The following is a 111,396-nucleotide window of genomic DNA, read 5'->3' on the forward strand; positions in this document are numbered from 1 at the left end:
TCACCTCACCTCACCATCACCGGGAGACACCATGCCAACCATCACCGTCACCGTCGGATCCACCGTGGGCCTGCACGCCCGACCCGCCGCGATCATCTCCGAGGCAGCAAGTGGGCTCGGGTCCGGCGTACAGATCGGCACCCCCGGAGGCCCCGCCGTCGACGCCGCCTCCGCGCTGATGATCATGACGCTCGGTGCCAAGTGCGGAGACGAGGTCGAGGTCACCGGAGACGATGAGGCGGCCGTGACGAAGATCGGCGACCTCGTCGCCGCCGACCTCGACGCCTGAGGGAATCCAGGCGACGTCCCGTCTCCGGCTGTTCATCTGGCCGTAACGCCGGACACGGGCGTGTCGCCCACGATCGGCGTTCACGAGGCGTACTTTTGCGGTGTTGGCGAGTGGGAAGCTCGTCATATCGGGAGGCCCGCTCGTGAGCATTCACGACCTAACCGCAGGACAGGTCCCACCCTGTCCGGGGCGAGGACGCCGGCACTCCGGCGCGCGGGTTGGAAGGAGTTCCGGCTTCCGGTCCATCTGCGCTGGATAGGACCGGGCGCTGAGTGCGCGTGCGGCCCTTTGAGGGGAACACCCGTGACCGCATCACCTGTCGCCTCCACGAGCAGCACGCTCCGCACCTATGTCCTGGACACCAGTGTCCTGCTGGCCGACCCCGGCGCCCTGCGCCGCTTCGCCGAACACGAGGTCGTGTTGCCGGTGGTGGTCATCACCGAGCTCGAGGGCAAGCGGCATCACCCCGAGCTGGGCTACTTCGCTCGAGCGGCGCTACGGATGCTCGACGACCTGCGCGTGATCCACGGCCGACTGGACGAACCGGTCGGGGTGGGGCAGCAGGGCGGCACGCTGCGTGTAGAGCTCAACCACACCGACGCCAACGCACTCCCCTCAGGCTTCCGGCTCGGCGACAACGACACCCGGATCCTGGCCGTGGCCAAGAACCTCGCCGACGAGGGGTACGACGTCACGCTGGTCTCGAAGGATCTGCCGCTGCGCATCAAGGCGGCCGCGGTCGGGCTCGACGCCCAGGAGTACCGCGCGGAGACCGCGGGTGACTCCGACACCGGCTACACCGGGATGACCGAGATCGACGTCGCCGGCGCGGAGATCGACGAGCTCTACGAGGACGGGGTCCTGGATCTCGCTGCGGCGCGTGATCTGCCCTGCCATCAGGGCATGGTCCTGCTCTCCGAGCGCGGGTCTGCCCTGGGCCGTGTTGGTCCCGACAAACGGGTGCATCTGGTGCGGGGTGACCGGGAGGCGTTCGGGATCCACGGCCGCAGCGCCGAACAGCGGATCGCGCTGGAGTTGCTGTTGGACCCCGAGGTGGGGATCGTCTCGCTGGGCGGCCGTGCCGGCACCGGCAAGTCGGCCATGGCGCTGTGTGCCGGGCTCGAGGCCGTCCTCGAACGTCGTCAACACAAGAAGGTCGTGGTGTTCCGACCGTTGTTCGCCGTGGGTGGTCAGGAACTGGGATATCTGCCGGGATCGGAGTCGGAGAAGATGTCTCCCTGGGCCCAGGCCGTCTTCGACACGCTCGGTGCCATGACCTCACCGGAGGTGATCGAGGAGGTTCTGGATCGCGGGATGCTCGAGGTGCTGCCGTTGACCCACATCCGCGGACGCTCCTTGCACGACTCCTTCGTGATCGTCGACGAGGCGCAGTCCCTGGAACGCAACGTGCTGCTGACCGTTCTCTCCCGGATCGGCGCCAACTCCAAGGTGATCCTCACCCACGACGTCGCTCAGCGGGACAACCTGCGGGTCGGCCGGCACGACGGCGTGGTGGCGGTGGTCGAGAAACTGAAGGGCCACCCCCTGTTCGCCCACGTGACGCTGACCAGGTCCGAGCGCTCACCCATAGCGGCCCTGGTGACGGAGATGCTGGAGAACGTGACGGTCTGAGTCCTCGGGGCTGCTACTTCTGAGAGGGGGGTGGTCGCTGGGGCTGATGTGAGAGATGGGGTCAATTCAGCGCCGCGAATTGTGCGGTTCGGTTTGCACCACCCCCAAGGGTCGGGCACAGTAGCCCGAGACCGTTTCGTGACCTTCCCCTCCGAACGGTTGGATCCCCCGCACCTCACGCCTCACCCTGCCCTTTGCTGCCTACCGTCTGGGTTCTCTTGTCCAAGCACGTGAAGCACCTTCCCAAGCACCGCGCGCCCAAGGCCGCTAACAGGCCTGGAACCGTCGGGTCCGCCTTCGAGATGCCGGCTCGCACGGTCCGCAGGGCCGTGCTCTTCTCCGGGGTGGCCGTCGCTGCCACCGGGGTCGCCGTCTCCGGCGGCATGGTCGGTGCGCAGCCGAACCAGCTTTCCGCCACCGAAGGGGTCTCCGCGACCTCGACCTCGGTGGCCTCCTCGGCTCAACTGTCGGTGGCCGCAGTCGACCAGGCCGCGGCCGCAGTGGTGGACGGGGTCGATTTCTCGGATCTGCCGGACCTGTCCGGAGCCGCCGAGGTGGCAGGGGTGGCTGATCGCGCACCGGTGGTGTCGCGCTCGGATCGTCGCGACGCCGCTGACCCGGTGAAGCAAGCTGCGTTGTCCGACGAGGTGGGTGAGGCGATGACCGCCAGTGAGAGCCTCTCCGACTCCGACCCTCGCGACATTGCCCGGGCGCTGCTGCCGAAGTTCGGATTCTCCTCCGACCAGTTCAGCTGCCTGGACTCGTTGTACACCCGCGAATCCGGTTGGAACCCGACCGCTGACAACCCCACCTCATCGGCGTACGGCATTCCGCAGTCGCTTCCCGGCTCCAAGATGGCCTCCGCCGGCGCCGATTGGGCGACCAACCCGGTCACCCAGATCACCTGGGGTCTGGGCTACATCCAGGACCGCTACGGCAGCCCGTGTAGCGCGTGGGGCCACAGCCAAGCCGTGGGCTGGTACTGACCCGGCCTAGGCCACTCAACGCCCGGTCATCGACTCCACATCGAGCGCGGCGTCCAACTCCGCCTCGGTGAGGTCGCCGCGTTCGACGTACCCCATCGACAACACGGTCTCGCGGATCGTGGTGCCCTCGGCGATGGACTGCTTGGCGATCTTGGCCGCCTCCTCGTAGCCGAGGTGGTGGTTCAGCGGGGTCACCACCGACGGTGAGGATTCCGCGAACCGGCGCATCTGTTCGACCTCCGCGGTGATCCCGTCGACACAACGATCGGCCAGGACCCGGGTGGAGGTCGAGAGCAGCCGGATGGACTCCAGCAGGTTGCGGGCGATGACCGGCATCGCCACGTTCAACTCGAAGTTGCCCGACGCGCCGGCCACCGTGACGGTGGCGTCGTTGCCGATCACCTGGGCGCACACCATCAGCAGCGCCTCGGGAAGCACCGGGTTGACCTTGCCGGGCATGATGCTCGATCCGGGCTGCAGGTCGGGAAGGTGGATCTCACCCAATCCAGTCGTCGGGCCCGAGGACATCCAGCGCAGGTCGTTGGCGATCTTGGTCAGCCCCACCGCGATCGTCCGCAGGACTCCGCTGAGTTCGACGAGGGAGTCGCGGGTGCCCTGCGCCTCGAAGTGGTTGCGGGCCTCGGTGAACGGTTGCCCGGTGGCCTCGCTCAAGGCCGTGATGGCACGCTCGGCGAAGCCGTCGGGAGTGTTGATCCCGGTGCCCACCGCGGTGCCCCCCAGCGGCAGTTCTCGCACCCGGGGGAGTACGCCGTCCAGGCGCTCCCCGGCGTAGCGCACCGTGGCGGCGTACCCGCCGAACTCCTGCCCCAACATCACCGGGGTGGCGTCCATCAGGTGGGTACGCCCCGACTTGACCAGACCAGCGAACTCTTCGGCCTTGGCCTCCAGAGAGTCAGCGAGAGCCGCGAGGGCAGGCTGGAGATCGTTGGCGGTCGCCAGCGCCGCCGCCACGTGGATGGCCGTGGGGAACGTGTCGTTGCTCGACTGGCTGGCGTTGACGTGGTCGTTGGGATGGATCCCATCACAGTCCCGGGCCGCCAGGGTCGCGATGACCTCGTTGGCGTTCATGTTGGAACTCGTCCCTGACCCGGTCTGAAAGACGTCGATCGGGAACTCGTCGTCGTGCTCGCCGCGTGCGACCTCGGTCGCGGCCTCGATGATGGCTGCCGCCTGGTCGGTCCGGAGCACGTCGAGGTCGCGGTTGGCGACTGCGGCGGCGGCCTTGACCTGCCCGAGTGCGTGGATCAGGGCCGGCTCGATGGTCGTGCCACTGATCGGGAAGTTCTCGACGGCTCGTTGGGTCTGCGCCGCCCACAGCGCCGTGCGCGGGACCTGCACCTCGCCCATGGAATCGTGCTCGGTGCGGTAGTCGTCTGACTCGGTGGGGCCGTGTGGACCGGAGGATTGCTGCGCCATACTGGGACGGTACCCAGTTTGTTGCGCTAACGCTCGAAGCTTGCTGCGCGATCGCTCGAACAGCAGAACCGTGTGCTCAGACGAGAGGCCCCGAGGAATGACCCAGTGGTTGGAGGACCTCAGCACCCTGCAGGTGTTGCTGTTCGTCGTGATGGTGCTGATCGTCGGGTCGGTCCTGGCCACGATCGTGGGCGCCGTCCTGGTGCGGTTGGGGATGAAGCAACCGTGGGTGCTGCGACGGGCCAGCCGGCTGGTGGCCTGGCTGCTCGAGCTGGTGAAGCGTCCGCTGACGATCGTGGTCCTGGACGAGGTGGCAGCGGTGATCCAGACCGGGCACTACACCCAGAACATCTCCTCCGCGATCCTGGAGAACCACGACGAGTTGAAGGCTCTGATCGCCGAGAAGATCCGCGAGGACCCGAACGCGAAGCTGGTCAGCCGGATCCCGGGCTACGAGACGATCGTCTCGGAGGTCACCGAAACCTCCATGCGCGTCCTGATCGCCGCTCTGGGGGACCCCAGGATGGACGAGTTGGTCTCGGATCTCCTGCGGAACAACCTGCAGCAGATCAAACGCGCGGTCCGGGAGAAGGAGCACGAGCGGCTGGGGGAACCCTCCCCGCCGGACCCCATTCCCGAGAGCGCCCCGAAGATGGGTTCGAAGAGGCCGTGAGGTGCCGTATGGCACCGTTGAGGCATGGCCAAGACATCAGAAAACGAGTCCGACGACCGTCAGGTCTCTGAGGTGGGCGGACTGGACCCCGCTCAGGCGGACACCCCCATCTCCGACAGCCAGGCCGTGGCCGGCAACCCCGAGGGGGAGACCGGCGAAGACGCCGTCGGCCCGGCCGGACCCAACGCAGTGCCGGACTGGGACGCCACGCAGCCGAAGTGACCGGCCGGCACTACCAGGTTCAAGGCTGGGGTGACAGGCCCGGCCAGACGATGTCGAGGATCTCCTGGCCGAGGTCCGGCGAGAGTCGCTTCTCGTCGAGGAGCAGTCGGAACCAGAACGGCGCGTAGAGCACGTCCAACATCGTGTCGATCGGGAGGTCGTCGCGCAGTTCTCCGTGTTCGATCCCCTGCTGCAAGATCGTGGTGGCCCGGGCGCGCCGATCGTGGAGGAAGCGTTGGTGGAACAGGCCCGCGACGGCGGGGTCGCGCTGGGCATCGCTGACCAGTTCCCGGATCATCGCCCCGGCGGGCGAGGCGAAGGTGTCGGCCAGTCGGCGCATGTGATGGGCGACGGACTGCTTCGCGGTGTCTGCAGGATCGCCCTCCACCTCGATGAAGGCCTGCTCCTCGACCAGGTCGGCCAGTGCGTCGACGACGAGAGCCGACCGGCTCGGCCACCAGCGGTAGATCGTCTGCTTGCCCACATGGGCGTCGGCCGTGATCTGGTTGATCGTGACCCGGCCCGGTCCGTGTTCGCAGATCAGATCGCGCGTCGCATCCAGAATGCGTCGACGAGCGGCGTCGTCGCGTTTGGGTCCTCGGCGTGCCATGAGACTCAGGGTAGTGGGAATTCGATCGGCCGGCATGGTGTCCAGCTGGACGCGGGGCCGGGCGAAGCATGCCTCACTCGGCGGAACGCACCCGGATCCCGCTGAGCGGGACGGTCACCGCACCGGAGGGATCAGTGAAGAAGTCGTTGCCCTTGTCGTCGACCACGATGAAGGCGGGGAAGTTCTCGACCTCGATCTTCCACACCGCTTCCATCCCCAACTCCTCGTACTCCAGGACCGACACATCGGTGATGCAGTCCTGAGCCAGCCGCGCCGCGGGGCCACCGATCGAACCGAGGTAGAAACCCCCGTGGCTGCCGCAGGCCTCGGTGACCTGCTTGCTGCGGTTGCCCTTGGCCAGCATCACCTTCGACCCGCCAGCGGCCTGGAACTGCTCGACGTAGGAGTCCATCCGGCCGGCGGTGGTCGGACCGAACGAACCGGACGCCATGCCGTCCGGGGTCTTCGCGGGACCGGCGTAGTACACAGGGTGGTCGCGGAGGTACTGAGGCATCTCCTCACCGGCGTCGAGGCGCTCCTTGATCTTGGCGTGGGCGATGTCGCGAGCCACCACCAGGGGGCCGGTCAGGGAGAGTCGGGTCTTCACGGGGTGCTTGGTCAGTTCCGCCAGGATGTCGTCCATCGGCTGGTTGAGGTCGATGGAGATGACCTCCCCTCCGGAGATCTCCTCGGCGATCCCGGCCTCGGGCATGTACTGCGCCGGGTCGGTCTCCAACTGTTCCAGGAAGACGCCCTCGGCGGTGATCTTGCCCAGCGCCTGCCGGTCCGCTGAGCAGGAGACCGCGATGGCCACCGGACACGAGGCGCCGTGGCGGGGGAGCCGCACGACCCGGACGTCGTGGCAGAAGTACTTGCCGCCGAACTGGGCGCCGATCCCGAAGTCCTGGGTCAGTTTGAAGACCTCCTCCTCGAGTTCGACGTCCCGGAAGCCATGGGCTGACATGGAACCCTCGGTCGGCAGGTTGTCGAGGTAGTGCGCGGAGGCGTACTTCGCGGTCTTGAGAGCGAACTCCGCGCTGGTGCCGCCGATCACGACCGCGAGGTGGTACGGCGGGCAGGCAGCCGTCCCCAGTGAGCGGATCTTCTCGTCCAAGAACTCCAGCATCCGCTTCGGGTTGAGGACCGCCTTGGTCTCCTGGAACAGGAACGACTTGTTCGCCGAACCGCCCCCCTTGGCCATGAAGAGGAACTTGTACTCCGGCTTCCCGGAGGTCTGCGGCGTGGAGTAGAGCTCGATCTGGGCGGGCAGATTGGTGCCGGTGTTCTTCTCGTCCCACATGGTCAGGGGAGCGAGCTGGGAGTAGCGCAGGTTGAGGTTGGTGTAGGCGTCGTACACCCCCTGGCTGATCGCTTCGCCGTCGTCCGCGCCGGTCAGCACGCCCTCGGACTTCTTGCCCATCACGATGGCCGTGCCGGTGTCCTGGCACATCGGGAGCACGCCACCGGCGGAGATGTTGACGTTCTTCAGCAGGTCCAGGGCCACGAACCGGTCGTTGCCGGAGGCCTCCGGGTCGTCGATGATCTTGCGCAGTTGGGCCAGGTGGGCCGGACGCAGGAAGTGGGCGATGTCGTGCATCGCCTCGGAGGTCAGCTGCCGGATCGCCTCGGGGGCGACCCGCAGGAAGGTCTCTCCGTCGGCCTCGAAGGTGGACACACCCTCGGTGGTGACCAGGCGGTACGGCGTCTGGTCCGGACCGATGGGCAGCAGGTCGGAGTAGCGGAACTCGGGTCCGGAGGCAGCAGTCACAATGGCCGAGAGTACGCCGTCGGCCTGATCGGCCAGACGCGGGCCACTAGGGGTTCTCGAGATCCTTCGCCGGTCGGGTATCGGACTGCTCGATCTCGCGCTGACGCTGGAGGCGGGCTTCGCGTTCGGTGCGACGTTGGGCCTCGGCTCGCTCGCGCACCTGCTTGAGGAAGGCGTCGTCCGCTTCCGGGTCGGTGGCGGCCTGCCGGCCCAGACGGTCGTACTCCGGATAGGCGGGCGCGGGCCGCTCATAGGCCCGTGGTCGCGGCGTTCCGTGGCGCCCGACCCCGATCCACAGCACCGAACCGATGAAGGGGAAGAGCAGCACGACCAGTAACCACCCCCACTTGGGCAGGTGGCGGCAGTCCTCCTCGCGGGTCATCAGCACGGTGATGACGCTGTAGACGAACAGAGCGAAGAGCAGGGGTGCCAGCACGATTGCGAGGCGGACCATCTCGTTACTCCCACGGTGCGGGGCGGTCATCCACCCGAATGGCTGAACAGTAAGCCGACAATCCGCCCTACGGGAAGTAGATTCCGGATCATGTCTGGTGAGGTGGAACGTCCTGACCCGTCGCTACGCATCTCCGATGCCGATCGGGAGCGCGTGGCCGAGGTGTTGCGTGAGGCGGCGGGCGAGGGGCGGATCGATTTCATCGAACTCGACGAACGGCTCGAAGCGACCTATGCAGCCAAGGTCTACGGCGATCTGTTGCCGATCGTGGTCGACCTTCCGGGCAACGGAGTCGAGTCGCCGACCAGCAGTCGCCCGCCGGCCAGGGTCGCCGGCCAGGTTCCATCGGTGCCACAGGGCACCAGCACGAACGACCGGAGCGTGGCGATCCTGGGCAGCCAGAACCGCCGAGGGGTGTGGCACATCGGTCCGCAACACGTGGCCTTCGCTCTGCTCGGCGACATCGACCTCGATCTGAGAGAAGCCACGTTCGGAGCCGCCGAGGTGGAGATCACCGCGAACGCCGTTCTGGGAGACATCGAGATCATCGTCGACGCACACACCCGGGTGATCATCGATGGTATGGCGGTGCTCGGCGACTTCGGTCATGGCCGGGACCGCGTGGCCGCGGATCTCGCCGAGGATGCCCCGACGGTTCGGGTCAAGGGAGTGGCGTTCCTGGCCGAGGTCAAGGTGGTGCGGCGTCCGCCTCCGGGCAGCGACGAGGACCGGTGGTACCGCCGCCTCCCCAAGAGGTGAAGCGTTCGTGACAACACCTCAGGTGGTGGGCACCGCCTCCGGGTTGCGCGCCGCGGCGGGGATCTCTCCCGCGTGCTCGAGATCGACGGTGAGGTTCTCGCCGGTGGCGGGGTCGAACAGATGCATCCTCGAGGAGTCGACCCAGATCTCGGCGTCCTCGCCCTCGGTGATGGTGGTCGATCCGTCGAGACCGACGACCAGTTGGGTGCGCAACGACTCTCCGTCCAGATCGCGCTCGAGCTCCTCCAGCTGCTGACGCACCTCGGGCGGGGCTTCGAAGGGGATGTAGGCGTAGGCCTCGTTGCCGAGCCACTCGACGACCTCGACGGGCGCGGTGAAGGTCGACCCTGCGGTGTCGCGTTGCCGGGAGACGACCGAGGCGTCCTCGAAGTGTTCGGGTCGGATCCCTGCGATCAGCAACTCCTTGCCGCGGACCTTCTCGGCCTTGTCGGCCGGGATGGTGACGGTGCCGAAGGGAAGTTCGACCTGGTCCCCGGAGACCTTGGCAGGCAGGAAGTTCATCGGCGGTGAGCCGATGAAGCCGGCAACGAAGAGGTTGCCCGGATTGCCATACAGCTCCCGAGGGGTCGCGAGTTGTTGAAGGAGTCCACGCTTGAGTACGGCGACCCGGTCGCCGAGCGTCATGGCCTCGGTCTGGTCGTGGGTGACGTAGACGGTGGTGATACCCAGCTTCTTCTGAAGGCGCGCGATCTCACTACGCATCTGCCCACGCAGTTTGGCGTCGAGGTTGGACAGCGGCTCGTCGAACAAGAAGGCGTCGGCGTCACGGACGATCGCTCGACCCATCGCCACGCGCTGCCGTTGCCCGCCCGAGAGGTTGGCCGGCTTCCGGTCGAGGTGCTCATCGAGTTCGAGGGTCGCCGAGGCGGCGCGCACCTTCTCGTCCACCGTGGCGTCATCGGTCTTGGCCAGTCTCAGGGGGAACGCGATGTTCTCGTAGACGGTCAGGTGGGGGTAGAGCGCGTAGTTCTGGAACACCATGGCGAGATTGCGCTCGCGTGGTGCGAGGTCGTTGACCCGCCTGTCCCCGATGCGCATCTCGCCCTCGGTGATGTCCTCGAGCCCGACGATCATCCGCAGGAGCGTGGACTTCCCACAGCCCGAGGGTCCCACGAGGATCACGAACTCGCCGTCGGCGACGTCGATGCTGACGTCGTTGACCGCAGGAAAGCCGTCGTCGTACTTCTTCACGATGTTCTTCATGGTGATGGAAGCCATCTGGATCAACCTTTCACTGCGCCGGCGGTCAGGCCGGCCACGATCTTGCGCTGGAAAATCAGGACGATGACCACGATGGGCACGGTGGCCACGACGGCCGCCGCGGCGAGGAGAGAGGCCGGCCGGTTGAACGGGTCGGCGCCGACGAAGAAGGACAGGGCAGCGGGGATCGGCCTAGCGGACTCGGTCGAGGTCAGCGAGATGCCGAAGACGAAGTCGTTCCACGCGAAGAAAAACGTCAGGATCGCGGCGGTGAACACCCCCGGCGCAGCCAGCGGGACGATCACCCGCCGGAACGCCTGCCAGGGCGTCGCGCCGTCGACCTGAGCGGCCTGCTCGAGTTCCCAGGGGATCTCGCGGAAGAAGGCCGAGAGGGTCCAGATCGCCAACGGCAGGGTGAAGGACATGTAGGGGATGATCAGCCCGGGCCAGGTGTCGTAGAGACCGAAGGTTCGCCACATGTCGAACAGCGGCCCCACCAGCGAGACCACCGGGAACATCGCGATGGCCAGGGCGGTGGTGAGCACGAACTTCTTGCCCGAGAACTCCAACCGGGCGATCGCGTACGCCGCCAGGGTGGCCAGCACCACCGAGAGCACCGTGGCGATCAGGCTGATCCCGATGGAGTTGATGATGGCCCGACGGAACTGGCCGTCGGCCAACACCTCGGTGTAGTTGGCCCAACCGGCGCCGTCACCGTCGGCCGGGAGGAACCCGGGGCTGCCGTTGGTGATCGCGGCCTGGGACTTGAAGGACAGCGAGATGATCCACGCCACCGGCAGCAGGCACCAGATGAGGATCAGGGTGCAGCCGATGGCGGTTCCGACCTTCTGCTTCATCTCAACCCTCCTGCCGTGCCGACGCGAGGTCGACCTTGAACAACTTGACGATGAGGTAGGCGATGACGAGCACCGAGAGGAACAGCAACACCGACAGTGCCGACCCGATGCCGAGTTGGAACTGTTCGATCGTCTGGCGGTAGGTCAGGAACGAGATCGACTCGGTGTTCACCGCACCGGCGGTCATCACGAAGATGTTGTCGAAGATCCGGTAGGCGTCCAGGGCGCGGAACAGGATGGCGACCATGATCGCGGCCCGCATGTTGGGCAGGATCACCTTCCACAATCGTTGCCACCAGGAGGCCCCGTCGACCTTGGCGGCCTCCACCATGTCCTCCGAGACCTGCGCCAACCCCGCAAGCAGCAGGAGCGACATGAACGGTGTCGTCTTCCAGATCTCGGAGACCATGATCGCGATGACCGCCGGTGTCGTCTCTCCGAACCAGTTGAAGTCCGTGCCGATGAAGGGCAGCCAGTCGTTGATGAAGCCGTTCTGGAAGCTGAAGGCGAACTGCCAGGCGAACCCGGAGACCACGGTGATGATGCCGTAGGGGATCAGGATGGAGGTGCGGATGACGCCCCGAGCAAAGATCACCCGGTGCATCACCATGGCGAAGATGAAGCCGATGACGAGTTCGAAGGCGACGGTGACGAGCATGTAGAGCACCGTCACGGCGGTGTCGCGCCAGAACAGTTGATCGGTCAGTGCGGTGAGGTAGTTCGAGAGTCCGACGAACTCCCGATCCTCCGGCGCGGTCAGTGAGTAGTTGAACAGTGAGAGGTAGAGCGCCCGGATCATCGGGAACGCGGTGACCAGCAGCATCAGGGCGATCGCCGGCGCCACCAACCGGTGGCCGAGCCGGTTCTCGGAGCGGGCCCGGTCGCTGAGCTCGGCCTTGCGCTGGCGGTGTTCGGCCGGCGACGGGGCCTGGGTCGTACTCATAGCAAGGCCTTTCCGTCGAGGACCTCGCGCAGAAAGTCCGCCGACTCCTTCGGGGTGGTGTCCGGATCCACGGACCGCGGTGAGTGCCAGATGCTCTGGATCGCCGCCGAGATGGTTGCGTAGTACGCGCTCTTGGGGCGGGGGGCGCCGGTGTCGACCGAGTCGCTGTAGAGCGTGAGGAGATCGGCCGGGAACGCGTCGGTCAGCTCCGGGTCCTCGTAGGCGCTCGTGGTGGAGGGCATCAGGCCCTCGTTGACCGCTAGGGCCACCTGCGCCTCGGGAGTGGTGACGCACGAGGCGGCTTCGAGAGCGAAGTCGATGTTCTGCGAGAAGGCGCCGACCCCGATGTCGATGCCACCGATGGGGGGACGGGACTGCTCGCCCTCGACCGTCTGCGGGTAGCGCGCCCAGGCCAGGTCCTCGAACTCCTTCTTGGTCAGGTCACCGGAGTCCACGAGGCCCTCGTAGTTCTTGTAGACGAAGGTCCAGTTCGTCATGAACTCTCCGGCGCCGGAGTACATCTGACCCAGACTGGTGCCCTCGTTGGAGGTCGTCAGGTCCGGTTGAGCGGCCTCGGAGTCGGCGAGCGTCGCGATGACCGCGGCGGCGTCCTTGCCCGCCTGGGAGTCGATCTCGATCGTGGCGTCCCTGCCCGCCTCGTTGTCGCTGATGATGTTGCCCCCCGCGCCCTGGATCAGGGAGTTGATCCACACGACGTAGGCCTCGTACTTGTTCGCCTGAACCCCGACGGTGCCGCCGTTCTCAGCGGCACCCTCGATGACCTGGTCCCAGGTCACGGGCTGGGACATGTCGAGTCCCGCAGCCTCGGCGAGGGATGCGCGGTACCAGAGCACCTGGGTGTTGGCCCACTGGGGGAAGGCGTACACCCCGTCGTCCCAGGTCACGGTCAGGGCGGCTCCCCGCAGTACGTCGTCACCGGTAGCGGTCTGGGCCTGCTCCGCGGGGAGCTTCTCCAGCCATCCCGCGTTGGCGAACTCCGCGACGAAGACCGGGTCGAGACTCATCAGATCGGTGGAGGAGTCCTCGGCGGCCAACCGCCTGGCCAACTGGGTGCGTTGATCGGTCGCACCAGTGGGCAGCAACTGGATCGCGATGTCGTAGTCGTCGGTGCTGCACTGTTCGGCGAGCTTTGTCAGCGTGTCCACCCCATCGGGGTTGACGTACCAGTTCAGAGTCGGTTTGCCGTCGTCAGCGCCGCAGGCGGTGAGCAGGGCCGCGCTCAGGGCGAGGGCTGCTGTCGTTCCGAGGAGTGATCGTCGCCGACGGCTGGCGCAGGCCAAGGAGTCGCGGCGTTGGTGGTGGACAGGGGTGGAACGCATGGGGTGAACCCTTCGTCGTGACCGACATCACGTGTCTAGACCGCTCGACAGTAGATGATGGACCAGTACCCCTGAAAGGGGTGGCCACGCGAAGCAATGGTGTGATCCAAGTCACATGTTCAGGCCGGGGGTGCCGCTCGGTCCGCGGTGCGCCGGATCGCGTCGACGTAGGTGTCGAACAGGACTGGCGGAAGGTCGTGGCCCATCTGGTCGATCAGCAGGAGTTCGGCTCCCGGGATCGCGGCGGCGGTGGCACGTCCGCCGGAGACGTGGACCATCCTGTCGGCCAGGCCATGGACCACCAGCGCAGGAACGTGAACGCTGTGGAGTCGGGGTCCGCGGTTGGGTTGGGTCAGGATGGCCAGCATCTGGCGCAGGACACCGCTGGCGCTGACGCCTCGGTCGAAGGTCTCGGCGGCGCGGGCGCGGGACTCCTCCGCGGGAGTGGGGTAGCCGGGTGATCCGATCAGCCTCCACACCTTGGCGCTGGACTCGATGTAAGCCTCGCGGCCGCCGCGAGAGGCCAGGAGCGTGGGAAGCAATGTCGGGTGTTGCCAACCGACCGATCGCTTGCCCGTCGTAGACATGATGCTGGTCAGTGACCGGACCCGGCCGGGCTGGGTGATGGCCATCGTCTGGGCGATCATGCCGCCCATTGAAACGCCGACGACGTGCGCCGAGGCGAGCCCGAGGTGATCCAACAGGCCGGTGGTGTCGGTGACGAGGTCGACCAAGGAGTACGGCGCCCGCACCCGACGTCCGGCGAAGGCCCGGGCCAGCGTGGTGCGGCGGACCCGACCGTGGCCACGGCTCGATCGGCCGGTGTCGCGGTTGTCGAACCGGATCACGTAGAACCCGCGCTCGGCCAGCATCCGACACATCTGCGGGTCCCACCACGTCATCGGGCCCCCGAGTCCCATGATGAGGACGAGGGGTTCGTCGTCGGGGTCGCCGAAGGTCTGGTAACACAACTCGACCTCGGGACCGACCGGTGCGAAGAGTTCCTCGGAGACCGCCACGACGGCGGGAACGCCGGTCCCGGAACCGGTGGGGGAACTCGGGGCGGATCGGCGGGTCGGTCGGGACGTCATGAGGAGCAGTCTTACATTCCTTGAAGTTTCACGGGCTTTTTGGGTCATTCTCGCTTCACAACTAATTCATGCGGCGTAACGTCGCTCACATGAGCGTCTCCCCACTCGCCTCGTTCCTCCTCCCTGAGGGTTACACCCGGCCCCGCGTTGGGGCCGTCCTGCGCGAAGGAAGCGTGATCACCGAGGCCGGGCGGTTGGCCCTGCACAGTGCGGGAGACCGGCGTCGCCGTAGGTCCACCGGCTACGCCCAGCGTCCCGTCCCGCGGCAGATGGAACCGGTCCTGCTGGTACCGGGGTTCCTGGCCGGCGACGGCACGCTGTCCTTGATGTCCAGGGCTTTGCGCCAGCGGGGTTTCCGGACCTACCGCTCGCACATCCACGCCAACATCGGCTGCACCCTCAACGCAGCGGAGCAACTCGAGACGCGTCTGGAGGCGATCGTCCAACGCCGCGAGAGTCGGGTCCAGATAGTGGGTCACAGCCTCGGCGGGATGCTGGCCAGAGGAGTGGCGGCCCGTCGACCGGACCTGGTCTCCGGGATCGTGACCATGGGGAGTCCCATCCTGGCTCCGGGTGCCCACCACATCGGGTTGAGCAGGGGTGTGGACATGTTGGTGCGACTCAGCGCCGCAGGAGTCCCGGGGCTGATGGCCGAGGACTGCGTCTCCGGTGCGTGCGCCCGCCAGAGTTTCGATGAGTCCAACTCGCCCCTTGACATCGACATCGACGTCACGTCGATCTACTCCAAGCGCGACGGCGTCGTGGACTGGCGCGCCTGTATCGACCCGGTGGCCACCCCGGTGGAGGTGACCGCCTCCCACGTGGGCATGGCCCTGGACCCCCGTGTCATCGACCTCGTCGACACCACGTTGCGGCGGCACTGCGCCACCACCGTGGGGTCAGTGATCGAAATCGATCGAGGAAAAAGCGCCTAGCTTCTCCAAGCGGTGCTCGGCGGTGATCGACCGGATCGTGCCGCTTCGGGACCGCATCACCAGCGAGTGGGTCGTTGCCCCACCGGCGCGATAGCGCACGCCGCGCATCAACTCGCCGTCGGTGATGCCGGTGGCCACGAAGAAGCAGTCGTCACCGGTGACCAGCTCATCGGTGGTCAGCACATGGTCGGGATCCAACACGAGCCCGGCGTCCAGTGCTCGTTGGCGCTCCGCGTCGTCCTGAGGCCTCAGTTGCCCCTGGATCGTCCCGCCCAGGCACTTCATGGCGCAGGCGGTGATGATGCCCTCGGGGGTGCCGCCGATCCCGAGGAGCAGGTCGATGCCGGTCTCGGGCCGGGCCGCCATGATCGCGCCGGCGACGTCGCCGTCGGAGATGAACTTGATCATCGCGCCGGTGGCCCGGATCTCCTCGACCATCGCCTCGTGACGGGGCCGATCGAGAAGCACCACGGTGACGTCCTCGGCCCGGAGGCCCTTGGCCTTGGCGACCAGACGGATGTTCTCCGCAACGGGGAGTCGGATGTCCACGACGTCCGCGGCCTCGGGGCCGGTCACCAACTTGTCCATGTAGAAGACCGCGGACGGGTCGTACATGGTGCCGCGCGGGGCCACGGCCAGGACGGAGACCGCGTTGGTCATGCCCTTGGCGGTCAGGGTGGTGCCGTCGATGGGGTCGACCGCCACGTCGCACTCCGGTCCCGTGCCGTCGCCGACCTCCTCGCCGTTGTAGAGCATCGGCGCGTTGTCCTTCTCGCCCTCGCCGATCACCACGGTCCCGCGCATCCCGATGCTCGAGATCATCACCCGCATGGCGTTGACCGCGACCTCGTCGGCGCCGTTCTTGTCGCCGCGGCCGACCCACCTTCCGGCGGCCATCGCCGCGGCCTCGGTCACCCGCACCAGTTCCAGGGCGAGGTTGCGGTCAGGGGTCAACGGGGATCCGGACGAGTCGGTCATGGCGTGATGGTAGTCGGCGGCGCCGACGCTTCGGGTGTGACCGACCGGGGTGGACGAACCGGTAACGGATGAACAGTCGCCTGAGAGGATGAGCAGGTGAGCACCGCACACGAGCAACCCGATGGCGCTGCCCCTGAGAAGCCGGGCCGATACGACCGCACCACCAATGGCCTGATCGCCTCGATGATCGTCACGGTCGTCGTGGTGGTGCTGTTCGTGGGGCTGCGCTCGCTGATCTACGGGGACGCGCCGGAATTCGTCCAGGAGAACATCGACTTCACCGCGTCCGTGGGTGAGGCACAGTTGAGCGGCGACACGGTCGTCTACCCCGCGGCCCTTCCGCCCGGTTGGCGCACCACCAAGTTCACCATCGACCGGGACCGGCGTACGACGTACGGCTTCTCGCTGTTGACCTCCGAGGAGCGGTTCGTAGGGATCCAACAGGAGGTGGGGTCGACCCAGGACCTGCTCGAAGTTCTCATCGACGAGGACCCCGTCGATGAGGAGCGGACCTATTCAGCCTCCGCCTCCATCGCCCCCGAGTGGGAGATCTACTCCGACGAAGGTGGCGACCTGGCCTACGTCGCCGATCTCGGCGAGGAGACCGTGGTGGTCTACGGCTCGGCGGATGCCGCTGCGATGGAGACAGTGGTCGAGTCGCTCACCACCGCGCCCATCCCGCGCTAGCCTCACGATCGAGTCTCGGACTCCTCGATCACGGTGTCGAGGCGCTCACGGGCGCCGTCGAGCCAGCTCTGGCAGGCGGTGGCGAGAACCTCACCGCGCTCCCACAGAGCCAAGGACTCCTCCAGGCTCGTGCCACCCGCTTCCAGGGTGCGGACGACCTCGAGCAACTCCTCGCGGGCTTCCTCATAGGAGGCGGGTCGGTGCGGTTGTTCCTCGGTCATGGTTGCTCCGAATCGTCGACCTCGGGGATGGATGGGGCTGACTGCAGTTCGTCGGTGCTCGTGACGGTGGCCAAGATGCGGCCATCGGCGACCCGGACCCGCAGTGGCGAGCCCGGGGGTGCGTCCCGATGGGATCCGATGACGTGCCCGTCCTCGGACTGCACCACCGCGTACCCCCGCTGGAGGGTGGCCAGCGGAGACAGTGACCGCGCTCGGGCCCGATGGTGGGCAATGTCGTCGCGTTCCCGGTCGAGGCGGTGTCCGATGGTCCGGCGCGCTCGCTCGCGCAGTGCGTCCAACTCGTTGCTGCGGGCATCGAGCAGGGTGCGGGGATCGGCCAGGGATGGCCGCGATCGCACGGCGTCGAGGTGCCGTTGCTCGCGCTCGACCAGGCCGGCCAGTGACCTACGGATGCGGACTCGAGCCTCGGACACCCCGGCCGTCTCGGTGGCGACGTCGGGGACCACGATCTTCGCGGCGTCCGTGGGCGTGGAGGCGCGCACGTCGGCCACCAGGTCGAGCAGTGGCCCGTCCTGTTCGTGACCGATCGCGGAGACGATGGGGGTGCGGGCCGCGGCCACCGCGCGGATCAGGCCCTCGTCGGAGAAGGGCAGCAGATCCTCCACCGCGCCACCGCCGCGGGCGATGATGATCACGTCCACCGCCTCGGAGCGGTCGAGTTCACCCACCGCGGTGATCACCTCTCCGGCGCACCGCGGCCCCTGCATGGTCGCGTGCCGGACCTCGAACCCCACCGCGGGCCAACGCCTGCGGGCGTTGTCGAGCACGTCGCGCTCCGCGGCCGAGTTCGGTGCGGTCACCAGACCGATCTTGCGGGGCAGGAACGGCACCGGACGCTTCAGTTCGCGGGCGAACAGGCCCTCGGCGGCGAGGAGTTGCCGACGCTTCTCCAACTGGGCCAGGAGCTCGCCGAGTCCGACCATCCGGATCTCGCGCACCTGCAGGGACAGGGTTCCGCGGTTGGCGTAGTAGGACGGTTTGGCGTGCAGGATGACGCTGGCGCCCTCGACCAGTGGAGGGTTCATCGAATCGACCAGAGTCCGCGAACACGTGACCGGGATCGAGAGATCCGCGACCGAGTCACGCAGCGTCATGAAGACGGTCTGGATCCCGGGGCGGCGGTTGATCTGTGCGAGTTGGCCCTCCACCCATACCGCGCCGAGTCGGTCGACCCAGCCCGTGATGGCCGTGGCGATCTGCCGCACGGGAGCCGGCGACGCAGCCGAGGTCTCGAGTGCCATGGCGCAGACTCTATCCACGTTCGATCCCCGTCCACCCCCGGACTTCCACCATCGACCTGTGCTGGCTGGGGTCGGGCCGTGCCGGTCCGTAGACTCCCGGGTATGAGTACCGATCTGGGCACCCCGGCCATCCTGTCCCCGGACGAGGCCGAGCGCGCCGTCCTGTTGGCGGCACCCCGTGGCTACTGCGCCGGTGTCGACCGGGCCGTGGTCACCGTGGAGAAGGCGCTGGACCTCTACGGTTCGCCGGTCTACGTCCGCAAGCAGATCGTGCACAACAAGCACGTCGTGGCCGACCTGGAGTCCCGCGGCGCGATCTTTGTCGAGGAACTCGAGGAGGTCCCGGCCGGGGCGACCGTCGTATTCTCCGCCCACGGGGTGTCTCCCGAGGTGCACCGTCAGGCGGGGGAGCGCGACCTCAAGACGATCGACGCGACCTGCCCCCTGGTGACCAAGGTCCACCACGAGGCCAAGCGGTTCGCGCAGGACGACTACGACATCCTGCTCATCGGTCACGAGGGCCACGAAGAGGTCGAGGGGACCGCCGGTGAAGCGCCGGAGCACATCCAGCTCGTGCAGAGTCCTGCCGATGTCGCCGGCATCGTCGTGCGCGATCCGGCCCGCGTCGCGTGGCTCTCCCAGACCACCTTGTCGGTCGACGAGACCCTCGAGACGGTCGCGGCCATCCGTGAACGTTTCCCTCTGCTGCTCGACCCGCCCAGCGACGACATCTGCTACGCCACCCAGAACCGCCAGTTGGCGGTCAAGGAGATCGCCAAGAACGCGGACCTGCTGATCGTGGTGGGCTCCGGCAACTCCTCCAACTCGGTTCGCCTCGTCGAGGTCGCTCTCGAGGCTGGTGCCAAGACGTCCTACCGGGTCGACGACGCCAGCGAGATCGACGAGGCGTGGCTGGAGGGGGTCGTCAACGTCAGTGTCACCTCCGGTGCCAGCGTCCCGGAGGCGCTGGTCGACGGCGTCCTGGAGTTCCTGGCCGAGCGTGGCTACCCCGACGCCCAAGCGGTGCACTCCGCTGAGGAGTCGCTGATCTTCTCCCTGCCCAAGGAACTGCGTCGCGACCTGAAGGCGGCCGGGCGCAACTGACCCGATCAACCCCGAAGGGCGTCCTCCCGGGCGGGCCAGACCACGAACCGGTAGGCCAAGAAGTTCAGCACCACACTGATCGCGATGGACAGCACCTTGATCATCAGGAGGACCAGGTCTCCGTCCCGGTTCAGGGGCCCTTGGGCGACGGCGAGTAGCCCGTGGATGACCACCGGTTGGATCAGCCACATGGTGACCCCGGTGGTGGACACGAACAGCAGGGCGTGGCGCACGGTGAGCGATCCCGCCCCGAAGGTGAACAAGCCGTTGACCACGAAGCTGAAGGTCATGCCGGCGCTGGTCGACACGAAGTTGGCCGCCACGATGCCCAGAGGGGCGACCAGCAGCATGAAGAGTCCGATGTCGATGAGCGTGTTCGCAACGCCGACCAACGCGAACCGGCCGACGGTACGCCGCGGCGTACCGGCCGTCGTAGGAGTGGTGGCGGAGGTGGTCAGGACGCGCCGCCCCGGCGTTCGGGTAGAGGCCCGGGCTGTTCGCGATCCCGCGCGAGTCGACCGGTGATCGAACTGACCCCTTCATGCTGTCCCCGGGCGCTGAGGGCCAAGGAGTAGAGCGGGCGATCCTGCGACTCGACGTACACCCGCCCCAGGTAGCTACCGATGACTCCCATCATCACCAACTGGATCCCGGCCAGCAGGAACATGCCGACACCGAGAAAGGCCCACCCGGGCACCGCCTGGCTGGGTACGAACACCCGGATGTAGATGACGTAGGCGGCCATCAGGACGCTCAGGAAGGAGATCAGGAATCCCAACCGGGAGATCCAGCGCAGGGGTGCGGTGGAGAACCCGAGGATGCCGCTCGCAGCGAATGTGAGCATCTTGCGCAGCGGGTAGTTGGTGGTTCCCGCGTGTCGCGGATCTCGATCGAAGAGCAGGGCCTCCTGCCGGAACCCGACGTTGGCCACGATCCCGCGGAGGAAGCGGTCGTGCTCTCGGTACCGGGAGACCTCAGCCACGACTCGGCGGTCCATCAACCGGAAGTCGCCGACGTTGCGCGGAATCTCGACCGAGGCCACCCGGTCCAGGACCCAGTAGAAGCCGTAGGCCGTCAGGCGCTTGAAGCGCGTGTCCTTACGACTACGGCGTTGGGCGTATACGACATCGACGCCGTCCTCCCACATCGACAGCATCGCTGTGCCGACCTCGGGCGGGTCCTGCAGGTCGGTGTCCATCACGATCACCGCATCAGCATTCTTCGCCGCGTCCATGCCGGCCGTCACAGCGATTTGATGACCGAAGTTCCGGGAGAAACTCAGCACGCTGACCCGGTTGTCTGCCGCCCGCAGTTCCAGCAGCCTCTCCAGGGAGGCGTCCCGGCTGCCGTCGTCGACGTAGATGAATTCGAACTCCAGGTCAGGACGGGCCTGGGTCGCGGCGACCAGAGCCTGCTGGAAGGGCGCGACGTTCTCCTGCTCATCGAACACCGGCAGGACGTAGGCCACCAACGGGCGCTCGGGTGCTGGCGCGGTGGTTCTCCCCAGCGGGGTGTCAGTGGTGGGCATCGCTTTCGCAGTCCTCTGTCCGTCGGTCTCCATCGGGCCCCGTCCGGTGGGGTCACTGTTCATTGATACCGCGCTCGCCCTGCCAACGGCTGTGCGGCAGCCATGAAGAGGGCATGACACCGGCGCACAGGGCCTGAATGCGGGACCGCTTCGTCGAGGCTGTTGCCCGGTGGTGCCAAGATACGAGATATCGCGGCGAGGGCCGTCCCGTGGGGGCGGAGGTGAGGGCCGCCGGTCGTTCTCGTCGAAGGAGCAAGATGGCCAGGTTCATCGATATCCACCCGGACAATCCACAGCCCCGGCTTCTGGCGCAGGTGGTGGAGGCGCTCGCCGACGACGCGTTGATCGCCTACCCCACCGACTCCGGTTACGCCCTGGGGTGTCGGCTCGGCAACCGCGACGGCCGCGACCGGATCCTGCGCATCCGAGGTCTCGACGATCGCCACCACTTCACGTTGATGTGTCGGGACTTCTCCCAACTCGGTCAGTTGGTGCACGTCGAGAACACCGCGTTCCGAGCGATCCGGGCCGCCACCCCGGGCCCCTACACGTTCATCCTCCCCGGGACCCCCGAGGTGCCCAAGCGGCTGCTCCACCCCAAGAAGCGCACGGTGGGGGTCCGCATCCCCGATCACGTCTTCGTGCAGGCGATGTTGGCCGAGTTGGGTGAGCCGCTGTTGTCGTCGTCGTTGATCCTGCCTGGTGAGGAGGAACCCCGGACGATGGGCTGGGAGATCAAGGAGGAGCTGGATCACCTGGTCGAGATCGTGGTCGAGGCGGGGGACACCCCGGCCACCCCGACCACGGTGATCGACTGGTCCGAGGGCGCGCCCGAGGTGCTGCGCCACGGCGCCGGGCCCGTGGACCGGTTCGAATAGCCACTGGCGGGCTGGAGCCAGGGTCAGACGATGCGGGTGTGCTCGGCCTTCTGGCGGATGAACAGCACGGTCAGGCAGAGCAGGTAGCCGACCATCAACGCGACGCTGTGATGGGAAAGGCCTGAAAAGACGGCCTGCACCGATCCGACACCGGGCGCGGCCAGGGCTGCGGGCTCGGCGATGGCCACCAGGATGAACAGCGACAACATCAGCAGCGGCGGCAGCACGCCCACGGTGAAGAAGTCGCGGGGCCGCACGGCCAGGGCCAGCACGACGCAGAGCAGGACGAAACAGATGTCGAACAGGACACCGATACGGTTCGCGGTCATCAGGTCCAAGGCTGTGGCGGTGAGCGCCAAGGCGGCACCCAGCGCGACGACCTCGAATCCGGTCTCACGTCCCTCTTCCCAGATGGTCCGGGTATGGCTCACCGTGCCACCGTATGATCCCCGATCGGCTCCTCATCGACGCCACGCCCTACGGCGCGCAACTCCACCGGCCGGGGCGCGGGCAACTCATCGGCGGTGATGCCGAGGTCGGCGAACCTGCGAGCGGCGACCAGCACCCGGGAGTCGAGTGAACCCATCGCCCGGTTGTAGTGCTCCACGGCGCTGTTCAGGGAACGCCCCGCCTTGTCGAGGTGGCCGTCGAGGGTGCCGAGGCGGTGGTGCAGGTCGCGCCCGAGGCGCTGGATCTCCTGGGCCTGAGCGGTGAGCGCCTGCTGGCTCCAGCCCTGGGCGACGGTGCGCAACAGCGCGATGAGCGTGGTCGGTGAGGCCAACACGACCTGGCGGGCGGCGGCGTACTCGAGCAGGGTGTGGTCGTTCTCGAGAGCCACCGAGAGGAAGGAATCCGCGGGGACGAAGAGGACCACGAACTCCGGAGTCGCCGGTAGGGAACGCCAGTAGGCCTTGGTCCCGAGGTGGTCGACGTGGGCTCGGACCTGACGGGCGTGACGTTGCAGGTGAGCCTGGCGTTGGGCGCGCTCGCTGTCGCTGTCCCCCTCGATGGCGGTGGCGTCGAGGAACGCGTCGAGAGGCACCTTGGCGTCGACCACGACCTGGCGGTCGCCGGCGAGGTGCACCACCACGTCGGGGCGTTGGGCGCCGTCGTGCAGGGGCACCTGCTCGGCGAAGTCACAGCGCTCCACCAGCCCGGCGACCTCGACCGATCGCCGCAGGTGCAACTCCCCCCACTGGCCGCGGACGGTGGGTCGCCGCAGAGCGCCGGACAGGATCGAGGTCTCCCGGCGGAGGGACTCGGTGGAGTGCCGCATGTGTTCGACCTGCTCATGGAGTTGGCTCTGCCACGTCACCCGGGTGTGCTCCAGATCGCGCATCTGATCCTGCAGCCGCTCCAGGCCTTCACGGACCACCGCATGATCGGCCGACCTGGCCTCGATCTCGGCTCGCTCGGCGTCGTGCACCTCGGCACCACCCACGCGCGCCTGCTCGTGCACCTCCAGTCGACCCTGGAGTCGGCCCTGGATCACCCCTCGGGCGTGGCCGAGGAGGACACCGACGCCGAAGGCGATGAGGATGCAGAACGCGAGGAGCAGGGCGGAGAGTTGGTCCATGACCCCATGGTGACGACCGCCACCGACAGTGCCGACGACCATGCCGAGAACGGGCGAACCGATCGGCCCGCGGGATCAGCGGGAGGGGGGTAACACGAGGCCGTGCTCGGCGACTTGGGCGAGCAGGTCCTCCGAACTCGTCGGTGGGGCGAGATAGAAACCCTGGGTGAGATCGACCCCCAGGGACCGGACCAGGTCGAGTTGTTCCTGGGTCTCCACCCCCTCCGCCACCGAGGTCAGATCGAGGTCACCGAGCATGCGGGTGACGTGCCCGAGCAACTTCTCCTGCTGTTTGTCGCGGCCCGGAGCGCGGGACGACCCCGAAACGAGGCTCTGATCGATCTTGACCCAGTACCACGCCCAACTGTTCAGCAGGGCGAACGTCGAGAAGCCGGCCCCGAAGTCATCCATGGCCAACTCGATGCCTGCCTCGTGCAGCTCACCGGCCACCAACTCGTGCGCCGAGGAGAAGCGTCCGACCTGTCGTTCGGAGACCTCCAAGACCAGGTGGACACCGGTGTTCTGCAGCCGGTCCGGCAATGACTTGAGCAACCGGCTGTCCTGACGCAGTTGCTCGAACTCGATGTTGACGCTCAGGGTGACCTCGCGCGCCGCCTGGTCGGACAGCATGGCCGCGGTCTCGATGGACTCCTGAACGACGATCTCGGTCAATTCGTCGAGGAGACGCAGCCGCGAGGCGGAACCGACGAGCATCAACGGGGAGACGGGACCGAACTCCAGGTGTCGCCCCCGGACCAGGGCCTCCACACCCCGGATGGTTCGGTCGGTGGCCCCCACGATGGGTTGGTAGGCGACCTCGACGAGCTGCTGGTCGAGCATCTCGCGCAGCATGGTGCGCTCGTCGTACCACCGCAGCGCAGTGGTCCCGGGGCGGGCACGCTTGTTGAGTCGCATCGCGCGTTCGGCGGCGCGCAACAGGACGTCCGGGTCGTCCAGGGCGTTTGCGGAGTACGCCGAACCGATGCTGACCTCGATGGTGAGCAGTCGTTTACGCACCGGCATCGGGGCTCGGACGGCGGTGTGGATGTTGCCCACGACCTGGTCGAGATGATCGCTGTCGCGCACGTGGCGCACGACCACGGCGAACTCGTCGCCGCCCACGCGGGCCACGATGCAGTCATCGGAGAGGGCGCCACTGAGGCGGCGGGCGATCTCACGCAGCACATCGTCGGCGTCGAGGTGGCCGAGGTGCTCGTTGAGTTGCTTGAACCGGTCCACGTCGAGGAACAGGACGCCGATGCGCTCGTGTGGGTCGCGGTCGCGGTTCGCGGACTCGAACAGTTCGCGGAAGAAGCCGTGGTTCCACAGCCCGGTGAGGTCATCGGTCAGGGCCTGTCGCCGTAGCCGGGCCTCGCGCTGCGCATGATGACGCGAGGTGGCGGCCATGGTGGTCAGGGCGTTGAGAAGTCGTAGGTCCTGATCGGTGAACGGGGTGCCGCCGAAGGCCCGGCGGGCCACCAGGTACCGCTTGTCCCCGAAGGGCACACACAGGTCGGGTGGTGGGGCCGGGACGATATCGATCGCGATGTCCGAGGGCACGGCCTGGAGTGCCCAGTCCCGTAGCCGCTGCTCGATCTCAGCCTCCGGCCACGGCATCGCGATGGCGGCTTCGGAGAGCACGTCGATCAGGACGCGCGGGTTCCTGGTCACCAGGCGCGTGAAGCGGGGGGAGGGGGGCGGTGCACGAGCACAACTCAACCACGTCGGGTCGAGCGTGGGGAGGGTCTTGGTGGTGAACGTGGACCTGCGCGCGCAGCCGCGGCTGGAGGTCGAGAAGCAACTAGTCCAGTTCTACGACGACCGGAGCGTGGTCCGAGGCACCCTTGCCGGCCCGCTCGTCGACGTCGATGAAGGCGCCGGTCACCCGGGCGGCCAGCGACGGGGAGCCGAGGACGAAGTCGATGCGCAGACCACGGTTGCGTTCGAAGCGCTGGCGGAAGTAGTCCCAGTAGGTGTAGACCTCCGGGCCCGGGGTATGTGGTCGGACCACGTCGGCGTACCCCGCGTCGAGGAAGGCTTGGAATGCCGCGCGCTCGCGCAGGGTGACGTGGGTGCTCTTCGCGAACGCGGCCGGGTCGAACACGTCCTCGTCCCGGGGGGCGATGTTGAAGTCGCCTACCAGAGCCGTCGGTTGGTCGGTCCAGGTCGTCGCCGCCGCATGCAGACGATCCAGCCACTCGAGTTTGTAGGTGTAGTGCGGGTCGTCGATCTTGCGGCCGTTCGGGACGTAGAGCGACCAGATCCGGACACCGCCGCAGGTCGCGCCGATCGCCCGCGCCTCGGCGGCCGGCGGGTCACCGAACTCGGGCATCGCGGGAAACCCGACCTGCACGTCCTCGATGCCGACCCGGCTGATGATCGCCACGCCGTTCCACTGGTGATACCCCGCGGCGGCGACATCGTAGCCCCGGGATTGGAGTCCCATCAGCGGCAGTTGGTCCTCGCGAGCCTTGGTCTCCTGGACGGCCAACACATCGACATCGTGTCGGTCGAGGAACGCCTCCACCCGGTCGATACGGGATCGTAGGGAGTTGACGTTCCAGGTGGCGATCCGCATCGGGTCAGGTTAGTGCCCGTCGATCGCGTCGATCGTCGCGAGGGCGTCGACCAGCCGGTCCACGTCCTCGACGGTGGTGTAGGCAGCGAACCCGATGCGCAGTGCGCCCTGGTCGAGACCGGCGTGACGGGCGGCTTCGTAGGCGTAGAAGTGGCCGGACGGAGCGAGGATGCCGCAGTCGGCCAGGCGTTCGGACAGGTGAGCGGCGGAGTGGTGGTGCGAGACCACGGGGAAGGTCGGCGTACGCCGCGCGGGCGAGCCGGCGATGTCGAAGCCTTCGAGCTCGCCCAACCGACTGGTGAATCGGTCACAGAGGTGACTCTCGTAGGACTCGACGGTCGCCATCGACGCCAGGATCGCCGCTCGCCGGTCGCCGGTGACCCCGCCGTCGAGCCCGGCGATGAAGTCGACGCAGGCGGTGACGCCGGCGAGCAACTCGTAGGGGAGCGTGCCGAGTTCGAAGCGTTCGGGGACCGCGTCGCTGGAGGGCAGCAACTTGTCGGGGCGCAGGGTCTCCAGGAGGTCGGGGTGTGCGGCGAGGACACCGAGGTGGGGTCCGAAGAACTTGTAGGGAGAGCAGACGAGGAAGTCGACGCCCGAGACGGCGAGGTCGATCGACGCGTGCGGAGCGAGATGGACCGCGTCGAGATAAACCAGCGCGCCGACGCGGTGGGCGGCCTGGGTGACGGGGTCGAGGTCCGGGCGGGTGCCGAACAGGTTCGACGCGGCAGTGAGCGCGACTAGGCGGGTTCGCTCGGTCACCACGGAATCGATCGACGCGGGTTCCGCGGTGACGGGGTCGAACTCCAGCCAGCGGACGGTGGCCCCAGCTCCTTCGGCGGCGATCACCCAGGGTCGGATGTTGGCGTCGTGGTCCAGCCGGGAGACGACGACCTCATCCCCGGGACCCCAGCCGTGGGCCAGGGTGCGGGCGAAATCCATCGTCAGCTGAGTCATCGACCGGCCGAAGACGATGCCGCGAGGGTCGGCGCCGAGCAGGTCGCCCATCGCGGCACGTGCCTCGAGGGTGGTGGCCTCGGTCAATCGTTGGCTCGCGGTCGTCGAGCCGCGCTGACACATCCCCGCCGTCATGGCCGTGGCCACGGCGTCGGCGACGACTCTCGGGACCTGTGACCCGCCGGGGTTGTCGAAGCGGGCGGGTCCGTCGCGAAGCGCAGGGAAGGCGTCGCGCACCCGGTGAACGTCGTACCTCACACGAAGGCACTCTCGCCGGTGATGGCGCGTCCCACGATGAGCGTGTTGATCTCGCGGGTGCCCTCGTAGGAGTAGATCGCCTCGGCGTCGGCGACGAAGCGTCCGACGTGGTGCTCGAGCAGGATGCCGTTGCCGCCGAGCACCTCGCGGGCCCAGCCGACGGTCTCGCGCATCTTCACCGTGGCGTGGACCTTGCACAAGGAGGCGTGCTCGTCGCGCAGGCTGCCGGCGTCCTGGAGTTGCGAGGCGCGAGCGTTCATGGCCGTCGAGGCCGTCACGTTGGAGAGCATCTTGACCAGGAGGTCCTGGACGAGCTGGAATCCCGCGATCGGCTTGCCGAACTGCTCGCGCGACTTGGTGTAGCGCAGAGCGTGCTCGAAGGCGCCGCGCCCACAACCGGCGGCCTGCCAGGCGACACCCATCCGGGTCACGCGCAGCACGTTCGCGGTGTTGGCGAAGCTCTCCGCGCGTTGGAGGCGGTGGGTCTCGGGGACGAAGACATCGGTCAGGGTGATCTCGGCGTTCTGGACAACCCGCAGGGCGATCTTGTCCTGCTGGACCTCGCAGACCATTCCCTGACTGGGTTGCTCGACCACGAAGCCCTTCACCTGGCCGTCGTCCTCGTCGCGGGCCCAGATGATGACGAGGTCGGCGAAGGAGGCGTTGCCGATCCACTTCTTCCGGCCGTTGAGGACCCACCCGTCGCCGTCGCGGCGGGCGGTGGTCTCCAGGCCGGCGGAGATGGCCGACCCGACGTCGGGCTCGGTGAGTCCGAAGGCGCCGATCTTCTCCATCTTCGCCATGGCGGGTAGCCACCGTTCCTGCTGTTCATCGGACCCGCACAGCGTGATGGACCCCATCGCCAGACCGCCGTGCACCCCCATGAAGGTGCCGATCGAGGGATCGATGCGGCTCAACTCCATCGCGACCATGCCGTCGACCAGCGCGCCACGGGCCGGACAGCCGGGGCCGTCGTAGGCGAGTCCGGCGATGCCGAGTTCGGCGATACCGGGCAGGAGATCGTGCGGGAACGTGGCCCGGGTCCAGTGGTCGTTGATCACGGGCTCGACGACCTGGTTCATGAAGCCCCGGACCCGGCTGAGCAGTTCGCGGTCCTCATCGGCCAACATCAACTCGAAGCCGAGGAAGTCCGAGGCGGGGGTGTCGTCGGGATCGAGATCGAGGACCGGGTCGATCATGGGATCGATGCTGGCGTCGTCGGTCATGAGGTGGGTTCCGTTTCTGCGACGGGCGGGCTGGGGACGGTCGGGTCGGCTTCGGTGAGGAACTTCTCGATGACGGGGGCCAGTTCGTCGCTCTCGGTGATGATGCCGAGATGGCCGCCGCGGTAGACGTGCAGGCGTGCCTTCGGCACCAGTCGGGCGATCACCTTGCCGTTGATCAGCGGGATGATCGGGTCGTCGTCGCCGGCCAGGACGAGCACCGGCTGCTTGATGAACGGCAGGCCCGGGAGGCTGGACCATCCGGCGCCGGCGAGCAGTTGCAGGTAGTAGCCGCGTTGCGGACCCGAACGCGTGGCCGCGTGCAGGAGGCGGGCCCCGCGTGAGGGGTCGGTCCGCATCGAGCCGCCGTAGATCGTGGAGGCGACCGATGCCGCGTAGTCGGAGTCGCGGTGACGGCGCGGGGTGAGCATGATCCGCAGCACCCTGGGATGAGCCGGGATCATCAGCGACCCGGTGCCGGTCGCGGCCAGCACCACCCGGCGTACGCGCTTGCGATGTTGGAAGGCCAGTTGCTGGGCCACGCCACCGCCCCACGACAGTCCGAGGACGTCGAAGGTCGGATGACCCAGTCGGGTCATCATCGCGCCTATCCACCACGCCAACCCGGGCATCGAGTAGGGCAGTGGTGGCAGGGGCGACCCGCCCACGCCGGGTATGTCGAAGCGGACCACCCCGCGTGAGGGGTCGAGGGAGTCGACCAGCGGTTGCAGGGCCTCCAGGCTGACCCCGATGCCGTTGCACAGCAGCAGCGGAGGTTGGCTGGTGCGGGCGCCGGTGCCGGGGCGCTCGGAGATGCGGACGGCGATCCCGTTCACCGAGATGGTGCGGATCCGGTCCGGTGCCGCCTCGTCGGGCGTGCTGGTTTCACGGATGCGGGTCACGGTGGCCATCAGCGGTCGTGCACGTAGGTGCCGGGCGCCGGGCAGATGGGTTCGTAGGAGGCGGATCCCATCCGGGTCGGCTTGTTGCGTTCGGGGCCCGAACGCTCTCCCAGCCACTGGGTGTAGTCGTCCCACCAGGTGCCCTTGACCTTGGTCGCCGTGGCCAGCCAATCCTGCGCCTCGGAGGGGTTCTGGCCGGGGTCGGTGGTCTGGAAGCTGGCCTTCGGGTTGCCCGGGGGATTGACCATGGCGGCGATGTGACCGCTGGTCGAGAGCACGAAGCGGCTCGTGCCGCCCAACATCTGGGTGGTGCGGTAGCACGACTGCCACTGGCACAGGTGGTCCGCGATACCGGCCACGATGTAGGAGTCGACGTCGACCTTGCTGAGGTCGAGGTCGGTGCCGAGCACCCGACTCTCCCCGGCCCGGGTCAGCGCGTTGCGTACGGCGAGGTCCATGAAGTCGCGGTGCATCCCCGCGGTCATCCGCACCGAGTCTGCGTTCCAGAACAGGATGTCGAAGGCCTTCGGGGCGTGACCGAGCAGGTAGTTGTTGACCCAGTAGTTCCAGATCAGGTCGTTGGGCCGTAGCCAGGCGAAGATCTCGGACAGGGCACGCCCGTCGAGGTAACCCTTCTCGGCGGAGGCACGGGTGGAGGCGGCCGCCGCTTTGTGGGAGAGCAGCGCACTGGGCAGGCCGGCTTCGTTCTGGTCCAGCACGGTGACGGCCAGACTGAACGCGGCGACCCGGTCGAGTTCGCCGATGGCGGCGAGGTGAGCCATCAGCATCGTGCTGATCATGCCGCCGGAACAGATGCCCAGGAGGGCGATCTGATCCTGTCGCGAGATGGACTGCGCGGCGTCCATGGCCTCGAGGATCGCTCGGGAGTATGTGTCGAGATCCCACGCGGCGTGACGGGTGTCGGGGTTGCGCCAGGAGATGCAGTAGACCTGCTGGCCCGCGGCCACGAAGTTCTCCACCATGCTGCGGTCGGGTGCCAGGTCGACGATGTAGTACTTGTTGATCGTCGGCGGCACGATCAGCAGCGGCACCGACCGCACCTTGGAGGTCGACGGGGTGTACTGGATCAGCTCGAAGACGTCGGTTCGAAGGACGACCTCGCCCGGGGTCACAGCGATGTCGCTGCCCACTTCGAAGGCGTCCGGTTCGACCATCGACGGCACCCGCGGAGCGGTGGCGAAATCGCGCACCAGACGGCGACCGCCCTCCACCAGGTTGCCGCCCCCGGTGTCGATGACTCGCTTGAGGACTCGGGGGTTGACGAACGGGTTGTTACTCGGTGCCGCGGCCTCCACCAGATTGTCGACGATGAAGCCCATACGCTGGGCGTCTCCCCATCCGAGGCTGGCGTCGCTGAGCAGTCCCCGAGCGGCTGCCCCCGTCGCGAGGTACGACTGGAGCGTGCGGTGCAGGATCGGGTTCTTCATCCAGGCCTCGTCGGCGAACCGACGGTCCTTCTCGTGCGGCTCCAGGGAGGAGCGGCCCAGGGTGATGCGGGTCAGTTCGGCGGCCAGACCAGCGGTGCGTCCGACGACCTTGCGGGGGCGGCGGGCCAGGGCGCCGGTGAACCGGATGCCGGACATGCCGGGCACGAAGCGTCGCAGAGGGCCACGGGTGGCGTCGGAGAGCAGCAGATCCAGCGGACTGGAGAGCTCCATCTCTCTGCTGTCATCGGTGGTGGTCTCGTTCCGGGCCAAGTCGGTCACGGTCGCCTCCGAGCGGTCGTCCTGATGGGCGCCCCGTCGTGTGATGGGGAGCACAGTGATTCTGACATTTGGGGTGAAGCGGGTTGCCGCTGGTTCGCCGGTCACCCTTCGGAGAGCCGACGCCCACGCGACGATTCGTGACCTCCGAGTGGGCTCCGTAGACTCGCGGCCCGTGGCACTCACCATCGGAATCGTCGGTCTCCCCAATGCGGGCAAGTCGACCCTTTTCAACGCTCTGACCAAGAACGACGTGCTCGCGGCGAACTATCCGTTCGCGACGATCGAGCCCAACGTCGGGGTGGTCGGCGTACCCGACGCACGCCTGCCGAAGCTCGCGGAGGTCTTCGGCTCGGCCAAGATCCTGCCGGCAACGGTGGAGTTCGTGGACATCGCCGGCATCGTCAAGGGTGCTTCGGAGGGTGAGGGACTGGGCAACAAGTTCCTCTCCCACATCCGGGAGTCCTCGGCGATCTGCCAGGTGACCCGCGTGTTCCGCGACGAGGACGTGACCCACGTCGACGGCGAGGTGAACCCCGGCAACGACATCTCCACCATCCAGACCGAGTTGATCCTGGCCGACCTGCAGACCGTGGAGAAGGCGATTCCGCGGATGGAGAAGGAGGCCCGCAGCAACAAGGCGATGGCCGCCACGCTCGACGCCACCCGCGAGGCGCTGGGCCACCTCGAGGCCGGTACGCCGATCAGCTCCACGAAGGTCGACCGCGAGGCGATCCGCGAGCTGTCCCTGCTGACCGCGAAGCCGTTCATCTTCGTCTTCAACTGCGACGCCGACGAACTCCACGACGACGCCCTCAAGGCGAAGATGCAGGAACTCGTCGCCCCGGCCGAGGCGATCTTCCTCGACGCGAAGTTCGAGTCCGACCTCGTCGAACTCGGCGATGACGACGAGGCTCGCGAGATGTTGACCGAGATGGGCGTCGAGGAGCCGGGTCTCGATGTGCTGGCCCGCGTCGGGTTCGACACCCTCGGCCTGCAGACCTACCTCACCGCCGGTCCCAAGGAGTCCCGCGCCTGGACGGTGAAGAAGGGCGCCACCGCCCCCGAGGCCGCTGGCGTCATCCACACCGACTTCCAGCGCGGCTTCATCAAGGCCGAGATCGTCTCCTTCGACGACCTGATGTCCACCGGGTCCATGCAGAAGGCCAAGGAGGCCGGCAAGGTCCGCATGGAGGGCAAGGACTACGTGATGGCCGACGGTGACGTCGTGGAGTTCCGCTTCAACGTGTGAAGCTCCCCAGATGGGTTGTGTGCCTGACGCCGAGCCAGACGCGGGCCTCAGCCACACAACCCGCTGGGCGAAGCTCCCGGTGGCGCTAGGCGCTGTACAGCGGCAGATTCACGGTGAACGAGGAGCCCTCGAGATGCTCCGAGACGACCGAGATCTCGCCACCGTGGTTCTGCACGATGGAGTGGACGATGGTCAGACCCAGACCGGTCCCCTGGATGGAACGCTTCTGCGCGGACGAGGACCGGAAGAACCGGGTGAACAGGTCTTGTTGTTCCTCGAAGGGGATACCCAAACCGTTGTCGCTGACCTCGATGCGGGCATTGCCGTCGACTGCTCGCAACGTGCAGCGCACCCAGCCGCCGTCGTCGGTGAACTTGATGGCGTTGCTGACCAGATTGGTCACGATGGCCTCGAGTCTCGAGGCGTCACCTTGAACAAGTACCGGATCAGGGGAAACCTCGAAGACCACCGCAAGAGACTTCTTGGCGATCTGCGGCTCAAGCGTGGCGCGAGCCTCGTTGACCACGTTGACCAGATTCACCAGAACGTACTCATGACCCACCGGGGAGTCCAGGCTGGAGACGGTCAACAGATCGTCGGCCAGCGCGGTGAGCCGCACGCTGTTTCGGTGGATGGCCCCCATGAAGGTCTTCTGCGCAGGGTTCAGCGGTCCCGCTGTCTCCTCCTGGAGAAGTTCGACGTACCCCGCGATGCTGGTCATCGGGGTGCGCAGTTCATGGCTGACCGTGGCTACGAACTTGGTCATGGCCAGTCTGGCCTCGGAGTTCAGCAGATAGCCGGTCGTGACATCCGCCAGGGTCTGGGCGGTCGCCAGGTCCTGAGCGTCGAGCGCGCCGGGCTCCGTGCGGTACAGGTCGAGAGCGCCAAGACACCGGCCACCGTTCCGTAGCGGGAAGGTGAAAACCGCCACCAGTCCTTCCTTGACAGCGCCCTCGGCGAATCGGGGGAACTGGTCGTCCTTGGTCAGATCGGGGATGGAGATGGCGGTGTCCGTGCGATATGCGGCCAGACACGGGCCCTCCGCGAGGTCGGTCTGCAGTTGTTCGTACCGCACCGCCGATTCATCGGAGCCGGCGATGATCCGTGGCTCCAAGGTGGTGGTGATCAGTGAGACCCCGGCCGCGTCGATGGGCAGGATGTCGACGATGCGCGTCACCAGGTGGTCCAAGATGCCTTGGATGGGAAAGTCGGTGACCAGAGTGCGCGCGAACTCGCTCAGAACGACGGACAACGTGTTCTCAGACGCCATACTCCCTCAAACCCATCTAGGCCGCGGGGTCTGGGCGGTCATGTCGACCGATGATCTCGATCCGAGAATCAGTGGGGTCTGACTCTTGAGACCAACCTAGCCGAGGATGCGAAAGCCGGGGGTCAGGCACCACTTCCGCCCTCGATGGACTGGTCCGGCCGAGACCCCGAGCGCGAACCGTTGACAGGGTCCTCAGATGAGATCACTCTCGAAGTGGCCGGCCTCGGCTCAGGGACCGACGGACAGGGGTAAGCCGTGAACACGGTTGGCGACGGGCGGTCGTTCAACACCTCCGGCGCGGCGTACGACGCGTTCATGGGTCGGTACGCATTCCCCTTGGCGGAGCTGTTCGCCGACGCGGCCGACGTGCGGCCGGGCCAGACGGCGCTCGATGTCGGGTGTGGTCCGGGCGCCCTGACCAGCGTGCTTGCGGACCTTCTCGGTCCCACGTCGGTGCTGGCGTGCGACCCCTCGCCGCCGTTCGTGGACGAGTGCTCCAAGCGGTGTCCGGGGGTTCAGGTCCGGTCGGGATCCGCGGAGGCCCTGCCGTACCCCAACGGCTCGTTCGATCGGGTGCTGTCGCAGTTGGTGTGGCACTTCGTGGGCGACCCCGCTCAAGCGGCCAGCGAGTTCTACCGCGTCGTCCGGCCTGGGGGAGTGGCAGCGGCCTGCGTGTGGGACTCCGAGCAGGAGATGGAGATGCTGCGCCACTTCTGGGACGCCGCGGCGGGGGCGTATTGCGCGGGGCTGACCGATGATCGTCGTACGGCGCTGCAGGCCGCGATGTTCGAACGGGTCGGCTCGCCTCCAGGCGCCTTCACGCTTTCCGCGGTGGCGAGGTCCGCCGTCGGACGCAAGGTGGGGTAGGCCGCCGACTACGGGACGGGGGACGAATGCTTCAGAACTCGCCTCGTCCGGGTGGCGATCCCGACCCCGATCACGGTGATGACCAAGCCGGCCAGCTCACGCAGATTCAGGGTGTCGCCAAAACACACGAAAGCCAGCACGGCCGTCACCGGCGGCATCAGGAAGAACACGCTGGAGGAGGCGCCACCACCGCCCGAGCGCATCAGGATCCCTAGGAGCAGGAGTCCGATGATCGAGTTGATGATCGCCAGGTAGAGCACGACGACCAGTGCCTGGCCGGGTTTGATCACCGGAGAGGTTCCCTCCAGGATCAATCCGAGTGCGACCAGCGGGGGAGCGGAGACCGCGAACTGGATGGCGGCCGCCCACAGGGGGTCGGGTCCAGAAGAGATCCACCGTTGACCCAGGGACCCCAGGCTCAGCGTCAACACGCTCAGGCTGGCCATGACGACCCCCAGGGTGCCGCCGGCCGCGTCGACCTCGGGTCCGAGGACCAACAGGACGCCCATCACCCCCAGGACGAATCCGCCGACCTGCACCCGGGTCAGCCGCTCGCGCAGCAGCACTCCGGCCAGGATGGCGGTCAGCACCGGGCTGAGGGAGTGGAACAGGGCGCCGAGCGTCGCCCCGAGGCCGGCGTCGAAGGCGACGTACATCAGGCCGAACTGCAGGGCGTTCATCATCAGCCCGACCCCGCAGACCCGGGTCAGGTTGCGTCGGTCGATTCGAAGCGGTCCGCGCAACCACCGCGCGAGGCCGATCATGAGGATCGCGGCCAGGGTGAAGCGGACCCCCAGCAGGCTGAACGGTGCCACCGCCTCGACACCGGCGGGCCCGGCGATGTACCCCGAGGACCACACCAGGATGAAGGCCACTGCGGGCAGGAGAGGCAGCGATGCCGCCCGAGAGTCACTCACGACGCTCAGCCTGCCTCATGGCGTCGAGGACCTGGAGAGGGGGAGGAGAGGGGTCGGTCAGCGGTGCGCCACCACGTTGATCACCGAGCCGCCACTGTCGCGATAGAAGAACCGCGTGACCCCCCACTCCTCCTCCGTGAGCGGGTGGACGATCTCGAGGTCCTGCTCGACCGCGCTGCGGTACGACGCCTCGACGGCTGCGATGTCGTCGAGTCCGACCGAGACATTCGGATTGACCGGCGCGGAGGCGTCCCGGGTGACCAAGGTGAGTTGGTGGCCCGACCCGTCCGCCAACGTCACGACCCACCCCAGGTCCATCACGACCTCAAGGCCCAAGACACCTACGTGTTCGGTGGTCGCGGAGGCGATGTCGGAGACCGTCAGCACGGGTACGACACGTTGGATACTCATGGCCTCAGCCTGTCAGGTCTCACGCGCACCGGAATCCGGGTGCTCCCTGGCTTCCTCCAGGCGACGCGGCACGCGCAGCAGACGGATCCCGGTGACCAGGCCGATGCCGCCGACCATGTTCCCGAGCAGCGACCAGCCGAGGGCGCCGGCGAACATGCCCACCGAGATATCGGCGCCGGCGAAGATCGCGCCGAACATGAACAACGAATCCAGCACGCAGTGGAACAGTTCGCCGCCCGCCAGCAGCGCCCCGAACAGAACGGCGGGCACCAGCTGGACGCCCAAACTCTCGGTGGCGTGCTGCATCCGCGTCATCAGGGTGATCACGGCTCCTGCGAGGACGGCCAGAGCGAAACTCTCCGCGTTGACCCCGAGCTCGGCGTAGTGCAGGCCGACCTCGGAGGCCGTTGCCTTCAGATCCGGTCGGGCGGTGATCACGATGAACATGATGAACGCGCCGCCGATCAGATTGGCGGCCAGCGTGATGCTCCACAGGCGGGCCAGGCCCCGCACCGAACCGCTGCGAGCGGCCACGGCGGTGACCGGCACCAGGAAGTTCTCGGTGAACAGTTCGCTGCGGGCGAGGAGGAGGCCGACGAAGCCGATCGAGAACGCCAGCCCGGCCAGGACCACGTTGTCGGTGAGCTCCTTGACGATGAGGTAGGCCAAGACGCCGAAGCCCACGTCTATCCCGCCGAGAAGTCCGGTGGAGACCAGGGCGAGGAGAGGTCGATCCAGACGTTCGCGCCCCTCTTCGACCAACCGATCAAAGGCCTCTTCGAGTTCCGGTTCGGGTCGATCTGCTGGTGTGCCCACAGCGGGAAGAGTAATGGGCGCGACCGGGAGATCAGCGATCCGGGCGCCGGCTCGTAGACTGAACTGTTGTGACCGACCCTGATACCTCGCCCAGCCCCGCAACCACCCCTGGGCCGAGCCGGGCGCAAGGCGAGGTGGCTCGCCAAGCCGCGCGTCGGCGTACCTTCGCGGTGATCAGCCACCCCGACGCGGGAAAGTCGACGCTGACCGAGGCCCTGGCCCTCCACGCCCAGGTGATCACCGAGGCCGGCGCCGTCCACGGGAAGTCGGGTCGTCGCTCGACGGTCTCGGACTGGATGGAGATGGAGAAGGCTCGCGGGATCTCCATCACCTCCGCGGCGCTGCAGTTCGCCTACGGCGAGCACGTGATCAACCTGGTCGACACCCCCGGTCACTCCGACTTCTCCGAGGACACCTACCGCGTCCTGTCCGCCGTCGACGCTGCCGTGATGCTCGTCGACGCCGCCAAGGGCCTCGAACCCCAGACCCTCAAACTCTTCCGGGTCTGCAAGGCCCGGGGCATCCCCGTCATCACGGTCATCAACAAGTGGGACCGCCCCGGCCTCGATGCGCTGGAGTTGATGGAGGAGATCGAGAACGAGATCCAACTCCAACCCACCCCGTTGACCTGGCCGGTCGGCATCTCGGGCGACTTCCGCGGTGTCCTGGAGCGACGCACCGGTCAGTACGTCGCCTACACCCGCACCGCCGGTGGGGCCACCCGGGCCCCGGAGCGGCGGATGGACGCCGAGGCCGCTGCGGCGAAGGAGGGAGAGGCCTGGGACACGGCGGTCGAGGAGGCCGAACTGCTCGCCTCCGACGGGTCCAACCACGACCAGGAGATGTTCCTCGCCGGCTTCACGACCCCGGTCCTGTTCGCCTCGGCCATCTCCAACTTCGGGGTCGCGGCCATCCTCGAGACCCTCGTCGAACTCGCCCCGTCACCACCACCGTTCCACCACGGCAAGGAGGACGCCGACGGGCGCCCCTCCGAGATCCGTGAGGTCGACGCCCCGTTCAGCGCCTTCGTGTTCAAGGTGCAGGCCGGGATGAACGTCAACCACCGAGACCGCGTCGCCTTCGCCCGGGTCTGCTCCGGGGTCTTCGAGCGCGGCATGGTCGCCACGCACGCCCAGAGCGGCCGCCCGTTCGCCACGAAGTACGCCCAGGCCCTCTTCGGGCGGGAGCGTTCGGTCCTCGACACCGCCTACCCCGGAGACATCATCGGCCTGGTCAACGCCAACGCCCTGATGGTCGGCGACACGATCTACCTCAACGAGGCGGTCTCGTTCCCGCCCATCGCCACCTTCGCTCCCGAGCACTTCGCGGTCGCGAGTTCGACCGATGCCGGGCGGTTCAAGCAGTTCCGCAAGGGAATGGACCAACTCGACGCAGAGGGGGTCGTGCAGGTGCTGCGGTCGGACCTGCGAGGCAACCAGTCACCGGTCCTGGCGGCCGTCGGTCCGATGCAGTTCGAGGTGGCTCAGGCCCGGATGGAGGCCGAGTTCGGAGCCCCGATCCGCCTAGAGCGACTGGGTTACGGTCTCGCGCGGCGTACGGACGCGGAGTCGGCGGAGGAACTCAACTCGATCCGCGGCCTGGAGGTGCTCTCACGCGCCGACGGCACCCTGATGGTGCTGGCGCCCGACAAGTGGCGGATCAGCGTCGTGGAGCGCGACCACCCCGAACTGACCCTCGAAACACTGCTGGCCGGCGACCGCTGACGGAATCGTCAACGAGGCCGCTGAGGGACCGGGGCGAGGTTGATCCTCACCCTGGTGGGTACTGAACCTGTCCGACGACAGGGGAGTCCTTGATGAACACCACCACGTGGCTGATGCGTGCCGCCGACGTCAGCGACACGCTGTCCGACTCCGTCGAGTCGATGGGCGGTTCGCTGGTCCGGGCACTGCCTCGGCTTGCCGTCGCCGTCGTCATCATCATCGTGGGCCTGGCCCTGGGCCGGGCGCTGCGGTGGGGAAGTCGGCGGTGGCTCTGCCGCAACCACACGACGAGCTTCGCCACCGTGATGAGCAAGCTGGTGGGATCACTGGTCGGGACCCTGGCGGTGTTGAGCGCGATCACGGTGGTCTTCCCCTCGGTCAAGCCAGTCGACCTGCTGGCCGGGTTGGGTTTCTTCTCCCTCGCGGTGGGGTTCGCCTTCCAGGACATCCTCGAGAACACCTTGTCGGGTGTCCTGATGCTCTTCCGTCAGCCGTTCACCGCCGGAGATCAGATAGAGGTGCAGGGCCAGACGGGCACCGTGCAGGCCATCACCATCCGCGAGACCAGGATCAAGACCTACGACGGCCAACTGATCCTCATTCCCAACCGGGACGTCTACAAGAGCGTCATCCGCGTCCAGACCCACTACGAGCAGCGTCGGATCTCCTTCATCGTCGGGGTGGCCTATGAGAACGACGCCGCCGAGGCCTGCCGCGTCGTCCGTGAGGCGCTCGTGGCAGTGTCGGGAGTCGCGACCGAACCCGCACCCGAGGCTCTCGTCGACCAACTCAACGTGTCGACCGTCGACCTCGAGGCCAGGTTCTGGGCCGATCCGCGGCAGCACGAGAGCCGGCTGTTGACTCACGAGGCGATCACCGCGGTCAAGGCCGCCCTGGACGAGGCGGGTATCGAGATGCCGGCCGACATCGTGGCGCTGCAGGCGACGCCGAGTTTCCGTGCGGCGCTGCAGAACGACGGGGAGATCACGCCGGGTGGGTCCCTGAAGTAGGCCGCCGTGGTCTGGACCAGACCGTCCGGTTGCGTGATTCCCGCGTCGACGGGGTACCAGTAGGGACCGAGCGGACTACGCTTGGGAGACGGCCCACATCCTCGTGGGCCACAGTGGAGGAGAGTGCCGTTCATGGACTGGTGGGGCTGGTTGATCGTGGTCGCTGTGGCGATCGTCGTACTGCTCGTGGCGGTGCTCGCCATCCAGGCGCGTCGTCGCCGAGGCGGGGTCATCATCGCTGACGCGTCGTCCTCCCACGGCCCTTCGAACGGTGAGGCACCATGAGCAGGCTGATGCGCACCAGCGAGGTCTCCAAGCGCCCCGTGGTCACGATGGCCGGTGAGGACATCGCCCAGATCAAGGACATCGTGTACGCCGCCGGCGGGGGAGCCGTGGGCGGTTTCACCCTGGCCGGACGCGGTCGCTTCTCCGGACCCAAGAGCGAGGCGCTCGCCTGGGAACAGGTCGTGGCCCTGGGGTCGCACGCGGCCATGGTCGCCGACGAGACATCATTGATGGCCAAGGACGACGTCATCGCGGCCTCGGCCGCCTCGGGAGGATCGGGTGGAAACATCCTGGGTTCCCGGGTCCTGACCGACACCGGCACCGACCTGGGCAAGGTGGTGGACGTCATCATCGAGATCAGCCCGGGAAGCGAACACTGCGACGTCGTCGGCTACGAGATCGACCCCTCCGAGGCGTTGGGCAACCACGGAACCAAGGTGCTGCTGCCGCTGCCCGACACTCTCGCCGCGTCCGGTGAGCACCTGATGGTGCCCGAGTCGGCCACCGAGTTCGTCCGGTCGGACCTGGCCGGTTTCGGAGCCGCTGTGGACGACTTCCGGGCCCAGTTGAAGGGAGCCGGCGAATGAGGTTCAGCGAGGCCAAGGGCCGCAAGGTGGTCAGCACCTCGACGGCCGACACCGTGGGCAAGGTCGACCGGTTGGTCGTCGATCCCGCCACCAAGTCCGTCGTGGCCCTGGAGCTGAAGAAGACCCACGAGGCGAGTGGTCTGGCATGGGCCAACATCACCTCCTTCGGGACCGATGCGGTCACCGTCGCCGCCGAGGACAAGCTCGCCGAACACACCGAAGAGGTCGAGGTGCTGGCGGCCAAGGATCGTCGGATCCTGGGCAAGATGGTGCTGGACAACGCCGGTGACGAGTTGGGCACGATCAAGGACGTCGACTTCGACCCCGCCAACGGAACCATCACGTCCCTGCTGCTGACCGACGGCAATGTGGCCGAGGTGCCCGGGTCCCGACTGATCGGAATCGGCTCCTACGCCGTAGTGGTCGCCGCCGAGTGAGCGACGCCACTCCGCATCGACCATGACACTGTCATGGTTCGGTCCTAGAGTGACGCCATGACCTACGAGTTCGACAACGACATCACGGTGACCGACCGCGACGGGGCCTACGCGGCACACCTGTCCGAGGGGTGGCTGGTCGGCGGCGCGGTCAACGGCGGCTACCAGTTGGCCGTGCTCGGCAACGCGATCAGCAAAGCGTTGCCGGGCAAGCCCGACCCCATCACGATGAGCGCCTACTACCTGTCTCCGGGGAAACCCGGGCCGGCCCAGATCAGCGTCGACGTACGCCGCGAGGGTGGCCGGTTCGCCACCGTCGCGGCGGAGTTGAGCCAGGAGGGCCAGGCCCGCGTCACCGTGTTGGCGACGTACGGCGACCTGGATCGCTCGGAGGGCGAGGTGCTCACCACCGCCGAGGAGTTCGACCTCCCGCCGGTCGAGGAGTGCTTCTCGACCGCCATGGCGCCGCCGGAGGTGCGCGATCAGTCCCCACCGATCATGAGCCGCTTCGACATGCGGTTTCCTGCCGCCGACATCGGATGGGCGGTCGGGAAGCCGAGCGGCAAGGGCGAACTCAGCTGCTGGTTCCGGATGGCCGATGGCCGCGAGCCCGACCCCGTGCAGCTGTTGATGGTGCTCGACGCCCTACCTCCCGTGACCTTCAACCTCGGACAGATGGGCTGGGCACCGACGCTGGAACTGACCACCCACGTCCGCGCCAAGCCCGCGCCCGGGTGGCTCAAGGTCCGTCACGCCACCCGGAACCTCGCAGGCGGCATGTTCGAGGAGGACTGCGAGGTCTGGGACTCCGCTGGTCGGCTGGTCGCGCAATCGCGTCAGCTGGCTCTGGCACCTCGCTGATCAGTCGAACCAGGACCGCTTCATCGAAAAGATCCAGCGCCGACCCGGATGCTCGGTCACCGACCACAACCGGTCGGTCGAGGGCCAGTAGCTGATGTCCTCGGGCCCCATCGGAGTGGCGAACCGGTGACGGGTCAGCGCGCCGGGCGAGCCGACGTACACCGACCCCGGGGTCCATGGCCCCTGCGAGACGGTGACGAACCAGCGGCCGCGAGCGATGACGGCTCCCTGCATCTGAGCAACCCCCTGGCCCAGCGACACCGGATGGGCTTCGTCGTCGGCGCCGGTGGACAGGAGCAGGGTCTCCGGGTCGAGGTCGTAGCGGGCCAGTCGCCGGGTCCTCGACCCACGCGCGTATTCGCCGGCCACGATCTGCGGCGGCTCGCTGGCCCGGTCCAGGGAGAGGAAGGAGTAGCGCAACTTCTCCTCGCCGTCCCGGACGAAGGCGCGGTAGGCGAACCGGACGGGAAGCACGTAGCGGTAGCCCGCCGTGGAGACTCGACCGTTCGCGATGCCGACCGTGTCAGCCGCTCCCTGCAGGTCGTCGGGGACCCGCATCAGGTCCTCCAGTCGACAGGTGAAGAAGCCGCGAGCCGTGGCGGCGATGTGGAGGTAGGGGCCGCACATGACGATGCCGCCGGCGTGCACCCGTAGCGGTTGCAGCGTGAGTTCACCCTCGATGGTTTCGGGGAGGACCACCAGAACGTGTCGATAGCGCAGGGTGTCGAGGTCGAGGAGGGTGATGCGCACCCCCTGGCCGCCCGCCAGATCGTCGGGGTCGTCGGGGTGTTCCTTGGCGTACCACGCCACCGCCACGATGCGGCGCCCCGCGATTCGCTCGTCGGCCGAGGCGTCCGCCGAAGTGGTCACCCCCTGGGGCCACCATCGAGGATCGCCGGTGTCGGCCTCGTCGAACCCGATCGCTGAGTCGACGGCTCGCCCCGGAGCGCATGCCGCACGCCCCTGCCGATTGAGATCGGTGAGGAGGGAGCCGATCTCGATCCGGCCACCGCCGTGGCCGGTGGCCGACAGGAGATGGTGGAGGGCGTCGGCATCGGCGACGTTCTCCTCGGTCCGGCGCAGGTGCACGGGTTGGCTGGTCGGCTCCACTGGTTCCACAGGCTCCACAGGCAGCACGGTAGAGCAGTGGCTCCGGCCGGGCTCTAGGCTGGCGCGGTGATCAGTTCCGAGGACCGCCGCTGTGTGGTGGGAGCCGCCCTGGTGCGCCAGGGCCGTGTCCTGGCGGCGCGGCGTACCTCCCCTCCCGCTCTCGCCGGCCGTTGGGAACTGCCGGGCGGGAAGGTGGAGGCGGGGGAGTCCCCCGCCGAGGCGCTGGCTCGAGAACTGAAAGAGGAGTTGGGGATCACCGCGACGGTCCTCGGGTGGCTCGACGGGGCCGTTCCGATCAGCGAGGACCTCGAGCTCCGCGTCGCGGTCGTCGAGGCGGACGGTGAGCCGGAACCGATCGAGCACGATCGCCTCGTGTGGCTGGCGCTCGACGAACTCGATGACGTCGACTGGCTGGACTCCGACCGGCCCTTCCTCCCACAGCTACGGACCGCCATGAGCGACGGCTGGGGCCATCGATGAGTGAGGCGCGCGCGATCTTCTTCGAAGAGGCCCATGCCCGGGCCGCCGTACGCCGGCTCCAACGCGACGGCTACGACGCCGCCATGGTCCGCGAGCGGCTCCAGGGCGAGGACGACGACGAGGACCACCCGTGGGCGGTGCTCAGCGACGCCCCCGACTTCGTCCTGGAGACCCTGGTCGATGAGTTCGACGGTTGGTTGGACCGCGAGGAGCCCGAGCCGGTGGAGCCTCTGGTCCTTCCGCCCCTGCCGGTGGCGCCGAAGCGGATCAAGCGCAGCGACTGAGCTTCCCCACGCCGTCAGTTCACCCCGGGAGCCACCGGGAGTTCAGTGTGTTGAGCGGCAAGCAGAACCGCCCCCACGAGGCTGGCCCGTTCACGGAGCTCGGAGGCCAGCACCGGCGTCAGGGCCACCGAATCGAGGGCATGCCGACGCAGGCCGATCCGGGCTGATTCGAGCAGCAGCTCGCCAGCGCGTGCCATGTCGCCACCGATGACGACGATGGCGGGATTGAGGAGATTGACGATGCTGGCCAAACCCCATCCCAAGTGGAGGCCGGCGTCCTCGAAAGCGCGTTGAGCGGCCACGTTGCCGTTGCGGGCGGCTTGAACGACATCCTCCAGCTGAGCGCCGGGCAACTGGGCGGCCATCATCGCCAGAAGAGGTTCTGTGGAGGAATAGGCTTCAAGACAGCCGCGTCCACCACAGCGGCACAGCGGTCCCTGTTCGTCGAGGGTGAGGTGACCGATCTCGCCAGCGGTTCCACCAGATCCGTGCACGAGTTCATTGTCGATGATGATCCCGGCGCCCACGCCCGAGGAGATCTTCACGAAGACCGAGCTGTCGTGTCCGCGGCCGACCCCTCGGCGATGCTCAGCGATCGCACCGAGATTGGCGTCGTTCTCGACCACCGCAGGCACACCGAACTGGTCCTCCGCAGCCTCACGCGCATCGATCCCCTCCCATCCCGGGAAGATCGCGGACGATCCCACCACGTTGTGGATGATCGGAGCAGGAAGGCCCAAGCCGACGTGGCGCAGCGTCGCACGCGATTCGTTCAGCCCATCGAGCATCCGACGCGCGAGGGCGATCGCCTCGGAGTGGTGGGTGCCGGTCGCGAGTTCACGACGGTCCTCGGCCAGGACCGTGCCCGTGAGGTCGCCCAGAGCGACCGCGACATGGCTGTGGCCGAAGTCGATCCCGCAGACCACCCCGGCATCGGAGGAGATGCGGACGGCGGAGCCGCGCCGTCCGCTGCCGGGTGAGGTTGCGACGAGACCGTGCGCGACGAGGGCCCGCACGATATTGGACACCGTTGCCGGCGCCAGGCCCGTCTCGCGAGCCAGCTCGGCCTGGGTGAAGGCGTCGTCTGCGTGGCGCAGGACGTCCAGCACACGGCGCTGGTTAACCGTGCGCAGAGTCGCCGTCGACCCGGGTGAGGCCGGGAAGGCTTGTGTAGGGGGCATGGCTGAAGATTGCCCGCTGCTCGCCGTAACAGTCAAGTGTTGACGGCAAACGAGCCAGATAAAGTTTTTCGGAACTGTTTTCCTTCAACTCTTGACGACAAAGGCGTGACGGTGAACACTTCTTCTCGGATCACCACGGTGGTCGCTCAGCACGGCCACCGACCCAAACCTCGCTTAGAACCTCGTCCACACCAAGGAGAACAACGTGTCCACACCCCTGAAGCGGATCGCCACGATCAGCGCCGCGGCCATCATCGGAGTCGGGGGCCTCGCGGCCTGTGGCGCCAACGACACCTCGAGCAACAGTGACGACAACGCGGCGTCTGGAGGCGACGGCCCGTCCATCGCCCTCCTCCTGCCGGAGTCGAAGACCACACGCTACGAGGCGTTCGACAAGCCGCTGTTCGAGGCGAAGGTCGCCGAGCTGTGCAGCGATTGCGTGATCGACTACTACAACGCCGACCAGGATGAGGCCAAGCAGCAGCAGCAGGTCGCCTCAGCCATCACCAAGGGCGCGAAGGTCGTCGTGCTGGACCCCGTCAACGGAGACGGCGCCGGCGGCATGGTCGCCGACGCCCAGGCCAGTGGCGCGAAGGTCATCGCCTACGACCGCTTCATCGAAGGCGCCGACTACTACATGTCCTTCGACAACAACACCGTGGGGATGATGCAGGGCGACGCTCTGGTCAGCGCGATGGGCGACACCGGTGGAATTCTGATGCTCAACGGCGCCCCCAGCGACCCGAATGCGGCGCAGTTCAAGGCCGGGGCCCATGAGGTCATCGACAACTCCGGGCTCGAGCTCCTCACCAAGGAGTACGACAACCCCGATTGGAGCCCGGAGAACGCCCAGACCTACGTCACCGACCAGGTCAGCAAGTTCGGTGCCAAGAACATCGACGGCGTGTACGCCGCCAACGACGGCCAGGCAGGGGGCGTCGTCGCGGCCCTCCTCGGTGCCGGCGTCAAGGCCGCCGACCTGCCGCCGATCACCGGTCAGGACGCCGAACTCGCCGGGGTGCAGCGCATCGTTGCCGGCGAGCAGGCCGTCACGATCTACAAGCCCATCCCGATCGAGGCCAACACCGCGGCCGAGGTCGCCGTCGCTCTGGCCACCGGTGAGGACGTCGCGACCACGTCGGACACCGGCATCGAGCAGTCGGACTTCCAGGGCGTGACGTCCTACATCTTCACCCCGACCGCGGTCACGCAGGACAACGTCAACGACACCGTCATCGCCGACGGTTTCTACACCGTCGAGGACATCTGCACCGCCGCCTACGCCGACGCCTGCAAAGCGGCCGGACTCCAGTGACCACCGCCCCTCACCGCGTGGCGGCGCCGGTGAAGGAGAGCGTGCTCTCCCTCACCGGGATCAACAAACGGTTCGGTGCCGTCCAGGCACTGACCGATGTGCACCTCGACGTCGCAGCCGGCGAGGTCGTCGCCCTGGTGGGGGACAACGGCGCCGGGAAGTCGACGCTGGTCAAGGTCATCTCGGGCGTCTATCAGCCCGACGGCGGCGAGATCGAACTCTCCGGGCGCCGGGTCAAGGTCGCCGGGCCGCGTCAGGCCCAGGACCTCGGCATCGCGACGGTCTTCCAGGACCTCGCTCTGTGCGACAACCTCGACGTGGTCGCCAACCTCTTCCTCGGTCAAGAACACCTGACCAACGGCGTCATCAACGAGGTGGAGATGGAGGTCGCGTCGTGGAAGTTGCTGCGCAGCCTCTCGGCCAAGATCCCCTCCGTCCGGATTCCGATCGCAGGACTCTCGGGCGGACAGCGTCAGACGGTGGCCATCGCCCGTTCGCTGGTCGGCAATCCCTCGGTCGTGATGCTCGACGAGCCGACCGCTGCGCTGGGTGTCGCCCAGACCGCTGAGGTGCTCAACCTCATCGAGCGGCTTCGGGAGAACGGGCTGGCGGTCATCTTGATCAGCCACAACATGGCTGACGTCCAAGCGGTCTCCGACCGCATCGTGGTGATGCGGCTGGGTCGCAACTCGGCCGAGTTCCGCACCGAGGACGTGAGCACCACCGATCTGGTGGCCGCGATCACCGGCGCATCCGACAACGTGGTGGCCAGCAGGGCTGCTGCCCGTGGCAAGGAGAACGACCGTGGTTGACACCGACAGCACGACGTCCAGGGTGGCGGCGGACCGTCAGGACGAACGTCTGATCACGCTCGAGAGCGGTCCGACGGCCCTGCTGAAGTCCTTCGTGGCCCGGCTGAAGGGCGGGGACCTCGGAAGCCTCCCGGTGGTCTTCGGACTGATCGCGATCAGCATCGTCTTCTACGCCAAAGAGCCGGTCTTCCTCTCCTCACGCAACCTGGTCACCATCACCCAGTTCGCGGCGCCGATCGGGATCATCGCCCTCGGCATCGTGCTGGTCCTGCTGCTCGGGGAGATCGACCTCTCGGTCGGCTCCGTCAGCGGCGCCTCCGCGGCAGTCATGGCGGTGCAGGTCGTGAACAGCGGGCAAGCCCTGATCCTCGGAATCGGCGCAGGCATCCTGGTCGGCGTCGTGGTCGGACTGGTCTACGCCTTCCTCTACACCAAACTCGGCGTGCCGAGCTTCGTGTTCTCCCTCGCCGGCCTGCTGGCCTTCCAAGGAGTCCTGCTCTACGTGCTGGGCACCGACGGCACCATCAACCTGCCCTCGGACAGCTGGCTGCTCGACTTCGCCCGCTTCAAGTTCCTCACCGGGACGGCGTCGTACCTGTTGGTGGCCCTGATCGGTGCGGTCTTCCTGGCCTCGAACCTCTGGGGCCGCAAGACCCGTCTGAAGGTCGAGCTCAGCGCTCCGTCGATTGCCTCGATCCTCATCAAGGCCGGCCTGCTCACCGCCGGTCTGGGTTACCTGACCTACTACCTCAACATCGCCCGCGGCTGGAGCTACCTCTGGTTGTTCTTCGCCGCCCTGGTGGTGCTCATGGACTTCGCCCTGCGTCGGACCCGCTGGGGTCGCCATGTGTTCGCCGTAGGCGGCAACGAGGAAGCGGCTCGCCGTTCGGGCATCAAGGTGACGCGAATCTACGTGTCGGTCTTCGTCGGGTGCTCGACCCTGGCCGCGATCGGCGGGATCCTCGCCGCCGCCCAGCTCACCTCGGTGTCGCAGAGCAGCGGCACCACCGACACCAACCTCACCGCGATCGCGGCTGCGGTCATCGGCGGCACCAGCCTGTTCGGTGGTCGCGGCTCGGCGTACTCGGCGATGCTCGGGATCCTGGTGCTGCTCGCGATCCAGAACGGTCTGAACCTGATCGGGGTCGATTCCTCGGTGCGATTCATGGTGACCGGTGCGGTGCTCCTGCTCGCCGTGGCCATCGACTCGGTGTCGCGGCGGGCACGGTCCAGCAGCGGGCGAGGTTAGCCGCTACCCCTGGGTCCATCCTGAGGCTCACCCACGCGCCCGGAAACGGGCGGTGGGTGAGCCTCACTAGGCTGTGGCCCATGACGCAACCCGAGCATCGGATGCTCCTGGTCCACGCCCACCCCGACGACGAGTCCATCGGGCAGGGCGCCACGATGGCGAAGTACGTCGCCGACGGACGTGGGGTCACCCTGGTCACCTGCACGGCAGGCGAGATGGGCGAGATTCTCGTCCCCGACCTGGAACACCTCGCGAAGGACCGTGACGGCGGGCTGGGCGAGGAACGTCAGGTCGAGTTGGCCAACGCCATGAAGGCCCTCGGGGTCACCGACCACCGCTTCCTGGGCGGGTTCGGGACCTACCACGACTCAGGCATGGCCTGGCACGAGGACGGGCACGCCGTACTGGCGGAGAACGTCCCGGACAACGCCTTCTGGCTGGCCGACCTCACCGAGGCTGCCGTGCATCTCGTGGCGATCATCCGCGAGATCCAGCCCCAGGTCCTGGTCACCTACGACGACTTCGGTGGCTACGGACACCCCGACCACATCCAGGCCCACCGGGTGGCGACGTACGCCGCGTCCCTGGCCGCGGTGCCCACGTTCCGCCCCGACCTGGGGGAGTCCTGGGACATCGCCAAGATCTACTGGGGCGCCATGTCAGAGAGCCGGATGAGGCAGGGTCTACGCGCGATGCGCGAGGCCGGCGACACCACCTCCTTCGAGGGGATGGACCCCGACGGCCCGCTGCCCCCCTTCATCACCGCCGACGAGAACCTCGCCGCCGAGGTCGACGCCCTGGACCACGTGGAGGCCAAGATGTCCGCCCTGGCCGCCCACGCCACCCAGATCACCACCGACGGACCGTTCTTCGCGCTGTCGAACAACGTGGGCAACACCGCCTGGGGCATCGAGTACTTCCGGATCGCCAAGGGTGAGCGCGGTCCGTTGAACGAGAACGGCCTCGAGACCGACCTCTTCGCCGGCCTGTAATCGCGATGGCACGGTCGGCTCCCGGGAGGATGACGCGTCTGGTCATCGGGGTACTGCTCCTCCCCGGTGGGGCGACCATCGGCACCGCGGCCACGCTGGTGCACGACACCGTGTGGGGCCTGCCTCTGGCCATCATCAGCGTGATCGTCACCGTGCGGGCGCTGCCCGCGGGCGGACCCCGGGTCGGGTTCGCGCTGGGGTGGTCCGCTGCGGTGGGCGCCTTCACCGTGCCCCGACCGTCCGGTGACTATCTCGTGGCCGGAGGCGTGACGGGGTACCTGCTACTCCTGACGGCCCTGGTCTCGGTGGTGGCGGCGCTGGCCACCGTGCCGCCCCGGTCCCGGGACGGATCCCCAGAGAGATCCCCAGCCAGATCGTCATCCGATTCGCCTGCCGATGCGGAATCCCAGGAATCCTTTCCTACGATGGCGCCGTGAGCCAGAACCCCAAGAAGTCCGGCACCACTCGGGACGACGACAAACGCGAGCGCCCCGGCGGTCGCCTGGTGATAGGGATCGTCCTCGGACTCGCGCTGCTGGTGGGTGGCGGGTACGCCGCCGCCTACTACGCCGCAGGCGACAAGGTCCCTCGCGGCACGACCATCGAAGGCATCAGCGTGGGCGGAAAGACCCCCGCCGACGCTGCCGCCGCCCTCCAGGACGCGCTCTCGGTCCGGGACTCCGCCAAGATCTCCGTGGCGGTCGGGAAGAAGACGGCGGAGTTGATGCCGGCGCGATCCGGCCTCTCGGTGGACTACACCGCGTCGGTCGCTGAGGCCGGCGGCGGCCGCACCTGGAACCCGAGCCGGCTGTGGGACTACTACACCGGCGGCGATGATCTCGACGCCGTCGTCGATATCGACCAGAGTCGACTCGACGCGGCGTTGGCCGAGGCGGCGGCACCGGCTGAGTCGGCTCCCCGGGACGGGGCCGTCGATCTGAGCAAGGGCCGGGTCCAGGAGACCAAGGCCCGGGTCGGCCAATCCGTCGACACGGTGGCAGCACGCGAAGCCGTGATCGCGGCGTACCTCTCGGAACCGAAGGACACCGCGACGCTGCCGCTGGTCGAGATCGCCCCCGAGATCGATGACAAGGACGTACGCACCGCCGTCGACGACTTCGCCAATCCAGCCCTGTCCGGTCCGGTGACGCTGATGTTCGACAAGTCGCCCATCAAGCTCGACCCGCGCCAGTACGCCCCTGCCCTGAGCCTGGAACCGGTCGATGGCCGGCTCGAACCCCGCGTGGACCAGGCCGAGTTGACCACCCTGGTGGAGTCCGCGACCAGCAACGCCGGAGCCCCCGTCGATGCGACGGTGGCGATCGTGGACGGCAAACCGAAGGTCATCCCCGCCAAGCCGGGCGTCACCTTCGAACCCGACGCGGTCGCGGCGACCTTCTTGGACCTCGTCACCCGCGCCGAGGGGGACCGTGTGGTCGAGGTGGAGGCCGTGGTCGATCAGGCCGACTTCACCACCAAGGACGCCCGCGCGCTCAAGATCCGTGAGCAGGTCTCGTCGTTCTCGACGTTCTTCCCCTACGCGGAGTACCGGAACATCAACATCGGACGCGCGGCAGAACTGGTCAACGGCACCGTGCTCAAGCCCGGTGAGATCTTCTCGATGAACGACATCGTGGGGGAGCGGACCCGCGAGAACGGCTTCACCGAGGGCTTCATCATCAGCGACGGGATCTTCACCGAGGACCTCGGCGGTGGGGTCTCGCAACTGGCGACCACGCTGTTCAACGGCATGTTCTTCGCCGGACTCAAGGACATCGAGCACAAACCCCACTCGCTCTACATCGACCGATACCCCGTCGGCCGCGAGGCGACGGTGGCCTTCGGCGCCCTGGACATGCGCTTCGAGAACGACACGCCGTACGGCGTCCTGGTCCAGGCCACGGTCGCACCGGCCTCGCCGGGAGGTCAGGGTGAGCTCAACGTGTCGATGTATTCGACCAAGATCTGGGACATCACCACCGACGAGTCCCCGCGGCGCAGCTTCACCGAGCCGGGCTCGCGCACGCTGAAGACCCCGGGATGTACGCCGAACACCGGCTACGGCGGGTTCACGATCGATGTGTTCCGCTACTTCCGCGAGGCCGGTCAGAGCGCGCTGGAACGCACCGAGAAGTTCACCACCGTCTACAAGCCGTCGGACACCGTAGTCTGCAAGGAACCCTGAGTGCCGCAAGGCCGCCGGCCAGAGGGTGTCCACGGGGTGTGCGACCTCTGGCGGTGATCGTCATCACAGGGCATCGTTAGCGCATCATGCGCTCCCTTCTCGCTGCCCTGGCCCTTGCCGCTCTCACGATCACCGGTGCCCTCACCGTCCCTGCGGCGGCCTCGCCGCCGGCTCCTGCGGTGGCCCGGACCGCGAATGGGCCTCTGCTGCCCTTCCCGACCTCACCGGCGGGGGACCCGCCGGGAGCCAACAACTGGTCCTGCAAGGCGACGAAGAAGCGACCGACCCCGGTGATCCTGGTCCACGGCACCTTCGGTGACCGGAAGAACCTCCTCGAGGGGCTCTCCGCCGCGATCAGCGGAGCGGGCTTCTGCGTCTACTCCCTGGACTACGGCAACCGCGGCACCGGGGGAATCGCGAAGTCCGCCCGGCAGTTGAAGACGTTCACCAACCGGGTCCTGCGTTCCACCGGAGCCAAGAAGGTCTCCATGGTCGGCCACTCCCAGGGCGGCATGATGCCGCGCTACTACATCAAGTTCCTCGGCGGGAAGAAGAAGGTCGATGACCTCGTCGGCATCGCACCCTCCAACCACGGGACGGCCGTCACCGGCGACAGCAACCCGATCTCCGACCTGGCCCTCGGTCTGCTCTGCAAGGCGTGCCTGCAGCAGTCGGCCGGTTCGCCCTTCCTGCGTCGGCTGAACCGGGGCGACGAGACCCCCGGCAACGTGAGCTACACCCAGATCACCACCCGCTACGACCAGGTGGTCGTCCCGCACACCTCCGGCTACCTCAAGCGCAACGGCCGGGGTCGGATCGCCACCAACGTCACCCTCCAGAACGTGTGCCCGAACGAACTGGTCGAGCACATCTTCATCCCGACCAGCAGCGTCACCATCCAGATCACGATGAACGCGCTGACGCGGCGCGGGCCGGCTCAACGCTCCTTCCGACCCGTGTGTTGAGCAGGCGCTGATGGCACGAGGTCGGGTGCCGCTACCCCAGGGGGCCGTCGCCTGGCGAGAGGGGGGTTCGCTGCGCCGCGTCGCGGGCCGCGAGACCTTCATCCGGGACAGTGACCCGACAGCGGGCACATCGCCCCTGGTCCTGGTCCACGGCTTCCCGGGTTCGTCATACGACTGGCGGGATGTAGCGGAGGTCCTGGCCCGCACCCGGCGCGTCATCACGTTCGATCTACCCGGGTACGGCTTCTCCGACAAGAGCCCGACAGCCGACTACTCCCTGTTCACCCAGGCCGACATGGTCGAACGGCTTCTCGCGGACCTGGGCGTCGAGTCGTGCGCGATCGTCGCCCACGACATGGGCGACACCGTCACCGCCGAGTTGGCCGCCCGCTTCAACCGGGGGCAGTCCGCCTGCTGCATCGAACAGATCGTCCTGAGCAACGGCTCGATCTTCATCGATCAGGCCGAACTGACCCGCGGTCAGCGACTGACCCTGCGACTGCCCGCTCGGGCCACGCCGTTCCCGCTGCCGACGGCGGTGTTGCGGCGCAGTCTCCAGGAGAGCTTTGCCGCGTCGGCGCCGGGCCCGCCGGGTGCGATCGACGAATTGGCGGCCCTGGTCCAGCACGACCGCGGCGACCGGTTGCTCCCGAAGCTGATCCGCTACATCGACGAGCGGCGGGCCCACCAGCGGCACTGGACCGCCGCGCTGGTGGAGTACGACGGCCCGTTGGCGCTGATCTGGGGCGCACTCGACCCGATCGCGGTGGTTGCGATGGCGCATCGGCTCGTGGATCTCCGCCCGGCCACCGAGGTGCGGCTGCTGGCCGACGTCGGCCATTGGCCCAGCATCGAGGCGCCGGACCGGATGGCGCAGGAGCTTCTCAGTCTGTTGTGACTGAGGTGGGCTGACCGGGGGTGAGGTACCGGTATCGGTGATGTTCGACGAAGCCGAGGGCGTCGTACAACGCCAAGGCGGGTGCGTTGTCGCCCAGCACCTGCAAGTACGCCGTGCGGGCACCCTGCTCGGCACCCCACTCGAGCAGCTCGGCCATCACCGCGCGGCCCAGACCGTGACCGCGGTGCTCCTCGTTCACCTGGACCCCCCGGAAGCCGACCCAGTCCGCGGCGTACGCACCGATGCCGCTGGCCATCTCGACGCCGTCGCGATGCAGGGCGGCTCGGACGACACCCGGGGCCAACTCCGCGAGGCTCAGGTCCGAGGTATCCGTGCCGCGAGCGGCGCGAGTCGCCATGGCCACGCCGGTCAAGCGGAACGACGTGTCCGCCGGGGTTCCGATCGGGTCCTCCGGCACCCAGCCGGCGGCCAGGAGTCGCTGCTCCTGGGCCGAGTCGGACAGCACCGCAGCGACCGGGCGCTCGTAGGCCGCGAGGACCTGGGCCAGGTCGTCCTCGACGCCCGAGTCGCTGAAGGCCAGGGCCGAATTGGCGCGGCGAGCACTCTGGGATGCGCTGTGGCGCAGGAGCCAGCCGCCCAGCGGGCGGGTCTCCAGATCGGGGAACAGGTGCCCGGCGCGCACCTGCGCGTCGTACGGCTCGATCCGCAGGCGGGGCGAGGGCTTCGGCGGCACCGGTTTGCCCGAGACGATGGTGGACAGCGGGATGCGCACCGGGGCGCCGCTCTCGGGTTGGACGACGCAGGCGTCGTCGCCCCACGAGAGGCAGATCCCCAGGAGGTCGGTCATCGCGGGTCCGCCCGAGGGCCCGGTCTCGCCGATCAGGACCCGGCGGACCACGACCCGCAGACCTACGACGTGGGGTCCCAGTCCGTGTCCGGCTGATGGGGCAACCGATGCGGGGGACACAGGTAGATACTAGGCTGTCCGAAGCCCGGTCAGCCGGGTCATCCCCACTCGCGTGACCCTCAGGAGGACCTGGTGACCTACGTCATCGCCCAGCCTTGCGTCGACCTCAAGGACCGTGCGTGCGTCGACGAATGTCCTGTCGACTGCATCTACGAAGGCAAGCGGATGCTCTACATCCAGCCCGATGAGTGCGTGGACTGTGGGGCCTGCGAGCCGGTGTGTCCGGTGGAGGCGATCTTCTACGAGGACGACACCCCGGAGGAGTGGAAGGGCTACTACGACGCCAACGTGCACTTCTTCGACGACCTCGGTTCGCCCGGTGGCGCCGCAAAGATGGGCGAGATCGACAAGGACCACCCCCTCGTCGCGGCGTTGCCCCCGCAAGAGCACGACGAGTGACCTTGCCGGCCTCTCCCGTCACAGGGAGGGTCTCCGGGCGGTTGCCCGACTTCCCGTGGGACAAACTCACGGCGTACGCCGAGCGCGCTCGATCGCACGACGGCGGGATCATCGACCTGTCGGTGGGCACCCCGGTCGACCCGACCCCGCAGATCATCCAGGACGCCCTGCGGGCCGCGACCGACTCACCGGGCTACCCCACGACGATCGGTCTGCCGGAAACGCGGCAGGCGTGTGTCGACTGGCTGGCCCGGCGCGCGGGCGTGACCGGGCTGGGTGTGGACCAGGTGCTCCCGGTCATCGGGTCCAAGGAACTCATCGCCTCCCTGCCCACCCACCTCGGTCTGGGCCCCGATGATCTGATCGTCTATCCGCAGCTGGCCTACCCCACCTACGAGGTCGGGGCAGCGCTTGCGGGAGCCAGGTCGTTGGCCGCGGACTCGTTGACCGCCGTGGGACCCGAGGTCCCGGCCGTGCTCTGGCTGAACTCACCGGCCAATCCCAGCGGCAAGGTGCTCCCGATCGAGCACCTGCGCAAGGTGGTCGACTGGTGCCGCGACAGGGGCACCCTGCTGATCTCCGACGAGTGCTACCTCGAATGCTCCTGGGACACCGAGAATCCTCCGGTCTCGATCCTGCACCCCGACGTGTGTGGTGGTTCCTTCGACGGCATCCTCGCGGTGCACTCGCTGTCCAAGCGGTCCAACCTGGCCGGCTACCGCTGCGCCTTCGTGGCCGGAGACACCGCGGTGATCGCCGAGCTGCTCGCCGTACGCAAGAACCTCGGGCTACAGATGCCCGGTCCGCAACAGCACGCGATGATCGCAGCCCTGGACGATGACGAGCACGTGGCCGAACAGCACGCCCGGTACTCCGCTCGCCGGAGTGTCCTGCGAGCGGCCCTCGAGCAGGCCGGGTTCCGGATCGACCACTCCGAGGCCTCGCTCTACCTCTGGGCGACCCGCGACGAGGACTGCTGGGCCACCGTCGACTGGTTGGCCGATCGAGGGATCCTCGTCGCTCCGGGGGCGTTCTACGGTGCGGCCGGCGCTCAGCACGTGCGGGTCGCCTTCACGGCCACCGACGAACGCGTCGGTGAGGTTGCCGGGCGACTGGCACACTGACGAAGTGAATCGACCACCCTCCAAGCGCCTCAACGCCGTGGTGGATCGAGCCCAGAGCCGGTCGATCTGGTGGTTCGTGGCCCTGGCGGTGCTGGTGGCGTTCATCCCGGTCTCCACGCCGGTCACGATCGGCCTGTACGTCTTCCTGATCGTGATCTGCTGGGTTCCGATGGGGGCGGCCATCCGCGACGGGTTCAGGCGAGGTCGCACGGGCCGCTGACTGATGGGCTGGGCCATAGGCTGGCCATGGGTTGGGGAATCGTCGGCTCCGGCACTTGCCGCTACCATCACAAATGTCTAGGCAGGTTGCCAGACTTCAGGGAAGATTCCCCGATCGCGGACGCACGCTCGTCCCGACGATCTTGTCGCCTCCTCTGGCTTATCCAGAGGAGTATTTCGTTTTGTCGAGCCCATCTGTCACCTCGTCTTTCACCCGGTTCCGTCCGGTCGTCACGTCCCACGTGCCCTCCGCCGCCGCGGTTGAACCGATCGAGCCGGTCGTCCCCGAGGGGTCTCTCTCGGTGATCCTGTGCGAGGGACAGTTCGGCGACCAGGACGGCAAGACCGCCAACGGGCTGGTCCGGCACTCCGAGCGGTATGACATCTCCAGCGTGATCGACAGTCGGTTCGCGGGCTCGGACTCCGGTGACCTTCTCGACGGATCGGCCAACCAGATCCCCGTCCTGGCCGGGCTCGACGAGGCGATCGCCCACGCCGGTCGGCTCCCGGACTACCTCATCTGCGGGCTGGCGCCGGCGGACGGGTTGCTGTCGTCCTCCCAGCGCACCGCGATGCTCGACGGCATCGCCCGCGGGATGCACATCATCAACGGGCTGCACGAGTTCCTCAACGACGATCCCGAGTTCGTCGCCGCTGCGCTGCTGAACCGGGTGACCATCACCGACGTACGCCGCCCCAAGCCCACCCGTGAACTGCACCTGTTCTCCGGTCGCATCTTCGACGTGACCTGCCCCCGGATCGCGATCCTCGGCACGGACGGGGCGATCGGGAAGCGCACCACCTCGGTGCTGCTGGTCAAAGCGCTCAACGACCAGGGCATCAAGGCGGTCTTGGTCGGCACCGGGCAGACCACCCTCATCCAGGGTGGGAAGTACGGCGTCGCGCTGGACGCCCACGTCCCCCAGTTCTGTTCCGGTGAGGTGGAGAACCAGGTGGTCGCGGCCTTCGAGGGCGAGGACCCCGACGTGATCATCGTCGAGGGGCAGGGCGCCCTGAGCCACCCGGCGTACATCACCACCGCGCACATCCTGCGCGGGTCACGCCCGCAGGCGGTCATCGTCCAGCACGCGCCGCAGCGCAAGGTCCTCGGCGACTTCCCGATGGTGGCCATGCCGACCGTGGCCAGTGAGATCGCAATGATCGAGGCGTTCGTCGACACGTCGGTCATCGGGGTCACCATCAACCACGAGGACATGGACGACGACGCGGTGAGCGCAGCGATCGTCGACTACGAGGCCGCACTGGGCCTGCCCGTGACCGATGCCCTGACCCGACCGGCCGACCGGTTGGTCGACATGGTGCTGCGTGGTCTGCCGCAACTAGCCGCGAAGCGTCAGCGTCGCCCTCTCGACGTCATGTGACCACCCCACGCCTCCAGGTGGACCTGGGGGCGCTGACCGCCAACGCCAGGAGCCTCGTCGACCCGCTGGGCAAACGGGGGATCCTGGTCACCGGCGTCGTGAAGGCCGCCCTGGGGTCACCGGAGGTGGGGCGGGCGATGCTGCGCGGGGGAGTGGTCGGGCTCGGCGACTCCCGGATCGAGAACCTCGAGCGCCTGCGTGCGGCGGGCGTACGCGCGCCGCTCACCCTGACCCGCTCCCCGATGCTCAGTCAGGTGGGGCGCGCGGTGACCTCCGCGGACATCAGCCTCAACTCGGAACCCGCAGTGGTCGCCGCGCTCTCGGCCGCGGCGTTGTCCCTGTCGCGGGTCCACGACGTGATCCTGATGGTCGAGCTGGGCGACCTGCGTGAGGGCCTGCTGGGCGCAGACCTGGTGGACGCTTCCCGGCTGGTCGTGGCGCTGCCGGGGGTGCGATTGCGTGGAGTGGGGACGAACCTGGCGTGCCGGAGCGGAGTCGTGCCCGACCAGGCGAAGATGGACGAGCTCTCCCGTCTGGTCGAGCAGGTCGAGCAGGCCTGCGGGATCACCGTGGACATCGTGTCCGGCGGGAACTCAGCCAGCCTCGAGTGGGCCCTCGGTGAGGCCGAGACGGGCCGGATCAACCAGTTGCGGCTGGGCGAGTCCATCTTGTTGGGCGTCGAACCGTTGCAGCGTCGCCCGCTGCCGGGTCTGCGCACGGATGCGTTCACGCTGGTCGCGGAGGTCATCGAGGCTCGCCGCAAACCGTCCCGACCGTGGGGTCGGATCGCTCAGGCCGCCTTCGGCACGGCGCCGCCGGCACCAGACCTCGGCGAGATCAACCATGTGGTGCTCGCTCTGGGCCAGCAGGATGCCGACCCGGACGGGCTGACCCCGCCCGTCGGAGCCACCGTCCTGGCCATGAGTAGTGATCATCTGGTCCTGGACGGAGGTGTCCACCCGATGGCCCTCGGTGATGAGGTGGCCTTCGGCGTGAACTACAGCGCGCTGCTACGGGCGATGACCTCGCCGTACGTCGCGGTGGAGACGGGGTCAGCTGAAGACGTCGACGTGGACGTGGTCCCGGTGTTCCAGGATCCGCCGGTCGCCCGCGCGGTCGGGGGCGTCGTAGTCACGCCAGCCCTGGGCTGACCGACGCGCGGTCCAGATCCGATCGTCGAAGATCACGGTGGCGACATCGAGGCGTTCGGCGTGCGCGACGAGGTACTGCGCCACCGCCCAGCCCCGGGTCTTGTTCGCGCTGCTGATCGGCCGGTAGAAGATGTCGACGGCGCGGCCGTCGTAGTGGGCGGACCCGGGGATGTGTCCGTCGCGGACCCCGCCAGGCGCGAATCCGCCCAGCGTCTGGTCGCCGAACGACGCCACGACCTGTTGGCGGACGATCTCGGCCCGCGCGGTCAGGCCCGAGTCTCCGAGTTCGTCGGCCTCGTCGTCCGCATCAGAGTCGATCTGACAGGTCAGCGCCGCTTGTGAGTTGCCGCTGAGCGCGGAGGCGAGGGCCCGAGCGTCGGCCTCGTGGTCGGCGTACGCGTCTGGGAAGCCGGAGCGCTGGACCTCCTGGGCGGCGACGGTGATCTCCAGGGACCGGTAGTCACCGATCTTGACCAGCGCGTCGTAGAACCGGTTGGTCGCGTAGATCGGGTCCTGCACCTCGTCCACCGACCCCCAACCCTGGGATGGACGCTGCTGGAAGAGGCCCAGGGAGTCCCGGTCGCCGTAGTCGAGGTTGTAGAGATCCGATTCCTGGTACGCCGTCGCCAGGGCGATCGAGATCGCCCGGGCCGGAAGCCCGCGCCGGATGGCGATGGAGGAGATCAGCGAGGCGTTCTCGGCCTGTTCGATGGTCAGGTCGACCGTGTGGTCATCGACGGTCACGGTGCATCCGTCGCTGCGCAGGAACCCCGGCCCGGTGCCGGAGCGCACCAGGCTCACGCCGACCACGATGATCACCGCCAGGGCAATCAGGCCGACGAGCCCCTGGATCCCCGCGCGTCTCATGGCCCCTAGTGTTCCGGACGCCCCCAACCCCGCCGAGTCGGCGCAAGTTGACGCCGGAAACGGGCTGAGTCGGCGCTAATTCGAAAAGAAGCGCCGACTCACCGGTCAGTTCGCCGGCCGACTCGGGCTTCAGTTGGCGTGCAGGGCCTCGTTGAGGGTGACGCCATCGGCCTTCCACGCCACGGCCTCGACCGCGCCGCTGACCGAGTTGCGACGGAACAGCACGTTGTCGGCGCCGGAGAGTTCGGCGGCCTTGATGACCCGGGACTCGCCGTCGGTCTCAGGCAGCGTGACCTTCGTCCCTGCGGTGACGTAGCAACCGGCCTCGACCACGCAGTCGTTGCCGAGGGAGATGCCGAGCCCCGAGTTGGCACCCAACAGGCAACGCTCTCCGATGGAGATGACCTGCTTCCCGCCGCCCGACAGGGTGCCCATGATGGAGGCGCCGCCACCCACGTCCGAGCCGTCCCCGACCAGGACGCCGGCGGAGATGCGGCCCTCGACCATGGAGGCGCCGAGAGTTCCGGCGTTGAAGTTCACGAAGCCCTCGTGCATCACGGTCGTGCCCTCGGCGAGGTGGGCGCCGAGGCGGACGCGGTCCGCGTCGGCGATCCTGACCCCGGTGGGGATCACGTAGTCGACCATGCGCGGGAACTTGTCGACCCCGAAGACGGTGACGTGGTGACCGGCGGCCCGCAACCGCTGACGGGTGGTCTCGAAGCCTTCGATGGCGCAAGGACCGGCCGAGGTCCACACCACGTTGGTGAGGAGCCCGAAGACGCCGTCCATCGAGATGGTGTGGGGGACGACCGCTCGCGACGAGAGCAGGTGGAGTCGCAGCCAGACCTCCTCGGTGCTGGTCGGCGCGGCCTGCAGGTCCGCGATCTCCACCAGACGCACCTCGCGACGTACGCCGCGGGACGAGTCGCCGCCGGCGAGGTCGGTGAACTCCTCCGAGGCGCTGGCGCCGTCCGGCGCACTCCCCAGGGCAGGGGAGGGGAACCAGACGTCGAGTACGGCGTCGTTCACGTCGACGGTGGCGAGGCCGAAGCCCCAGGCGGAGGTGGGTGCGGCAGCAGAAGGGTTCGTCACGAGAGACAAGCCTACGGACCGACGGCTCGCCTTCTCGAGTGGTGTCTCAGGTGACGGGGTAGCCGAAGATCTGGAGGTCCCGGCGGTACAGCTCCGCAATGCGATGTCGTACGCCGGCCGCCACCGGATCGGGTGCTCCGGTCGAGGTCGAGTTCTTGCGGGGCAGGGCCGCGGGCGGGAGCCCCAGTCGCTCACTGATGGACCCCATGTCGTCGGCAAACGTCTCCAACCGTCCCAGATAGTCCACTCGGGTCAGGTCGATCAGCCGGCTCTGGGGGGCGATGTGCCGGTCGGCGGCGTCGAGGTCCAGACCCGCGGCGTACTCGACGAAGGCGGACAGGTCCTGCATCGACTCGTGGGTGGGGGCGTCGAACTCGAAGTAGTTGGCGTCCACCACCTTGTTGCGCCAGGCCGAGATGAACCGGTCGACCGGGTGCCGGACGAAGGCGAAGGCGAAGTAGTCCTCGACGAGAGCGGTCGGGTAGCGCAGGTTCACCGCACCACGGACGTCCAGGACGACGCCGTTGGCCTCGAAGTGTTCGAAGAGCGACCGGGTCCCGACCTTGGCGACCCGGAACCAGAGGAACCGATGTGCGTGGGAGATGGTCAGGTTGTAGCCCCGCGGGGAAAGCAGGCCGCTGCGCACCGAACGGCGGCGCAGGTTCTGCACGATCTCGCGGGTGGCCGGATCCAGGGTGATCGGTTTGTCCTCGCGGGTGCGCAAGGACTGCGCACTGATGGACTCCTCGGCCAGGAGCTGGCGGGCGCGCGCAGCGTGATCGTCCACAAGTGCAGGGTAATGCCGCGGCCCGATCGCAGATACTGATTGGTCAGCCGTTGCGGGGCGGGGATAGATTGTGCGCATAGGCGTTCGAGCCGTCATCAGCGGTGAGCCTCCGGAAGAACGGTCGTCAGACTCAGTAGAACCGGACGGGTAGGCCCGTCACAGCCGTGAACGAGAGGTCGCATCCTGGGTCGAGCAGTCGACCGGAGTTGCGGCAAGCGGGGTGGTACCGCGGTCCTGGCAGTAGCCGAGGGTCGTCCTCGTGGAACAGCGATGACTGACCACGACGCGCGACCTACCGCAGGAGACCCCCATGGCCTACCCCCAGGCGTTCACCGGAGCCGAAGGCCCCGACGGCACCACGCAACCGGCGCCGGTGACCTCGAGCCCGGACTTCCCGCGGATGGAGGAGCGTGTCCTGGCCTACTGGAAGGCCGACGACACTTTCAACGCGAGCGTCGAGCAGCGCGAAGCCGGCGACGACGGTGACAACGAGTTCGTCTTCTACGACGGACCCCCGTTCGCCAACGGGCTCCCGCACTACGGCCACCTGCTCACCGGGTATGTCAAGGACCTGATCCCGCGGTATCAGACGATGCGCGGTCGTCGGGTCGAGCGCCGCTTCGGTTGGGACACCCACGGATTGCCGGCCGAGCTCGAGGCGATGCGGATCAACGGCATCAAGACGACCGAGGAGATCCACGAACTGGGGATCGGAGCGTTCAACGCCGCCTGCCGTGAGTCGGTCTTCACCTACACCGAGGAGTGGCAGGAGTACGTCACGCGCCAGGCGCGGTGGGTCGACTTCGACCACGACTACAAGACCCTCGATGTCGACTACATGGAGTCGGTCATGTGGGCCTTCAAGACCCTCTATGAGAAGGGTCTGACCTACGAGGGCTTCCGGGTGCTGCCCTACTGCTGGAACGACGAGACCCCGCTGTCCGCGCACGAGCTGCGGATGGACGACGACGTCTACCAGAACCGACAGGACCCCGCCGTCACCGTTGGCTACCAGCTGGAGGGGACCACCACGAACTATCCCGACCCGGCTGCACCGCTCGCCGGCGCCAAGCTGCTGGTCTGGACGACGACCCCGTGGACACTGCCCGCCAACCTCGCGGTCATGGTCGGCGAAGACATCGACTACGTCGTGGTTCGCTCGGAGGTCACCGGCTCGCCCGAGCACTTCGTCATCGCCGAGGCGCGGCTGGCGGCGTACGCGCGCGAGCTGGGTGAGGACCCCGAGATCCTCGCCCGGATGAAGGGCGCCGACCTGGTCGGGCTGACCTACACCCCGCCCTTCTCCTACTACCTCGGCCACGAGAACGCCTTCCGAGTCGTCGCTGCCGAGTTCGTCACCACCACGGACGGAACCGGCCTCGTGCACACCGCCGGTGCCTTCGGTGAGGACGACAAGGTGGTCACCGACCGCGAGAACATCGAAGCGGTGATGCCCGTGGGCAAGGACGGCAAGTTCACCGCGCCGGTCAACGAGTACGCCGGCATGCTCGTCTTCGACGCCAACCCCCACGTGATCGACCACCTCAAGGCCGCCACCCAGGACGGTCCGCTGGTTGAGGTGCCCGACGAAGGAGGGCTTCGAAACCGAGGATCCGTCACCCCCGGCACCGTCCTGCTTCGCCGCGAGACCTACGACCACTCCTACCCGCACTGCTGGCGCTGCCGGGAACCGCTGATCTACAAGGGCGTCTCGTCCTGGTTCGTGTCTACGACCAAGATCCGTGACCGGATGCTCGAGCTCAACCAGGAGATCCGGTGGGTGCCCGAGCACGTGAAGGACGGGCAGTTCGGCAAGTGGCTGGAGAACACCCGCGACTGGTCGATCTCGCGCAACCGGTTCTGGGGCTCCCCGATCCCGGTGTGGCGCAGCGACGACGAGGCGTACCCCCGGATGGACGTCTACGGGTCGCTCGACGAGATCGAGCGGGACTTCGGCGTACGCCCCACCGACCTGCACCGGCCCTACATCGACGAGTTGACCCGACCGAACCCCGACGACCCGACCGGCAAGTCCACGATGCGTCGGGTCACCGACGTCCTGGACTGCTGGTTCGAGTCGGGGTCGATGTCGTTCGCGCAGGTGCACTACCCGTTCGAGAACGCCGAGTGGTTCGCCGGTACTGAACAAGCCGACGGCTCGCGCCGCGGCGGGCACTTCCCCGGGGACTTCATCGTCGAGTACATCGGTCAGACCCGCGGCTGGTTCTACACGATGCACGTCCTGGCCACGGCGCTGTTCGACCGACCGGCGTTCTCGGTCTGCGCTTCGCACGGGATCGTGCTGGGCTCCGACGGCAATAAGATGTCGAAGTCGTTGCGCAACTACCCCAACGTCTACGAGGTCTTCGACCGTGACGGCGCGGACGCCATGCGCTGGTTCCTGATGTCCTCGCCGATCCTGCGCGGTGGCAACCTGATCGTCACCGAGCAGGGCATCCGTGACTCGGTCCGCCAGGTGCTGATCCCGTTGTGGAACAGCTGGTACTTCTTCTCCCTGTACGCCAATGCGGCCGGTGAGGGCTACACCGCTACCTGGTCGACGGCCTCCGAGGACCCCCTGGACCGCTACCTGCTGGCCAAGTGCCGTCAGTACGTCGAGGCGATGACCCACCAACTCGACAACTACGAGGTCGCGAACGCCTGCGACTCGACCCGGTCCTTCCTCGATGTGCTGACCAACTGGTACATCCGGCGCTCGCGCGAGCGTTTCTGGGCCGTCGGCGGCGAGGTCGACGAGGGTGCGTTCAACACGCTCTACACCGTGCTCGAGGTCGTCTGCCGGGTCACCGCGCCGCTGCTTCCGCTGACCACCGAAGAGATCTGGCGTGGACTGACCGGTGGTCGCTCGGTGCACCTGACCGATTGGCCCTCGGTCGACGACCTACCCGGTGACGACGCTCTGGTTGCGGGCATGGACCAGGTGCGCGAGGTCTGCTCAGCGACCTCCGCGCTGCGCAAGAGCGGCAACCTGCGCAACCGGTTGCCGTTGGCCGGGCTCGAGATCGTCGTCACCGACCCGACGGTTCTGGCCGGGTTCGAGTCGATCGTGGCCGACGAGGTCAACGTGAAGTCAGTGCGACTGGTCGCGGCCGAGTCGGACGAGGGGGCGGCGTACGGCGTGGAGCAGAAGTTGACCGTCAACGCCCGGGCCGCCGGACCGCGGCTGGGTAAGGACGTTCAACTCGCCATCAAGGGCTCCAAGTCGGGGGACTGGTCGGTGGCCGAGGACGGCACCGTGACGTCCGGCGGGCTGGCCCTGGTCGAGGGCGAGTTCACCCTGGAGACCGTCGCGGGCTCCGATGTCGGATCCGCGATCGGGATGCTGCCCGGAGACGGTTTCGTCGTCCTGGACACCGAGGTCACCCCCGAACTCGCCGCCGAGGGTCTGGCTCGCGACCTGGTCCGTGCCGTCCAGCAGGCTCGCCGCGACGCGGGCTTCGACGTCTCGGACCGGATCGCCCTGACCATCGGTGGATCGGACGAGGTGCTCGCGGCAGCCCGCACCCACGAGGCGTTGATCTCCGGGGAAACCCTGGCCACGTCGTACGCCGTGGGCGAGGTGGGTGACTCACCGTCCCCCGCCGTCGAGGTCCAGGTGGGCGACAACCACCCCGCCAGGATTGTCCTCTCCCGCACCTGACACACGAAGTTCGCCAGATGGGGCTCCCAAGTTCGCCGAATGGGGCCTCGAGATCGGTCAGAACGATCTCGACACCCCATTTGGCGAACTTCGCGGGGCCATTTGACGAACTTCGTGGTCAATCCAGGGGCGGAGGGGGAGGCCCTAGAAGCTGGATCCGGAACTGGGCGCAGACCTCAGCGACTCGGGCACCGTCGACCTCGGTTGGCTCGGGGAGGACTGCGTCTTCGGAGGGGGTGCCCAGGGTGCGTACGAAGTCGCCGAACTGCGCCGGGGTGCTGACCTGGAAGACTCGGGCGGTGTCGGAGAGCACCTGGAACTGGTGGGCGCGCTGCTTGGGCAGGAACACCGTGCCGCCCTGGGTGACGACTTCCTCGATGTCACCCGTGGTGAATCGGACCTCGCCCTCGAGAACGTAGAACAACTCGTCCTCAACGTCGTGGCTGTGCAGCGGCGGCCCGAAGCCTCGTGGTCCGGTGAACTCCAGGGCGGTGAAGGCGCCGTCGGTGTTGTCTCCGTCGACCTTCAAGGTCTGCAGGGTGTTGAGGAAGTGCCAGTGTTCGCCCTCGGCGTTACCGAGAATCATCGGGGTTTGCAGGGTCATTGCGGCTCATCTCCAAGGTGAGTGATGGGTGGCGGATCAGTCGCCCCGGTGAGGACCGACGACGAAGAGCTGCTCGGCGTACCAAGACGCGAACAGATGCGCGACCAGCTCATGGTGGAACCACGGTGCACACGAGGCGAAGTCGACCCCGCCGGCGTTGATAGTGGTCACAAAAAACACCCCTGGATGCGTTGCCCGAGGATCTTGAACCGATCCTAGGGATCGCAGCGCGCTGCCGGTATCCCCCAGATGAGGGGTATTCGTAACCGCCGGCTCATCGCGTCCCCATCTGGCGAACTTCGACGCCCCATTTGGCGAACTTCGTGGTCAGCGGCGGGCGGAGAGTTTGTCGAGGTAGGTGAGGACCTCGTCGGGGGATCGATCCGGGACGCCCCAGATGAGGTCGGTGGCGCCGGCCTGCTCCCAAGACTCCAGGTCCTCGGGGGAGGGACGGCTCGCGATCAGGACGTGGACCTGGGGCTCGCCGTCGCGACCGGCGTCGGCCCAGGCCGATCGGAGGGCGCGGATCTTTCCGGGGACGTCCTGCTCGATGGGGGTGGTCATCCAGCCGTCGGCGTGGGCCACGATCCACTCGATGGTCTTCGGCCCGAGGCCGGCGCCGACGATGATGGGCAGGTGGGCCTGAGTCGGTTTGGGATAGGCCCAGGACTTGCCGAACGACACGAACTCCCCGTCGTACGACGCCTCGTCCTGCGTCCACAGGGCACGCATCGCCTCGACGTACTCCTTCAGCACGGTACGCCGCCTCGCAGCGGGGACGTGATGGTCCTCGAGCTCGTCGGTGTTCCATCCAAAGCCTGCGCCCAGGGTCACCCGTCCGCCTGAGAGGTGGTCGAGGGTGGCGATCGACTTGGCCAGGGTGATGGGGTCCGACTCGACGGGCAGCGCTACGGCGGTCGCCAGTCGGATGCGGGAGGTCACCGCGGCGGCCGTGGCCAGGGAGACCCACGGGTCGAGGGTGCGGCTGTAGCGATCGTCGGGCAGGTCCTCGCCCCCGGTGGGATGCGCGGCGTCGCGGCGGATGGGGATGTGGGTGTGCTCGGGCACGTAGAACGTGTCGAACCCCCGCTCCTCGGCCGCACGAGCCAACTCGGCGGGGGTGATCCCCCGGTCAGAGGTGAACAGAACTACTCCGTGGCGCATAGGGCGAGGGTAGCGGCAGAAATAGAACGTGTTCCAGTTCTTCGGACGGAATTCCGGCTGGTTGACTGACCACCATGAGCCAGACCCCCTCCTTGGACCTTGATGTCGACGTCGTCACCCTGACCAGGGACCTGGTGGACATCGAGTCGGTCAGTCGCGACGAGCAGGCGATCGCCGACGCGGTGCACGAGGCCCTCGAGAAGCTGCCTCATCTGAGCGTCGTCCGGCGCGGACACACGATCGTGGCCCGCACCGACCTCGGCCTGGAGGAACGGGTGATCATCGCCGGGCACCTCGACACCGTGCCCCTCAACGACAACCTGCCGAGTCGACTCGACGAGGAGACCGGTCTCCTGCACGGCCTCGGGACCTGCGACATGAAGGGCGGCGACGCGGTCATCCTGCGCCTGGCGGCCACCCTGACCGAGCCCAATCGTGACGTCACCTATGTGCTCTACGAAGCCGAGGAGATCGACGAGGTATTCAACGGCCTGCGTGCCTTGAGCGAGTCAGATCCCGACCTGCTGCGCGCCGACTTCGCCATTCTGATGGAACCCAGCAACGGCGTGGTGGAGGCAGGGTGCCAGGGGACGTTGCGCGTGGAGGTCACCGCCCGCGGTGAACGCGCCCACTCCGCCCGAGCGTGGAAGGGCGTCAACGCCATCCACGGAGCCGCCGACATCCTGGCGCGATTGGGCGCCTACGAACCCCGCACGCCGGTCATCGACGGTCTGGAGTACCACGAGGGCCTCAACGCCGTCAGGATCCGCGGGGGAGTGGCCGGCAACGTCGTGCCCGACGAGTGCGTCGTCGAGGTCAACTATCGCTTCGCCCCCGACGTCTCGACCGACCAGGCGCAGGCCTTCGTTCACGAGTTCTTCTCCGGGTACGACGTCCGCCTCACCGACCTGGGGGCCGCAGCGATGCCGGGCCTGGACCGACCCGCCGCTCGTGCGTTCGTCGAGGCCGTCGGTGGCGTCGTCAACCCCAAGTTCGGATGGACCGACGTGGCTCGGTTCACGGCCCTCGGCGTCCCAGCCGTCAACTTCGGTCCGGGAGATCCGCTCCTGGCGCACAAGCAGGAGGAACACGTGCCGATCGCCCAGATCCGCGAGTGCGAGGTTGCCCTGCGCACCTGGCTGACCACCGCCGTCGTCTCGGAGGAGATCCGATGAGGCACCCGGACGGTTCGACCGCCGATCAACGACTCCTCGACTCCCGCGGCACCAGCGACTGGGTGCACACCGACCCATGGCGCGTGCTGCGGATCCAGAGCGAGTTCGTCGAAGGCTTCGGCACCCTGGCGGAGTTGGGGCCGGCCATCGGCGTCTTCGGATCTGCACGAACCTCCCCCGATGACCCGATGTACGCCGTCGGCGAGCGGGTCGGCGTCAAGCTCGTCGAGGCGGGGTACGCCGTCCTCACCGGTGGGGGGCCCGGAGTCATGGAGGCCGCCAACAAGGGGGCCAGCGAAGCCAATGGTGTCAGCGTCGGGCTGGGGATCGAACTGCCCTTCGAAACCGGTCTGAACGACTGGGTCGACCTGGGGATCAACTTCCGCTACTTCTTCGCCCGCAAGACCATGTTCGTGAAGTACTCCCAGGGATTCGTGGTGATGCCCGGCGGACTCGGCACCCTCGACGAACTCTTCGAGGCCCTCACCCTGGTGCAGACCGAGAAGGTGACCGCGTTCCCGGTGGTGCTGATCGGGGTGGACTACTGGTCCGGACTCCTGGACTGGTTGCGAAACACCGTCCTGGCGGACGGCAAGATCTCCGAAGCTGACCTCGACCGCCTCCAGATCACCGACGACGCCGACGAGGCCGTCCGCATCGTCACCGGTCGGATGAGTGACTCCGACGGCGGCGATCCGTCGTGATGTGGCTGTTCGCCGCCCTCATCGTGCTGGCCATGGGTGGGGTCGCCATGCTGGCCTCAGGGCACGGCGCCCCCCTGTCGGCCGAAGCGCACGATCGGGTCCCCTCGACGGTGCCCACCGACGGCCCACTGCGGGCCACGGACCTGCGTCACGCCCGCTTCTCGGTGGTGCTGCGCGGCTACCGGATGTCCGAGGTGGACGCGTTGTTGCATCGTCTCTCCACCGAGCAGGAATCCGCCGAGTCGAACGAGGCGGCCGAGTTGAGGGATCTGCCCGATAACGATCTGCCCACGTGAGACGATCGCGCCGTGTCCATGTCGGTGCTCGTCTACTTCCTCACGGCGCTCGCGCTGTTGGCCGTCGTACTCACCCGGGTGCGCCTGGCCGGTGAAGCGGGCGGCGGACGGGTTCGGGTCTCCGATCGGCTCCTGAGCGCCCACACCGTGGTCGGGGCCAGCGCCCTGGTCACCTGGCTGTTCTTCCTGGTCCTGGGTGACGCCCTCGGAGAGACTGCGGCCGGGGTGATCGGCATCGTCGCCCTGGCCTTCTGGTGGTCCTTCACGCTCATCGCACTGGGCCTGCTCGCCCGCTGGTTGCCGTCGCGAGGACGCCACGCGGTGCCCGAGCAGAACGACCGCTGGCAGAAGGGCCCCGCACTGTCGCTCCTCGCCCACGGGGGCACGCTCGTGGGCGTCGCGGTCTTCACCTACGCCTACCTCAACAACCTCGTCTGACCGAGATGCCGATGCTGCGCAGTGGACTCGGCATCCTGATCGGCCTGACCATCGTGGGTCTGCTCGCAGCACCGGTCGAAGCCGTCCCCGCCCCGACCAGCCTGAGTGTGATCAGCGCGCAGACAGCAGGAGCCGCGAACCCGACGAGCGCCCGGGCGCCGTCGCGCAATCGCCGATCCGTGCGCGAGGTCCGCGTCCTGGGCACCTCGGTCCAGGGTCGCAAGATCCGCGCCTTCCACCTCGGTCAGCGGGCCACGAAGCGTCGCGAGACGGTGGTGCTGATCTCCACCATGCACGGGAACGAGTCCGCCACCGGTCAGATCCTGCGGGCCCTGAAGGACGCGCCGCCGATCTACGGGGTCGATCTGTGGGTCGTGCCGACGTACAATCCCGATGGAGAGGCGCGCGGCACCCGACGCAACGCTCGCGGGGTCGACCTGAACCGCAACTACCCCAACAACTGGGTCGATCTCGACGGGAACTACGAGTCCGGGGCCGGGCCCGCGTCCGAGCCGGAGACCAAGGCGATGATGGCCTTCCTGCGCGACGTCAGACCCGACCGGATCCTCAGCTTCCACCAGCCGTTGTATGGCGTGGACGTCGACACCAAGCGCCCCGGGTTCGCCCGGAAGGTCGCCCGCAAGCTTCGCCTGCCCCGCAGCTCCTTCACGTGCGGCGGGGTGTGCCACGGGACGATGACCGGTTGGTACAACAACAACTTCAAGGGCAACGCCCTCACGGTGGAGTACGGCGCCCGCCCCGGTCGCCGCCTGATGCGCAAGAAGGCGCCGGTGCAGGTGTTGTCGATCTTCGGCGCCCACATCGACAGCGCACGCATCGTGGAGTAGGCCAGCAGTAGGTCAGCGACCCTCGAAGGTCGGCTTCTCCTTGGCCACGAACGCCGCCACCGCCGCGCGGTGGTCCTCGGTCTTCCCGGTCCGCTGCATCATCTCGCTCTCGAACTCGCAGGCCTCCGCGAAGGAGTGCCCCGCGGCGTACGCCACGGACTGACGCATCGACCCCAACGCGACGGTGGGACCTGCGGCCAGACGAGCAGCCAGGGCACCGACCTCTGCGGTGAGGTCATCGGCGGCGACCACCGACGTGGCCAGGCCCAGATCCAGAGCTTCGGCGGCGGGGATGGTGCGGGGGAAGTAGAGAAGCTCCAAGGCCTTGGCCCGGCCGACGAGCAACGGCAGGTGGTAGGACGCGCCGGTGTCGCACGACAGCGCGACGTTGGCGAAGGCGAGGTTGAAGCCCGCGGCGTCGGAGACGATCCGGAAGTCGCAGGCGAAGGCCAGGCTGGCGCCCGCGCCGGCCGCCACGCCGTTGATCGCCGCGATGACCGGCTTGGCCATTCCCGCGAGTTCCTGAACGATCGGGTTGTAGTGCTCGTCCACCGTGTTGAACAAGGCAGCGGAGCCCCCGTTGTGCAGCAACTCGATGTGCTCCTTGAGGTCCTGCCCGGTGCAGAACGCCTTCCCGGTGCCGGTCAGCACGACACAGCGGGCCTCGGGGTCCGCCGCGACCTGCTTGATGGTGTCGCGCAGGAGGACCTTGGTCGCGATGTCGAGGCTGTTGTGGGCGCTGGGCCGGTTCAGCGTGATCGTCGCGACCCCATCGGTGAGGTCGAGCAGGACGGTGTCTGATGAGGGGCCGGCTGAGGAATCGGTGGCAGGAGGGGTCGTCATGAACCCCAGTTTGTCAGCCGGGCGCCGACGTCGATGTCACGGCCGCGTCGAGGCAGGAGTCCAGGAACCGGTCGGCGGCCGGTTTGAGGCTGCCCGCCACCTCGGTGAAGTTCTGGGCGGCGACCCTTCCGGGCCAGTCTTCGGGCAGCAACTCCAGGGGCAGGCCGGGATCCTGGAAGAGGAACTTGCGCCACTCGTGGACCAGATGGAAGCGGGCGGTGAAGGCGGCCTCGTCGGTGCCGTCGGCGTGCAACGCCTGGCGCACGATCTGATCGCTCAACGAGGGCCAGGCGGCGTACTCCGAGGCCAACCGGTCCAGATCCCACGCGCTCAGCGGGGCAGGGTCCAGATCCGTGACGCGTGCACTGTGGGCCTCGATCCCCGCTCGCTCGAGGACTTCGCTCAGGTTCGCCCGCGGATAGGGGCTGATCCAGGCACCCGCCGCAATCGGTGCGTACCCCAGGAAAGCGAGATCAGCCCGCAGGCGTTCGCGTCGGGTGCGGTTGGACGGCGGGTCGCCCAACACCATGTGCCAGGTCCCGTCCCAGGGCGGGGGAGCGGTCGCATAGATCCTGGCGGAGGTATCGGCGAACCGGCGCTCGGCGGCCTCGGTGGCTCGGTAGCCAGGACCTCCCGGGAGGGTCACCGGCTCCAGCCAACCCTGGACGACCATGCGTGAGATGGCCGTTCGCACTGCCGGTCCCGTGACGCCCACGGGACTGAGGAGGCGTAGGACCCCGGCCACCGAGGCTTGATGATCACGGCGACTGAGGTGGTCGCCGTACAAGTCGAAGAGGGCCGACCGAGCGTGCATGTGGCGCAGTCTGCCATCCGCGGGCCCCGTGGTGAGGCGCGTCCGCGGGCTCGAAGTGAGGGGGAGTGGTGCAGACCACTACGGGGTGGGGGATAATGAATTCATTGTGGAGAGCAGGAGTCCTCTGCGCTCGGTACTTGAACAAGGAAGAGGTGCCGCATGGCGGCAATGAAGCCCCGCACCGGCGACGGTCCGCTCGAAGTGACCAAGGAGGGCCGCGGCATTGTCATGCGCGTGCCCCTCGAGGGTGGTGGACGACTGGTGGTGGAACTGAACGCCGAAGAAGCCACCAACCTCGGTGACGCTCTCAAGAACGTCACCGGGTGACCCAGACCCAACTCCCCCCTCAGATCTCTCCTCCCCAGTTCGCCCTCAGCGAGCTCGCGACCCACGCGATCATCGGTGCGGAGGTCATCGCCCTGGCGGTGTTCCCCTCTCCCGATGATGGCGGTACGCCGCTGCTCGGGCCGGGTGCTGCGGAGGTCGCGGACGAGTTGGGGATGGACCTGATCGGTCTGATCGAGGCGTTGGCGTTGACCGGGAAGGTCGGCGAGGTCGCACGGGTACCCGTGGCGACCGGCGGACCGACCAACCCCGACCTGCGGCTCATCGCGTTCGTCGGGGTCGGCGCCGCCCGGCGACTGGACGTGCGCCGAGCCGGTGCTGCGTTGGCCCGCGAGGTCAAGGGCCGTCGCTCGGTCGCCACCTCGATCGCGTCGCTGACCGATCAGGGAGGCATCGACGCCTTCGTCGTGGGGCTGATGCTCGGCTCGTTCGCCTTCGGCATCCGATCCCACGAGGTGGAATCGGCCCCCGTCGGTCGCGTCGTCCTGACCGGGGCCCGACCCGAGCAGGACGCGGACGAACTCGCTCGTGCCCTGGTCATCGGGGGCGCCGGTTGGCAGGCCCGTCTGTTGGCCACGGTTCCCAGCAACATCAAGAATCCTCCCTGGCTGGCCGAGCAGGCCCAAGCCATGGCGGCCACCGCGGGGCTCGCCTGTCAGGTCTGGGACGAGAACGACCTGGCGGGGCAGGGCTTCGGTGGCCTGATCGGCGTGGGGCAGGCCTCGGCCACCCCACCGCGGCTGATTCGGATGGACTACACCCCAGCGGCGGCCACCGCCGGCGCTGCGCCCGACCGGACCGTCGTCCTGGTCGGCAAGGGCATCACCTTCGACACGGGGGGCCTGTCCATCAAGCCGGGACAGTCGATGGCCACGATGAAGCGGGACATGTCCGGCGGAGCGGTGGTCATGGCCACCATGGCAGCCCTGGCCGAGGTCGGGTGCCCGGTTCGCGTCGTCGGCCTCGTCGCCGCCGCCGAGAACGCCGTGTCTGGGAACTCCCTGCGCCCCGGTGACGTGATCCGGCACTACGGCGGACGCACCAGCGAGGTCAGCAACACCGACGCCGAGGGGCGCCTGGTGATGGCCGACGCTCTCGCGTACGCCGTAAGCGAGGTCGCACCCGACGTCATCGTCGACGTCGCCACCCTGACCGGAGCCGTCAAGGTCGCGCTGGGTCAGCAGGTCGGAGGGATCTTCAGCACCCACGACGAACTGAGCCAGTCCCTGGTCCGGGCCGGTGAACTCGCCGGCGAACCGTTGTGGCCGCTGCCGCTGCACCGCGGGTACGACGACAAGATCGCCTCCAAGGTCGCCGACGCCGACAACGGCGCCTCCGGTCCCGGAGCCATCCTGGCCGCCCTGTTCCTGAGACACTTCGTAGGCGACGTGCCCTGGGCCCACCTGGATCTCGCCTCGGTCGGCGACGTCCCGGAGGACCTGCACGAGTGGACCACCGGGCCGTCGGGCTTCGGGGCCCGCTTGTTGCTCGAATGGCTCGGGAGTCCTACACCGCTGGCCGGTGTGGCCGCTACCGAATCAGGAGTGAAGCCATGAGCAGGGGACTGACCGTGCGCTGGTCGTTGGAGAACGCTCCCGCGGGCGTCGAGGACGAGCTGTCGACGTACGTCGCGACGACGTCCCACCCGAAGTTCACCGGGATGGCCGGGCTGAGTTACAAGACGTGGCGGATGCGTCGCGGGGAGTGGTTCGAGGGCACCTACGTCTTCGCCACAGATCGGGCCCGTGCCGACTTTCAGGCCTCCTTCAGCGCCGGCGCCGCAGATGCGCCCGGCTCGGTCATCATCGGTAGCGCGCCGATCCTGATCGAGGAGTACGACGTCGTCGCCATCGCCGAGGGCTGGGAAGGCTTCAGCACCACGACCGGGCTGAGACCAACCCCCGGTGAAGTAGTGCCCGACCGCCACTAGCGATGGAGTGTGATCTGATGCCCGACGGTCGACGTCTCGTTCTGCACATGGGTATGGGTAAGACCGGCACCACTGCACTCCAGGTGGGCTTCGTCCGGAATCGTGCTCGACTGCGTGAACTCGGCGTCGACTACCCGGAGCACGGTTCCGACGCCGACGCCGCGCAGGGCAGGGTGGTGAGTGGCAACGGGCTGGCGTTGCGCCGGTGGTTGACCGACCGCGAGAGTGACCCTGAGAGCACGGCAATCACCCTGGACGGCTTGATCGAGCAGGTCTCGATGAGTGCCTGTGCAACCGTGCTCTACTCCTCAGAGTTCCTCATCCTCTACCAGCGTGAGCGACTGCGGCAGCTGCGTGAGGAACTACTCGCGATCGGGGTGCGACTGCAAGCGGTGATCCACGTTCGCGACGTCGCTGGCCACGTCGTTTCTTCCTACTCCCAGGTGGTCAAGCGTGGTCTGTTCACCGGAGACCTGACGGCCTACGTCAACGACCAGTCGGTCATCGGTTACCGCCCGCACCTCAACCGGCTCTTCCCGCTCAGCCGGATCCTGGGACCCGAGAATGTAGAGGTGGTCCACTACGACGGGGTGCGTGACCGGCTGTTCACCGACTTCCTCGATCGCATTCTGCGCCTGGCTGACACCAGCGGGCTGGATCTGACGCCGGGGGAGATAAACCGGTCGCTCACGGCCGCGGAGATCCAGTTGATGCGTCGGGTGAACGCTGGGCTGACCAACCAGGCTCAGGCGAAGCGGGTCAGTGACCTGCTGATCCAGCGGCCCCATTCTGGGGAAACCGGGCCCGTGATCACGACCGCCGAGTTGGCTTTGCTGCACGAGAAGTTCGAGGATCTGGTGGCCAAGGTACGCCGCGAGTTCCTGCCGGAGGCCCCCTATGGGGTCCCTTCCCGCGGTGTGAAAGTAGTCGATTCTCTCCCCTCGGAACAGGAGTGGAGCGACCGGGAGGAAGCAAGCCTCAACCTCGTCGTCGGGCTCGCGACGCGACGCTAGCGGTGCCGGGGCGGCCCATCAGGCGGGTTCGGCGACCCATTCCTTCTTCGCGAGCAGCAGGCCGTCTCCGACCGGCAGCAGCAGCGAGACCAGGTCCTCACGGTCGGTGATCGTGCTCGTGAGGTCGCGGATGGCCACCGTCTCCTCGTCGCGCTGGGAGGGATCCGCGACGCGGTCGTGCCACAGGGCGTTGTCGAAGGCCACGACCCCGCCGGGACGCAGCAGGCGCATCGCCTCGGCCAGGTAGGCGGAGTACTCCGTCTTGTCCCCGTCGCAGAAGACGATGTCGTAGTGACCATCGGTCAGGCGGGGGAGCACGTCCAGGGCGGCGCCCGCGATCGTGCGCACCCGTTGGGTGGGTATCGCGGCCTCCTTGAACGACTCGCGCGCCAGGCGTTGGTGCTCGGTCTCGATGTCCACTGTGGTCAGCACGCCGTCGGCGCGCATCCCGGCCAGGAGCCACAGGCCGGAGACTCCGGTGCCGGTGCCGACCTCCACGACCGATCGAGCGTCGAGCGCCGAGGCGAGAAAACGCAGGGCCGCGCCGCCGCCGGAGCCGATGGGGGTCACTCCGACCTCGGCCGAGCGGCCACGGGCGGCGAGGATGGCATCGCTCTGTGCGACGTAGGACTCAGCAAATGACCAACTGGCGGCGTTCACCGCTGGGGTGGACGGCTGGTGAGCAGAACTGGTGATGACGGCCTCCTGGGATCGTTAGGGGCAAACCTAGTGGTTGGCCCCGGTCCGGACCGGGAACAACGCCGTAGGGCCGTTCGTTAACCACAATCACAGGCTGCTTTCAGATTCGATGCCTACATTGATCCCACCACGCTTCGACACCCGATCCACCACCCACTCGAGCCAGGGAGCCACCGCATGTCGGACCACAGCGAGACCGCTCCGGTCGACGAGGTCCCGACCTGGGACGAAGTGGTCGAGCAGCACTCCGCGCGTGTCTACCGGTTGGCCTACCGCCTGACCGGCAACCGCCACGACGCCGAGGACCTCACTCAGGAGGTCTTCGTCCGCGTCTTCAGGTCCCTGGACACCTACACCCCCGGCACGTTCGGAGGCTGGTTGCACCGGATCACGACGAACCTCTTCTTGGATCAGGCCCGGCGCAAGCAGCGGATCCGGTTCGACGCGCTGTCGGACGAACGAGCCGACCGGCTGACCAGTGGTGATCCGGCGCCCGAGACGGCGTACGACGACCGCACCTTCGATGACGACATCGAACGCGCGCTCGCCACCCTGCCCCCCGACTTCCGGGCCGCGGTCGTGCTGTGTGACGTCGAGGGCCTGACCTACGAGGAGATCGCCGAGATCATGGGCGCCAAGTTGGGCACGGTGCGGTCCCGCATCCACCGCGGTCGCGCCATGTTGCGCGAAGCCCTCTCCCACCGGGCGCCGACGGCGGACCGGCAGCGCTACTCCGGCCCAGTCGCCGACTCCGACCGGGTTCACACCGGCCCCCGGGGCCGAGGAGGAGCGTGATGGGTCCTCTCAACCACCTCGGTCCGATCGGCCACCTCGGTGACCGGGTCAGTGCACTGCTGGACGGGCAACTCTCCGCCGAGCACAGCGAGCGGGCCTGGCAACACGTGCACACCTGCCACCAGTGCCGGGACCTCGTCGAGCGGGAGGGATGGATCAAGACACGATTGGCCGGACTCTCCCGGTCCGAGCGCGATGCGGAGGCTCCCGATGACTTCCTGGGGTCGCTGCTCGGCCAGCCCCCCGGCGAGGTTCTGCTGGCGATGTCCCAGGGGCCCTCGGATGCAGCAGCGGGCCGCGGCGTACGCCGTGGTGTCGGGTTCGCGGTCATGGGTGGCGGAGCGATCGGCGCGGCGATGATGGGGGTGCTGGCGTTGGGGGCCGCCCCGGCCGATGCCCCCTCCATCGATCGACGGGTGCCGTCGACCCAACTGCTCCCGGCCTCCCCGACCCCGGTCCTGGGACCGGCCCGACGCACCACCCCGTGAGTCGGGCCCGGACAACCGGCCCGTGAACTTGCCCCGCGGGGGATGATGGGGCTGTGACCGACGACGACCTGACCCCCGAGCCGCCGGCTGGCTCACCACCCCAGGGCACGCCGTCGCTGCCGCCTCCCTCGTGGATCCCTCCCGGAGCGAGCCCGACCTACCCGCAGGCCTCGCCAGAGGCGTTCGTCCCGCAGCAGACCCCGATCAGGGAAGCGTCCGCGGAACCGGTGCGAGTGCGGGTCAGTGGCTGGCTCTGGCCCCTCGTCGCCGCCACTGCCCTGATCGTCGGTGTGGTGGGCGGGGTCGGTGGTGCCGTGGCCTACGAGCGGTTCCAGACGCCCACCCAGTCCCCGGGATCGGTGTCCGGTGGTCTCAACGACGTCGACACCGTCTCCCTGCCCCCCTTGACCGGGGACGACGGCAGCATCGCCAAGGTCGCCCAAGAGTTGCTGCCCAGCACCGTGCAGATCTCCGCCCAGTTCGAGGGACAGGAAGGGGGTGCGACGGGTTCGGGGTTCGTCTTGGACAAGCAGGGCCACATCATCACCAACAACCACGTCGTGGCCGACGCTGCCTCGAGCAACGGACCGATCCAGATCGTCGACCAGGAGGGCAACCGCTACGACGCCACGGTCGTCGGTCGCAGCCCGGTCTACGACCTCGCGGTCCTCTACAGCGAAGACGCCACCGGCCTTCGCCCCGCAGCCCTGGGCGCCTCACGCAAACTCCGGGTGGGACAGACCGTCGTCGCCTTCGGTTCACCGCTGGGGCTGACCTCGACGGTGACCTCCGGCATCGTCAGTTCCCTGAACCGACCGGTCAGCACGGGCGACTCGGCCGACGACTCCTCCTACATCAACGCCGTGCAGACCGACGCCGCCATCAACCCCGGCAACTCCGGAGGACCCCTGGTCAACCTGCGGGGTCAGGTCGTCGGGGTCAACTCGGCCATCGCCACCAGCGGGGGAGGGACCTTCGACCAACAGGCCGGCAACATCGGTGTCGGGTTCGCCATCCCCATCGAGCAGGTGCGCGTGACCGCCGACGAGATCCTGCGCACCGGCAGGGCCAGCTATCCCGTGATCGGGGCAGAGGTGCAGACCGGTGGTCAGAGCAGCGAGGGTGCGCTGATCCGCAAGGTTCTCGAGGACACCCCGTCAGCCGACGCAGGTCTGCAGGTCGACGACCTGGTCACCGCCGTAGACGGGACCCGGGTCACCGACGGCATCTCGCTGATCGTGGCCATCCGCAGCAATCAGCCGGGCGACACCCTCGAGTTCAGCTACTTGCGCGGCGGTGAACAGCGCACCACGTCGATCACGCTGGGCTCACAGACCGGCTGACCCGGCCTCACTCGGAGCCCACCTCGGACTCTGTCTCGACGAACGGGTGCTCGGCGACGAAGGTCTGGGCCTGTTGGTACATCCGCGCGATGTACTCCTCCAGTTTGGTGGCCTCGACACGCCACTGACCGCGACCGCCGATCTTGATCGCTTCGAGGTCTCCACGTCGGACCAGGGCATAGACCTGGGCGCTGGAGGTGCTGAGAACCTCAGCGACATCAGCGAGCGTCAGGAAACGGGGGGTTCCGGCCATGGAACCATGGTCGCACCTGTCGGGGTGCGGTGGTGGAACGCCCGCCGGAACTGTGGATAAGGGATGGTCGATCGCGCGAGGACGGGGCACAATGACGTGTGTGTCGACGAATCTCGGGATTCCTGGCGCCGCCGCGCCTCCGCCAGCCGTTCGGGCTTCAACCCCCGGATGGCGAGACCCGCGCCTGTGGGTCGGAGTGGCCATCGTCGCGGTCTCGGTGATCATCGGCGCTCGAGTGTTGGCCGCCGCCGACGACACGGTCGCGGTCTGGGTGGTCACCGACGACCTGGGGGCGGGCGGCTCGGTGAACACCGATGTCCTGGAGGTACGCCGGGTCCGGTTCGCCCAGGACGACGCGCTGGGTCGCTACCTTCTCGCCAGCGAAGAGCTCCCGCCCGACGCCCAACTGACCCGCGGCGTGGGTGCCGGGGAGCTGCTTCCCCGGGCCGCCCTGGGCACGGCCTCCGACGGGGACACCGTCGAGGTGCCGATCGCGGTCGAGGACGAACAGGTCCCCGACTCGGTGGCGGTCGGTTCGGTCGTGGACATCTACCTCGTGGGCACCACGGGCTCATCGGGGGAGGAACGGCCCTCGGGAGGACCGGTCCTGGCCGGGGTGAGCGTGGTGGCTGCGGCCGGCGTCGAGGACAGCTTCGGCACCTCCGGCAAACGGCAGATCGTCGTGGCGGTGGATCGTGAGGATGTGGACGGGTTCTTCGGCGCGCTCAGCGCAGCCGAGACCAGCATGATCACGGTCGTGCGGGCCGGCTGATGCTGGTCGTGTTGGTCGTCGCCTCAGGGGCCACCTGGGAGTCCAGGGCGCTCACGATCCTCAACGGGGACCCGGGGATCGTCGTTCTCAAACGTTGCGTCGACCTGGACGATCTGCTGGCCACCGCCTCGTCCGGCCAGGCCCAGGCCGCCCTCGTCGGGCTCGAGACCCCTGGCCTCGATGCGTCCGCCGTGGACCATCTGCGCGGGGCGGGAGTGCGGCCGGTCGCGGTGGCCGACGCCCCTGTGGCCGAAGCCGCGCGGATGCGCGCTGCTCGCGTCGGGATCGGCTCCGTGCTGGCCGATTCCTCCCTGGACGACCTGCCTGCGCTCCTGGCGGCCGAGGAGGGGCCGGTGCCGGGGGGAGCGGCATCCGGGTGGTCCACCGGGCCGGTAGCCGCGCCGGAGTCGAAGGGCGCCGGTGCGGACGGGGTCGGCCGGAAGCTCGCGGTCTGGGGACCGGCCGGCGCCCCCGGACGGAGCACCCTCGCCGCGGGTATCGCCGCCGAGATCGCGCGCCGGGCCACGGCAGTGGTGCTGATCGATGCCGACCCGTACGGCGGCACCCTGGCTCAACAGCTCGGCGTACTCGATGAGGCCTCCGGTCTCCTCGCAGCGGCCCGGTTGAGTGCCACTGGTGGCCTGGGTGAGCACTTCGCGAGCACGGCACGAGGGCTGGGACCGCACCTCTCGCTCGTCTCCGGCCTCCCGCGGGCCGACCGGTGGGTCGAACTCCGGCACGGCGCTGTGGAGGACCTGATCGAGACCGCCGCCGGTCGCGGCCACGTGGTCGTCGACGTCGGGTTCAGTCTCGAGCAGGACCCCGGGGCGGACCTCGGCGGCAGACCCGGTCGCCACCACGCGACCCTGGCCGCGTTGAGCCTGGCCGACGAGGTGGTCGTCGTCGGCGCGGCCGACCCGGTGGGGCTGTCCCGCCTCGCGCGCGGTCTGGTCGAGGTGCGTGAGCACCTCCCGAGCACCCCGGTGCGTGTGGTGATCAACCGTATGCGCGCGACCCTGGGGTGGACCGAGCAGGACATCGCCGCGATGATCTCGGGCTTCGTCCGGCCAGAGGCACTCCACTTCCTCCCTGACGACTCCGAAGCCGTCGACCGTGCGCTGGTCACCGGCCGGACCCTGCTCGAGTGCGGCGAGTCACCGCTGGTTCGGTCCTTGGTCGCAGTCGTTGACGGGTTACTCGGGGACGGGTTGTTGGAGGACGGGTTGCTTGAGAAGCGTGCGGATGGCCCAGTCTCGTCCCCGCGTCTCAGGCGGAGAAGAGCAGGTACAACCCGCCGGCGGTGAAGGCGACCATCGCGAGGAGCAGGGGCAGTTGCCCGGTGAGTTGGTGGCGTCGGGGCAGGATCGAGATGGCGCGGTCGTGGGCGGCCATCACGCCGACGACGTGGCCCATCACCACCGCGACGACCTTGAGATTGGCGACCAGCGCCTGTTGGTAGACCAGGAAGTACTGGATGCTCAGATCGCCGGTGCCGAAGTAGTTACTGCCGTCGCTGAAGGGATCGCTGACCTGGATCAGCGTGCGCTGTCCGACCTCGATGAAGTAGGTCAGGTAGTGCGCCACGATGTAGCCGAGGATGATCGGGACGACCGAGTGCGCGAAACGATCGGGCAGGCTCCAGCGTCGCGTCGCCGGGTCCACACCGGTCAGCGCAGAGGCGACCGCGAAGATGCCGGTCGCACCCCCACAGAAGGCGAGCAGCGCGAGGTTGTTCAAGACGTCGGCGGAGACCGAGGCGGACTGGATGAACCCCACCCACGGTGGGGATTCGCGGAACGAGTCGAAGACCGTGCTGCCGAACAGGATTCCCACGACCCCGACCAAACCCGGCGCGATGACCACCGTGGCGACGTTGGCCAACGGGCTGCGGACCAGGAGTCGGCCGCCATCCTCGTCGGAGGACCAGGCCCATACGGAGAGTTTTCCGATGAGCGTGGAGTACACCTCGAAGGGGTCGGCGCGTTCGTAGAACCGGCTGCCGAAGACCGCGCCGCCGAGCAACATCACCGCGAGGTACGCCGCGCACCAGAGGCGGACCGCTCCCAACTGGGTGGACGAGGTGCTGACGAGTTCCATCCACACGAAGGCGAACAGTCCCAGGGCCGCGGGCCAGTAGCCCCATCTGGTCGGGTAGGGCAGCATCCCCTCGTCCGGATCGCTGCCGGAGAGTTTGGCGAAGGCCCAGTTGATGGAGCGCACCGGACTGATCGCCTTGTAGAACGGGCCGAAGAGGAACGAGAGCGGAACGAGTCCCACCCACAACCACACGTAGAAGATGCCGAAGATCGGGTTGATCAGGAGGTTCTGGCCGAACACCGCCACCACGGCGGTGTACGCGAAGAGCACCAGACCGAAGATCCGCAGAACCACATGGAAGGCGGTCGAGCCGACCACGGCGCTGATCGGGCCCGGGGCCGGTCGGCCGGTGCTCGGGGCCGGGTTCTCGTGCCCCGTTGCGTAGCGCGGTCGGCGCCACGCCACGGCCAGGATCGTGAACGATGCCACCAGGGCCGCGACGGCCCCGGAGATGGCCAGCGACAAGGAGATCGGGAGGTCCTTCTGGCCACCGACCCCGTGACTCAAGATGCTGCCGTCGACGATCTGCCACGGCACGAGGAGCACGGACACGCCTAGCGCACCTCGAGTTGGACGATGGTCCTGCCGAGGTCGTGGGACTCGACCTCCACCACGCCGGGGCTGTCGATCACGAGCTTGAAGGTGGTGGTGCCCGGCTCGAAACCGAACTCCTGCTCCTCGGGCCTGGTGTGCACGTGGATCTCACCGGGTGCATCGGACTTCACGACCAGGTCGACCTGTTGACCCACCGCGACCTCGACTCGTTCGCCGTTCGGGGTCACGCTCTGGTCGTTGATCTCGATGTCGATGACCGCAGGGGTCGAATCGTCGGCCGGAGCGTCGTCACTCGACGATCCGCAGCCGCCCAGCCCCACCACGGCGAGGACGAGAAGCGCAGCCAGTTCGCGGGTTCGGGGCATGGACTCTTCCTGGTTGTTGGGCTGATAGTGGGTCGCGTGGGCGGAGGCGGGGGCGGACAGGTGCCACAGTGCGCCAACACCTCTGTCAGAATCCCACGACGAGCAAACTGTGCCGCTCCGGGGCAAATCCCGCAGAGTCCTGGATATCGGGGAAGGATAGCGAGATGAGTGATCGGCTACGTCCGAGGGATCTGTCCTTCCTCACGGCAGAGACCCCGAAGATGCCCCTGCACAACGCCACGGTGGAGATCTTCGAGCCCGGCGAGTCCGGGTTCGACTACGACCGACTGCTCGAACTCATCCACGATCGCATCTCCTTCGTGCCCCGCTACCGGCAGCGCCTGCGGGGTGTTCCCGGCGGCATCGCCAACCCGATCTGGGTGGACGACGAGCACTTCGAGATCGGCTACCACGTACGCCGCTCGGCCCTGCCCCGTCCCGGGACCAGTGAGCAACTGCGCGAGTTGGTGGCGCGCATCGTCTCCCGGCCACTGGATCGCAGCCGCCCGCTGTGGGAGATCTACTTCGTGGAGGGGCTGGCGGACGACCGCGTGGCGCTGCTCTACAAGACCCACCAGGCCATGGTCGACGGCATCGACACCGTCGACCTGGGCCAACTCCTCCTGGACAAGTCGGTCGAGCCCAAGGCCATGGAACGCGACGACTGGCAACCGGTGCGGGTCGGTTCCGCCATGGGTCTGGTCGCCGGCGCCGTCAAGGAGTCGTTGACCGAACCGACCACGCTGGTCGACACCCTGCGCACCACGTCGACCGCGACCCTGCGCCGCGCCGATCAGATCACCCGTCGCACGCGCAGCGTCGCGAACGCCCTGGCCGGCCGCCGCCCCGAGCGGCGTACCCCCCTGAACGGCCCGCTGTCCCAGCAACGTCGAGTCGTCACCGTCGACACCCGGCTCTCGGACTACCAACTGATCCGCAGGGCTCATGGCGGCACCGTCAACGACGTCATCCTGGCCACCGTGGCGGGCGGTCTGAGGTCCTGGTTGATGACCCGGACCGAGTCCCTGGCGGGCCTGCGCCAGGTTCGGGCAGTGGTTCCGGTGTCGGTGATCGACCAGGAGCTGGAGGCGACGTCGCTGGGCAGCCAGATCGCCGCCCACTTCGTCGAGCTCCCCGTCGGTGAGGCCAGTCCGGTCGTGCGGCTCCACCAGGTGTCCTACTCCTTCCAGGCGCACAAGGAGACCGGCCGCGGCGTCGCGGCGAACCGTCTCGCGGGCATCGCCGGCTTCGCGCCCACCACCTTCCACGCCATCGGATCGCGGGTCGCCGCCGAAGAACTGCGGCGGGGCTATCACCTCAGCGTCACCAACGTCCCCGGGCCGCAGTCCCCGCTCTACGCGGCCGGAGCCAAGATGGTCGGGAGCTACCCGGTTCCGCCGCTGCGCGCCGATCACCCCGTGGCCATCGCCGTCACCTCCTATGACGGCGGCGTGTTCTACGGCATCACCGCCGACCGCGACTGGGTTCCGGACGCCGACCTGCTCGGCACGTGCATCGCCGAGGCCCTCGAGGAGCTGGTCGAGAACTCCGACGACGAGCGACAACGTGCCCCCCGTGGTCGCCGCCGTAAGTCCTCGCCCAAGACCACGTGACCGTCATGACTGATCTGCGATGAGTGAATCGACGCGGCACTATCTGCCGACGACGAGGGACGAACTCGCCAGCTGGTACGACGCCGGCCAGGTTCCCCCGACCGAAGGGTTCTTCGTACCGCCCGAGGACTCCGAACTGGGGGAGTACTCCGCCCTGATGGATGCCGCGGACCACTCGGCGACTCTGTGCGGTGGCGACGGTCGTCGCATGGTGCTCGTGGTGGAGACAACTGGAGTCGCCGCCCAGGAATCCATGGCCTGGCGTCTGGTGGTGGCCCTGCACGTCGACGTCGTGGCCGGGGCGAACCCGAACGAGGAGTTGGCGTGGTACGCCACCCAGGAGATCGGCCCCCTCCTGGGCCGGTGATCACACCGCGACTGTGACAACATCGGCCTATGGACGCCATCTCCTTCCCGCCGGCCCCGATCAACGAGACCAACCTGACCTACGCTCCCGGTAGCCCCGAGCGGGCCGCGCTGGTGAGCGAGATCGAGAGTCTCGAAGGCAAGCAGCACACCTTGCGCGCTCACGTGAACGGACGCAAGCGCAACGGTGGCGGCGCGGAGATCAAGGTCGTTCAGCCCCATGACCACCAACACGTGTTGGGCGTCATGAAGAACTCGACGACCAAGGACACCGAGGCTGCGATCAAGGCGGCCAAGGAGGCCTCGCTTCCCTGGCAGCGGATGCCCTTCGACGAGCGGTGCGCCATCATCTTGAAGGCGGCCGATCTGTTGGCCGGACCGTGGCGGCAGCGGATCAACGCCGCCACCATGCTGGGTCAGTCCAAGACCGCCTTCCAGGCGGAGATCGACGCGGCCTGTGAGCTGATCGACTTCTGGCGGTTCAACGTCCACTACGCGAAGCAGATCCTCGCCGATCAGCCGATCGCCAACAGCCCGGGCATCTGGAACCGCACCGATCACCGACCGCTCGAGGGCTTCGTCTACGCGATCACGCCGTTCAACTTCACCGCCATCGCGGGCAACCTGCCCACGGCTGCGGCGTTGATGGGGAACACGGTGCTGTGGAAGCCGTCCCCGACCCAGCAACTCGCGGCGTCGTTGACCATGGAACTGCTCGAAGAGGCGGGGATGCCGCCCGGGGTGATCAACATGCTTCCCGGTGACGGACTCGAGGTCTCCAAGGTCGCCCTGACCCACCCCGACCTGGCCGGCATCCACTTCACCGGCTCCACCCCGACCTTCCAGCACCTGTGGCAGACCATCGGCACCAACATCTCCGGCTACCGCACCTACCCGCGGATCGTGGGGGAGACCGGCGGCAAGGACTTCATCCTGGCCCACCCCTCGGCCGACCCCGACGTCTTGCGGGTCGCGATGATTCGCGGTTCCTTCGAGTACCAGGGGCAGAAGTGCTCGGCCGCCTCGCGGGCCTACGTCCCGAAGTCGCTGTGGAAGAAGATCAAGGACCAACTCATCGCCGATGTCGACGGGCTCGCCATGGGCGACGTCACCGACTTCTCGAACTTCATGGGCGCGGTCATCGACGATCGGGCGTTCGCCAAGCACAAGGCGGCCATCACGCGTGCCAAGCGCACCAAGGGTCTGGAGATCGTCGCCGGCGGCCAGGTCGACGACTCGGTGGGCTACTTCGTCCGGCCGACCGTCGTCACGGCGACCGACCCCAACGACGCCATGTTCTCGACCGAGTACTTCGGACCGATCCTGGTCGTGCACGTCTACGACGACAGTTCCTCGACCGGCTTCGAGAAGACTCTGGCTCAGCTGGAGAGCGCAGCCCCGTACGCCCTGACCGGCGCGATCATCAGCCAGGACCGCGGGGCCATCGACTACGCCCGACGCGAGCTTCGGTTCGCTGCAGGCAACTTCTACATCAACGACAAGCCCACCGGTGCCGTGGTCGGTCAACAGCCCTTCGGTGGCGGTCGCGCCTCGGGCACGAACGACAAGGCCGGCGCTGCGATCAACCTGCTGAGGTGGACCTCCCCGCGGTCCATCAAGGAGACCTTCGTGCCGCCCAAGGACTTCCGCTACCCCCACATGGACTGAGGGTGGAACCCGTCCTCCCGCTCCATCTCGGCAGCCTGCACCCGATCGAGCAGGCGCTGACGTTGCTGCTCGCCTTCGGGCCGCTCGTGGTTCTGGCGCTGGTGATCAGACACCAGCGCCAGGAACCCGAAGCGGAGGAACTTGCCGGTGAGCCGCTGCCCGGCGAGGTCGAGCAGACTCCCTAGCGGGCCAGGTAGTCGCGGCCGACCTTGTTCTCTGCCACCAGGGCCTTCTTCAGCAGATCGACCAGGAGCCCCTCGAGTTTGCCCGCGATCAGCGGGATCCCGACCTTGATGTCGAGGGTCACCGTCTCGGTGGTGACCCCGTTGTTCTCCTCGATCCGGGCGGTGCCGTTGATGTCGCCGGGCTTGTTCGGGATCGAGATCGAGATGTCGCCCAGGAGGGGTGAGGACCAGATCTCCTTCTGCACGATGTTGGTCTCGTCGCCGACGATCTTCTTCGCGAACGAGGGCACCCCGGCGGTGGGCTGCCACTGATCGATGGTGACGTGCATGCCCTCCCCCACGGGCTCGATGGAGATGTCGTGTCGGATGACCCGTTGGTAGGCGCAGACCTCGGCCCGGAAGGCCGGGTCGGCCAACATGGCCGACACCTTCTCGGCGGGTGCGTCGTAGGTCAGTTCGTGAACCAGTCGCTTGCTCATCGGTCTCCTCCTAGCCAGGCGACGCCGACGGCGTGTTCGACGTCGTAGCCACTGTCGATCTGGTCGGCCATCAGGGCCTCCAGTTTGCCACCGATCAGGGGGACCTTCACCTTGACCTCGAGTTCGATGATCTCTGTCGTCGTGGCGCCGCCGGACTCCAGGCGGATCGTGCCCGACGCGTTGGTGGGCTTCCCGGGCACGGTGATGGACAAGGATCCACCGGTCGCGCCCTTCCAGTCCTCCTTGATGACGGCGTCGGTGGTGTCACCGGCGATCTTCTTGGCGATGGCGGGGAGATCCTTGGTGTTCTGCTTCTGATCCATTGACATCGAGAACCCGTCACCGGACGGGATGATGGTCACCGTGTGCGAGACCACTTCCTGGGCCTCACAGACCCTGGCCCGGAAGGTCTCGTCCGCCAGCATGGCGAAGACGTCCTCCGGGGATGCGTCGTAGGAAAGCACCTTGTTGAATTTCATGGGCCCATCATGGCGGTCCAGGCGCGGTGCGGCATAGGAAGACCGCAATTGAGACGCAAGATCATGGCAGAGTCCTGGTGTGTCCGATCATGAGAACGAGTCCTTCGTCCACTTCGGCGAGCAGGGTGCCCAGTTGACCTACGGCAGCTACCTGCGGCTGCCGCAACTCCTGGACAGCCAGCACCTGGAGTCCGACCCCCCGGCGCATGACGAGTTGCTCTTCATCACCATCCACCAGGTCTACGAGCTGTGGTTCAAACAGTTGCTGCACGAGGTGAGCGCCGCCCGCGATGCGATGTTCTCCGGGGAGCTGTGGCGAGCCCAGCACCTCCTGGGGCGCGTGCACACCATCGAGCGATTGCTGGTGCAGCAGGTGGACGTCCTGGAGACGATGACGCCCCAGGACTTCCTGGAGTTCCGCCAGCGGCTCGCCCCGGCCAGCGGGTTCCAATCGGTGCAGTTCCGCGAGCTGGAGTTCCTCTCGGGGGCCAAGGATGCGACGTACGTCGATCGGTTCCGTGGGCTGACCGCGGCCGAGGAGGCGCGGCTGCGCAGCCGACTGGAGGAACCGGATCTGTGGGACGCCTTCGTGCGGGTGATCTCCGATCACGACCTGGCTCACGGGGGCGAGGCGGAGATCCTGGCTTCCCTGCGAACCGTCGCGCACGACCGATCTCGGTACGCCGCCGTGTGGGCTCTGGCGGAGGCGCTGCTGCAGCACGACGAACTCGCCGCCAGCTGGCGGGCTCGCCATGTGGTGATGGTCGAGCGGATGATCGGGACCAAGTCCGGGACCGGAGGATCAAGCGGTTCGGCTTATTTGAGAAGCCGACTCGCTTTGCGTTACTACACGCCGTTGTGGGACCTGCGAAGTGAACTGTGAAGGTCTAAGGTCTGAGGCGTGTCAAAGACGACGCAGGATTCCGACAAGGTAGAACTCATCGACCGAGCCATCGAGCTGGCTCGGCAGGGCAAAGGCACCGGGGGGCCGCCTCGAGATCAGGTCGAGCCGTTGATGCGCTCCTACTACCGCTACGTCGCGGGCGAGGATCTGAACGGCCGCACCGAGGTCGACCTCTACGGCGCGTTGGCCTCCCACCACAAGTTGGCCGGCAAGCGTCCCCAGGGCACCGCTCGCGTGCGGATCTTCACCCCCACCCAGGCCGAACACGGCTGGGCGGCCAACGGGCGATCGGTCGTCGAGGTGGTGGTCGATGACATGCCCTTCCTGGTCGACTCCCTCACCATGGAACTCTCCCGACAGATGCGAGGAGTGCACCTGGTCGTCCACCCGAACGTCGACGTGGTCCGGGACGTGGCGGGTTCACTGCAGCAGGTCGCCCCGGTCGCGGACTCCTCGTTCGAAGCGCCGGAGGGCTCCATCAGGGAGTCTTGGATGCACGTCGAGATCGACCGGGTGCGAGACGGTGACGACATCGACGCGATCGTCGAGGACATCCAGCGTGTGCTGCGCGACGTCCGGGAAGCGGTCGAGGACTGGGACCGGATGCATACCCAGGTCGAGGATGTCGTCACCCGACTCCGCTCGGAGCCACCCCCGCTGGACAAGGACGAGGTCACCCAGGCCGCCGACCTGCTGGCTTGGCTGGCCGAGGAGCACTTCACCTTCCTGGGCTACCGCGAGTACCAACTCGGGACCGCGACGGTCGATGGCCACGAGGGACCCGAGGAGATCGAGGTCCTCCGCGCCGTTCCCGGCACCGGTCTGGGGATCCTGCGCGCCGACGCTCCGACCTCTGAGTCCTTCAGTCGCCTGCCGGAGCCGGTCAAGGCGAAGGCTCGCGAGAAGACCCTGCTGGTGCTGGCCAAGGCCAACTCGCGGGCGACCGTGCACCGACCGGCGTACTTGGACTACGTCGGGGTGAAGACCTTCGGCGTCGATGGGGAGGTCACCGGGGAGCGGCGCTTCCTGGGCCTGTTCTCCAGCGCCGCCTACACCGAGTCGTTGCGGAGGATCCCGCTGATCCGGGAGAAGGCTGATGCCGTCCTGCGCGCCAGCGGTTTCGATCCGCGCAGCCACGCCGGTAAGGCGCTGATGGACACCCTCGAGACCTACCCGCGCGACGAGCTCTTCCACACACCGGTGGACGAGCTGGCGCCGATGGCCGAAGCCGCGATGCACGCCCGCGAGCGCCGTGCGGTGCGCATGTTCATCCGCCGCGACACCTACGGACGCTACGTCTCGGTCTTGATCTACCTGCCGCGGGACCGCTACAACACCGCCGTCCGGGAACGCTTCTCCGAGATCCTGCGCTCCAGGCTCGAGGCGGACTCCGTCGAGTTCACCGTCCGGATCAACGAGTCGACCACCGCGCGGGTTCATTTCGTGGTGCGCCTCCCCAAGGGCGAAACGATCCCGGAGATCGACATCGCAGACCTGGAGCGTCGTCTGGCCGAGGCGTCGCGCTCCTGGGTGGACGACTTCACCAGTGCCGTGTCCGCCGAGTTCGGCGAGGAGGCCGGGACGTCCCTGGGGCGTCGCTACGTCGACTCCTTCCCGGAGGCCTACAAGGAGGACTTCAATCCCCGCACGGCTGCGGCCGACCTGGGACGGCTGGAGTCGATTTCGGGTGAGAACGGGATCGACCATTCGTTGTACCAACCCGTCGACGCGGGTCCGGGCGAAGCGCGACTCAAGGTCTACCGGGTCGGCACGCCCCTGTCTCTCTCGGAGATCCTCCCGATGCTGTCCTCCATGGGGGTGGAGGTCGTCGACGAACGGCCCTACGAACTCAGCGGGCTCGAGCGGTCGTCGTTCATCTACGAGTTCGGGCTGCGGTACGGCGGAGCCCTGCCCGAAAAGGCCCGCCAGCTGTTCCAGGACTCCTTGCGTGCGGTGGCCGAGGGCTTCAACGAGATCGACGGGTTCAACGAGTTGGTCCTGGGAGCGCGGCTGACGTGGCGCCAGGCCACGGTGCTGCGCGCCTACGCGAAGTATCTGCGACAGGGGAACTCGCCGTTCGCGCTCGACTACATCGAGGGCGCGTTGGGTGCCAACGTGGACATCACCCGTCAGCTGGTCGAGTACTTCGAGGTCCGCTTCGATCCCGACGCCCACGCAGACGACACGGACGCTCGCACCGAGGCCATGGACCGGGTCCAGGCCTCCATCGAGCACGCCCTGGAGGACGTGGCCAGCCTGGACCACGACCGCATCCTGCGTTCCTACCTGACGTTGATGCGCGCGACGCTGCGCACCAACTACTTCCAACCCTCCGACATCGAGGACCCCGACAGCCCTCCGCGTTCCTACATCTCCTTCAAGCTCGAACCCTCGGAGATCCCGGACCTGCCCGAGCCCCGTCCGCGCTACGAGATCTTCGTGTACTCGCCGCGAGTGGAAGGTGTGCACCTGCGTTTCGGTCCGGTCGCGCGTGGTGGCCTGCGGTGGTCGGACCGTCGCGACGACTTCCGCACCGAGGTGCTGGGCCTGGTCAAGGCGCAGATGGTCAAGAACACCGTCATCGTCCCGGTGGGTGCGAAGGGCGGCTTCTTCTGCAAGCAACTGCCAGACCCGAGCGATCGGGATGCCTGGATGGCTGAGGGAATCGCCTGCTACGAGACATTCATCTCCGGCCTGCTCGACATCACCGACAACCTCGCCGACGGCGACACGGTGCCGCCGCGTCGGGTGATCCGTCACGACGGCGACGACTCCTACCTCGTGGTCGCGGCCGACAAGGGGACCGCAACGTTCTCCGACAACGCCAACCGGGTCGCGGGGGAGTACGGCTTCTGGCTGGGCGACGCCTTCGCCAGTGGTGGCTCGGTCGGCTACGACCACAAGGCCATGGGCATCACTGCCCGAGGCGCGTGGGTCTCGGTGCAACGACACTTCCGGGAGCGCGGCATCGACTCCCAGACCGAGGGCTTCACCTGTGTCGGGATCGGCGACATGAGCGGAGACGTGTTCGGCAACGGCCTGCTGTGCTCGGAGACGACCCGCCTGGTCGCGGCCTTCGACCACCGTGACATCTTCATCGACCCACAACCCGACGCCGCTGCGTCGTACGTCGAGCGCCAGCGTCTTTTCGACCTGCCCCGATCCAGTTGGCAGGACTACGACACGTCACTGATCTCAGCCGGGGGCGGGGTCTTCAAACGCTCAGCCAAGTCGATCCCCCTCAACGACGAGATTCGCGCGGCACTCGACCTGGACAAGTCCCTGAAGGCGATGACCCCGGCCGAGTTGATGACGGCCATCCTGAAGGCACCGGTGGATCTGTTGTGGAACGGCGGCATCGGGACCTACGTCAAGGGGGTCAACGAAACCCATGCGGATGTGGGTGACAAGGCCAACGACGCGATCCGGATCGACGGTGTTGATCTGCGGGCGATCTGCGTCGGCGAGGGAGGAAACCTCGGACTGACCCAGGCTGGGCGGATCGAGTACGCCCGAGGCGGCGGTCGGATCAACACCGACTTCATCGACAACTCCGCCGGGGTGGACACCTCCGACCACGAGGTGAACATCAAGATCCTTCTCGACCAGATCGTTGCCTCGGGTGATCTGACCCAGAAGCAGCGGAACCAGGTGCTGGTCGACATGACCGATGAGGTCGCTGCTCTGGTGCTGCGGGACAACTACGAGCAGAACCTCGCCCTGGCCAACGGGGCGGAGAACTCGGCCCCGTTGCTGCACGTGCACGAGTCCTGGATGAAAAGGCTCGAGGCCCGAGGGATCCTCAACCGTGAGTTGGAGGGATTGCCGCCCAGCCGTGAGGTGAGCCGACGTCTGGCCAACAACGAAGGGCTCAGCCAGCCCGAGCTGTCGGTGCTGCTGGCGTGGACCAAGATCGTGTTGGCCGACGAACTGCTCGACACCGACCTGCCCGATGACCCCTACTGCGACCAGGATCTGCGCAGCTATTTCCCAACCCAGATCCAGGATCGCTTCGCTCAGCAGATCCGCGAGCATCCCCTACGTCGCCAGATCATCGTGACCCAGATCGTCAACGACCTGGTCAACGGGGCCGGTCTGACCTTCTGGCCGCGGCTGGCCGGTGAAACCGGTTCCGATGCGGCCGAGCTGACCCGGGCGAACTTCGTGGCTCGCGAGATCTTCGGCTCCCTCCCGCTGCGTGAGGAGCTCGCCACCTTCGACAACCGACTCGACGCCGACGTGCAGACCCGGGTCCGGATCGAGATGCGCACCCTGGTGGAACGAGCCTCACGATGGATGGTCAACAACCGACGACCTCCCCTGGACAGCAGCGCCACGGTGGACTTCTTCTCCCAGCCGGTCCAGGAAGCCATGGGTCGTCTGCCGGACCTGATGGTCGGAGCGGAGTTGCGGTCCTTCGAGGAGCGACGCGACAACCTGTTGAGCCACGGGGTGCCGATGGAGTTGGCGTTGCGGGTCGCGGTGCTGCCGCCGGCGTACATGCTCCTCAACGTGGTCGAGATCTCTGATCGCGACGGCGTGCCCGTCGACGACGTCGCCCGCGTCCACTTCACCCTGGGTGAACGCCTGGGGCTCTCGACGCTCGTGCAGCGGATCCTCACCCTGCCTCGCGATGACCGGTGGCAGACCATGGCCAGGGCAGCCCTGCGCGATGACCTGCACTCGGTCCACGCCCAGCTCACCAGCCAGGTGCTGGCCAGCACCTCCGCCGAGGACCCGGCGCCCCTGCGGGTGGCGACCTGGGAGGAGTCCGACGCGGTCGTCGTCAACCGTTCGGCATCGACGCTGGCCGAGATCTGCACCGACGAACGGGCCGACCTGGCGCGGATGTCGGTGGGCCTGCGGGTGGTGCGAGGTCTGCTGGCCTAGCTCGACCCGAAACGACCAAGACTGGCCATGTTACTGACCGTCGTTACTACTACCGGACTGTTACAACGGTCCGGTAGTAGTAACGACGGTCAGTAACTAGGTCAGACCCGACGCACCGGGTAGGCCAGGACCACGATGTTGCTCAGGTAGATCCCATCGGCGGAGAAGTCCGCGCAGGTCACCAGGACCAGCCGGTTGGCGGGACGGTCCTGCCCGAAGAGGGTCTGGGAGTACTCCGCGATCTCGGAGCGGGAGTACTTCTCGACCGAGGTCACGACGTAGTCGACGGCCATGCCGTCGTCGGTCGCCCGGATCCGGTCGCCGATCACGAGTTCGCCGAGCCGGTTCATGACTCCGTCGCCGGATGAGACGGTGTGGCCGGTCAGCACCGATTGTCCGTTCATCGCACCGACCGAGGCGCTGTCGTTCCATCGGCCCACCATGTCGGTGTCGGAGGGCGGGGAGAGGACACCGCTGCTTCCGAGGGCGACGTTCACCAGGCTTGCCTCGAGATCGATCGCGGGAATCTGGAGTACGTCACCGGCCACCGGTGAATCGCCCGTGGAGGTGGTCAGCACCTGCCCGGGGTTCACCGGCGCCGGAGCCACCTGTGAGAGACCCGCGGCACCCACCCGGGGATCCGCTGGTGCGAAGCCTCGGTCGAGGCCCGCCACCCCCGGACCCAGGAGCGCCACGGTCGAAGCGAGCACGACCAGGAGACGGAAGGGACGCGCCATGCTGTTGTCCACTTCCGTCTCCTGTCGGTGCGTACTCATCGTCGGGTCTGAGAAGTTGCTCAGTGCACCGAGAAGCGGCGGTAGCCGAGCAAGCCGGCCATGCCGGTCAGCAGCACCAGGGCGCCACCGAGGGCTCCACCGAGGAGGGTGGTCTGGTCAGCGGTGCCGGCTCCGGCGTCGACGAAGGTCGGGACCGTCGGGTTACCGGGGTTGCCCGGGTTACCGGGGTTGCCGGGGTTGCCCGGGTTTTCCGGGTTCTCGGGGTTTTCCGGGTTCTCGGGGGTGCTGACTCGGTCGTTGGGGCCACAGTTGACGCGAGCGATCTCGATGTCGACCAACGGGTCGCCGGAGAACTGCTGGGCGGCGGGCAGGAGCTTCAGCACCACGGCGGTCACATCGATCGACCCGCCGGAACGCGTCTGGCGGTTCAGGGTGATGTCGAGGATGTTGTCCTCCAACGGCGCCAACTGCGGGGCGATCTGCGCGATCAGCGCGTTGACGATCTCATCCTGGATCGGGTCGATGAGGGCCTGCAGAGGAGCCAATTGGGCGTCGAGGGTGTTGTTGAGGTCGACCCGAAGCGCGTCGATCACGGTGTTGAGCACGACATCGAGGTTGGTCAGCACCTTGGTGTTGGGCGGCGGGCTGGCCGGAAATTCGACGAGGTCGATCGAGGACCCGGCCAGATCGAGTTGAAGCTTCGTGTCCGCGATGTTGGACGTGCCGCTCAGAGCGGTGCCCGGTCCGGCGGTGCAGCTGGCCTGGACGGCACCGAGAGTGCCGCCGAGACCGGTAGCGCCGAGGGGCTCGAGTCCGTCGGTGATCGCCTGCGTCAGGGGACCCACCAACTGCGGAACCACGGCGTTCAGCGGCGCGAACGGGCCGAGAGCGGAAGCCGGGTCGATCAGGACCGCGCCCGTCAGGTCCAGATTGGCGATAGAGATGCCCACCGGGTCTCCGGGGCTGATGCATTCGGACTCGCCGACCGTAGCCACCCCTCCACCGTCACCGGCGACACCGGAGCAGGCGGCCGACACGCCTTCCTTGTTCTGCACGAGGGCCTGAGCGTCCTGAGCCAGGACACCGATGTCGAGCACGTTCTGGTTGCCCAACACCGCGATCGGCGGGTTGGCCACGCCGGTCTTGACCTCGCCGGACCCGTCGTTCGTGGCGGCGGTGGTGCCGGTGTCCTGACCGCTTCCGGCGATCGAGAGGCTCAACGCGGTAGCCGACGCCTGCGACACGGTCGGGGCGGCCAGCGCGGGTGCCGAGGCCATCGCGGTGAGCGTCAGGGCCCCCAATGCGGCGGCGATGGTCTGGATACGGGTGTTCACAAATGCTCCTGGGGGGGGGTGCTGGGCGGGCGGCTCACCCCCCAGTCGGCGCCGTCAGTTCGGCATAACGGACGTCACGGTACGCGATATTCTGGGGTGTTTCAGCCGATACTCAGTGTGTGGACAGAATCGTGAAAATTGTCAATGACGACCGGCCCGCTGGGGGGCCGGGGGATACTCGCTCGCATGCCGGAACCGATCGTTGAAGCAGCTACCGACATCGTCTCTCGCGTCCAGCGGGAAGAGGTGAGCGTCGGCGAAGTGGTGGACCGTGCGCTCACGCGGATCCGGGACCTGGACCCAGCCCTGAACGCCTTCTCTGTGGTGCTGGGCGAGGATGCCGTTCAGACGGCGGCACTGCTCGACCGGAGCGGTGGCGAGGGAGGTCCCCTTCGCGGGGTCCCCATCGCCATCAAGGAGGAACTCGATGTGGCCGGGGCCGTGACGACCTTTGGCGGTCGCGGCAACACGACCCCGGCTGCGACCGACGGTGAGGTGGTACGCCGCCTGCGTGAGGCCGGCGCGGTCATCGTGGGGAAGACCAACATGCCCGAGTTCGGCGCCTTCCCGTACACCGAGTCGGTCGCCAACGGCATCACTCGCAATCCGTGGGACCCGAGTCGGACTCCCGGAGGGTCCAGTGGCGGGACCGCAGCGGCCATCGCCTCGGGGATGGTGCCGGTGGCGATCGGCGGAGACGGTGGCGGTTCGATCCGGATCCCGGCCGCCTGCTGTGGCCTGTTCGGGCTCAAGCCCCAGCGCGGACGGGTGACCAACTCTCCGAACGAGCACCTGTGGTGGGCCCTGGGAACCGTGGGCCCGTTGAGCCGCACGGTGCGCGACAGCGCGGTCGTCTACGACGTGATCCGCGGCAGTCTGCCCGGCGACCGGTTCCGCGCCGCGCCGAGCGACTCCTTCGAGGCTGCGTGCGACCGCGAACCCGGTCGCCTGCGCATCGGGTGGTCGGTCAAGCCGGTGACCAAGGGAGTCCGCCCCGACCCGCTGCACGTGGCCACGGTGCGACAGCAGGTCGCCCTGTTGGCCGAGTTGGGTCACGACGTACGAGAGATCGATCCGCGGTACCCAGACCCGACCGCGGTGTTCGTCCCACAGTTCCTCGCCGGGATCCGCGCCGAGGCGGAAGGGGTGGAGCACTACGAACGGCTGGAGCGTCGTACCCGTGAGACCTGCCGGCTGGGTGGTTGGGTGACTCCACGCATCACCGAGTGGGCCATGACGCAGTCCGAGGTCCTGGGGAAGCGGGTCAATCGGATGTTCGACGACATCGACGTCCTCCTCACCCCTACGATGGCGCACCGACCCGCCGCCGTGGGCATGTTGGACGGTCGAGGGACAGTGGCTGCGTCGCTGAGGTCGCTTCCCGCGATCGCCTACGTCGCTATCTGGAACGTCGCGGGCAACCCGGCTGCTGCCGTGCCCTGCGGGATCGGTCCCGACGGACTGCCGTTGAGCGTGCAGCTCGTGGGTCGACCCCATGAGGAGACCACCCTGATCAGCCTGTCGGCGCAGCTGGAGCGCACCCGCCCGTGGCCGCTGGTCGCTCCTTCCCCCTAGCCCGGCAGCCCGGTAGCCCAGCAGCCGGGCATCCGCCGAGCCGAACGTAGGATTCTCCCCACCATGACCCCCGGCCCAGCACTGCGTATCGACGTCGAGGGACGCGTCCTGACCGTCGACCCGCCTGAGGTAGTGCGGATCGGCCGATCGAGCGATGCCGACGTACGGCTGTCCGGCGAATCGGTTTCCCGGGCTCACGCGGAGCTGCGCCCGGGCCCGCAGGGATGGGTGTTGGTCGACGTCGGGAGCCAGCACGGCACCTTCGTAGACGATCGCCGGATCGAGGAGGTGGTGGTGGTCGGGCCGATCTCGGTGCGCTGTGGGCCCCGCGAGGGCGGCTCGACCTTCACCGTTGAGCTCCCGGCCGCCGATCCAGCACTGACCCCGCACCCTGATGCGCCGGCGGCCGACTTCGCGGACACGGTGGTGTTGTCGGGGCCGATGCTGGCGCCTTTCATCGAGGGTGACGGAGCGGCGCCGACACAGACCAGGAGCGGACCGGATCTGCTCGTGGTCGCAGAGGGTCACGAACTGAGGTTCCCGCATGCGACCTCACTGACGATCGGTCGTCATCCTGATTCCACGGTGGTGCTCACCGACCCGGTCGCCTCTCGGCAGCACGGGAGGCTGGACCCCGTGCCGGGGGCCTGGGTCTTCACCAACGACTCGGCCGAGGGCACGTTCGTGGACGGTGAGCGAGTCACGAGTCTGCGGATCGAGGAGCGGAGGACCCTCCGACTGGGGCATCCGGTCGCCGGACCTCAGCTGACGGTGGCTCCGATCCTGTCCGTCCAGGAGGAGGAATCACGGGCCGCTCGGGCGCGTCGAGGTCGACGATGGCGACGGGTCGGTGCTGCGGTGGCTGCCGTGGCGGTGGTCGGCGCTCTGGTGGCCGGCGCGGCGACCCTGCTGCCGAGGTCGAGCGACCAGACACCGGCGGCCACGGCCACTCCCGACGCGGGCCCGGATCTGCTGACCTCGGAGGAACTGGACTCGGCGAAACTGGCGACGGTGTTGATCCTCGCGGAGTCGACCGACGCCTCGGGGGCGGCGGTGTCCTACACCGGTTCGGGGTCGATCCTCACCCCGGACGGGCTGATCCTCACCAACGCGCATGTGGCCGAGCCGGAGACCGAGGGGCTCGAGGAGCGCTACGGGGAGAACTACCTGACGAATCCGTCGGTGCTCCTGGTGGCCCTGCTCGAGAACCCCGATGACTCACCGGCCGCGCCGGCCTTCCGGGCCCGAGTGGTGGAGAGTGACGGTCGGATCGACGCCGCGATCATCCAGATCTTCGCCACCATCGACGGCGATCCGGTTGACGACCTGGATCTCCCGACGATCCCGATCGGTGACTCCGACCTGCTCCGCACCGGTGACGACGTGACGATCCTGGGATTTCCCGGGATCTCGCAGTCGCAGGGGGTGTCGATCACCACCGGAGTGATCTCCACCTTCGTCAACGATCCGGACCTGGGGCCGCGGGCCGAGATCGACACCGACGCCCGGATCGCTCCGGGCAACTCGGGTGGTCTGGCCATCAACAACCAGGCCGAGATCATCGGGGTCCCCTCCGCGTTCTTCGCCCAACAGGGGGTGCCGATCGTGTCCGGTCGGATCCGCCCGATCAATGTGATCGCCGACCTCATCTCCAACGTCGAACAGTGAGCCGATGAGCCTTCTCCTCCACACCCCCCTGGCCAGATCGAGACGCATCCTGGGCGCGGCTGCCCACCGGCTGATCGGACGCCCACCACGCAGCCCACTGACGGGCCGGACCGTGATGGTCACCGGAGCCTCATCGGGGATCGGCGAGGCCACCGCGGTCCTCGCCGCCGAACGCGGTGCCGTCGTCCTCCTCGTTGCGCGGCGAGTCTCGGACCTGGAACGCGTTCGTCAGGTGATCGAGAACAACGGGGGCGTTGCCGTCGCCTATCCCTGCGATCTGACCGACCCGCTGGCCATCGACACCCTGGTCGCCACGGTCCTCGCCGACCACGGGACGGTCGATTACCTGGTCAACAACGCGGGCCGGTCCATCCGGCGGTCCCTCGAACTCAGCGGGGATCGGCTCCACGACTTCGATCGCACCATGGCCATCAACTACTTCGGTCCCGTACGGCTGACCATGGGTCTGTTGCCGGCGATGCGGGCCCAGAGATTCGGTCAGGTGGTCAACGTGGTCAGTTGGGGAGTGCAGCTGAAGGCTCCGAAGTACTCCGCCTACCTCGCCTCGAAGGCGGCCCTGGACACCTGGTCGAGGATCGCGGGGCGAGAGACCTACGGCGAGAACGTCACCTTCACCAACATGCGCTTCGGACTCGTCCGCACCGCCATGGTCGTTCCGACGCAGACGGTCGAGGATCGCCGGGCGATGTCACCGCACACGGCGGGTCTGCGCGTGGTCCGCGCCCTGGAGGAGCGCCCGATCACGGTCAACCCCCTGGTCGGAAGCGTGGGGGAGGTCCTGAACCTGGCTCTGCCTCGAGTCAGCGACGCAGTGATGCACCGGTTCCACCGCTCCACCCCGGACTCGCCCGCAGCCCGGGGCGAGTAGCCCGGCTAACTGGCCTTCTTCGCTGCCTTCTTGGTCGGTTTCTTGGCTGCCTTCTTCGCGGTGGTCTTCTTGGCCGGCTGCTTCGTTGCTGCCTTCTTTGCCGTCTTCTTGGCTGTTGTCTTGGACGGGGTCGACTTCGCAGGCGGCGAATCCTCGGTGTCCTCACCCCGGGCCGTCTTGGCCGCGTCCACCGAACGCTGCAGGGCAGCGAGCAGGTCGACGACCTCGCCGGAAGACTTGGTGGAGGTGGGCGTGCGTTGGAGTTCGCCGCCCTCGATCTTCGACTTCACCAGGGCTTCGACCGCCTCGGCATAGTCGTCTTCGAAGTCAGCGGCGTCGAAGTCTCCGGCGAGTGTCTCCACGAGCATGGTGGCCATGGACACCTCGGCGTCCTTGACCTCGCCCACGTCGATGGTGAAGTCCGGCGTGCGGATCTCGTCGGGCCACATCATCGTCTGCAGGACGATGACGTCTTCGCGCACCCGCAGGACCGCGATGGTCGTACGGTTGCGAATCGCGACCGTGACCACGGCCATCCGGTCGGCGTCGACCAGGGCCTGACGCAACAGGGCGTAGGGCTTGGCGCCGGCCTTCTCCGGCTCGAGGTAGTAGGACTTCTCGAACAACATCGGGTCGATCTGGTCGGACGGGACGAACTTCTCCACGGCGATCTCGCGGCTGTTGGCCGCCGTGGGCAGCGACGAGAGATCGTCCTCGTCGAGGATCACCATCTCGCCGTCCTCGGTCTCGTAGCCCTTGGCGATCTCGGAGTAGGGCACCTCCTCACCGTCGAGTGAGCACACCCGTTGGTACTTGATCCGGCCGCCGTCCTCACGGTGGACCTGTCGAAACGAGACGTCATGGCTCTCGGTGGCGGCGTACAACTTGACCGGAACACTGACCAGGCCGAAGGAGACCGCTCCCTTCCAGATGGCACGCATGACCTCAGCCTACGCCCGACCGGACCCGTCGAGGGTCCATGATGGGCCCCATGCGCCCCATGCTGGCGACCCGAGGTGAGGTCGTTCCCACCGGTGAGAACTGGACCCACGAGGTGAAGTGGGACGGGATGCGGGTGCTCGCGGACGGCGCCGGGACCGCCCTCCGGCTGACCTCCCGGACCGAGAACGACGTCACGGTCGCCTTCCCGGAGTTCCTCGACCTGGCCGGTCGCGACGTCCTGCTGGACGGTGAGGTGGTGGCGTTCGCCGCCGGGATCCCGAGCTTCGGTGCCCTGCAGGAGCGGCTGCACGTGCAGCGCAGCGCACGCGCCCGGATCCTGGCCCAACGGGTGCCGGTGACGCTCGTGGTCTTCGACGTGTTGCGGGTCGGCACTGCTGATCTGCGCGACGAACCCCTGTCGACTCGACGCGAGGCTCTCGCGGAGCTCGAGCTAGACCAGAGCCACGAGCACGTGCAGGTGCCCCCGGCGTACGACGACGGGCCGATGCTGCTCGACGCCACCCGGTCCCAGGGGCTGGAGGGAATGGTGAGCAAGCGTCTGGACAGCCGCTACCTCACGGGTCAGCGCAGCCGGCACTGGCTCAAGTTCCCGCACCGGATCCGGGAGTCCTACGTGGTCGGCGGTTGGCGGTCCGAGGTCGGCGCAGAGTCGCGGCTGGGCGCCATTCTCGTGGGATCGGTGGGAGAGGGGGACTCGCTCTGGTTCCGCGGTCGTGTGGGGAGCGGCATCGCGGGTCGGCAGGGCGCCATGCTGCGCGACCTCTTGCTTCCCCTGGAGCGAGCGTCCTCGCCCTTCGCCGAACCGGTGCCACGGGTGGACGCTGCAGGAACGCGCTGGGTGGAACCGGTGCTGGTGGTGGAGGTCGAGTCGCTGGGGGTCTCGGCCGCGGGACGGCTACGGCAGCCGGCATATCAGGGGGTCAGTGCGCAATGAAACGCAGCGAGGTCCACGTAGACGTCGAAGGGCGGACGCTGCGGCTGACCAATCTCGAGAAGGTGATCTATCCCCGGACCGGTACGACCAAGGGGGAGGTTCTGAACTACTACGCCCGGATCGCCCCGGTCCTGCTGCCTCACCTCGCCGACCGTGCCGTGACCCGGATCCGCTGGCCCCACGGCGTGGATGACCTGAGCTTCTTCGAGAAGAACGCCCCGGGGGGAACCCCCTCGTGGGTTCGGACGGTGTCGATGCCGACATCGTCGGACAAGCCGTTGGTCTTCCCGATCTGCTCCGACCTGGCGACGTTGACGTGGTTGGCCAATCTGGCTGCCCTGGAGTTGCACGTGCACCAGTGGCAGGTGGGCCGGCGTGGTCGGCTGTTCCCCAGCGATCGGATCGTCATCGATCTGGATCCCGGTGAACCTGCCGGACTCCAGGAGTGTGCGCAGGTGGCTCTGCTCGTTCGGGAGCTGCTTGCGGATCGGGACCTGGTCGCCCGCCCGGTCCTCAGCGGCAGCAAGGGCCTGCATCTGTACGCCGACCTGCCCGGGCGGATGCCGGCCGAGGATGCCACCGCTCTGGCCCGCGAGGTGGCCGAGACCCTGCAGAAAAGGGAACGGGCCCTGGTGACGGCCACGATGACGAAGTCGGTGCGCAGCGGAAAGGTGTTCTTGGACTGGTCCCAGAACGCGGCGTCGAAGACCACCGTCTCGCCCTACTCCCTGCGCGGCAAGCAGTGGCCGCAGGTTGCGGCCCCCATCACCTGGCAGGAGGTGCGCACGGGCGCGGAGGACCCCGACGGACTCGAGCAGTTCCGGTTCGCCGACGTCCTGGAGCGCGTGTCCGAGCACGGCGATCTGTTCTCCACCGATTCGGTCTGAATCGATCCTCTTCACACAATCTTGTTACTCATTCGTGTAGCCGACGTTCTGCGCCCGTATGAGGACGCGTCCTACGCTTGAGCCTCAGGAGACTAGGTAGAGAGTGCATGGGCCCGACTGTGGAGATTGCGCCAACCGCGAGACGACGGGTGTGGACCGCCCGCGCTGCGGTTCTGCTGGTGGCGCTCATCGTTGCTCCGGTCACCGTGCTGGCCCTGGTGCCGACCGTGTTCGGACTGGAGCGGTACGTCATGACAAGCGACGTCATGGGCGGATCGCTCTCGCGAGGATCCTTGATGTTCGATCGCATCGTGCCGGCCAGCGACGTAGAGGTCGGCGATGTGGTCAGTTACCGTCCTCCTCCGTCGGCCGAGATGGATTTTTTCATCACCCGTCGCGTCGCCGACGTCGGCGACGGGTATATGCAGACCCAGGCCGACACCCACTCCGAACCCGACCCGTGGTGGGTGCAGCAGAGCGACTATCCAGCCATCTCCCGAATGGTGATCGGCGTGCCGTACATCGGCTACGTGTCCTTGTGGGCCGAGGGACGATCCACCTGGAATCTCGTGCTGATCGGGGCAGGAAGTCTCCTGTTGGTGGTGCTGGCCCGAGACCGCTGGGGCTCGCGACCGCGGCGTAGCGAGCACGCGGAGGCTGTCGGGGTCTGAGGCCAACGAGTCCCGACGTGCCGGTCTGGGTGACTTCCCTCCGGGGGAGGGACCCATGGCCCTATGATCGACCCCATGGTTCACAGAGTTCTTGTCGTCGAAGACGAGGAAGACATTGCCTTCCCCCTCGTACGGACGCTGGAACGTGAGGGCTACGACGTGCTGTGGGTCGACAGCGGCAAGAAGGCCCTGGAGGAACTAGAGGGTCGTTCGGCCGACGTGGTCATCTTGGACCTGGGGCTGCCGGACATGGACGGGCTCGACGTGTGCAAGAGCGCCCGTTCGGCGGGCTATCAGGGTGCGATCATGATCGTGACCGCCCGCGCCGGCGAGCTGGATCGCGTGGTCGGGCTCGACTTCGGGGCGGATGACTACTTGGCGAAGCCCTTCGGATTGGCCGAACTCCAGGCTCGGGTGCGCGCACTGCTGCGCCGCACCGGCAACGGTCCGGACGACGATGACATCCCCGACGGTGCGTTGCGGATCGACGTGGACGCGCGCCGCGTCTACGCCGGAGACGACGAGGTTCCCTTGACGGGCAAGGAGTTCGACGTGTTGAACATCCTGGCCGCCCACCGTGACAAGGTCGTGTCCCGCGGCCGGCTGATGGCCGATGTCTGGGACGAGAACTGGTACGGCTCGACCAAGACCCTCGACGTCACCATCGGTCGCCTGCGTCAGAAGCTCGAAGGGGTCGGCGTCCAGGAACGCGTCGTAGCGGTCCGGGGTGTGGGATTCCGTCTCGAGGGTGCCGCTCCCGATGCGTGAACGCCTGACGATCGCGTTCGCGATCGTGATGCTGCTGCTGATCGCGGTGGCGGGGGTGATCCGGGGTTACGCCCTGGACGGTTCGTTGCGGGAGAGGGCCAGCGAGGATGTCGTACGCGACACCGCGGTGATCGCCACCCTGCTCACCGAGCGCCAGGCTGCCGGTCAACCGATCGACGAGGCTCAACTCACGCAACTGATCGACACCTACGATCGGATCGAGGTGACGGCGCAGGACGGCGAGATCACCCGCGCATCGGGGGAGAACTTCGACATGGAGGGCTCGATCGCGGCGTCCTTACCCCTGGCCGACGGCACACTGACCGTTCGTGTGGCACCGGTCACTTCGCGTCAGGCTTGGGCCGATGGATTGGCGGGGGTCGTCTTCCTCTTCCTGCTGCTGGCGGTGGTGGCGGCCCTGATCGGATTCATCCTGGCCAGTTACCTGGCCGCGCCGTTCCGGCAGCTGGCCACCGCTGCGTCCGCGCTCGGGCGCGGCCGGTTCGACCTGGACCTGCCCACCACTCAGGTCCCCGAGGCGAAGAAGATCGCTCGGGCGCTGGAGAGCAGCGCGTCGCTGCTCCGCGACAGGATCGGTCGGGAGCAGCAGTTCTCCGTCCACGCCTCTCACGAGTTGCGCACGCTGCTGACCCGGCTTCGGTTCGAACTGGAGGAACTCAGCAACTCCGAACCCGCTGGCTCGTCGGCACGACGGGTGGCCACGACCTGCCTGGGGTCGGTGGATCAACTCAACGAGGTCGCCGGAGAGTTGGTCGAGATCTCGCGACGTGGATCGCTGGTCGCGGGCGCGGAGATTCCGCTTCGGGACCTCGCCACCCAGTCCGCTCAGCTCTGGGCGGACCGCCTGGCGGAGGAGAGCCGACTCGTGACGGCCGCGGTGGAGGGCGAGATCGAACTGCTGCTCACCCCGGGACCGGTGGAGCAGGTGCTCGACCTGCTTCTGACCGACGTGGTCAAGCACGGGGCCGGCGACGTGAGGCTGGTGTTCGAAGGGGCCACGACATCGGTCCGGGTCAAAGTGACCTGCATGCACCCCGCCGTCACCGGGGACGGCGAGGCCGAACTGGTCGCGCAGGCCCGCTTGGTCGTCGAAACCCTCGGCGGCCGTTTCGAGAGCCTCGAGGACGGACACCGGATGACGGTGCTGCTACCGCGACGCTAGCGTCGCGGGGCACGCGGCAGGGTCAGTCGCAGACGTCGCACAGACCGGTCGGCGGGATGGCCATGTGACAGCGGGGGCACGTGTTGACCGGACGTTCTTCGCGCGCAGCCTTGCGGGCACGTGACCGGCTGGCCGCGAGCTTGGGGGTCAGCGCGCGGCTACCACCGTCGTCGGGCAGACCGATCGCGTCGTGGTCGCGGTAGCACCGCAGTCGCTCGTGGGCCGCGTGGTCGTCAGGGTCGCCGGGGCGGGTACCGGTCAGCGTCGTGATGCTGGCGGCGTACGCCTCACCCACGCTGCCCTGGGCGTTGACGCAGAGGGACGCCAGGTTGGCCTCGTCCTTCTCGGCACAGATGACCGCGACCCGGGCCAGCACGTCACCGATCCAGTGATGGATGGCCTGGGAGGTGCGGATCCCGCTGTGGAACTGAATCTGGGCGGCGAGTTCCTTGTAGGTGACCACGGACTGGTAGGTGCCAGCGGCACCCCGCAGGACGTCGTGGGCGGCCTCGGCCCAGGCGTCACGGCTGACGTCGAGGTCGAGATCAGCGGCATCGCGCCACTCGCCGGGAGCGGGGGTCTCCAGGGAGAGCAGGTCCTCGGTGGCCGTCACCTCGAAGTCGAGGTCACGCAGCACCTTGGCGGCTCCGGTCTTGCCGTCGGAGAAGTCCGCGCTGGGCGCTACCTCGCCGGTCGCATACCGGTGGGCGACCCCGAGGATGGCCTTGGAGTCGTAGTTACGACCGTCGTGGCGCAGGTGGTAGTCGCGGGTGCGAGCGAATCCGTAGTCAGCCAAGAAGGCTTCGGCTCCGCGTTCGTCGTACTCGCCCATCGCTTGAACAACGTGATCATGGGTGACCTTGCGAAAATCGGGCATAGGTCGACCATAGGGCTTGCATGGGTGAGCCCCGCATTCGGTGGGCGGGGAAGTGCCGATGCTCACGTGGTCCAGTGCGCTCCCGGCGCGTCGCGCGGGTTGAAGGGCAGGTAGAAAGACAGGGTGCCCCACGACCCGAGCGACCACTTCGTCCACGTTCGCGGTGCCAGCGAACACAACCTGAAGCACATCGACGTCGACCTCCCGCGAGACGCCATGGTCGTGTTCACCGGGGTCTCCGGGTCGGGAAAGTCGTCCTTGGCGTTCGGCACGGTGTACGCCGAGGCGCAGCGTCGCTATTTCGAGTCGGTCGCGCCCTACGCGCGCCGGCTGCTGCAGCAGGTCGGTGCTCCGCACGTGCAGGAGATCACCGGGCTGCCACCGGCGGTGGCGCTGCAACAGCGGCGTGGAGCTGCGAGCTCCCGATCGACGGTGGGCACCCTCACCACGATGTCCAACCTGCTGCGGATGCTCTACTCGCGCGCCGGCTCCTACCCCGATGGAGCCGCACGCCTGGGCGCGGAGGCGTTCTCGCCGAACACCGCGGCGGGGGCCTGCCCGCGCTGCCATGGGTTGGGGAAGGACCACGACGTCGCCGAGGGCCTACTCGTCCCCGACCCCTCGCTCAGCATCCGCGAGGGCGCCATCGCCGCGTGGCCCGGCGCCTGGCAGGGCAAGAACCTCCTGCGGATCACCAAGGCCGTCGGGATCGACGTCGACCTGCCGTGGCGCGACCTCGCCCAGAGCGACCGGGACTGGCTGCTCTACACCGATGAACAGCCGCGCGTCCTGGTCGACCGTCGTGGGGAGCCCGACGACTCCACGGGGCGTGACTACTACGGCACCTTCTGGAGCGCCCGCAAGCACGTGCGCCATGTGTTGGCCGACACCAAGAGTCAGATGATGCGCGACAAGGCGATGCGTTTCGTGCGTGGCGTGGTGTGCCCGACCTGCCGCGGCACGGGTCTGCAACCCGACTCCTTGGCGGTGACCTTCGCCGGACGCAGTATCGATGAGATGAACGACCTGTCGTTCGCGGATCTGGTCGAGGTGCTGCGCCCGGTGGCCGAGCTCACCGAGGCCGCCGCGGCCACGTCCACGGCTGATTCGGGAGAGGCGACCGAGGTCGCGGTCCGGATCTGCGCCGATCTCGTGGCCCGGGTCGAGGTGCTGCTTGGCCTGGGACTGAGCTACCTCGCCCTGGGGAGGAGCTCCACGACCCTGTCGCCCGGTGAGGCGCAACGGCTGCGGATCGCCACCCAGTTGCGTTCCGGCCTCTTCGGGGTCGTCTACGTCCTCGACGAGCCGTCTGCGGGCCTGCACCCGGCCGACGCGGAGCCGCTGATCGACGTGTTGGACCGGCTCAAGGAGTCCGGGAACTCGCTGTTCATCGTCGAGCACGACCTCGATGTGGTTCGGCGGGCCGACTGGATCGTCGACATCGGTCCAGGGGCCGGTGAGCACGGCGGTGAGCTGGTGTACTCCGGCCCGGTGGCAGGCCTCGAAGACGCCGAGGGGTCCGTCACCGCGGAGTACCTCTTCGGACGCTCCGCACCCCTCGAGCGGCCACGGCGTACCCCGCACGGGTGGTTGCACCTGCGAGGGATCAGCCGGCACAACCTCGAGGATCTCTCGGTGGACATCCCGCTGTGTGTGCTGACCGCGGTGACCGGTGTGTCCGGATCGGGCAAGTCCACGTTGGTCACGCAGGTGCTCGCCGAGCTGGTACGCCGTCACGTGGGTCAGGCACCGGACGAGCCCGAGAGCGGAGCTGCGAGTGAGTTGGAGATCGACGCCGTGGACGGGGTGGACGCCCAGGGTCTGGAGTCCTTCGACCGACTCGTCCGCGTCGACCAGCGCCCGATCGGACGCACCCCACGCTCGAATCTGGCGACCTACACCGGGCTCTTCGACGCCGTCCGCAAGGTGTACGCCGCGACGCGGGAGGCGCGCGAGCGCGGCTACGGCGCAGGGCGCTTCTCGTTCAACGTCGCGGAGGGACGCTGCGAGACCTGCCAGGGGGAGGGCACCGTGTCGGTCGAGCTGCTGTTCCTGCCGGGCACCTACGCCGCATGCCCGACCTGCCACGGCGCCCGCTACAACGCCGAGACCCTCGAGATCGACTATCGCGGCAAGAACGTGGCCGAGGTGTTGGCTCTCTCGGTGGACGAGGCCGCCGAGTTCCTGGCGGACGTCCCCGCCGCCGAGCGCAGCCTGTCCACACTGCGCGAGGTCGGTCTGGGCTACCTGCGTCTGGGGCAGCCGGCGACCGAACTCAGTGGTGGAGAGGCCCAGCGGATCAAGTTGGCGACCGAACTGCAGCGCGCCCGACGGGGCCATGCGCTGTATCTGCTCGACGAACCCACCTCGGGTCTGCACCCGGCCGACACCGCCCTGCTGGTCCGGCAACTGCACCGGCTGGTCGACGCGGGCAACACCGTCGTCCTGGTCGAGCACGATCTCGACACCATCGTCAGTGCCGACTGGGTGATCGACCTGGGACCCGGCGGGGGCGACGGGGGCGGTCGGGTGATGGCCACGGGAAGTCCTGAGGAGGTCGCGCTCGTCGAGGGCAGCGCCACGGCGCCCTACCTGGCCACCAGGCTGGGTATCGAGTCCGAGAACGGGTCGAGCCCCTGACCTGTCAGAACAGGCCAGGGGCTCGGGGTCTGGGGTGAGTAACGGGACTTGAACCCGCGACATCCGCCACCACAAGGCGGCGCTCTACCAGCTGAGCTATACCCACCACGGAGCCTCGTCGCCGCAGCGGCAAGGACCGAGGAGAAGTGTAGACCGACGGTGGCCCAGCCTCAGAATCGGCCTCAGTCTGTGGCGGGTGGCTCTCCGGTCAGTCCGGTCAACGCGCCGCCGTGCTTGGCGGCGACGACTCCGGCCGTGGCCGAATCGGGACCGGGGGCGGGCACGAACACCGCTTCGCGGTAGTAGCGCAGTTCCTCGATGCTCTCCTGGATGTCGGCCAGGGCGCGGTGGTTCCCGCGCTTGGGCGGCGAGGCGTAGTAGGCGCGGGGGTACCACCGGCGGGAGAGCTCCTTGATCGAGGAGACATCGACGATCCGGTAGTGCAGGAAGGCATCGAGGTCGAGCATGTCGCGGGCCAGGAACGCACGGTCGGTGCCGACGGTGTTGCCGGCCAGGGGCGGTCGGCTCTCGGTGCCGCAGTGTTCGGTGAGGTAGGCCAGGACCTGGGTCTGGGCCTCCTCGAGCGTCACGCCGCTGTCGAGTTCCTCCAGGAGCCCGGACTTCTCGTGCATGGAACGGACGAAGGGGATCATCTGCTCCAGCGCAGCGGCAGGAGGCTTGATGATGATATCGACCCCCTCGCCCAGCACGTTGAGATCGAAGTCGGTCACGAGCGCGGCGATCTCGATCACCGCGTCCGCAACGAGGTCGAGGCCGGTCATCTCACAGTCAATCCATACAAGTCGGTCAGTCACGCTGCGCACCCTACTCATCGCCACCCCCAGCGGGGCTCTACGGTTCGGGGTGGCAGGTCGGGTGGCAGGCGAGTGGCAGGCGGGGAGACAGCACATGGTGACGAGGAACGCCGCAGAACAAGCGGAGAAGCAGCGCCGACAGCGTCGCGCAGCACGGTTGAACCTGTTGGGCGTGGCGGGTCTGGTGGCGGTGCTCATCGGCGCCGCCGTCGCGTTCAACCTCATCCGGGACACCGGACCGGGACCGGTGGACGCACCGGCGGCCGGCGCTAGCGAGTACGGCTTGGTCATCGGTGACGATCAGGCGCCCACCACGGTGGTGGTCTACGAGGACTTCGTCTGTCCCTTCTGCGGCGAGTTCGAGGCCGCCAGCGCCGATGAGTTCGCCGCCTTGGCCGACGAGGGCAAGGTGCTGGTCGACTACCGGGTCTTCGATCTCCTGGGCACCGACTACTCGAGCGATGCGGCCCAGGCTTTCTCCGTCGTGCTCGCCGAGAGCGGGCCGGAGGTGGCCTCGGCCTTCCACGACCTGCTCTTCGAGGAGCAGCCGGAGGAGTCGGGGCCCTTCCCCGACAGCGACTGGTACGTCGACCTCGCCGTTCAGGCGGGAGCCGAAGATGGCGCCGTACGGCCGGGGATCGAGGAGGGTGACACCACCTGGGTCGACCAGGCCACGGACGAGGCGGCGAACGCCGGGGTCCAGGGAACCCCCACCATCCTGCTCAACGGCGAGGTGTTCGACGACTACAGCGATCTGGAGGATGCAGCGTCGTCGCTGGTTTCGGTGATCACCGAGCGAAGTGCCACGATCGAGCCATGAGTTCGAGCCAGTTGTCCGCATTCATCGCTGCCCTGCCGAAGGCCGAACTGCACGTCCATCAGGTCGGGTCCGCCTCGCCGCGGATCGTCAGTGAGTTGGCCGAGCGGCACCCCGGGACGGTGCCCTCCGACCCCGAGGAACTGCGTGCGTTCTACGAGTTCCGCGACTTCGCCCACTTCATCGAGGTCTATCTGGCCGTCGTGGGGTTGATCCGGACGCCGGAGGATATCCGCTACCTGACCTATGAGGTCGCCCGGGAGCTGACCCAGCAGCAGGTGCGCTACGCGGAGTTGACCTGCACGCCGTACACCTCGGTGGCGGTCGGCATTCCGATCGAGGCCTACAGCGAGGCCATCGAGGATGCCCGGGTAGCGGCCGAACGGGACTTCGGTCTGACCATGCGGTGGATCTACGACATCCCCGGCGAGTCGGGCCTGCCAGCGGCCGACGCGACCCTGTCCTACGCACTGAACCACCCCACGGACGGTCTGGTCGGGTTCGGCCTCGGCGGTCCCGAGGTGGGGGTGCCGCGACCCCAGTTCGAGCCGCACTTCTCCGCCGCCCGCGCTGCCGGGTTGCGCTCCGTGCCGCACGCCGGTGAGACGACGGGCGCGCAGACGGTGTGGGACGCCGTACGCCTCCTGGGGGCCGAGCGGATCGGCCACGGGACGTCGGCCGCCTCGGATCCGGATCTGTTGGATCACCTGGCGGCCGAGGGGATCGCGCTGGAGGTCTGCCCGTCCTCCAACCTCGCGACCCGTGCGGTGGCCTCGATGGACGAGCACCCGTTGCCCGCCTTCGTGGCGGCCGGGGTGCCGGTGACGATCAACTCCGACGACCCGCCGATGTTCAACACGACGCTGAACCGTGAGTACGAACTCGCCGCGGATCTGTTGGAGTTGGACGAGCGCGGCGTGGCCGACCTCGCGCTGGCGGCCGTCACGGCATCGTTCGCACCCGACGACGTGAAGACGAGCATCGCCCGGGAGATCGAAGCCACTCTCTGAGGTGTGGGGCCCCGCCACCTCATACGCGGCGGGGCACTGCCCGTTCTACGCGGCCATCGGTCGTGGATGGGGCAGGCACGCCGTACGACGTCGGTGAGCTGCCCGTGATCAGGTCAGGAGGTCGGCGAGCAGGGCCTCGACCCGGGCCTTGATCTCGTCACGGATGGGACGCACGGCGTCCAAGCCCTGACCGGCGGGGTCGGCCAACTCCCAATCCTCGTAGCGCTTGCCGGGGTAGAACGGGCAGGCGTCCCCGCAGCCCATGGTGATGACCGCGTCAGAGGTCTGCACGGCCTCGTCGGTCAAGACCTTCGGGCTCGCCGACGTGATGTCGATCCCGATCTCGGCCATCGCCTCGACCGCGGCGGGATTGATCTGATCGGCGGGCTGGGATCCCGCGGAGAGGACCTGGACCCGATCGCCGCCGAGGTGGGCGGTGAAGGCCGCGGCCATCTGGGACCGGCCGGCGTTGTGCACGCAGACGTACAGGACGGTGGGCACATCGGCGGACCTAGCTGACATAGACATGCGTCTATGTTGTCAGAAGTGTCGGCGAGGCAGACTCCCGCCTTGACCAGCAGCGCTCGTGATGAATAACATCGTTGGATGACGATGAATGAGGCTCCCGCCTTGACCGAGACAGCGGCGCTGTTCCGCGCGCTGGGGGACCGGCAGCGATTGCGGATTCTGCAGCACCTGCTGTCCGGCGAGCACCGGGTCGTCGATCTGACTTCTCACCTCGGCCTGGCCCAGTCGACGGTGTCCAAGCATCTTGCGTGTCTTCGGGACTGCGGCCTGGTCGAGTCGCAGGCGGTAGGCAGATCCTCGGTCTTCACCCTGTCGCAGCCCGCCATGGTGACAGCGTTGCTGGGGTCGACTCAGTCGCTCCTGA

At 67.7% G+C, this 111,396-nt stretch carries 115 protein-coding genes and 1 tRNA gene (1 of these 116 running past the window's edge); 66 read left to right on the forward strand and 50 right to left on the reverse strand.

Translation table 11 applies throughout. The features are described from left to right. Positions 1-31: 31 nt before the first annotated feature. From ACYVLV_RS07635 to ACYVLV_RS07645, 3 genes are all read left to right on the forward strand, one after another. Positions 32-289, forward strand: a complete 258-nt coding sequence (locus ACYVLV_RS07635; RefSeq protein WP_460808951.1) for an HPr family phosphocarrier protein — start codon at positions 32-34, stop codon at positions 287-289. Between the two features lie 303 nt (positions 290-592). After that, positions 593-1,921 (forward strand): PhoH family protein, encoded by a 1,329-nt coding sequence (locus tag ACYVLV_RS07640; RefSeq protein ID WP_460808952.1) that lies wholly within the window; start codon positions 593-595, stop codon positions 1,919-1,921. Positions 1,922-2,139: 218 nt separating this feature from the next. Further along, positions 2,140-2,907, forward strand: coding sequence for an aggregation-promoting factor C-terminal-like domain-containing protein (locus ACYVLV_RS07645; RefSeq protein WP_460808953.1), 768 nt, complete (start codon positions 2,140-2,142; stop codon positions 2,905-2,907). Between the two features lie 15 nt (positions 2,908-2,922). Here the strand turns inward: ACYVLV_RS07645 and ACYVLV_RS07650 are convergent, their stop codons facing one another. Next, positions 2,923-4,344, reverse strand: coding sequence for a class II fumarate hydratase (locus tag ACYVLV_RS07650; RefSeq protein ID WP_460808954.1), 1,422 nt, complete (start codon positions 4,342-4,344; stop codon positions 2,923-2,925). Between the two features lie 97 nt (positions 4,345-4,441). Here ACYVLV_RS07650 and ACYVLV_RS07655 point away from each other — a divergent pair, with 97 nt between their 5' ends. Both ACYVLV_RS07655 and ACYVLV_RS07660 read left to right on the forward strand, forming a co-directional pair. Beyond that, positions 4,442-5,017, forward strand: a complete 576-nt coding sequence (locus tag ACYVLV_RS07655; RefSeq protein ID WP_460808955.1) for a hypothetical protein — start codon at positions 4,442-4,444, stop codon at positions 5,015-5,017. A 24-nt stretch (positions 5,018-5,041) separates the two neighbouring features. Next, positions 5,042-5,239 carry a hypothetical protein gene (locus ACYVLV_RS07660; RefSeq protein WP_460808956.1) on the forward strand — a complete coding sequence of 66 codons (198 nt, stop codon included), beginning with the start codon at positions 5,042-5,044 and terminating at the stop codon, positions 5,237-5,239. A 19-nt stretch (positions 5,240-5,258) separates the two neighbouring features. Here the strand turns inward: ACYVLV_RS07660 and ACYVLV_RS07665 are convergent, their stop codons facing one another. The 3 genes from ACYVLV_RS07665 to ACYVLV_RS07675 form a co-directional block, all read right to left on the reverse strand. Further along, a complete protein-coding gene (locus ACYVLV_RS07665) occupies positions 5,259-5,849 on the reverse strand; it encodes a TetR/AcrR family transcriptional regulator (protein WP_460808957.1) in 591 nt (196 codons plus the stop codon). Positions 5,850-5,922: 73 nt separating this feature from the next. Then, on the reverse strand, positions 5,923-7,617 hold the full coding sequence (locus ACYVLV_RS07670) for a fumarate hydratase (RefSeq protein ID WP_460808958.1): 1,695 nt from the start codon (positions 7,615-7,617) through the stop codon (positions 5,923-5,925). 46 nt (positions 7,618-7,663) lie between these two features. Continuing rightward, positions 7,664-8,071: a PLD nuclease N-terminal domain-containing protein gene (locus ACYVLV_RS07675; RefSeq protein WP_460808959.1), complete on the reverse strand. Its 408-nt coding sequence runs from the start codon at positions 8,069-8,071 to the stop codon at positions 7,664-7,666. A 90-nt stretch (positions 8,072-8,161) separates the two neighbouring features. Here ACYVLV_RS07675 and ACYVLV_RS07680 point away from each other — a divergent pair, with 90 nt between their 5' ends. Beyond that, positions 8,162-8,830 carry a DUF1707 SHOCT-like domain-containing protein gene (locus ACYVLV_RS07680; RefSeq protein WP_460808960.1) on the forward strand — a complete coding sequence of 223 codons (669 nt, stop codon included), beginning with the start codon at positions 8,162-8,164 and terminating at the stop codon, positions 8,828-8,830. A gap of 18 nt (positions 8,831-8,848) precedes the next feature. Here the strand turns inward: ACYVLV_RS07680 and ACYVLV_RS07685 are convergent, their stop codons facing one another. The 5 genes from ACYVLV_RS07685 to ACYVLV_RS07705 all read right to left on the reverse strand — a co-directional run bounded on the left by ACYVLV_RS07685 (position 8,849) and on the right by ACYVLV_RS07705 (position 14,282). Then, a complete protein-coding gene (locus ACYVLV_RS07685) occupies positions 8,849-10,069 on the reverse strand; it encodes an ABC transporter ATP-binding protein (RefSeq protein ID WP_460808961.1) in 1,221 nt (406 codons plus the stop codon). 5 nt (positions 10,070-10,074) lie between these two features. Beyond that, entirely contained in the window at positions 10,075-10,908 is an 834-nt protein-coding gene (locus ACYVLV_RS07690; RefSeq protein ID WP_460808962.1) for a carbohydrate ABC transporter permease, read from the reverse strand. A 1-nt stretch (position 10,909) separates the two neighbouring features. Then, positions 10,910-11,851: a carbohydrate ABC transporter permease gene (locus ACYVLV_RS07695; protein WP_460808963.1), complete on the reverse strand. Its 942-nt coding sequence runs from the start codon at positions 11,849-11,851 to the stop codon at positions 10,910-10,912. Next, positions 11,848-13,191, reverse strand: coding sequence for an extracellular solute-binding protein (locus ACYVLV_RS07700; RefSeq protein WP_460808964.1), 1,344 nt, complete (start codon positions 13,189-13,191; stop codon positions 11,848-11,850). The genes ACYVLV_RS07695 and ACYVLV_RS07700 overlap by 4 nt, the downstream gene beginning before the upstream one ends. Before the next feature lie 119 nt (positions 13,192-13,310). Then, on the reverse strand, positions 13,311-14,282 hold the full coding sequence (locus ACYVLV_RS07705; RefSeq protein ID WP_460808965.1) for an alpha/beta fold hydrolase: 972 nt from the start codon (positions 14,280-14,282) through the stop codon (positions 13,311-13,313). Positions 14,283-14,371: 89 nt separating this feature from the next. Here ACYVLV_RS07705 and ACYVLV_RS07710 point away from each other — a divergent pair, with 89 nt between their 5' ends. Then, positions 14,372-15,217, forward strand: coding sequence for an esterase/lipase family protein (locus tag ACYVLV_RS07710; RefSeq protein WP_460808966.1), 846 nt, complete (start codon positions 14,372-14,374; stop codon positions 15,215-15,217). On the opposite strand, the gene glpX is transcribed toward ACYVLV_RS07710, so the two are convergent. Then, positions 15,182-16,195: a class II fructose-bisphosphatase gene (glpX, locus tag ACYVLV_RS07715; RefSeq protein WP_460808967.1), complete on the reverse strand. Its 1,014-nt coding sequence runs from the start codon at positions 16,193-16,195 to the stop codon at positions 15,182-15,184. The genes ACYVLV_RS07710 and glpX overlap by 36 nt on opposite strands. A 96-nt stretch (positions 16,196-16,291) precedes the next feature. Between glpX and ACYVLV_RS07720 the strand changes: the two genes are divergently transcribed. After that, positions 16,292-16,882, forward strand: coding sequence for a DUF4245 family protein (locus ACYVLV_RS07720; RefSeq protein WP_460808968.1), 591 nt, complete (start codon positions 16,292-16,294; stop codon positions 16,880-16,882). Positions 16,883-16,884: 2 nt separating this feature from the next. Here ACYVLV_RS07720 and ACYVLV_RS07725 read toward each other — a convergent pair whose 3' ends face one another. Together ACYVLV_RS07725 and xseA are read right to left on the reverse strand one after the other, a co-directional pair. Continuing rightward, complete coding sequence (locus ACYVLV_RS07725) at positions 16,885-17,103, reverse strand: exodeoxyribonuclease VII small subunit (RefSeq protein ID WP_460808969.1); 219 nt, start codon at positions 17,101-17,103, stop codon at positions 16,885-16,887. Beyond that, the gene (gene xseA, locus ACYVLV_RS07730; protein ID WP_460808970.1) at positions 17,100-18,365 is read right to left on the reverse strand and encodes an exodeoxyribonuclease VII large subunit; all 1,266 of its coding nucleotides are present in this window, start codon (positions 18,363-18,365) and stop codon (positions 17,100-17,102) included. The genes ACYVLV_RS07725 and xseA overlap by 4 nt, the downstream gene beginning before the upstream one ends. Before the next feature lie 102 nt (positions 18,366-18,467). Between xseA and ACYVLV_RS07735 the strand changes: the two genes are divergently transcribed. Beyond that, a complete protein-coding gene (locus ACYVLV_RS07735; RefSeq protein ID WP_460808971.1) occupies positions 18,468-19,469 on the forward strand; it encodes a 4-hydroxy-3-methylbut-2-enyl diphosphate reductase in 1,002 nt (333 codons plus the stop codon). Between the two features lie 5 nt (positions 19,470-19,474). On the opposite strand, the gene ACYVLV_RS07740 is transcribed toward ACYVLV_RS07735, so the two are convergent. Together ACYVLV_RS07740 and ACYVLV_RS07745 are read right to left on the reverse strand one after the other, a co-directional pair. Next, a complete protein-coding gene (locus tag ACYVLV_RS07740) occupies positions 19,475-19,861 on the reverse strand; it encodes a GtrA family protein (protein ID WP_460808972.1) in 387 nt (128 codons plus the stop codon). A gap of 62 nt (positions 19,862-19,923) precedes the next feature. Beyond that, positions 19,924-20,997: a glycosyltransferase family 2 protein gene (locus tag ACYVLV_RS07745; protein ID WP_460808973.1), complete on the reverse strand. Its 1,074-nt coding sequence runs from the start codon at positions 20,995-20,997 to the stop codon at positions 19,924-19,926. Positions 20,998-21,254: 257 nt separating this feature from the next. Here ACYVLV_RS07745 and ACYVLV_RS07750 point away from each other — a divergent pair, with 257 nt between their 5' ends. Next, entirely contained in the window at positions 21,255-21,875 is a 621-nt protein-coding gene (locus ACYVLV_RS07750; protein ID WP_460808974.1) for an L-threonylcarbamoyladenylate synthase, read from the forward strand. A 23-nt stretch (positions 21,876-21,898) separates the two neighbouring features. Here the strand turns inward: ACYVLV_RS07750 and ACYVLV_RS07755 are convergent, their stop codons facing one another. From ACYVLV_RS07755 to ACYVLV_RS07790, 8 genes are all read right to left on the reverse strand, one after another. Continuing rightward, positions 21,899-22,306: a DUF6542 domain-containing protein gene (locus tag ACYVLV_RS07755; RefSeq protein WP_460808975.1), complete on the reverse strand. Its 408-nt coding sequence runs from the start codon at positions 22,304-22,306 to the stop codon at positions 21,899-21,901. Beyond that, a complete protein-coding gene (locus tag ACYVLV_RS07760; RefSeq protein WP_460808976.1) occupies positions 22,303-23,451 on the reverse strand; it encodes a DNA recombination protein RmuC in 1,149 nt (382 codons plus the stop codon). Before ACYVLV_RS07760 ends, ACYVLV_RS07755 begins: the two co-directional genes overlap by 4 nt. A gap of 75 nt (positions 23,452-23,526) precedes the next feature. After that, a complete protein-coding gene (locus ACYVLV_RS07765; protein WP_460808977.1) occupies positions 23,527-25,122 on the reverse strand; it encodes an EAL domain-containing protein in 1,596 nt (531 codons plus the stop codon). Between the two features lie 130 nt (positions 25,123-25,252). Continuing rightward, a complete protein-coding gene (locus ACYVLV_RS07770) occupies positions 25,253-26,029 on the reverse strand; it encodes an exodeoxyribonuclease III (RefSeq protein ID WP_460808978.1) in 777 nt (258 codons plus the stop codon). A gap of 9 nt (positions 26,030-26,038) precedes the next feature. Beyond that, complete coding sequence (locus ACYVLV_RS07775) at positions 26,039-27,244, reverse strand: cysteine desulfurase-like protein (RefSeq protein WP_460808979.1); 1,206 nt, start codon at positions 27,242-27,244, stop codon at positions 26,039-26,041. Then, the gene (locus tag ACYVLV_RS07780) at positions 27,241-28,443 is read right to left on the reverse strand and encodes an acyl-CoA dehydrogenase family protein (RefSeq protein WP_460808980.1); all 1,203 of its coding nucleotides are present in this window, start codon (positions 28,441-28,443) and stop codon (positions 27,241-27,243) included. The genes ACYVLV_RS07775 and ACYVLV_RS07780 overlap by 4 nt, the downstream gene beginning before the upstream one ends. Positions 28,444-28,466: 23 nt before the next feature. After that, positions 28,467-29,378 carry a poly(3-hydroxyalkanoate) depolymerase gene (phaZ, locus tag ACYVLV_RS07785; protein WP_460808981.1) on the reverse strand — a complete coding sequence of 304 codons (912 nt, stop codon included), beginning with the start codon at positions 29,376-29,378 and terminating at the stop codon, positions 28,467-28,469. Beyond that, complete coding sequence (locus ACYVLV_RS07790; protein WP_460808982.1) at positions 29,378-31,096, reverse strand: PHA/PHB synthase family protein; 1,719 nt, start codon at positions 31,094-31,096, stop codon at positions 29,378-29,380. The genes phaZ and ACYVLV_RS07790 overlap by 1 nt, the downstream gene beginning before the upstream one ends. Before the next feature lie 172 nt (positions 31,097-31,268). Between ACYVLV_RS07790 and ychF the strand changes: the two genes are divergently transcribed. Continuing rightward, entirely contained in the window at positions 31,269-32,345 is a 1,077-nt protein-coding gene (gene ychF, locus ACYVLV_RS07795) for a redox-regulated ATPase YchF (RefSeq protein ID WP_460808983.1), read from the forward strand. Between the two features lie 85 nt (positions 32,346-32,430). On the opposite strand, the gene ACYVLV_RS07800 is transcribed toward ychF, so the two are convergent. After that, positions 32,431-33,597 carry a GAF domain-containing sensor histidine kinase gene (locus tag ACYVLV_RS07800; protein ID WP_460808984.1) on the reverse strand — a complete coding sequence of 389 codons (1,167 nt, stop codon included), beginning with the start codon at positions 33,595-33,597 and terminating at the stop codon, positions 32,431-32,433. 273 nt (positions 33,598-33,870) lie between these two features. Here ACYVLV_RS07800 and ACYVLV_RS07805 point away from each other — a divergent pair, with 273 nt between their 5' ends. Further along, positions 33,871-34,482 (forward strand): class I SAM-dependent methyltransferase, encoded by a 612-nt coding sequence (locus ACYVLV_RS07805; protein ID WP_460808985.1) that lies wholly within the window; start codon positions 33,871-33,873, stop codon positions 34,480-34,482. An 8-nt stretch (positions 34,483-34,490) separates the two neighbouring features. On the opposite strand, the gene ACYVLV_RS07810 is transcribed toward ACYVLV_RS07805, so the two are convergent. From ACYVLV_RS07810 to ACYVLV_RS07820, 3 genes are read right to left on the reverse strand one after another with little or no spacing between them, the layout of a single operon-like run. Then, positions 34,491-35,399, reverse strand: a complete 909-nt coding sequence (locus ACYVLV_RS07810; RefSeq protein ID WP_460808986.1) for a DMT family transporter — start codon at positions 35,397-35,399, stop codon at positions 34,491-34,493. A 57-nt stretch (positions 35,400-35,456) separates the two neighbouring features. Continuing rightward, complete coding sequence (locus ACYVLV_RS07815) at positions 35,457-35,810, reverse strand: VOC family protein (protein ID WP_460808987.1); 354 nt, start codon at positions 35,808-35,810, stop codon at positions 35,457-35,459. Positions 35,811-35,822: 12 nt separating this feature from the next. Continuing rightward, positions 35,823-36,626 carry a formate/nitrite transporter family protein gene (locus ACYVLV_RS07820; RefSeq protein ID WP_460808988.1) on the reverse strand — a complete coding sequence of 268 codons (804 nt, stop codon included), beginning with the start codon at positions 36,624-36,626 and terminating at the stop codon, positions 35,823-35,825. A gap of 68 nt (positions 36,627-36,694) precedes the next feature. On the opposite strand from ACYVLV_RS07820, the gene ACYVLV_RS07825 reads away from it, so the two are divergent. The 6 genes from ACYVLV_RS07825 to ACYVLV_RS07850 all read left to right on the forward strand — a co-directional run bounded on the left by ACYVLV_RS07825 (position 36,695) and on the right by ACYVLV_RS07850 (position 41,530). After that, positions 36,695-38,350, forward strand: a complete 1,656-nt coding sequence (locus ACYVLV_RS07825) for a peptide chain release factor 3 (protein WP_460808989.1) — start codon at positions 36,695-36,697, stop codon at positions 38,348-38,350. Between the two features lie 92 nt (positions 38,351-38,442). Then, positions 38,443-39,360, forward strand: coding sequence for a mechanosensitive ion channel family protein (locus ACYVLV_RS07830; RefSeq protein ID WP_460808990.1), 918 nt, complete (start codon positions 38,443-38,445; stop codon positions 39,358-39,360). A gap of 132 nt (positions 39,361-39,492) precedes the next feature. Beyond that, the gene (locus ACYVLV_RS07835; RefSeq protein WP_460808991.1) at positions 39,493-39,645 is read left to right on the forward strand and encodes a hypothetical protein; all 153 of its coding nucleotides are present in this window, start codon (positions 39,493-39,495) and stop codon (positions 39,643-39,645) included. Continuing rightward, positions 39,642-40,232 carry a PRC-barrel domain-containing protein gene (locus ACYVLV_RS07840; protein WP_460808992.1) on the forward strand — a complete coding sequence of 197 codons (591 nt, stop codon included), beginning with the start codon at positions 39,642-39,644 and terminating at the stop codon, positions 40,230-40,232. The genes ACYVLV_RS07835 and ACYVLV_RS07840 overlap by 4 nt, the downstream gene beginning before the upstream one ends. After that, positions 40,229-40,669, forward strand: coding sequence for a PRC-barrel domain-containing protein (locus ACYVLV_RS07845; RefSeq protein ID WP_460808993.1), 441 nt, complete (start codon positions 40,229-40,231; stop codon positions 40,667-40,669). Before ACYVLV_RS07840 ends, ACYVLV_RS07845 begins: the two co-directional genes overlap by 4 nt. A 57-nt stretch (positions 40,670-40,726) precedes the next feature. Then, a complete protein-coding gene (locus tag ACYVLV_RS07850; RefSeq protein ID WP_460808994.1) occupies positions 40,727-41,530 on the forward strand; it encodes a thioesterase family protein in 804 nt (267 codons plus the stop codon). Here ACYVLV_RS07850 and ACYVLV_RS07855 read toward each other — a convergent pair whose 3' ends face one another. Continuing rightward, positions 41,531-42,658 carry a hypothetical protein gene (locus tag ACYVLV_RS07855; protein ID WP_460808995.1) on the reverse strand — a complete coding sequence of 376 codons (1,128 nt, stop codon included), beginning with the start codon at positions 42,656-42,658 and terminating at the stop codon, positions 41,531-41,533. Between the two features lie 48 nt (positions 42,659-42,706). Between ACYVLV_RS07855 and ACYVLV_RS07860 the strand changes: the two genes are divergently transcribed. Together ACYVLV_RS07860 and ACYVLV_RS07865 are read left to right on the forward strand one after the other, a co-directional pair. After that, the gene (locus tag ACYVLV_RS07860) at positions 42,707-43,120 is read left to right on the forward strand and encodes a (deoxy)nucleoside triphosphate pyrophosphohydrolase (RefSeq protein ID WP_460808996.1); all 414 of its coding nucleotides are present in this window, start codon (positions 42,707-42,709) and stop codon (positions 43,118-43,120) included. Continuing rightward, positions 43,117-43,404, forward strand: a complete 288-nt coding sequence (locus ACYVLV_RS07865; protein WP_460808997.1) for a hypothetical protein — start codon at positions 43,117-43,119, stop codon at positions 43,402-43,404. The genes ACYVLV_RS07860 and ACYVLV_RS07865 overlap by 4 nt, the downstream gene beginning before the upstream one ends. A 14-nt stretch (positions 43,405-43,418) precedes the next feature. Here the strand turns inward: ACYVLV_RS07865 and ACYVLV_RS07870 are convergent, their stop codons facing one another. Continuing rightward, complete coding sequence (locus ACYVLV_RS07870) at positions 43,419-44,585, reverse strand: ROK family protein (protein ID WP_460808998.1); 1,167 nt, start codon at positions 44,583-44,585, stop codon at positions 43,419-43,421. Between the two features lie 205 nt (positions 44,586-44,790). Here ACYVLV_RS07870 and ACYVLV_RS07875 point away from each other — a divergent pair, with 205 nt between their 5' ends. The 8 genes from ACYVLV_RS07875 (at position 44,791) to ACYVLV_RS07910 (ending at position 53,001) form a co-directional block, all read left to right on the forward strand. Beyond that, on the forward strand, positions 44,791-45,900 hold the full coding sequence (locus tag ACYVLV_RS07875; protein ID WP_460808999.1) for a substrate-binding domain-containing protein: 1,110 nt from the start codon (positions 44,791-44,793) through the stop codon (positions 45,898-45,900). After that, entirely contained in the window at positions 45,897-46,712 is an 816-nt protein-coding gene (locus tag ACYVLV_RS07880) for an ATP-binding cassette domain-containing protein (protein WP_460809000.1), read from the forward strand. The genes ACYVLV_RS07875 and ACYVLV_RS07880 overlap by 4 nt, the downstream gene beginning before the upstream one ends. Further along, positions 46,705-47,961, forward strand: coding sequence for a sugar ABC transporter permease (locus tag ACYVLV_RS07885; protein ID WP_460809001.1), 1,257 nt, complete (start codon positions 46,705-46,707; stop codon positions 47,959-47,961). Before ACYVLV_RS07880 ends, ACYVLV_RS07885 begins: the two co-directional genes overlap by 8 nt. Positions 47,962-48,041: 80 nt before the next feature. After that, positions 48,042-48,953: an N-acetyl-1-D-myo-inositol-2-amino-2-deoxy-alpha-D-glucopyranoside deacetylase gene (mshB, locus tag ACYVLV_RS07890; RefSeq protein WP_460809002.1), complete on the forward strand. Its 912-nt coding sequence runs from the start codon at positions 48,042-48,044 to the stop codon at positions 48,951-48,953. Between the two features lie 29 nt (positions 48,954-48,982). Next, entirely contained in the window at positions 48,983-49,390 is a 408-nt protein-coding gene (locus ACYVLV_RS07895) for a hypothetical protein (protein WP_460809003.1), read from the forward strand. After that, positions 49,387-51,138, forward strand: a complete 1,752-nt coding sequence (locus ACYVLV_RS07900; RefSeq protein ID WP_460809004.1) for a VanW family protein — start codon at positions 49,387-49,389, stop codon at positions 51,136-51,138. The genes ACYVLV_RS07895 and ACYVLV_RS07900 overlap by 4 nt, the downstream gene beginning before the upstream one ends. Before the next feature lie 86 nt (positions 51,139-51,224). Then, positions 51,225-52,103, forward strand: a complete 879-nt coding sequence (locus tag ACYVLV_RS07905) for an esterase/lipase family protein (protein WP_460809005.1) — start codon at positions 51,225-51,227, stop codon at positions 52,101-52,103. 10 nt (positions 52,104-52,113) lie between these two features. Then, entirely contained in the window at positions 52,114-53,001 is an 888-nt protein-coding gene (locus ACYVLV_RS07910) for an alpha/beta fold hydrolase (RefSeq protein WP_460809006.1), read from the forward strand. Here ACYVLV_RS07910 and ACYVLV_RS07915 read toward each other — a convergent pair. Beyond that, on the reverse strand, positions 52,988-53,929 hold the full coding sequence (locus ACYVLV_RS07915; protein WP_460809007.1) for a GNAT family N-acetyltransferase: 942 nt from the start codon (positions 53,927-53,929) through the stop codon (positions 52,988-52,990). The two genes, ACYVLV_RS07910 and ACYVLV_RS07915, sit on opposite strands and share 14 nt — an antisense overlap. Before the next feature lie 72 nt (positions 53,930-54,001). Here ACYVLV_RS07915 and fdxA point away from each other — a divergent pair, with 72 nt between their 5' ends. The 5 genes from fdxA (at position 54,002) to ACYVLV_RS07940 (ending at position 58,204) form a co-directional block, all read left to right on the forward strand. Beyond that, entirely contained in the window at positions 54,002-54,328 is a 327-nt protein-coding gene (gene fdxA, locus ACYVLV_RS07920) for a ferredoxin (RefSeq protein WP_460809008.1), read from the forward strand. Between the two features lie 2 nt (positions 54,329-54,330). Continuing rightward, a complete protein-coding gene (gene dapC / locus ACYVLV_RS07925; protein ID WP_460809009.1) occupies positions 54,331-55,452 on the forward strand; it encodes a succinyldiaminopimelate transaminase in 1,122 nt (373 codons plus the stop codon). Between the two features lie 4 nt (positions 55,453-55,456). Next, on the forward strand, positions 55,457-55,672 hold the full coding sequence (locus tag ACYVLV_RS07930) for a hypothetical protein (RefSeq protein WP_460809010.1): 216 nt from the start codon (positions 55,457-55,459) through the stop codon (positions 55,670-55,672). Between the two features lie 181 nt (positions 55,673-55,853). Next, positions 55,854-57,053, forward strand: coding sequence for a DUF1611 domain-containing protein (locus ACYVLV_RS07935; RefSeq protein WP_460809011.1), 1,200 nt, complete (start codon positions 55,854-55,856; stop codon positions 57,051-57,053). Further along, complete coding sequence (locus ACYVLV_RS07940; protein ID WP_460809012.1) at positions 57,050-58,204, forward strand: alanine/ornithine racemase family PLP-dependent enzyme; 1,155 nt, start codon at positions 57,050-57,052, stop codon at positions 58,202-58,204. The genes ACYVLV_RS07935 and ACYVLV_RS07940 overlap by 4 nt, the downstream gene beginning before the upstream one ends. On the opposite strand, the gene ACYVLV_RS07945 is transcribed toward ACYVLV_RS07940, so the two are convergent. From ACYVLV_RS07945 to ACYVLV_RS07955, 3 genes are all read right to left on the reverse strand, one after another. Next, complete coding sequence (locus tag ACYVLV_RS07945; protein WP_460809013.1) at positions 58,106-59,071, reverse strand: hypothetical protein; 966 nt, start codon at positions 59,069-59,071, stop codon at positions 58,106-58,108. The two genes, ACYVLV_RS07940 and ACYVLV_RS07945, sit on opposite strands and share 99 nt — an antisense overlap. A 129-nt stretch (positions 59,072-59,200) precedes the next feature. Beyond that, on the reverse strand, positions 59,201-60,163 hold the full coding sequence (gene dapD / locus ACYVLV_RS07950; RefSeq protein ID WP_460809014.1) for a 2,3,4,5-tetrahydropyridine-2,6-dicarboxylate N-succinyltransferase: 963 nt from the start codon (positions 60,161-60,163) through the stop codon (positions 59,201-59,203). A gap of 46 nt (positions 60,164-60,209) precedes the next feature. Next, positions 60,210-60,950 (reverse strand): sulfotransferase family protein, encoded by a 741-nt coding sequence (locus tag ACYVLV_RS07955; RefSeq protein WP_460809015.1) that lies wholly within the window; start codon positions 60,948-60,950, stop codon positions 60,210-60,212. Between the two features lie 310 nt (positions 60,951-61,260). On the opposite strand from ACYVLV_RS07955, the gene ileS reads away from it, so the two are divergent. Beyond that, positions 61,261-64,611 (forward strand): isoleucine--tRNA ligase, encoded by a 3,351-nt coding sequence (gene ileS / locus ACYVLV_RS07960; protein WP_460809016.1) that lies wholly within the window; start codon positions 61,261-61,263, stop codon positions 64,609-64,611. A 118-nt stretch (positions 64,612-64,729) separates the two neighbouring features. Here ileS and ACYVLV_RS07965 read toward each other — a convergent pair whose 3' ends face one another. From ACYVLV_RS07965 to ACYVLV_RS07975, 3 genes are all read right to left on the reverse strand, one after another. Beyond that, positions 64,730-65,215: a quercetin 2,3-dioxygenase gene (locus tag ACYVLV_RS07965; protein ID WP_460809017.1), complete on the reverse strand. Its 486-nt coding sequence runs from the start codon at positions 65,213-65,215 to the stop codon at positions 64,730-64,732. Positions 65,216-65,251: 36 nt separating this feature from the next. Continuing rightward, positions 65,252-65,386, reverse strand: a complete 135-nt coding sequence (locus tag ACYVLV_RS07970; RefSeq protein ID WP_460809018.1) for a hypothetical protein — start codon at positions 65,384-65,386, stop codon at positions 65,252-65,254. 156 nt (positions 65,387-65,542) lie between these two features. Next, complete coding sequence (locus ACYVLV_RS07975; RefSeq protein WP_460809019.1) at positions 65,543-66,379, reverse strand: LLM class F420-dependent oxidoreductase; 837 nt, start codon at positions 66,377-66,379, stop codon at positions 65,543-65,545. 74 nt (positions 66,380-66,453) lie between these two features. Between ACYVLV_RS07975 and dapE the strand changes: the two genes are divergently transcribed. From dapE to ACYVLV_RS08000, 5 genes are read left to right on the forward strand one after another with little or no spacing between them, the layout of a single operon-like run. Continuing rightward, positions 66,454-67,554: a succinyl-diaminopimelate desuccinylase gene (gene dapE, locus ACYVLV_RS07980; protein WP_460809020.1), complete on the forward strand. Its 1,101-nt coding sequence runs from the start codon at positions 66,454-66,456 to the stop codon at positions 67,552-67,554. After that, the gene (locus ACYVLV_RS07985) at positions 67,551-68,258 is read left to right on the forward strand and encodes an LOG family protein (protein WP_460809021.1); all 708 of its coding nucleotides are present in this window, start codon (positions 67,551-67,553) and stop codon (positions 68,256-68,258) included. The genes dapE and ACYVLV_RS07985 overlap by 4 nt, the downstream gene beginning before the upstream one ends. Further along, the gene (locus ACYVLV_RS07990) at positions 68,258-68,554 is read left to right on the forward strand and encodes a DivIVA domain-containing protein (protein ID WP_460809631.1); all 297 of its coding nucleotides are present in this window, start codon (positions 68,258-68,260) and stop codon (positions 68,552-68,554) included. Before ACYVLV_RS07985 ends, ACYVLV_RS07990 begins: the two co-directional genes overlap by 1 nt. Positions 68,555-68,572: 18 nt before the next feature. Further along, positions 68,573-68,992: a hypothetical protein gene (locus ACYVLV_RS07995; protein ID WP_460809633.1), complete on the forward strand. Its 420-nt coding sequence runs from the start codon at positions 68,573-68,575 to the stop codon at positions 68,990-68,992. A 5-nt stretch (positions 68,993-68,997) separates the two neighbouring features. Then, positions 68,998-69,840 carry a M14 family zinc carboxypeptidase gene (locus ACYVLV_RS08000; RefSeq protein ID WP_460809022.1) on the forward strand — a complete coding sequence of 281 codons (843 nt, stop codon included), beginning with the start codon at positions 68,998-69,000 and terminating at the stop codon, positions 69,838-69,840. Between the two features lie 12 nt (positions 69,841-69,852). On the opposite strand, the gene ACYVLV_RS08005 is transcribed toward ACYVLV_RS08000, so the two are convergent. Beyond that, entirely contained in the window at positions 69,853-70,683 is an 831-nt protein-coding gene (locus tag ACYVLV_RS08005) for an enoyl-CoA hydratase/isomerase family protein (protein WP_460809023.1), read from the reverse strand. A 13-nt stretch (positions 70,684-70,696) separates the two neighbouring features. Beyond that, positions 70,697-71,497, reverse strand: a complete 801-nt coding sequence (locus tag ACYVLV_RS08010) for a PaaX family transcriptional regulator (protein ID WP_460809024.1) — start codon at positions 71,495-71,497, stop codon at positions 70,697-70,699. Between the two features lie 159 nt (positions 71,498-71,656). On the opposite strand from ACYVLV_RS08010, the gene ACYVLV_RS08015 reads away from it, so the two are divergent. The 4 genes from ACYVLV_RS08015 to ACYVLV_RS08030 are packed head-to-tail and all read left to right on the forward strand — an operon-like array spanning position 71,657 to position 74,785. Continuing rightward, positions 71,657-71,824, forward strand: coding sequence for a DUF3117 domain-containing protein (locus ACYVLV_RS08015; protein ID WP_460809025.1), 168 nt, complete (start codon positions 71,657-71,659; stop codon positions 71,822-71,824). Beyond that, entirely contained in the window at positions 71,821-73,398 is a 1,578-nt protein-coding gene (locus ACYVLV_RS08020; protein WP_460809026.1) for a leucyl aminopeptidase family protein, read from the forward strand. Before ACYVLV_RS08015 ends, ACYVLV_RS08020 begins: the two co-directional genes overlap by 4 nt. Then, entirely contained in the window at positions 73,395-73,772 is a 378-nt protein-coding gene (locus ACYVLV_RS08025) for a hypothetical protein (RefSeq protein ID WP_460809027.1), read from the forward strand. Before ACYVLV_RS08020 ends, ACYVLV_RS08025 begins: the two co-directional genes overlap by 4 nt. 17 nt (positions 73,773-73,789) lie before the next feature. Beyond that, positions 73,790-74,785, forward strand: a complete 996-nt coding sequence (locus tag ACYVLV_RS08030; protein ID WP_460809028.1) for a hypothetical protein — start codon at positions 73,790-73,792, stop codon at positions 74,783-74,785. 18 nt (positions 74,786-74,803) lie between these two features. Here ACYVLV_RS08030 and ACYVLV_RS08035 read toward each other — a convergent pair whose 3' ends face one another. After that, positions 74,804-75,445, reverse strand: coding sequence for an O-methyltransferase (locus ACYVLV_RS08035; RefSeq protein WP_460809029.1), 642 nt, complete (start codon positions 75,443-75,445; stop codon positions 74,804-74,806). 216 nt (positions 75,446-75,661) lie between these two features. Between ACYVLV_RS08035 and sigE the strand changes: the two genes are divergently transcribed. From sigE to ACYVLV_RS08050, 3 genes are read left to right on the forward strand one after another with little or no spacing between them, the layout of a single operon-like run. Then, positions 75,662-76,279, forward strand: a complete 618-nt coding sequence (gene sigE, locus ACYVLV_RS08040; RefSeq protein WP_460809030.1) for an RNA polymerase sigma factor SigE — start codon at positions 75,662-75,664, stop codon at positions 76,277-76,279. After that, the gene (locus ACYVLV_RS08045; RefSeq protein WP_460809031.1) at positions 76,279-76,767 is read left to right on the forward strand and encodes an anti-sigma factor family protein; all 489 of its coding nucleotides are present in this window, start codon (positions 76,279-76,281) and stop codon (positions 76,765-76,767) included. Before sigE ends, ACYVLV_RS08045 begins: the two co-directional genes overlap by 1 nt. Before the next feature lie 53 nt (positions 76,768-76,820). Continuing rightward, on the forward strand, positions 76,821-78,110 hold the full coding sequence (locus ACYVLV_RS08050; RefSeq protein WP_460809032.1) for a S1C family serine protease: 1,290 nt from the start codon (positions 76,821-76,823) through the stop codon (positions 78,108-78,110). Between the two features lie 7 nt (positions 78,111-78,117). Here ACYVLV_RS08050 and ACYVLV_RS08055 read toward each other — a convergent pair whose 3' ends face one another. Further along, a complete protein-coding gene (locus ACYVLV_RS08055; protein WP_460809033.1) occupies positions 78,118-78,363 on the reverse strand; it encodes a helix-turn-helix domain-containing protein in 246 nt (81 codons plus the stop codon). 196 nt (positions 78,364-78,559) lie between these two features. Between ACYVLV_RS08055 and ACYVLV_RS08060 the strand changes: the two genes are divergently transcribed. Beyond that, the gene (locus tag ACYVLV_RS08060; protein WP_460809034.1) at positions 78,560-79,135 is read left to right on the forward strand and encodes a hypothetical protein; all 576 of its coding nucleotides are present in this window, start codon (positions 78,560-78,562) and stop codon (positions 79,133-79,135) included. Next, a complete protein-coding gene (locus ACYVLV_RS08065; RefSeq protein ID WP_460809035.1) occupies positions 79,135-80,439 on the forward strand; it encodes an AAA family ATPase in 1,305 nt (434 codons plus the stop codon). The genes ACYVLV_RS08060 and ACYVLV_RS08065 overlap by 1 nt, the downstream gene beginning before the upstream one ends. Here ACYVLV_RS08065 and ACYVLV_RS08070 read toward each other — a convergent pair. Continuing rightward, entirely contained in the window at positions 80,402-81,784 is a 1,383-nt protein-coding gene (locus ACYVLV_RS08070) for a hypothetical protein (RefSeq protein ID WP_460809036.1), read from the reverse strand. The two genes, ACYVLV_RS08065 and ACYVLV_RS08070, sit on opposite strands and share 38 nt — an antisense overlap. A gap of 2 nt (positions 81,785-81,786) precedes the next feature. Beyond that, entirely contained in the window at positions 81,787-82,152 is a 366-nt protein-coding gene (locus tag ACYVLV_RS08075; RefSeq protein WP_460809037.1) for a hypothetical protein, read from the reverse strand. Positions 82,153-82,316: 164 nt separating this feature from the next. On the opposite strand from ACYVLV_RS08075, the gene ACYVLV_RS08080 reads away from it, so the two are divergent. Genes ACYVLV_RS08080 through ACYVLV_RS08095 form a run of 4 tightly spaced genes read left to right on the forward strand, consistent with a single transcriptional unit; the run spans position 82,317 to position 85,984 of the window. Continuing rightward, positions 82,317-83,765, forward strand: a complete 1,449-nt coding sequence (locus tag ACYVLV_RS08080; RefSeq protein WP_460809038.1) for a WS/DGAT/MGAT family O-acyltransferase — start codon at positions 82,317-82,319, stop codon at positions 83,763-83,765. A gap of 19 nt (positions 83,766-83,784) precedes the next feature. Beyond that, positions 83,785-84,132, forward strand: coding sequence for a DUF6912 family protein (locus ACYVLV_RS08085; protein WP_460809039.1), 348 nt, complete (start codon positions 83,785-83,787; stop codon positions 84,130-84,132). A 29-nt stretch (positions 84,133-84,161) separates the two neighbouring features. Beyond that, positions 84,162-85,799, forward strand: a complete 1,638-nt coding sequence (pruA, locus tag ACYVLV_RS08090; protein ID WP_460809040.1) for an L-glutamate gamma-semialdehyde dehydrogenase — start codon at positions 84,162-84,164, stop codon at positions 85,797-85,799. A gap of 2 nt (positions 85,800-85,801) precedes the next feature. Then, positions 85,802-85,984 carry a hypothetical protein gene (locus ACYVLV_RS08095; RefSeq protein ID WP_460809041.1) on the forward strand — a complete coding sequence of 61 codons (183 nt, stop codon included), beginning with the start codon at positions 85,802-85,804 and terminating at the stop codon, positions 85,982-85,984. On the opposite strand, the gene ACYVLV_RS08100 is transcribed toward ACYVLV_RS08095, so the two are convergent. After that, on the reverse strand, positions 85,981-86,463 hold the full coding sequence (locus ACYVLV_RS08100; RefSeq protein WP_460809042.1) for a DUF2505 domain-containing protein: 483 nt from the start codon (positions 86,461-86,463) through the stop codon (positions 85,981-85,983). The two genes, ACYVLV_RS08095 and ACYVLV_RS08100, sit on opposite strands and share 4 nt — an antisense overlap. Further along, positions 86,460-86,942, reverse strand: coding sequence for a DUF2505 domain-containing protein (locus tag ACYVLV_RS08105; RefSeq protein WP_460809043.1), 483 nt, complete (start codon positions 86,940-86,942; stop codon positions 86,460-86,462). Before ACYVLV_RS08105 ends, ACYVLV_RS08100 begins: the two co-directional genes overlap by 4 nt. A gap of 79 nt (positions 86,943-87,021) precedes the next feature. Here ACYVLV_RS08105 and ACYVLV_RS08110 point away from each other — a divergent pair, with 79 nt between their 5' ends. Both ACYVLV_RS08110 and ACYVLV_RS08115 read left to right on the forward strand, forming a co-directional pair. Then, positions 87,022-87,825 (forward strand): tryptophan 2,3-dioxygenase family protein, encoded by an 804-nt coding sequence (locus ACYVLV_RS08110; protein WP_460809044.1) that lies wholly within the window; start codon positions 87,022-87,024, stop codon positions 87,823-87,825. Positions 87,826-87,843: 18 nt separating this feature from the next. Further along, positions 87,844-92,736: an NAD-glutamate dehydrogenase gene (locus ACYVLV_RS08115; RefSeq protein ID WP_460809045.1), complete on the forward strand. Its 4,893-nt coding sequence runs from the start codon at positions 87,844-87,846 to the stop codon at positions 92,734-92,736. A 101-nt stretch (positions 92,737-92,837) separates the two neighbouring features. Here ACYVLV_RS08115 and ACYVLV_RS08120 read toward each other — a convergent pair whose 3' ends face one another. Further along, positions 92,838-93,485: a class F sortase gene (locus ACYVLV_RS08120; RefSeq protein WP_460809046.1), complete on the reverse strand. Its 648-nt coding sequence runs from the start codon at positions 93,483-93,485 to the stop codon at positions 92,838-92,840. A 47-nt stretch (positions 93,486-93,532) separates the two neighbouring features. Further along, complete coding sequence (locus tag ACYVLV_RS08125) at positions 93,533-94,807, reverse strand: hypothetical protein (protein WP_460809047.1); 1,275 nt, start codon at positions 94,805-94,807, stop codon at positions 93,533-93,535. A 186-nt stretch (positions 94,808-94,993) separates the two neighbouring features. On the opposite strand from ACYVLV_RS08125, the gene ACYVLV_RS08130 reads away from it, so the two are divergent. From ACYVLV_RS08130 to ACYVLV_RS08140, 3 genes are all read left to right on the forward strand, one after another. Next, positions 94,994-96,382 carry an amidase gene (locus ACYVLV_RS08130; protein ID WP_460809048.1) on the forward strand — a complete coding sequence of 463 codons (1,389 nt, stop codon included), beginning with the start codon at positions 94,994-94,996 and terminating at the stop codon, positions 96,380-96,382. 63 nt (positions 96,383-96,445) lie between these two features. Then, the gene (locus tag ACYVLV_RS08135; protein ID WP_460809049.1) at positions 96,446-98,050 is read left to right on the forward strand and encodes an FHA domain-containing protein; all 1,605 of its coding nucleotides are present in this window, start codon (positions 96,446-96,448) and stop codon (positions 98,048-98,050) included. Between the two features lie 4 nt (positions 98,051-98,054). Next, positions 98,055-98,939 carry an SDR family NAD(P)-dependent oxidoreductase gene (locus tag ACYVLV_RS08140; protein ID WP_460809050.1) on the forward strand — a complete coding sequence of 295 codons (885 nt, stop codon included), beginning with the start codon at positions 98,055-98,057 and terminating at the stop codon, positions 98,937-98,939. A gap of 5 nt (positions 98,940-98,944) precedes the next feature. On the opposite strand, the gene ku is transcribed toward ACYVLV_RS08140, so the two are convergent. Then, entirely contained in the window at positions 98,945-99,880 is a 936-nt protein-coding gene (gene ku / locus ACYVLV_RS08145; protein ID WP_460809051.1) for a non-homologous end joining protein Ku, read from the reverse strand. A 50-nt stretch (positions 99,881-99,930) separates the two neighbouring features. Here ku and ACYVLV_RS08150 point away from each other — a divergent pair, with 50 nt between their 5' ends. The 5 genes from ACYVLV_RS08150 (at position 99,931) to ACYVLV_RS08170 (ending at position 104,345) form a co-directional block, all read left to right on the forward strand. Then, positions 99,931-100,836: an ATP-dependent DNA ligase gene (locus ACYVLV_RS08150; protein WP_460809052.1), complete on the forward strand. Its 906-nt coding sequence runs from the start codon at positions 99,931-99,933 to the stop codon at positions 100,834-100,836. Continuing rightward, positions 100,833-101,723 (forward strand): non-homologous end-joining DNA ligase, encoded by an 891-nt coding sequence (gene ligD, locus ACYVLV_RS08155; protein ID WP_460809053.1) that lies wholly within the window; start codon positions 100,833-100,835, stop codon positions 101,721-101,723. The genes ACYVLV_RS08150 and ligD overlap by 4 nt, the downstream gene beginning before the upstream one ends. Before the next feature lie 107 nt (positions 101,724-101,830). Then, positions 101,831-102,394: a S24/S26 family peptidase gene (locus ACYVLV_RS08160; RefSeq protein WP_460809054.1), complete on the forward strand. Its 564-nt coding sequence runs from the start codon at positions 101,831-101,833 to the stop codon at positions 102,392-102,394. Between the two features lie 75 nt (positions 102,395-102,469). Further along, positions 102,470-103,162 carry a response regulator transcription factor gene (locus ACYVLV_RS08165; RefSeq protein ID WP_460809055.1) on the forward strand — a complete coding sequence of 231 codons (693 nt, stop codon included), beginning with the start codon at positions 102,470-102,472 and terminating at the stop codon, positions 103,160-103,162. Beyond that, positions 103,155-104,345: a sensor histidine kinase gene (locus ACYVLV_RS08170; protein WP_460809056.1), complete on the forward strand. Its 1,191-nt coding sequence runs from the start codon at positions 103,155-103,157 to the stop codon at positions 104,343-104,345. The genes ACYVLV_RS08165 and ACYVLV_RS08170 overlap by 8 nt, the downstream gene beginning before the upstream one ends. A 22-nt stretch (positions 104,346-104,367) precedes the next feature. Here the strand turns inward: ACYVLV_RS08170 and ACYVLV_RS08175 are convergent, their stop codons facing one another. Beyond that, positions 104,368-105,222, reverse strand: coding sequence for a hypothetical protein (locus ACYVLV_RS08175; protein ID WP_460809057.1), 855 nt, complete (start codon positions 105,220-105,222; stop codon positions 104,368-104,370). 123 nt (positions 105,223-105,345) lie between these two features. Here ACYVLV_RS08175 and uvrA point away from each other — a divergent pair, with 123 nt between their 5' ends. After that, the gene (uvrA, locus tag ACYVLV_RS08180) at positions 105,346-107,862 is read left to right on the forward strand and encodes an excinuclease ABC subunit UvrA (RefSeq protein ID WP_460809058.1); all 2,517 of its coding nucleotides are present in this window, start codon (positions 105,346-105,348) and stop codon (positions 107,860-107,862) included. A gap of 30 nt (positions 107,863-107,892) precedes the next feature. Here the strand turns inward: uvrA and ACYVLV_RS08185 are convergent. Both ACYVLV_RS08185 and orn read right to left on the reverse strand, forming a co-directional pair. Continuing rightward, positions 107,893-107,968: transfer RNA gene (locus ACYVLV_RS08185), tRNA-His, on the reverse strand. 76 nt (positions 107,969-108,044) lie between these two features. Then, entirely contained in the window at positions 108,045-108,695 is a 651-nt protein-coding gene (gene orn / locus ACYVLV_RS08190) for an oligoribonuclease (protein WP_460809059.1), read from the reverse strand. A gap of 76 nt (positions 108,696-108,771) precedes the next feature. On the opposite strand from orn, the gene ACYVLV_RS08195 reads away from it, so the two are divergent. Both ACYVLV_RS08195 and ACYVLV_RS08200 read left to right on the forward strand, forming a co-directional pair. Further along, entirely contained in the window at positions 108,772-109,497 is a 726-nt protein-coding gene (locus ACYVLV_RS08195) for a thioredoxin domain-containing protein (RefSeq protein WP_460809060.1), read from the forward strand. Beyond that, the gene (locus ACYVLV_RS08200) at positions 109,494-110,504 is read left to right on the forward strand and encodes an adenosine deaminase (protein WP_460809061.1); all 1,011 of its coding nucleotides are present in this window, start codon (positions 109,494-109,496) and stop codon (positions 110,502-110,504) included. The genes ACYVLV_RS08195 and ACYVLV_RS08200 overlap by 4 nt, the downstream gene beginning before the upstream one ends. 108 nt (positions 110,505-110,612) lie before the next feature. Here ACYVLV_RS08200 and ACYVLV_RS08205 read toward each other — a convergent pair whose 3' ends face one another. Further along, positions 110,613-111,032 carry an arsenate reductase ArsC gene (locus ACYVLV_RS08205; RefSeq protein ID WP_460809062.1) on the reverse strand — a complete coding sequence of 140 codons (420 nt, stop codon included), beginning with the start codon at positions 111,030-111,032 and terminating at the stop codon, positions 110,613-110,615. Positions 111,033-111,110: 78 nt separating this feature from the next. Between ACYVLV_RS08205 and ACYVLV_RS08210 the strand changes: the two genes are divergently transcribed. After that, a protein-coding gene (locus ACYVLV_RS08210; RefSeq protein ID WP_460809063.1) for an ArsR/SmtB family transcription factor crosses the window boundary here: on the forward strand, positions 111,111-111,396 show its 5' portion. Its footprint extends 56 nt past the window's final position; the window shows 286 of its 342 coding nt (coding positions 1-286); the start codon lies at positions 111,111-111,113; its stop codon lies off the right edge, out of view.

It is taken from the genome of Nocardioides salsibiostraticola (genome assembly GCF_054783655.1).

Excerpts from the sequence above, each read along its gene's own strand:
- orn (WP_460809059.1), bottom strand. The coding sequence starts at position 108,695 with ATGAGTAGGGTGCGCAGCGTGACTGACCGACTTGTATGGATTGACTGT.
- ACYVLV_RS07995 (WP_460809633.1), top strand. The coding sequence starts at position 68,573 with ATGTCGGTGCTCGTCTACTTCCTCACGGCGCTCGCGCTGTTGGCCGTC.
- ACYVLV_RS07725 (WP_460808969.1), bottom strand. The coding sequence starts at position 17,103 with ATGACCGAGGAACAACCGCACCGACCCGCCTCCTATGAGGAAGCCCGC.
- ACYVLV_RS07685 (WP_460808961.1), bottom strand. The coding sequence starts at position 10,069 with ATGGCTTCCATCACCATGAAGAACATCGTGAAGAAGTACGACGACGGC.
- ACYVLV_RS07705 (WP_460808965.1), bottom strand. The coding sequence starts at position 14,282 with ATGACGTCCCGACCGACCCGCCGATCCGCCCCGAGTTCCCCCACCGGT.
- ACYVLV_RS07965 (WP_460809017.1), bottom strand. The coding sequence starts at position 65,215 with ATGACCCTGCAAACCCCGATGATTCTCGGTAACGCCGAGGGCGAACAC.
- ACYVLV_RS07870 (WP_460808998.1), bottom strand. The coding sequence starts at position 44,585 with ATGCCCCCTACACAAGCCTTCCCGGCCTCACCCGGGTCGACGGCGACT.
- ACYVLV_RS08195 (WP_460809060.1), top strand. The coding sequence starts at position 108,772 with ATGGTGACGAGGAACGCCGCAGAACAAGCGGAGAAGCAGCGCCGACAG.
- mshB (WP_460809002.1), top strand. The coding sequence starts at position 48,042 with ATGACGCAACCCGAGCATCGGATGCTCCTGGTCCACGCCCACCCCGAC.
- ACYVLV_RS08005 (WP_460809023.1), bottom strand. The coding sequence starts at position 70,683 with ATGACGACCCCTCCTGCCACCGATTCCTCAGCCGGCCCCTCATCAGAC.
- ACYVLV_RS08140 (WP_460809050.1), top strand. The coding sequence starts at position 98,055 with ATGAGCCTTCTCCTCCACACCCCCCTGGCCAGATCGAGACGCATCCTG.
- ACYVLV_RS07745 (WP_460808973.1), bottom strand. The coding sequence starts at position 20,997 with ATGCCCACCACTGACACCCCGCTGGGGAGAACCACCGCGCCAGCACCC.
- ACYVLV_RS07770 (WP_460808978.1), bottom strand. The coding sequence starts at position 26,029 with ATGCGGATCGCCACCTGGAACGTCAACTCCCTACGATCCCGTATCGAC.
- ACYVLV_RS07975 (WP_460809019.1), bottom strand. The coding sequence starts at position 66,379 with ATGCGCCACGGAGTAGTTCTGTTCACCTCTGACCGGGGGATCACCCCC.
- ACYVLV_RS08170 (WP_460809056.1), top strand. The coding sequence starts at position 103,155 with ATGCGTGAACGCCTGACGATCGCGTTCGCGATCGTGATGCTGCTGCTG.
- ACYVLV_RS07760 (WP_460808976.1), bottom strand. The coding sequence starts at position 23,451 with ATGGACCAACTCTCCGCCCTGCTCCTCGCGTTCTGCATCCTCATCGCC.
- xseA (WP_460808970.1), bottom strand. The coding sequence starts at position 18,365 with ATGGCACTCGAGACCTCGGCTGCGTCGCCGGCTCCCGTGCGGCAGATC.
- ACYVLV_RS07865 (WP_460808997.1), top strand. The coding sequence starts at position 43,117 with ATGAGTGAGGCGCGCGCGATCTTCTTCGAAGAGGCCCATGCCCGGGCC.
- ACYVLV_RS07895 (WP_460809003.1), top strand. The coding sequence starts at position 48,983 with ATGACGCGTCTGGTCATCGGGGTACTGCTCCTCCCCGGTGGGGCGACC.
- ACYVLV_RS08085 (WP_460809039.1), top strand. The coding sequence starts at position 83,785 with ATGAGTGAATCGACGCGGCACTATCTGCCGACGACGAGGGACGAACTC.
- ACYVLV_RS08160 (WP_460809054.1), top strand. The coding sequence starts at position 101,831 with ATGGGCCCGACTGTGGAGATTGCGCCAACCGCGAGACGACGGGTGTGG.
- ACYVLV_RS08135 (WP_460809049.1), top strand. The coding sequence starts at position 96,446 with ATGACCCCCGGCCCAGCACTGCGTATCGACGTCGAGGGACGCGTCCTG.
- ACYVLV_RS07780 (WP_460808980.1), bottom strand. The coding sequence starts at position 28,443 with ATGATCGACCCGGTCCTCGATCTCGATCCCGACGACACCCCCGCCTCG.
- ACYVLV_RS08150 (WP_460809052.1), top strand. The coding sequence starts at position 99,931 with ATGCGCCCCATGCTGGCGACCCGAGGTGAGGTCGTTCCCACCGGTGAG.
- ACYVLV_RS07945 (WP_460809013.1), bottom strand. The coding sequence starts at position 59,071 with ATGAGACGCGCGGGGATCCAGGGGCTCGTCGGCCTGATTGCCCTGGCG.
- ACYVLV_RS07845 (WP_460808993.1), top strand. The coding sequence starts at position 40,229 with ATGAGGTTCAGCGAGGCCAAGGGCCGCAAGGTGGTCAGCACCTCGACG.
- dapE (WP_460809020.1), top strand. The coding sequence starts at position 66,454 with ATGAGCCAGACCCCCTCCTTGGACCTTGATGTCGACGTCGTCACCCTG.
- ACYVLV_RS08205 (WP_460809062.1), bottom strand. The coding sequence starts at position 111,032 with ATGTCTATGTCAGCTAGGTCCGCCGATGTGCCCACCGTCCTGTACGTC.
- ACYVLV_RS07660 (WP_460808956.1), top strand. The coding sequence starts at position 5,042 with ATGGCCAAGACATCAGAAAACGAGTCCGACGACCGTCAGGTCTCTGAG.
- ACYVLV_RS08105 (WP_460809043.1), bottom strand. The coding sequence starts at position 86,942 with ATGAAATTCAACAAGGTGCTTTCCTACGACGCATCCCCGGAGGACGTC.
- ACYVLV_RS08000 (WP_460809022.1), top strand. The coding sequence starts at position 68,998 with ATGCCGATGCTGCGCAGTGGACTCGGCATCCTGATCGGCCTGACCATC.
- ileS (WP_460809016.1), top strand. The coding sequence starts at position 61,261 with ATGGCCTACCCCCAGGCGTTCACCGGAGCCGAAGGCCCCGACGGCACC.
- ACYVLV_RS07735 (WP_460808971.1), top strand. The coding sequence starts at position 18,468 with ATGAGTACCGATCTGGGCACCCCGGCCATCCTGTCCCCGGACGAGGCC.
- ACYVLV_RS07700 (WP_460808964.1), bottom strand. The coding sequence starts at position 13,191 with ATGCGTTCCACCCCTGTCCACCACCAACGCCGCGACTCCTTGGCCTGC.
- ACYVLV_RS07710 (WP_460808966.1), top strand. The coding sequence starts at position 14,372 with ATGAGCGTCTCCCCACTCGCCTCGTTCCTCCTCCCTGAGGGTTACACC.
- ACYVLV_RS07985 (WP_460809021.1), top strand. The coding sequence starts at position 67,551 with ATGAGGCACCCGGACGGTTCGACCGCCGATCAACGACTCCTCGACTCC.
- ACYVLV_RS08010 (WP_460809024.1), bottom strand. The coding sequence starts at position 71,497 with ATGCACGCTCGGTCGGCCCTCTTCGACTTGTACGGCGACCACCTCAGT.
- ACYVLV_RS07910 (WP_460809006.1), top strand. The coding sequence starts at position 52,114 with ATGGCACGAGGTCGGGTGCCGCTACCCCAGGGGGCCGTCGCCTGGCGA.
- ACYVLV_RS07675 (WP_460808959.1), bottom strand. The coding sequence starts at position 8,071 with ATGGTCCGCCTCGCAATCGTGCTGGCACCCCTGCTCTTCGCTCTGTTC.
- ACYVLV_RS07680 (WP_460808960.1), top strand. The coding sequence starts at position 8,162 with ATGTCTGGTGAGGTGGAACGTCCTGACCCGTCGCTACGCATCTCCGAT.
- ACYVLV_RS07815 (WP_460808987.1), bottom strand. The coding sequence starts at position 35,810 with ATGAGTATCCAACGTGTCGTACCCGTGCTGACGGTCTCCGACATCGCC.
- ACYVLV_RS07850 (WP_460808994.1), top strand. The coding sequence starts at position 40,727 with ATGACCTACGAGTTCGACAACGACATCACGGTGACCGACCGCGACGGG.
- ACYVLV_RS08165 (WP_460809055.1), top strand. The coding sequence starts at position 102,470 with ATGGTTCACAGAGTTCTTGTCGTCGAAGACGAGGAAGACATTGCCTTC.
- ACYVLV_RS08025 (WP_460809027.1), top strand. The coding sequence starts at position 73,395 with ATGAGCAGGGGACTGACCGTGCGCTGGTCGTTGGAGAACGCTCCCGCG.
- ACYVLV_RS07655 (WP_460808955.1), top strand. The coding sequence starts at position 4,442 with ATGACCCAGTGGTTGGAGGACCTCAGCACCCTGCAGGTGTTGCTGTTC.
- ACYVLV_RS07690 (WP_460808962.1), bottom strand. The coding sequence starts at position 10,908 with ATGAAGCAGAAGGTCGGAACCGCCATCGGCTGCACCCTGATCCTCATC.
- pruA (WP_460809040.1), top strand. The coding sequence starts at position 84,162 with ATGGACGCCATCTCCTTCCCGCCGGCCCCGATCAACGAGACCAACCTG.
- ACYVLV_RS08080 (WP_460809038.1), top strand. The coding sequence starts at position 82,317 with ATGAGTGATCGGCTACGTCCGAGGGATCTGTCCTTCCTCACGGCAGAG.
- ACYVLV_RS07840 (WP_460808992.1), top strand. The coding sequence starts at position 39,642 with ATGAGCAGGCTGATGCGCACCAGCGAGGTCTCCAAGCGCCCCGTGGTC.
- ACYVLV_RS07990 (WP_460809631.1), top strand. The coding sequence starts at position 68,258 with ATGTGGCTGTTCGCCGCCCTCATCGTGCTGGCCATGGGTGGGGTCGCC.
- ACYVLV_RS07635 (WP_460808951.1), top strand. The coding sequence starts at position 32 with ATGCCAACCATCACCGTCACCGTCGGATCCACCGTGGGCCTGCACGCC.
- ACYVLV_RS07650 (WP_460808954.1), bottom strand. The coding sequence starts at position 4,344 with ATGGCGCAGCAATCCTCCGGTCCACACGGCCCCACCGAGTCAGACGAC.
- ACYVLV_RS07830 (WP_460808990.1), top strand. The coding sequence starts at position 38,443 with ATGAACACCACCACGTGGCTGATGCGTGCCGCCGACGTCAGCGACACG.
- ACYVLV_RS08065 (WP_460809035.1), top strand. The coding sequence starts at position 79,135 with ATGCTGGTCGTGTTGGTCGTCGCCTCAGGGGCCACCTGGGAGTCCAGG.
- glpX (WP_460808967.1), bottom strand. The coding sequence starts at position 16,195 with ATGACCGACTCGTCCGGATCCCCGTTGACCCCTGACCGCAACCTCGCC.
- phaZ (WP_460808981.1), bottom strand. The coding sequence starts at position 29,378 with ATGGCCACCGTGACCCGCATCCGTGAAACCAGCACGCCCGACGAGGCG.
- ACYVLV_RS08075 (WP_460809037.1), bottom strand. The coding sequence starts at position 82,152 with ATGCCCCGAACCCGCGAACTGGCTGCGCTTCTCGTCCTCGCCGTGGTG.
- sigE (WP_460809030.1), top strand. The coding sequence starts at position 75,662 with ATGTCGGACCACAGCGAGACCGCTCCGGTCGACGAGGTCCCGACCTGG.
- ligD (WP_460809053.1), top strand. The coding sequence starts at position 100,833 with ATGAAACGCAGCGAGGTCCACGTAGACGTCGAAGGGCGGACGCTGCGG.
- ACYVLV_RS08045 (WP_460809031.1), top strand. The coding sequence starts at position 76,279 with ATGGGTCCTCTCAACCACCTCGGTCCGATCGGCCACCTCGGTGACCGG.
- ACYVLV_RS07695 (WP_460808963.1), bottom strand. The coding sequence starts at position 11,851 with ATGAGTACGACCCAGGCCCCGTCGCCGGCCGAACACCGCCAGCGCAAG.
- ACYVLV_RS07835 (WP_460808991.1), top strand. The coding sequence starts at position 39,493 with ATGGACTGGTGGGGCTGGTTGATCGTGGTCGCTGTGGCGATCGTCGTA.
- ACYVLV_RS08100 (WP_460809042.1), bottom strand. The coding sequence starts at position 86,463 with ATGAGCAAGCGACTGGTTCACGAACTGACCTACGACGCACCCGCCGAG.
- ku (WP_460809051.1), bottom strand. The coding sequence starts at position 99,880 with ATGCGTGCCATCTGGAAGGGAGCGGTCTCCTTCGGCCTGGTCAGTGTT.
- ACYVLV_RS08015 (WP_460809025.1), top strand. The coding sequence starts at position 71,657 with ATGGCGGCAATGAAGCCCCGCACCGGCGACGGTCCGCTCGAAGTGACC.
- ACYVLV_RS07905 (WP_460809005.1), top strand. The coding sequence starts at position 51,225 with ATGCGCTCCCTTCTCGCTGCCCTGGCCCTTGCCGCTCTCACGATCACC.
- ACYVLV_RS07665 (WP_460808957.1), bottom strand. The coding sequence starts at position 5,849 with ATGGCACGCCGAGGACCCAAACGCGACGACGCCGCTCGTCGACGCATT.
- ACYVLV_RS07750 (WP_460808974.1), top strand. The coding sequence starts at position 21,255 with ATGGCCAGGTTCATCGATATCCACCCGGACAATCCACAGCCCCGGCTT.
- ACYVLV_RS08030 (WP_460809028.1), top strand. The coding sequence starts at position 73,790 with ATGCCCGACGGTCGACGTCTCGTTCTGCACATGGGTATGGGTAAGACC.
- ACYVLV_RS08175 (WP_460809057.1), bottom strand. The coding sequence starts at position 105,222 with ATGCCCGATTTTCGCAAGGTCACCCATGATCACGTTGTTCAAGCGATG.
- ACYVLV_RS08130 (WP_460809048.1), top strand. The coding sequence starts at position 94,994 with ATGCCGGAACCGATCGTTGAAGCAGCTACCGACATCGTCTCTCGCGTC.
- ACYVLV_RS08055 (WP_460809033.1), bottom strand. The coding sequence starts at position 78,363 with ATGGCCGGAACCCCCCGTTTCCTGACGCTCGCTGATGTCGCTGAGGTT.
- ACYVLV_RS08200 (WP_460809061.1), top strand. The coding sequence starts at position 109,494 with ATGAGTTCGAGCCAGTTGTCCGCATTCATCGCTGCCCTGCCGAAGGCC.